This is a genomic window from Paenibacillus rhizoplanae (assembly GCF_042684125.1).
In the GTDB taxonomy this organism is placed as follows: Bacteria; Bacillota; Bacilli; order Paenibacillales; family Paenibacillaceae; genus Paenibacillus_AQ; species Paenibacillus_AQ rhizoplanae.
Genome location: NZ_JBHUKY010000028.1, coordinates 1 through 115,343, shown reverse-complemented (window position 1 = coordinate 115,343; position 115,343 = coordinate 1). Strand labels below are relative to the sequence as shown.

General features: G+C 53.5%; 103 protein-coding genes and 1 tRNA gene (1 of these 104 running past the window's edge). 35 read left to right on the top strand and 69 right to left on the bottom strand.

Going from position 1 to position 115,343, the window contains the following annotated elements; all coding sequences use genetic code 11:
- A protein-coding gene (locus ACFSX3_RS17070) for an FMN-binding protein (protein WP_209991522.1) crosses the window boundary here: on the bottom strand, nt 1-1,039 show its start. Its footprint begins 1,265 nt before the window's first position; only the first 1,039 of its 2,304 coding nucleotides appear in the window; the start codon lies at nt 1,037-1,039; its stop codon lies beyond the left edge, outside the window.
- 485 nt (nt 1,040-1,524) lie between these two features.
- Between ACFSX3_RS17070 and hemH the strand changes: the two genes are divergently transcribed.
- Nucleotides 1,525-2,547 carry a ferrochelatase gene (gene hemH, locus ACFSX3_RS17065; protein ID WP_209991523.1) on the top strand — a complete coding sequence of 341 codons (1,023 nt, stop codon included), beginning with the start codon at nt 1,525-1,527 and terminating at the stop codon, nt 2,545-2,547.
- Nucleotides 2,548-2,625: 78 nt separating this feature from the next.
- On the opposite strand, the gene ACFSX3_RS17060 is transcribed toward hemH, so the two are convergent.
- The 16 genes from ACFSX3_RS17060 to ACFSX3_RS16985 form a co-directional block, all read right to left on the bottom strand.
- On the bottom strand, nt 2,626-3,081 hold the full coding sequence (locus tag ACFSX3_RS17060; protein WP_209991524.1) for an IDEAL domain-containing protein: 456 nt from the start codon (nt 3,079-3,081) through the stop codon (nt 2,626-2,628).
- A gap of 726 nt (nt 3,082-3,807) precedes the next feature.
- Entirely contained in the window at nt 3,808-5,616 is a 1,809-nt protein-coding gene (locus ACFSX3_RS17055; RefSeq protein WP_209991718.1) for an adenine deaminase, read from the bottom strand.
- A gap of 95 nt (nt 5,617-5,711) precedes the next feature.
- On the bottom strand, nt 5,712-6,944 hold the full coding sequence (locus tag ACFSX3_RS17050; RefSeq protein WP_209991525.1) for a pyridoxal-phosphate-dependent aminotransferase family protein: 1,233 nt from the start codon (nt 6,942-6,944) through the stop codon (nt 5,712-5,714).
- Between the two features lie 38 nt (nt 6,945-6,982).
- Nucleotides 6,983-8,314 carry a Zn-dependent hydrolase gene (locus ACFSX3_RS17045; protein ID WP_379257482.1) on the bottom strand — a complete coding sequence of 444 codons (1,332 nt, stop codon included), beginning with the start codon at nt 8,312-8,314 and terminating at the stop codon, nt 6,983-6,985.
- Nucleotides 8,278-9,675: an allantoinase AllB gene (allB, locus tag ACFSX3_RS17040; protein ID WP_209991527.1), complete on the bottom strand. Its 1,398-nt coding sequence runs from the start codon at nt 9,673-9,675 to the stop codon at nt 8,278-8,280. The genes ACFSX3_RS17045 and allB overlap by 37 nt, the downstream gene beginning before the upstream one ends.
- 62 nt (nt 9,676-9,737) lie before the next feature.
- Complete coding sequence (gene uraH, locus ACFSX3_RS17035) at nt 9,738-10,127, bottom strand: hydroxyisourate hydrolase (protein ID WP_209991719.1); 390 nt, start codon at nt 10,125-10,127, stop codon at nt 9,738-9,740.
- 48 nt (nt 10,128-10,175) lie between these two features.
- Entirely contained in the window at nt 10,176-10,694 is a 519-nt protein-coding gene (uraD, locus tag ACFSX3_RS17030; RefSeq protein WP_209991528.1) for a 2-oxo-4-hydroxy-4-carboxy-5-ureidoimidazoline decarboxylase, read from the bottom strand.
- Nucleotides 10,695-10,746: 52 nt separating this feature from the next.
- Nucleotides 10,747-11,676: an ABC transporter permease gene (locus ACFSX3_RS17025; protein ID WP_209991529.1), complete on the bottom strand. Its 930-nt coding sequence runs from the start codon at nt 11,674-11,676 to the stop codon at nt 10,747-10,749.
- A 30-nt stretch (nt 11,677-11,706) separates the two neighbouring features.
- The gene (locus ACFSX3_RS17020) at nt 11,707-12,822 is read right to left on the bottom strand and encodes an ABC transporter permease (RefSeq protein ID WP_209991530.1); all 1,116 of its coding nucleotides are present in this window, start codon (nt 12,820-12,822) and stop codon (nt 11,707-11,709) included.
- Nucleotides 12,819-14,351, bottom strand: coding sequence for an ABC transporter ATP-binding protein (locus tag ACFSX3_RS17015; protein ID WP_209991531.1), 1,533 nt, complete (start codon nt 14,349-14,351; stop codon nt 12,819-12,821). The genes ACFSX3_RS17020 and ACFSX3_RS17015 overlap by 4 nt, the downstream gene beginning before the upstream one ends.
- Before the next feature lie 107 nt (nt 14,352-14,458).
- Entirely contained in the window at nt 14,459-15,634 is a 1,176-nt protein-coding gene (locus tag ACFSX3_RS17010; RefSeq protein WP_209991532.1) for a BMP family ABC transporter substrate-binding protein, read from the bottom strand.
- Between the two features lie 212 nt (nt 15,635-15,846).
- Nucleotides 15,847-16,476: an NTP transferase domain-containing protein gene (locus tag ACFSX3_RS17005; protein WP_209991533.1), complete on the bottom strand. Its 630-nt coding sequence runs from the start codon at nt 16,474-16,476 to the stop codon at nt 15,847-15,849.
- 44 nt (nt 16,477-16,520) lie between these two features.
- Entirely contained in the window at nt 16,521-18,095 is a 1,575-nt protein-coding gene (locus ACFSX3_RS17000) for a PucR family transcriptional regulator (protein WP_209991534.1), read from the bottom strand.
- Nucleotides 18,096-18,649: 554 nt separating this feature from the next.
- Complete coding sequence (locus tag ACFSX3_RS16995; RefSeq protein ID WP_209991535.1) at nt 18,650-19,963, bottom strand: amidase family protein; 1,314 nt, start codon at nt 19,961-19,963, stop codon at nt 18,650-18,652.
- A gap of 186 nt (nt 19,964-20,149) precedes the next feature.
- Nucleotides 20,150-21,727, bottom strand: coding sequence for a gamma-glutamyltransferase (ggt, locus tag ACFSX3_RS16990; RefSeq protein WP_209991536.1), 1,578 nt, complete (start codon nt 21,725-21,727; stop codon nt 20,150-20,152).
- A 223-nt stretch (nt 21,728-21,950) separates the two neighbouring features.
- A complete protein-coding gene (locus ACFSX3_RS16985) occupies nt 21,951-22,328 on the bottom strand; it encodes a PH domain-containing protein (RefSeq protein WP_036696174.1) in 378 nt (125 codons plus the stop codon).
- 167 nt (nt 22,329-22,495) lie between these two features.
- Between ACFSX3_RS16985 and ACFSX3_RS16980 the strand changes: the two genes are divergently transcribed.
- The 3 genes from ACFSX3_RS16980 (at nt 22,496) to ACFSX3_RS16970 (ending at nt 25,259) form a co-directional block, all read left to right on the top strand.
- Entirely contained in the window at nt 22,496-22,663 is a 168-nt protein-coding gene (locus ACFSX3_RS16980) for a hypothetical protein (RefSeq protein WP_209991537.1), read from the top strand.
- Nucleotides 22,664-22,784: 121 nt separating this feature from the next.
- Nucleotides 22,785-24,740 (top strand): ribosomal protection-like ABC-F family protein, encoded by a 1,956-nt coding sequence (gene abc-f / locus ACFSX3_RS16975; protein ID WP_209991538.1) that lies wholly within the window; start codon nt 22,785-22,787, stop codon nt 24,738-24,740.
- A 45-nt stretch (nt 24,741-24,785) separates the two neighbouring features.
- A complete protein-coding gene (locus ACFSX3_RS16970; protein WP_209991539.1) occupies nt 24,786-25,259 on the top strand; it encodes an ASCH domain-containing protein in 474 nt (157 codons plus the stop codon).
- Nucleotides 25,260-25,355: 96 nt separating this feature from the next.
- On the opposite strand, the gene ACFSX3_RS16965 is transcribed toward ACFSX3_RS16970, so the two are convergent.
- From ACFSX3_RS16965 to ACFSX3_RS16955, 3 genes are all read right to left on the bottom strand, one after another.
- Complete coding sequence (locus ACFSX3_RS16965) at nt 25,356-25,511, bottom strand: hypothetical protein (RefSeq protein WP_155991586.1); 156 nt, start codon at nt 25,509-25,511, stop codon at nt 25,356-25,358.
- Nucleotides 25,512-25,714: 203 nt separating this feature from the next.
- The gene (locus ACFSX3_RS16960) at nt 25,715-26,332 is read right to left on the bottom strand and encodes an NUDIX hydrolase (protein WP_209991540.1); all 618 of its coding nucleotides are present in this window, start codon (nt 26,330-26,332) and stop codon (nt 25,715-25,717) included.
- Nucleotides 26,333-26,382: 50 nt separating this feature from the next.
- A complete protein-coding gene (locus tag ACFSX3_RS16955) occupies nt 26,383-27,345 on the bottom strand; it encodes a TRM11 family SAM-dependent methyltransferase (protein WP_379257489.1) in 963 nt (320 codons plus the stop codon).
- A 305-nt stretch (nt 27,346-27,650) separates the two neighbouring features.
- Here ACFSX3_RS16955 and ACFSX3_RS16950 point away from each other — a divergent pair, with 305 nt between their 5' ends.
- Entirely contained in the window at nt 27,651-29,006 is a 1,356-nt protein-coding gene (locus tag ACFSX3_RS16950) for a dipeptidase (RefSeq protein WP_209991541.1), read from the top strand.
- A gap of 861 nt (nt 29,007-29,867) precedes the next feature.
- Here the strand turns inward: ACFSX3_RS16950 and ACFSX3_RS16945 are convergent.
- The 3 genes from ACFSX3_RS16945 to ACFSX3_RS16935 form a co-directional block, all read right to left on the bottom strand.
- A tRNA-Gly gene (locus ACFSX3_RS16945) sits at nt 29,868-29,941 on the bottom strand.
- Between the two features lie 77 nt (nt 29,942-30,018).
- The gene (locus ACFSX3_RS16940) at nt 30,019-32,142 is read right to left on the bottom strand and encodes a putative bifunctional diguanylate cyclase/phosphodiesterase (protein WP_209991542.1); all 2,124 of its coding nucleotides are present in this window, start codon (nt 32,140-32,142) and stop codon (nt 30,019-30,021) included.
- A 187-nt stretch (nt 32,143-32,329) separates the two neighbouring features.
- Nucleotides 32,330-33,289, bottom strand: coding sequence for an aldolase catalytic domain-containing protein (locus tag ACFSX3_RS16935; RefSeq protein WP_209991543.1), 960 nt, complete (start codon nt 33,287-33,289; stop codon nt 32,330-32,332).
- 218 nt (nt 33,290-33,507) lie between these two features.
- Between ACFSX3_RS16935 and ACFSX3_RS16930 the strand changes: the two genes are divergently transcribed.
- The 4 genes from ACFSX3_RS16930 (at nt 33,508) to ACFSX3_RS16915 (ending at nt 36,229) form a co-directional block, all read left to right on the top strand.
- A complete protein-coding gene (locus tag ACFSX3_RS16930) occupies nt 33,508-33,750 on the top strand; it encodes a FeoA family protein (RefSeq protein ID WP_339222940.1) in 243 nt (80 codons plus the stop codon).
- On the top strand, nt 33,747-35,759 hold the full coding sequence (gene feoB, locus ACFSX3_RS16925) for a ferrous iron transport protein B (RefSeq protein ID WP_209991544.1): 2,013 nt from the start codon (nt 33,747-33,749) through the stop codon (nt 35,757-35,759). Before ACFSX3_RS16930 ends, feoB begins: the two co-directional genes overlap by 4 nt.
- Before the next feature lie 36 nt (nt 35,760-35,795).
- Entirely contained in the window at nt 35,796-35,987 is a 192-nt protein-coding gene (locus tag ACFSX3_RS16920) for a FeoB-associated Cys-rich membrane protein (RefSeq protein WP_339222937.1), read from the top strand.
- A 110-nt stretch (nt 35,988-36,097) separates the two neighbouring features.
- Entirely contained in the window at nt 36,098-36,229 is a 132-nt protein-coding gene (locus tag ACFSX3_RS16915) for a hypothetical protein (protein WP_339222935.1), read from the top strand.
- Between the two features lie 109 nt (nt 36,230-36,338).
- Here ACFSX3_RS16915 and ACFSX3_RS16910 read toward each other — a convergent pair whose 3' ends face one another.
- The 5 genes from ACFSX3_RS16910 to leuB all read right to left on the bottom strand — a co-directional run bounded on the left by ACFSX3_RS16910 (nt 36,339) and on the right by leuB (nt 41,959).
- Nucleotides 36,339-37,871, bottom strand: a complete 1,533-nt coding sequence (locus ACFSX3_RS16910; RefSeq protein ID WP_379257493.1) for a leucyl aminopeptidase — start codon at nt 37,869-37,871, stop codon at nt 36,339-36,341.
- Between the two features lie 164 nt (nt 37,872-38,035).
- The gene (locus tag ACFSX3_RS16905; protein ID WP_209991545.1) at nt 38,036-39,139 is read right to left on the bottom strand and encodes an ATP-binding protein; all 1,104 of its coding nucleotides are present in this window, start codon (nt 39,137-39,139) and stop codon (nt 38,036-38,038) included.
- Between the two features lie 334 nt (nt 39,140-39,473).
- Entirely contained in the window at nt 39,474-39,881 is a 408-nt protein-coding gene (locus ACFSX3_RS16900) for a hypothetical protein (protein ID WP_209991546.1), read from the bottom strand.
- A gap of 218 nt (nt 39,882-40,099) precedes the next feature.
- Nucleotides 40,100-40,639 (bottom strand): peroxiredoxin, encoded by a 540-nt coding sequence (locus ACFSX3_RS16895; RefSeq protein WP_036727686.1) that lies wholly within the window; start codon nt 40,637-40,639, stop codon nt 40,100-40,102.
- A gap of 237 nt (nt 40,640-40,876) precedes the next feature.
- Nucleotides 40,877-41,959, bottom strand: a complete 1,083-nt coding sequence (gene leuB / locus ACFSX3_RS16890) for a 3-isopropylmalate dehydrogenase (protein ID WP_209991547.1) — start codon at nt 41,957-41,959, stop codon at nt 40,877-40,879.
- Nucleotides 41,960-42,186: 227 nt separating this feature from the next.
- Between leuB and ACFSX3_RS16885 the strand changes: the two genes are divergently transcribed.
- On the top strand, nt 42,187-43,167 hold the full coding sequence (locus tag ACFSX3_RS16885) for an aldo/keto reductase (protein ID WP_209991548.1): 981 nt from the start codon (nt 42,187-42,189) through the stop codon (nt 43,165-43,167).
- A gap of 115 nt (nt 43,168-43,282) precedes the next feature.
- On the opposite strand, the gene ACFSX3_RS16880 is transcribed toward ACFSX3_RS16885, so the two are convergent.
- The 4 genes from ACFSX3_RS16880 to ACFSX3_RS16865 are packed head-to-tail and all read right to left on the bottom strand — an operon-like array spanning nt 43,283 to nt 45,961.
- Complete coding sequence (locus ACFSX3_RS16880; RefSeq protein WP_209991549.1) at nt 43,283-44,374, bottom strand: LiaF transmembrane domain-containing protein; 1,092 nt, start codon at nt 44,372-44,374, stop codon at nt 43,283-43,285.
- Nucleotides 44,375-44,390: 16 nt separating this feature from the next.
- Complete coding sequence (locus tag ACFSX3_RS16875; protein ID WP_209991550.1) at nt 44,391-44,891, bottom strand: hypothetical protein; 501 nt, start codon at nt 44,889-44,891, stop codon at nt 44,391-44,393.
- Between the two features lie 60 nt (nt 44,892-44,951).
- Entirely contained in the window at nt 44,952-45,422 is a 471-nt protein-coding gene (locus ACFSX3_RS16870; protein ID WP_209991551.1) for a zf-HC2 domain-containing protein, read from the bottom strand.
- Nucleotides 45,419-45,961 (bottom strand): RNA polymerase sigma factor, encoded by a 543-nt coding sequence (locus ACFSX3_RS16865; protein ID WP_209991552.1) that lies wholly within the window; start codon nt 45,959-45,961, stop codon nt 45,419-45,421. Before ACFSX3_RS16865 ends, ACFSX3_RS16870 begins: the two co-directional genes overlap by 4 nt.
- A 210-nt stretch (nt 45,962-46,171) precedes the next feature.
- On the opposite strand from ACFSX3_RS16865, the gene ACFSX3_RS16860 reads away from it, so the two are divergent.
- Nucleotides 46,172-47,320, top strand: coding sequence for a response regulator (locus tag ACFSX3_RS16860; protein WP_209991553.1), 1,149 nt, complete (start codon nt 46,172-46,174; stop codon nt 47,318-47,320).
- Nucleotides 47,321-47,477: 157 nt separating this feature from the next.
- Here the strand turns inward: ACFSX3_RS16860 and ACFSX3_RS16855 are convergent, their stop codons facing one another.
- The 5 genes from ACFSX3_RS16855 to ilvB all read right to left on the bottom strand — a co-directional run bounded on the left by ACFSX3_RS16855 (nt 47,478) and on the right by ilvB (nt 57,829).
- Nucleotides 47,478-52,298: a SpaA isopeptide-forming pilin-related protein gene (locus tag ACFSX3_RS16855; protein WP_209991554.1), complete on the bottom strand. Its 4,821-nt coding sequence runs from the start codon at nt 52,296-52,298 to the stop codon at nt 47,478-47,480.
- Between the two features lie 465 nt (nt 52,299-52,763).
- Nucleotides 52,764-54,305, bottom strand: coding sequence for a 2-isopropylmalate synthase (locus tag ACFSX3_RS16850; RefSeq protein ID WP_209991555.1), 1,542 nt, complete (start codon nt 54,303-54,305; stop codon nt 52,764-52,766).
- Between the two features lie 106 nt (nt 54,306-54,411).
- Nucleotides 54,412-55,404, bottom strand: a complete 993-nt coding sequence (gene ilvC / locus ACFSX3_RS16845; protein WP_209991556.1) for a ketol-acid reductoisomerase — start codon at nt 55,402-55,404, stop codon at nt 54,412-54,414.
- 188 nt (nt 55,405-55,592) lie between these two features.
- Nucleotides 55,593-56,072 carry an acetolactate synthase small subunit gene (gene ilvN / locus ACFSX3_RS16840; protein ID WP_209991557.1) on the bottom strand — a complete coding sequence of 160 codons (480 nt, stop codon included), beginning with the start codon at nt 56,070-56,072 and terminating at the stop codon, nt 55,593-55,595.
- Nucleotides 56,073-56,077: 5 nt separating this feature from the next.
- Entirely contained in the window at nt 56,078-57,829 is a 1,752-nt protein-coding gene (ilvB, locus tag ACFSX3_RS16835) for a biosynthetic-type acetolactate synthase large subunit (RefSeq protein WP_209991558.1), read from the bottom strand.
- A 620-nt stretch (nt 57,830-58,449) separates the two neighbouring features.
- Between ilvB and ACFSX3_RS16830 the strand changes: the two genes are divergently transcribed.
- On the top strand, nt 58,450-58,896 hold the full coding sequence (locus ACFSX3_RS16830) for a GNAT family N-acetyltransferase (RefSeq protein WP_209991559.1): 447 nt from the start codon (nt 58,450-58,452) through the stop codon (nt 58,894-58,896).
- 21 nt (nt 58,897-58,917) lie between these two features.
- Here the strand turns inward: ACFSX3_RS16830 and ACFSX3_RS16825 are convergent, their stop codons facing one another.
- The 5 genes from ACFSX3_RS16825 to ACFSX3_RS16805 form a co-directional block, all read right to left on the bottom strand.
- Nucleotides 58,918-59,298, bottom strand: coding sequence for a hypothetical protein (locus tag ACFSX3_RS16825; protein ID WP_209991560.1), 381 nt, complete (start codon nt 59,296-59,298; stop codon nt 58,918-58,920).
- Between the two features lie 274 nt (nt 59,299-59,572).
- Nucleotides 59,573-60,523 (bottom strand): ABC transporter permease, encoded by a 951-nt coding sequence (locus tag ACFSX3_RS16820; protein WP_209991561.1) that lies wholly within the window; start codon nt 60,521-60,523, stop codon nt 59,573-59,575.
- Nucleotides 60,524-61,600: an ABC transporter permease gene (locus ACFSX3_RS16815; RefSeq protein WP_209991562.1), complete on the bottom strand. Its 1,077-nt coding sequence runs from the start codon at nt 61,598-61,600 to the stop codon at nt 60,524-60,526. It lies immediately after the preceding gene.
- Nucleotides 61,593-63,131, bottom strand: coding sequence for an ABC transporter ATP-binding protein (locus tag ACFSX3_RS16810; protein WP_209991563.1), 1,539 nt, complete (start codon nt 63,129-63,131; stop codon nt 61,593-61,595). The genes ACFSX3_RS16815 and ACFSX3_RS16810 overlap by 8 nt, the downstream gene beginning before the upstream one ends.
- A gap of 177 nt (nt 63,132-63,308) precedes the next feature.
- Complete coding sequence (locus ACFSX3_RS16805) at nt 63,309-64,394, bottom strand: BMP family lipoprotein (RefSeq protein WP_209991564.1); 1,086 nt, start codon at nt 64,392-64,394, stop codon at nt 63,309-63,311.
- Nucleotides 64,395-64,702: 308 nt separating this feature from the next.
- Between ACFSX3_RS16805 and ACFSX3_RS16800 the strand changes: the two genes are divergently transcribed.
- Nucleotides 64,703-65,245 (top strand): acyl-CoA thioesterase, encoded by a 543-nt coding sequence (locus tag ACFSX3_RS16800; RefSeq protein WP_209991565.1) that lies wholly within the window; start codon nt 64,703-64,705, stop codon nt 65,243-65,245.
- Between the two features lie 84 nt (nt 65,246-65,329).
- Here the strand turns inward: ACFSX3_RS16800 and rplT are convergent, their stop codons facing one another.
- The 4 genes from rplT to ACFSX3_RS16780 form a co-directional block, all read right to left on the bottom strand.
- Nucleotides 65,330-65,689, bottom strand: a complete 360-nt coding sequence (gene rplT / locus ACFSX3_RS16795; protein WP_036649386.1) for a 50S ribosomal protein L20 — start codon at nt 65,687-65,689, stop codon at nt 65,330-65,332.
- A 31-nt stretch (nt 65,690-65,720) separates the two neighbouring features.
- Nucleotides 65,721-65,921, bottom strand: coding sequence for a 50S ribosomal protein L35 (gene rpmI, locus ACFSX3_RS16790; protein ID WP_036696104.1), 201 nt, complete (start codon nt 65,919-65,921; stop codon nt 65,721-65,723).
- A 57-nt stretch (nt 65,922-65,978) separates the two neighbouring features.
- A complete protein-coding gene (infC, locus tag ACFSX3_RS16785; protein WP_036696103.1) occupies nt 65,979-66,476 on the bottom strand; it encodes a translation initiation factor IF-3 in 498 nt (165 codons plus the stop codon).
- 285 nt (nt 66,477-66,761) lie between these two features.
- Entirely contained in the window at nt 66,762-68,003 is a 1,242-nt protein-coding gene (locus ACFSX3_RS16780) for a glycosyltransferase family 2 protein (RefSeq protein ID WP_209991566.1), read from the bottom strand.
- A 415-nt stretch (nt 68,004-68,418) separates the two neighbouring features.
- Here ACFSX3_RS16780 and ACFSX3_RS16775 point away from each other — a divergent pair, with 415 nt between their 5' ends.
- Nucleotides 68,419-68,946: a phosphatase PAP2 family protein gene (locus tag ACFSX3_RS16775; RefSeq protein WP_209991567.1), complete on the top strand. Its 528-nt coding sequence runs from the start codon at nt 68,419-68,421 to the stop codon at nt 68,944-68,946.
- A gap of 203 nt (nt 68,947-69,149) precedes the next feature.
- On the opposite strand, the gene trmB is transcribed toward ACFSX3_RS16775, so the two are convergent.
- Complete coding sequence (trmB, locus tag ACFSX3_RS16770) at nt 69,150-69,866, bottom strand: tRNA (guanosine(46)-N7)-methyltransferase TrmB (protein ID WP_209991568.1); 717 nt, start codon at nt 69,864-69,866, stop codon at nt 69,150-69,152.
- Nucleotides 69,867-70,066: 200 nt separating this feature from the next.
- Nucleotides 70,067-70,240, bottom strand: coding sequence for a hypothetical protein (locus ACFSX3_RS16765; protein ID WP_209991569.1), 174 nt, complete (start codon nt 70,238-70,240; stop codon nt 70,067-70,069).
- 246 nt (nt 70,241-70,486) lie between these two features.
- Between ACFSX3_RS16765 and ACFSX3_RS16760 the strand changes: the two genes are divergently transcribed.
- From ACFSX3_RS16760 to ACFSX3_RS16745, 4 genes are all read left to right on the top strand, one after another.
- Nucleotides 70,487-71,443 carry a TIGR01212 family radical SAM protein gene (locus ACFSX3_RS16760; RefSeq protein WP_209991570.1) on the top strand — a complete coding sequence of 319 codons (957 nt, stop codon included), beginning with the start codon at nt 70,487-70,489 and terminating at the stop codon, nt 71,441-71,443.
- Nucleotides 71,443-72,042 (top strand): tRNA (mnm(5)s(2)U34)-methyltransferase, encoded by a 600-nt coding sequence (locus ACFSX3_RS16755; RefSeq protein ID WP_209991724.1) that lies wholly within the window; start codon nt 71,443-71,445, stop codon nt 72,040-72,042. The genes ACFSX3_RS16760 and ACFSX3_RS16755 overlap by 1 nt, the downstream gene beginning before the upstream one ends.
- Nucleotides 72,043-72,107: 65 nt before the next feature.
- Complete coding sequence (locus ACFSX3_RS16750; RefSeq protein ID WP_209991571.1) at nt 72,108-73,076, top strand: type I phosphomannose isomerase catalytic subunit; 969 nt, start codon at nt 72,108-72,110, stop codon at nt 73,074-73,076.
- A gap of 89 nt (nt 73,077-73,165) precedes the next feature.
- Nucleotides 73,166-74,128, top strand: coding sequence for an alpha/beta fold hydrolase (locus ACFSX3_RS16745; RefSeq protein WP_209991572.1), 963 nt, complete (start codon nt 73,166-73,168; stop codon nt 74,126-74,128).
- A 552-nt stretch (nt 74,129-74,680) separates the two neighbouring features.
- Here the strand turns inward: ACFSX3_RS16745 and ACFSX3_RS16740 are convergent.
- The 5 genes from ACFSX3_RS16740 to recQ all read right to left on the bottom strand — a co-directional run bounded on the left by ACFSX3_RS16740 (nt 74,681) and on the right by recQ (nt 80,783).
- Nucleotides 74,681-75,535, bottom strand: coding sequence for a hypothetical protein (locus ACFSX3_RS16740; RefSeq protein ID WP_209991573.1), 855 nt, complete (start codon nt 75,533-75,535; stop codon nt 74,681-74,683).
- Between the two features lie 55 nt (nt 75,536-75,590).
- Entirely contained in the window at nt 75,591-76,127 is a 537-nt protein-coding gene (locus ACFSX3_RS16735) for a histidine phosphatase family protein (protein WP_209991574.1), read from the bottom strand.
- Nucleotides 76,128-76,154: 27 nt separating this feature from the next.
- The gene (locus ACFSX3_RS16730; protein ID WP_209991575.1) at nt 76,155-76,727 is read right to left on the bottom strand and encodes a nucleotidyltransferase family protein; all 573 of its coding nucleotides are present in this window, start codon (nt 76,725-76,727) and stop codon (nt 76,155-76,157) included.
- A 297-nt stretch (nt 76,728-77,024) separates the two neighbouring features.
- Nucleotides 77,025-78,941 (bottom strand): B12-binding domain-containing radical SAM protein, encoded by a 1,917-nt coding sequence (locus ACFSX3_RS16725; protein WP_209991576.1) that lies wholly within the window; start codon nt 78,939-78,941, stop codon nt 77,025-77,027.
- Nucleotides 78,942-78,956: 15 nt separating this feature from the next.
- Nucleotides 78,957-80,783, bottom strand: a complete 1,827-nt coding sequence (recQ, locus tag ACFSX3_RS16720; protein WP_209991577.1) for a DNA helicase RecQ — start codon at nt 80,781-80,783, stop codon at nt 78,957-78,959.
- A gap of 188 nt (nt 80,784-80,971) precedes the next feature.
- Between recQ and ACFSX3_RS16715 the strand changes: the two genes are divergently transcribed.
- The 9 genes from ACFSX3_RS16715 (at nt 80,972) to ACFSX3_RS16675 (ending at nt 89,514) form a co-directional block, all read left to right on the top strand.
- Complete coding sequence (locus tag ACFSX3_RS16715) at nt 80,972-82,582, top strand: spore germination protein (protein ID WP_379257513.1); 1,611 nt, start codon at nt 80,972-80,974, stop codon at nt 82,580-82,582.
- Nucleotides 82,575-83,672: a GerAB/ArcD/ProY family transporter gene (locus ACFSX3_RS16710; protein WP_209991579.1), complete on the top strand. Its 1,098-nt coding sequence runs from the start codon at nt 82,575-82,577 to the stop codon at nt 83,670-83,672. The genes ACFSX3_RS16715 and ACFSX3_RS16710 overlap by 8 nt, the downstream gene beginning before the upstream one ends.
- Entirely contained in the window at nt 83,669-84,895 is a 1,227-nt protein-coding gene (locus tag ACFSX3_RS16705) for a Ger(x)C family spore germination protein (protein WP_209991580.1), read from the top strand. Before ACFSX3_RS16710 ends, ACFSX3_RS16705 begins: the two co-directional genes overlap by 4 nt.
- A gap of 42 nt (nt 84,896-84,937) precedes the next feature.
- On the top strand, nt 84,938-85,123 hold the full coding sequence (locus ACFSX3_RS16700) for a CLC_0170 family protein (RefSeq protein WP_209991581.1): 186 nt from the start codon (nt 84,938-84,940) through the stop codon (nt 85,121-85,123).
- Between the two features lie 81 nt (nt 85,124-85,204).
- The gene (locus ACFSX3_RS16695) at nt 85,205-86,176 is read left to right on the top strand and encodes an RluA family pseudouridine synthase (RefSeq protein ID WP_209991582.1); all 972 of its coding nucleotides are present in this window, start codon (nt 85,205-85,207) and stop codon (nt 86,174-86,176) included.
- Between the two features lie 64 nt (nt 86,177-86,240).
- Nucleotides 86,241-86,756 carry a hypothetical protein gene (locus ACFSX3_RS16690; RefSeq protein ID WP_209991583.1) on the top strand — a complete coding sequence of 172 codons (516 nt, stop codon included), beginning with the start codon at nt 86,241-86,243 and terminating at the stop codon, nt 86,754-86,756.
- 24 nt (nt 86,757-86,780) lie between these two features.
- On the top strand, nt 86,781-87,176 hold the full coding sequence (locus ACFSX3_RS16685; protein WP_209991584.1) for a hypothetical protein: 396 nt from the start codon (nt 86,781-86,783) through the stop codon (nt 87,174-87,176).
- Between the two features lie 25 nt (nt 87,177-87,201).
- Nucleotides 87,202-87,771 (top strand): TetR-like C-terminal domain-containing protein, encoded by a 570-nt coding sequence (locus tag ACFSX3_RS16680; RefSeq protein ID WP_209991585.1) that lies wholly within the window; start codon nt 87,202-87,204, stop codon nt 87,769-87,771.
- A 162-nt stretch (nt 87,772-87,933) separates the two neighbouring features.
- Entirely contained in the window at nt 87,934-89,514 is a 1,581-nt protein-coding gene (locus ACFSX3_RS16675) for an oleate hydratase (RefSeq protein ID WP_209991586.1), read from the top strand.
- A 535-nt stretch (nt 89,515-90,049) separates the two neighbouring features.
- On the opposite strand, the gene ACFSX3_RS16670 is transcribed toward ACFSX3_RS16675, so the two are convergent.
- A complete protein-coding gene (locus tag ACFSX3_RS16670) occupies nt 90,050-90,775 on the bottom strand; it encodes a DsbA family oxidoreductase (protein WP_209991587.1) in 726 nt (241 codons plus the stop codon).
- 252 nt (nt 90,776-91,027) lie between these two features.
- On the opposite strand from ACFSX3_RS16670, the gene ACFSX3_RS16665 reads away from it, so the two are divergent.
- Nucleotides 91,028-91,960, top strand: coding sequence for a glycosyltransferase family 2 protein (locus tag ACFSX3_RS16665; RefSeq protein WP_209991588.1), 933 nt, complete (start codon nt 91,028-91,030; stop codon nt 91,958-91,960).
- A 127-nt stretch (nt 91,961-92,087) separates the two neighbouring features.
- Here ACFSX3_RS16665 and ACFSX3_RS16660 read toward each other — a convergent pair whose 3' ends face one another.
- Nucleotides 92,088-93,842 (bottom strand): SGNH/GDSL hydrolase family protein, encoded by a 1,755-nt coding sequence (locus ACFSX3_RS16660; protein ID WP_209991589.1) that lies wholly within the window; start codon nt 93,840-93,842, stop codon nt 92,088-92,090.
- Between the two features lie 63 nt (nt 93,843-93,905).
- On the bottom strand, nt 93,906-94,478 hold the full coding sequence (locus ACFSX3_RS16655; RefSeq protein WP_209991590.1) for a TetR/AcrR family transcriptional regulator: 573 nt from the start codon (nt 94,476-94,478) through the stop codon (nt 93,906-93,908).
- 214 nt (nt 94,479-94,692) lie between these two features.
- Here ACFSX3_RS16655 and ACFSX3_RS16650 point away from each other — a divergent pair, with 214 nt between their 5' ends.
- The 4 genes from ACFSX3_RS16650 to ACFSX3_RS16635 all read left to right on the top strand — a co-directional run bounded on the left by ACFSX3_RS16650 (nt 94,693) and on the right by ACFSX3_RS16635 (nt 99,538).
- Nucleotides 94,693-95,832: an FAD:protein FMN transferase gene (locus ACFSX3_RS16650; protein WP_209991591.1), complete on the top strand. Its 1,140-nt coding sequence runs from the start codon at nt 94,693-94,695 to the stop codon at nt 95,830-95,832.
- Between the two features lie 103 nt (nt 95,833-95,935).
- The gene (locus tag ACFSX3_RS16645) at nt 95,936-97,357 is read left to right on the top strand and encodes a spore germination protein (RefSeq protein WP_209991592.1); all 1,422 of its coding nucleotides are present in this window, start codon (nt 95,936-95,938) and stop codon (nt 97,355-97,357) included.
- An 8-nt stretch (nt 97,358-97,365) separates the two neighbouring features.
- Complete coding sequence (locus ACFSX3_RS16640) at nt 97,366-98,448, top strand: GerAB/ArcD/ProY family transporter (protein ID WP_209991593.1); 1,083 nt, start codon at nt 97,366-97,368, stop codon at nt 98,446-98,448.
- On the top strand, nt 98,441-99,538 hold the full coding sequence (locus tag ACFSX3_RS16635; protein WP_209991594.1) for a Ger(x)C family spore germination protein: 1,098 nt from the start codon (nt 98,441-98,443) through the stop codon (nt 99,536-99,538). The genes ACFSX3_RS16640 and ACFSX3_RS16635 overlap by 8 nt, the downstream gene beginning before the upstream one ends.
- Nucleotides 99,539-99,547: 9 nt before the next feature.
- On the opposite strand, the gene ACFSX3_RS16630 is transcribed toward ACFSX3_RS16635, so the two are convergent.
- From ACFSX3_RS16630 to ACFSX3_RS16600, 7 genes are all read right to left on the bottom strand, one after another.
- Nucleotides 99,548-100,261 carry an HAD family hydrolase gene (locus ACFSX3_RS16630; RefSeq protein ID WP_379257529.1) on the bottom strand — a complete coding sequence of 238 codons (714 nt, stop codon included), beginning with the start codon at nt 100,259-100,261 and terminating at the stop codon, nt 99,548-99,550.
- 61 nt (nt 100,262-100,322) lie between these two features.
- Complete coding sequence (locus ACFSX3_RS16625) at nt 100,323-100,829, bottom strand: metallophosphoesterase family protein (protein WP_076242427.1); 507 nt, start codon at nt 100,827-100,829, stop codon at nt 100,323-100,325.
- 240 nt (nt 100,830-101,069) lie between these two features.
- Nucleotides 101,070-102,281 (bottom strand): anti-sigma factor, encoded by a 1,212-nt coding sequence (locus tag ACFSX3_RS16620; RefSeq protein WP_209991595.1) that lies wholly within the window; start codon nt 102,279-102,281, stop codon nt 101,070-101,072.
- Complete coding sequence (locus tag ACFSX3_RS16615) at nt 102,274-102,777, bottom strand: sigma-70 family RNA polymerase sigma factor (RefSeq protein WP_209991596.1); 504 nt, start codon at nt 102,775-102,777, stop codon at nt 102,274-102,276. Before ACFSX3_RS16615 ends, ACFSX3_RS16620 begins: the two co-directional genes overlap by 8 nt.
- Before the next feature lie 572 nt (nt 102,778-103,349).
- Nucleotides 103,350-104,636 carry an AAA family ATPase gene (locus ACFSX3_RS16610; RefSeq protein ID WP_209991597.1) on the bottom strand — a complete coding sequence of 429 codons (1,287 nt, stop codon included), beginning with the start codon at nt 104,634-104,636 and terminating at the stop codon, nt 103,350-103,352.
- Nucleotides 104,637-104,638: 2 nt separating this feature from the next.
- A complete protein-coding gene (locus tag ACFSX3_RS16605) occupies nt 104,639-106,087 on the bottom strand; it encodes an RtcB family protein (protein WP_209991598.1) in 1,449 nt (482 codons plus the stop codon).
- 353 nt (nt 106,088-106,440) lie between these two features.
- Nucleotides 106,441-106,701, bottom strand: a complete 261-nt coding sequence (locus ACFSX3_RS16600; RefSeq protein WP_209991599.1) for a YqkE family protein — start codon at nt 106,699-106,701, stop codon at nt 106,441-106,443.
- Between the two features lie 90 nt (nt 106,702-106,791).
- Here ACFSX3_RS16600 and ACFSX3_RS16595 point away from each other — a divergent pair, with 90 nt between their 5' ends.
- Nucleotides 106,792-107,142, top strand: a complete 351-nt coding sequence (locus ACFSX3_RS16595; RefSeq protein ID WP_209991600.1) for a winged helix-turn-helix transcriptional regulator — start codon at nt 106,792-106,794, stop codon at nt 107,140-107,142.
- A 22-nt stretch (nt 107,143-107,164) separates the two neighbouring features.
- On the opposite strand, the gene ACFSX3_RS16590 is transcribed toward ACFSX3_RS16595, so the two are convergent.
- Complete coding sequence (locus tag ACFSX3_RS16590; protein WP_209991601.1) at nt 107,165-107,668, bottom strand: GNAT family N-acetyltransferase; 504 nt, start codon at nt 107,666-107,668, stop codon at nt 107,165-107,167.
- 119 nt (nt 107,669-107,787) lie between these two features.
- A complete protein-coding gene (locus ACFSX3_RS16585) occupies nt 107,788-108,630 on the bottom strand; it encodes an SDR family oxidoreductase (protein WP_209991602.1) in 843 nt (280 codons plus the stop codon).
- A 203-nt stretch (nt 108,631-108,833) separates the two neighbouring features.
- Here ACFSX3_RS16585 and ACFSX3_RS16580 point away from each other — a divergent pair, with 203 nt between their 5' ends.
- On the top strand, nt 108,834-109,928 hold the full coding sequence (locus ACFSX3_RS16580; RefSeq protein WP_209991603.1) for a M24 family metallopeptidase: 1,095 nt from the start codon (nt 108,834-108,836) through the stop codon (nt 109,926-109,928).
- A gap of 116 nt (nt 109,929-110,044) precedes the next feature.
- On the opposite strand, the gene ACFSX3_RS16575 is transcribed toward ACFSX3_RS16580, so the two are convergent.
- Nucleotides 110,045-110,752 carry a queuosine precursor transporter gene (locus ACFSX3_RS16575; protein ID WP_209991604.1) on the bottom strand — a complete coding sequence of 236 codons (708 nt, stop codon included), beginning with the start codon at nt 110,750-110,752 and terminating at the stop codon, nt 110,045-110,047.
- Between the two features lie 299 nt (nt 110,753-111,051).
- Here ACFSX3_RS16575 and ACFSX3_RS16570 point away from each other — a divergent pair, with 299 nt between their 5' ends.
- Nucleotides 111,052-112,740 (top strand): methyl-accepting chemotaxis protein, encoded by a 1,689-nt coding sequence (locus ACFSX3_RS16570; protein ID WP_209991605.1) that lies wholly within the window; start codon nt 111,052-111,054, stop codon nt 112,738-112,740.
- A gap of 103 nt (nt 112,741-112,843) precedes the next feature.
- On the opposite strand, the gene ACFSX3_RS16565 is transcribed toward ACFSX3_RS16570, so the two are convergent.
- The 3 genes from ACFSX3_RS16565 to ACFSX3_RS16555 all read right to left on the bottom strand — a co-directional run bounded on the left by ACFSX3_RS16565 (nt 112,844) and on the right by ACFSX3_RS16555 (nt 115,323).
- Nucleotides 112,844-113,170 (bottom strand): YnfA family protein, encoded by a 327-nt coding sequence (locus ACFSX3_RS16565; RefSeq protein ID WP_209991606.1) that lies wholly within the window; start codon nt 113,168-113,170, stop codon nt 112,844-112,846.
- Nucleotides 113,171-113,172: 2 nt separating this feature from the next.
- A complete protein-coding gene (locus ACFSX3_RS16560) occupies nt 113,173-114,804 on the bottom strand; it encodes a cobyric acid synthase (protein ID WP_209991607.1) in 1,632 nt (543 codons plus the stop codon).
- A 369-nt stretch (nt 114,805-115,173) separates the two neighbouring features.
- Nucleotides 115,174-115,323 carry an adenosylcobinamide-GDP ribazoletransferase gene (locus ACFSX3_RS16555; protein ID WP_379313061.1) on the bottom strand — a complete coding sequence of 50 codons (150 nt, stop codon included), beginning with the start codon at nt 115,321-115,323 and terminating at the stop codon, nt 115,174-115,176.
- Between the last annotated feature and the right edge of the window lie 20 nt (nt 115,324-115,343).

Below are 115,343 nucleotides of genomic sequence, written 5' to 3'. Positions count from 1 at the left end.
TGCTGGCATTCTGTTCGGCATCCCAGAAGGCGTTCACTGCGGCTTTGGTCTCTGCCTCGAAGCCGGCTACCGGCTGCACACTAGCACCTTTGGCAAGCAGTGCAGGAGTGATTGCTGCAATCGCTGCGGTCTGTTCAGCAGTATAGGTCTTCTCATCCACGAAATCTCCGGTAGCGCTCAGCGGATACAATTTAACCGCAGTCAGCTTGTTTGCTTCATAGGTAGCAAAGACTGCGTATTTAGCCTCAGGGTCTACACCCATGTGGACTCCGCCAAAATATGTGGCATCAGCCGCTTGGTGCGCAAGCGATCTCTCAAAAGCTCTGTCTACAGACAGCTTCCAGCCGTTGCTGGTACGGGTTGCGCCGGATACAGCGTCAACCGCAGCCGCGCCGTCTCTGGTTTTGCCCATCAGTCTGTCTTTCATCAGGCCATAGGCTGCCCACACGCCGCTGTAATTCTCACGGGCATTGCGGTCGATGATCTTCGGGCTGGTTCTGAGCAGCTCGATATCGGAGATCTTGCCGTCTTTAATCGTTACCTTCGCACCCTCTGTACCCTTGGAATACGCATCTCCATAGGCCACATATACTCCGTCCTGATATACATCCTCGTGCACAGTAACTGGTGCTGCTGTTGCTACAGGCTTCGCAGTTGCCGCTGGCTTCGCAGAAGCCTTGGCGGATGCTGCCGGTGCAGTGGTTGCTTTAGCTGTTGCTGCCGGTGCAGCTGTTGCTTTCGGAGTGGCTGCCGGTTTGGCTGTCGCCTTCGGGGTTGCCGCCGGTTTGGCTGTTGCCTTCGGAGTGGCTGCCGGTTTGGCTGTTGCCTTCGGAGTGGCTGCCGGTTTGGCTGTTGCCTTCGGAGTGGCTACTGGTCTGGCCGTTGCCTTCGGAGCGGGTTTAGCAGTCGCTGCCGGCGCTTCTTCCGAGGCTGCTGAAACCGCATCCACCTTCAGATTCAAGGCCGGTGCGTTAATCGTGTAGGCTAGTGGCGCGAGCAGCAAGGCTGCGCTTACAGTCAAAGAAATTAGTTTTTTCAAATGCGTATGCTCCTTTATTATTCCCCAGTAGTATGTAGCGTTTTCAAACCGTTTTGGTCCATTCATTTCTTTCTGATTACGAAGAGCAGCCAACTCTTCCTGAACATCACCCACTCCTTCCTTCAATCCTGCTCGGCCCAGCCCGTGTAAGAAAAGATTCATCTATATATACAATCTTTCAAAAGGTGAAAAAAAATCACATACTGCAGTGAATTAATTCACATAGGTGGACTTCAAGCTGCTGGTGAATATTTCTGGCTTGATGGTAACAAAATTGAAACTCTTTTCTCTGTGTAGAAAATCACACACCCTATAAGAAACATCACTTTTTTGCAATAACATAAAATATATATTTCTTCCGCCTCTCATAATCTCCCATATCCTCCTTCATATGATATCCGTGCGATATATTATATTGTGTGGTTGTGCTTGAATATGATATTTTTAAACGATGTCATGTTCATGGAAAGGAGCAACAGCCGCTTATGAATCAGTCGTGTATAGGCGTTATTCTTGCTCAGATCGGAACTCCTGACGCCCCGAGCGCCAAGGCGGTCCGCCCCTATCTGAAGCGGTTTCTGTCTGACCGCAGAATCATTGATTATCATCCGCTGCTCTGGCAGCCGCTGCTGCGCGGCATTATTCTGCGCACCCGTCCGCGCCGGTCCGCGAAGCTGTATCAGGAGATCTGGATGGAAGAGGGCTCGCCTCTGCTCGTCCACTCCAGAACACAGCAGGCAGCGCTCCAGGCACTGCTGGGCAGCAGCTATCAAGTCGAGCTGGGGCTTGCTTACAGCACCCCCGGCATGGCTGAAGCCTTCCGCAAGCTGGAAGCTTCGGGAGTGACCCGCATCATTGTCCTTCCGTTATTCCCGCAGTACTCCTCGACGACAACAGCTTCCGTCTATGAAGCTGCAAGCTTCGCCGCTCTGGGACGGCATAGCCGTTACGGGCAGGTATCCAAGCGCTTCGTACCGGCGCTGCGGTTCGTAGAAGCCTACCATGATGCACCCGGCTATATTGCAGCGATGCAATCCTTATTGCAGCGGCAGATCCGCGCGATGAGTGAAGAGCCGGATTATTATGTCCTGTCCTTCCACGGCATTCCCCGCCGTTATGCCGAGACCGGAGATCCCTATCCGCAGCAGTGCCAGGAGACAGGCCGTCTGCTCGCAGAAGCGATAGGCTGGACCCCGGAACGCTGGCAGCTCTCCTTCCAGTCCCGCTTCGGGCCGGAGACCTGGGTGGGTCCGTCCACTGCGGATACGCTGAAGGAGCTTCACGGACGCGGAATCCGGCGGCCGCTGATTTTCTCACCCGGACTTGTCACTGACTGCCTCGAAACGCTGCATGAGCTGGGAGTAGAAGGCCGGGAGCTCTTCGCCATGGGCGGCGGAAACGCCGAGATGCTGGAGGTGGCCCCTTGTCTGAACGACACGGAAGAGTGGATCAGCTTCCTCGCGGAACTGGTAAGCGGCACAGCCCAGGGGTGGCACCCCGCTATATAAATTCTATATTTTAAACAATAAGCCGCCCGGTCTACAGGTACCTTGATCCTGTGAACGGGCGGCTTATTAGAGTTATGATTACTGAAGAGTGAGCTGTTTATATTTGGCAGTCAGTTCCTCGAACCACTGCTTATCCTGCAAAGTCAGCGCAAAATCAATCAATTCGGCAATTTCATCAGGCTGCAGATCCGGCGAATCCTTGAAGCTGATCTCGGCCGAAGCCGCCGCTTCCCCCTCCGAGCCCTCCGCAAAATCATAGGAGAACATCAGCTTGATGTCACTTTCCAGAAACTCATTGCGCAGGAAGTAGAGCACCTCGCACATCAGAACAGGTCTGACATGGTTCTCGAACACACATTCCATGACCTTAGCCCAATAATGCTGGTTGCTGAGATGCAGTTTATCATTGGTCAGCAGATACTGCTCACCCTGATAATCATTGACAAATTTCAGTTCAACCGGCTCCATTTTAAAAATACCGGTAATTTGCTTCCTGGTGATATTCAAGATGTCCTGTGTTTCTAATCTCATCATTCTCATGCACCCCGTTCCTCAGGTTTGGACTATCTGTATATGCTGAATTTTCATGATTCGACAATAATTTTAACTAATTTAAAAGTATTATCGTCTTTTCCGCCCCTATTGTTAATGCTTTTTCATTAAAAACTTAAAATTTTCTGTTTCACGCTGCGAAAAATCGGTTAATTAATATCTTTTTTATGCCCACAGACGAAGGACAAAGCGGTGCAGGATATGGAGTATGAATTACGGCGACGCTTAGGAGCGGCCTACGCGGCGCGTCCGGTCGTATTGTGTTCGGTTTTTCGATTACATTTGGCCTACGCGGCGCTCCCAGTCCCATTGTGTTCGGTTTTTCGATTACATTTGGCCTAAGTGGCGCTCCCAGTCCCATTGTGTTCGGTTTTTCGATTACATTTGGCCGATGCGGCGCGTCCGGTCCTATTGTGTTCGGTTTTTCGATTACATTTGGCCGATGCGGCGCGTCCAGTCCTATTGTATTCGGTCTATCAGGTACACCTCCCTCTCCTCCCGGCGATCCTTCAGCCACGTTCAGCAACAAAGTCACTCTACGAATCATTCTAAGAACGCTTATCCACAAATCTATGCGCAAGCTTCTCCACAATAGACGGGAACTATAATTTCCTAAACAACAAACAAAAAGCCACCCAGTCTGTGAAAGACTGAATGGCTCAAGATTAGAATACTAGTATATCTTCCCCGGCAGGAAGTCCCGCAGCCTTAGCTGACGAACAACGGTACCAGTTGAATTCCCTCTTCGGGGGAGATCCGCACCAAGCCTTTATCGGAGATCCGCAGTGTGGGGATAACCGCCAGGGCCAGCAGAGACAGGGTCATAAAAGCATAGTTCAGCGTACAGCCCGCATCATATAACGCTTTGCTGATGGCAGCAGATTGCGCAGCGGCAATCTCGAATGGCTCTGCGGACATCAGTCCGGCAATCGCCAGCGGGAACAAGGTGGTCCCGGCAGCGGTAATCACCGCAACACCGCCCTGCGCTTCCGTCACGGCAGCTGCTGCCTGCGCCATTAGGCCATCATCGTTGCCGATGACCAGCACATTATGGCTGTCATGAGCTACAGTCATCGCTATGGCCGCAGGCTCGCGGAAGCCGATGCCCTGCACGACCCCGACAGATTTGTTGCCGGTTCCCTTGTGCCGCTCCAAAACAGCGATTTTGCACAGGCCGCCCTGCACAACCAGCTCCGATCCAGCCACTGGCAGGCTCATGATCAGCTCGCCGGTTTCCACATGGTTCTCAATGACCTGGATGACCCGCGTAGCCAGAACACCTTCCTCAATGGGCGCGTGGATCACGAAGTCTGCGGGAACCGGAGGCTGCTGCAGATGCACAGAGGCCAGTACTTCATCCGGGTAGGTGTAAGGACTCAGCACAGCCGTCATGCTTCCGTTCTCAGCCACAACAACGCCAGCCGCAATTGTCATGACCACATGAACATCGGCCAGATTTCCGTCCAGCAGAATGATATCCGCGCAGGAGCCCGGCGTGATGGAGCCGATATCGCGGGCTACGCCGAAGCGCTCGGCTGTGTTGATCGTTGCCATCTGAAAAGCCGTGACCGGCTTCACCCCCTGGGAGATCGCATGGCGCACGACAAAATCCATATGCCCCTCATCGCGCAGCGATTCGGAGCTGCGGTCATCTGTCACCAGCATCATCCGGCGCGGGTCCAGCCCGTGCTCGGTATGCGCCGTGATGGTTTTGGCGACATCATGCCAGGCAGAGCCGCGGCGCATTTTGGCATACATCCCCAGACGTACACGTTCGATCACATCCTCCGCTGTCACACACTCATGATCCCCTGTCACCCCTGCTGCGGCATAGACCGGAAGTCTCCAGTCACTCGCCGGCCAGGTGAAATGCCCGTCAACATACCGTCCCGCACGCAGCGTGGCCTGGATCTCTCCGATCATCTTCTCATCGCCGTAGACTACACCCGGGAAGTTCATGACTTCGCCGAGCGCGATCACATCCTCGCCCCAGGTGTAGGCTTCCGCTACTTCCTCCGGTCCGATGGACGCGCCGGTTGTCTCAAATTCCGCGCCCGCAGAAGGGACACAGGAAGCCACCTGCATATAGGCAGCCAGCGGCGTTCCCCGCATCTCGTCCAGCATCAGCTTAATTCCCTTTAGCCCGAATACGTTGGCAATCTCATGGGCGTCGAAGAAGCCTCCGGTCGTCCCCAGCGGCAGCACTGCGCGGGCGAATTCAGTCACCGTCAATTGAGTGCTCTCGATATGGCAGTGTCCGTCAATCAAGCCGGGAGCAATGTATCTGCCCGCCGCATCAATAACCTGCGTTCTCTCCCCAATCGTATGGGAGACGTCCTTGCCGACGTAAGCAATGCGCCCGCCCTGTACAGCGACGGACATGCCGTCCAGAATCTCACCGGAGCATACATTGACCAGCTTGCCGCCTGTAATTACCAGTGTAGCCTTCTGATCTCCCCGGGCTGTAGCTACCAGCTCAGGCACGCAGTCGGCCAATGGTTGTCGTGTATAAGTCATCATGTGCACTCCCTTCCGGTTATCTATTTAGAAAAAACGGCCCTGACACCCCTCAAGGGGCGCAAGCCGTCACTTAAACAAATCGCATTGTATGATTATCTTACTTTTGAATCATATACGTCAAGTGCCGCCTGAACGCCCTGACTGGCAGGTACCGCGTACCCATGGCGGATAAGCACGGCCTCCAGCGCGCCAAGCAGACGCAGCACATTATTCTCCCGGCAGCTGAAGCCCATGGTACCGATCCGCCAGATCTGGCCTTGTAACGGTCCGAAGGAGCTGGCGATCTCAATCCCGAAGCGGCCCAGCAGCATGGAACGGACGGACTCTCCGTCGATTCCCGCAGGAATACGGACACAGGTGACTACAGTCAGCTTACTCTCCGCATCCCCGTATAACTCCAGACCCATAGCTGTCAGACCGGCGACCAGCGCCTGCTCGTGGAACCGGTGCCGGGCATACCGCGCTTCCAGCCCTTCCTCCAGGACCAGCCGCAGGCCTTCCCGCAGAGCATAGAGCATGGAGGTCATCTCCGTGTGGTGATTGAGCCGCCGGGGACTCCAGTAATCCTGCAGCATACTCAGGTCAAGGTAATTACTGCGCACCACAGGCAGCTCGCTGACAGCAGCAGCGTCAGTCCTAAGTCCACGTTCTACCTGCTTGCGCTTCAGCAGCTTGGCCTCAGCCCGGTCATTATACGTTACCGGGGCCATACCTGAAGGGATGGACAGGCACTTCTGCGTTCCGCCGACCACGGCATCCAGCATCCAGGCATCTGTCTCTACCGGCACCCCGCCGATCGTCGCCACGGCGTCCACAATCAGCAGCGCATCCTGCTCCCGGCAGGCCCGCCCGATCTCGGCCAGCGGCTGCACACGGCCTGTAGAGGTCTCGCCGTGAACTATCGCCACCACATCCGGCTTGAAGCGCCGTATAGCCTCAATTACCTCCTCCGGCGGAAAGACACGGCCCCAAGTCTGTTCAATCGTGAGTACTTCAGCGCCGCAGCGTTCAGCAATCTCATGGAGCAAATGACCGAAACGGCCAAAGACCGGAACCAGCACCCGGTCCCCCGGCGCAATCAGGCTGACCATCACCGCCTCAATGCCGGAACGCGAAGTCCCGTCTACCGGATACGCCCACTGATTCTTGGTGGCGAACAGCTCACGCAGCATCTCCATCGTCTCATTCATGATCTCTGTGAATTCTGGATCGAATTGTCCCAGCACCGGATAAGACATCGCCCGCAGCACACGCGGATCAACCTCCACGGGGCCGGGGGTCATAATGCACCGCAAGGACGGCGACAAATCTTCGTACCGCTTCATGATTCTCTCCCCTCCCTCAGACCCGGTCTCCCGGGATTTTACGTAACTTCAGCATAAGCTAATCTATATAATATGGCTGTCAGCACTTCCAGTCCAGCAGCGAGATCCTCCGGGGAGGTGTACTCCCCGGGGGAATGACTGATCCCGCCCCGGCTCGGCACGAAGATCATTGCGGCCGGGCAGCGCGGGGCAAACAGCTGGGCGTCATGTCCCGCACCGCTGACCATGCTCAGGTAAGGCTTCTCCTGCCGGAGACAGATCTCTTCAAGAGCCCCGCGCAGCTCCTGATCCATAGGAGCAGGGGCTGTCTCCAGCAGCGGCTGTACCTCAAGCGTCAGGCCGCGCCTGCGCCCAAGCTCAGCGAACTCCGCCAGGACCGCTGCGCAGAAGCGCTCCAGCACCCCGGCTTCGCTATGCCGGATATCCAGTGTGAACTGCACTTCGCCGGGAATCACATTGGATGTCCCCGGATAGACCTCTAGCCGCCCCGTTGTGGCTACCAGCGGATCACCCTCCGCCAGGGCGGACCGCTCCAATGCCAGCAGCATCTCCGCACTCCCGGCCAGTGCATCCTGTCTTAACCCCATCGGCGTAGTCCCTGCATGATTGGCCGTCCCGCCGACCTTGACAAGATACCGCCGCTGTCCGGCGATAGCCTGCACGACCCCGATTTTCCGGGACGTCCGCTCCAGAATAATCCCCTGTTCAATATGCAGCTCGACATAAGCGGCAATATCACTGCGCACAGGGCTACTATTGCGCCAGAAGCTTTGCTCCAGACCCGCCGCAGCTTCAGCAGCCAACCCTTCATCCCCTGCCAGGCTACAGGCCGCCATCGCTGCCCCCAGCGTGATCCCATCCGCATCTGTGCAGTCTATACATTCCTTCCCGCTATACAGCCCGGTCACATTCCCCGAGCCCCAGAACGTCAGCGGAAAGCGGCTGCCCTCTTCCTCGCAGAAGGATACCACCGCAAGCGTCCGCAGCGGCGGACCGAAGGTCTCCAGAAGATAGTGCAGCGCAGTTACAGCTGCCGCTACACCATAAGCACCGTCATACCGCCCGCCGTTCACCACCGTGTCAATATGCGAGCCGGTCAGGATAACCTTGTCGCTTACCTGAGAACCGGCCAGTGTGCCATAGACATTCCCTACCTGATCCATCCTGACCTCAAGCCCGAGCCCGGCCATTCTCTCCTGCAAAAAATGCTGAACCCCTTGCCACTCCGGCGTATACAGCAGCCGGGTAACTCCAGGACCCGGAGCGCTGTAGGCTGCGAGTTCATCCAGCAGCTTCAGCATCTCCCCGGCGGGGACATGCGGGACCGGCGGCTTCATAGCCCCGGCTGGCTGTGCCGGATACGCAGCCATTCTCCTCCGCCGCCAGCAATAACGCCTTCCGCGGCAGTATAGACAACATTGCCCCGGCAGATCGTTGCCGTTACCTTGCAGGATAAGGTCATTCCGACATAAGGGCTATGCCGGTGGCGGTACAGCAGATCCTCTGCACGCAGGGTATAGGCCGCATCTGGATCAAGCAGCACCAGATCGGCATCCAGCCCCGGTGTGATGGAGCCCTTGCGCCCCTCCAGCCCAAACCGCCGGGCAGGAAGGCCGGAGATCAGCGCTGAGATCTGCGTAACCGGCAGGCCGCGCACATGAACGCCTTCATGGAACATCAATTCCAGACTGCTCTGTGCTCCCGATATCCCGCCCCAGGCTTCCATGAACGACAGCCCGGGCGCCAGCTTCAATTCAGGCGGACAGGGGGAGTGATCGGAGGCGACCAGATCCACCCGGCCCGCAGCCAGCGCCGCCCACAGCCGGTCCCGTTCACTGCTGCTGCGCAGGGGCGGAGCGCATTTCGCCAGCGCCCCGAGAGTCTCCATGCTGTCTTCATCCAGGATGAGATAATGAGGACAGGTCTCTGCGGTCACATCCAGACCGCGCAGCTTGGCCTCATGAATCAGCTCCAGGGCTGCCGCTGTGCTGATATGGACGAAATGCAGCTTACAGCCGGTCCGCTCACTGTACAGCAGCGCCCTGGCTACAGCCTCCAGCTCCGCTTGCGGAGGACGCGAAGCCGCAAAATCCCTCGCGCCGCTGCGCCCGGCACGTAGTGCCGCCGCCCCCAGCGCCGAGGTTATCGCTTCGCTCTCCGCATGCAGGGCGAGTATCCCGCCGGTTGCAGCGATCCGAAGCATCCCCTGATACAGGGTATCATCGTCCACCTCACGGAACCGGCCCTCGCCTTCACCGCCGGGATTCGAGATGAACGCCTTGAACCCGGTAACGCCCGCTGCCGCCAGTCCCTCCAGCTCCTCCAGATTCCCGGGCACCAGTCCGCCCCACAGCACATAATCCACCGCCGAGTTCCCGGCTGCGGCCTCCGCCTTCAGCCGGAGCGCCTCCAGATTCACCGTCGGCGGATTCCCGTTCAGCGGCATATCCGCATAACAGGTGCAGCCGCCAGCCGCTAGAGCAGCTGACCCGCTCCGGAAGCCCTCCCAGTGACCGAACGCAGGCTCATTGAAGTGAACATGCATGTCGATCATGCCGGGCAGCACATATTGTCCTTCCGCATCCAGAATTCTGGTCCCGGTCGATGCCTGTAAGGCTTCGCCCAGTGCAGCGATTTTGCCATCCTTCACCCCGATCTCAAGCCTGCGGACTTCTCCGGGCAGGACCACCTGTCCGTTCCTGATGATAAGCTCATAACCTTCTTCCTTCATGATAGGCCCACCTCCGGTCTATTGGCTTAAGATTAGATGCAGCGGTACGCTGAATTGCCGCGTTAACTCCCGCGATAAGTGCTGTATCCTCCAGGTGCAACCAGCAGCGGTACATGGTAATGGGCGGAGGGGTCCGGCATATTGAAGCGGATCGGAATCTGGTCCAGGAACGTGATTACAGCGCCTGCTCCCTCCTCCTCAGCCTCCGGTTCTCCGGCACCAGCCTGAGCGCCCCGGAAATAATCACCTGCCATGAACAGCAGCTCATAGCTTCCGGCCTGCATTTCTTCTCCCGCCAGCAGCGGAGCGTCCAGCCTGCCATCCTCATTCGTCACCGCCTCATGCAGCAGCACAGGCCCTCCGGTACTCAGCCGCCAGAGCTGAAGCGACAGGCCCGCAGCAGGCTTGCCCTGTGATAGATCCAGCACATGGGTAGTCAGCCGTCCGTTCATTCCAGACAATTGCGTCACCTTCCTCCTATAATATGCAGTGCCCAGCCTCTATTCCGCCCCCAGCAGATCCTCCAGCCGAAAACGAGTGATCGCACCAATCTCCAGCAACGCCTGCTCTTGCTCCTCCTCCACCGAACGGTCTACCCGCTCACAGATAGCGCTAAGAATCTCTTCTTTAGTTTTGCCCCTTACGGCGAAGATGAACGGAAAGCGGAATTTCGCTGTATAGGCGGCGTTCAGCCCGGTAAGCTGCGCGAATTCCTCCGGTGTCAGCCGGTCCAGTCCGGCCCCCTGCTGCTCAGCCGCTGAGAGCGGACTGACTGCAAGTCTTGTCGCCAGATCCGGGTGAGCTCTCAGCAGCGCCAGCACCTGGTCCGGCTCCGCCTGCCGTGCTATCTCCATCATGGCAGCATGCAGGTCCTGCACCGAATCGAACGGACGCCCACTGTACACCCCCTCTGCTACCCAAGGGGAATGCTCGAAGATGCCGCCGAGCTGCTCCACGAAGTCTGTTTTTGCCATCAAATTAATCTGTTTCAGAGTTAACCGCTCCGCCGGTATAGTCATAGGCCAGCCTCCATCCCTCTAATTTGTATATTGCCGCCTGCGCCCTTCCGGCCTAGAACCGCTGTTCGCGGATATAAGGTGTTCCCAGCGATTCCGGCGTACCGGAGGGCTTGTTGCGGTTGCGGTATCCCAGATACATCAATACGAGAATGGTTACGACGTAAGGAATCATTTTCAGAAAATAGGACGGCACCGCACTCCCCAGCAGCTGAATACGGAAGCCCAGCGAATCGAGCGCGCCGAAGAAGTAGGCGCAGAAGAGAGCGCGCAGCGGATTCCATCTGGCGAAAATCACCAGACCCACGGCGATCCAGCCCCGTCCGGCGGTCAGCCCTTCATTCCAGGTCGGTGCATACGCCAGCACCATATCCGCACCCGCCAGACCAATCAGCGCCGCTCCGGCAGTAACATAGCAGTAACGGATCAGCTGCACACGAATACCCATGACGTCCGCAGTAGCCGGATTGTCGCCGACTGCCCGCAGATGCAGCCCCCACGAGGTATGGTGAATCAGCAGATGCAGCACAAGGACGAGCAGGAGACTGAACCAGGTCAGCATATCCAGCCTGCCAAAAAGCTCCCCGAGCACCGGCACCGGCTTCAGTATCTCCAGATCCAGCTTGGGCAAACTGCCGGGCAGCGGAATGCCGCTGATCGACTTGCCCACATAAGCGCTAAGTCCGCTGCCGAACAGCGTCATCGCCAGGCCCGACATCGTCTGATTGGCCCTCAGTGTGACACATAAGAACGAATGAACCATGCCCAGAAGGGCGGTAATGATTATCGCTGAGAGTAGCGCAAGGATCAGATTCCCGCTGCGGATGTAGACGATACAAGTCGTCACTGCCCCCATCAGCATCAGCCCCTCCGCACCGAGCTGGATAATCCCGGCCCGTTCGGTCAGAATGCCTCCCAGCGTCGCCAGCAGCAGCGGTGTTCCGGCGGAGATAGCGGCGATTAATAACTGTGTAGTGAAATCCATGAGTGAACTCCCTCCTGTACGAGAATGCTGTTATGCGCTCCGGCGGATGCGGAACCGGTGAATCATGTCGCCGGCAATCAGGAAGAACAGGATCGCGCCCTGCAGCATTTCCGATATGGACGAAGGCAGTCCGATCGTCTGAACACTGTAGCCGCCCACAATCAGGCCGCCGAACAGAACCGAAGTCACAATCAGGCCCAGCGGGTTCAGCTTGGCAAGCCAGGCTACGATGATCGCCGTATAGCCATAGCCCGGTGAGATCCCCTGCATTAGCTTATGCGTAACCCCCGACACTTCAGCCATGCCGGCAATCCCGGCCAGACCGCCGCTGATCAGCATGACGATGATAATATGCTTCTTGATATGGATACCCGCATACCGGGCAGCCGTGGGATTGGCGCCGATCAGACGCAGCTCATAGCCCCAGCGGGTGAACCGGATCATCAGATAATAGATCAGCACGGCTACGAGACCGAAGACCAGCCCGATATGCAGCCGGGTGCTGCCAAGCACCGGCAGCGACTGGGCAGCCGTGAACATCGGGGAACCCGGGAAGTTGAACCCCTTCGGGTCCTTCCAGGGACCGAACACTACATAATCCAGAGCCAGCAGGGCCACATAATTCAGCATCAGCGAGGTAATCAGCTCATTGACACCGAAATGGGTCCGCGGCACCGCCGTCATCAGGCCCCACAAGGCTCCGGCCGCTGTACCGGAAACCAGCATCAGCGTGATGGACCAGAAGGACGACAGGTCCGGAAAATAGATCGTTACCGCAGTAGCCGCCATAGCACCTACCGTCAACTGGCCCTCCGCCCCGATATTCCACACAGAGATCCGGTAAGCTACAGCAATGCCTAGTCCGCAGAGCAGCAGCGGAATAGCCTTGACCATGGTTTCAGTGAACCCGTAGGAGGTACCGAAGGCTCCCCGGAACATTTTCTCATAGACGACCAGCGGGCTCATTCCATTAGCGGCGATGAACACCGCACAGAGCAAGAGCGCCAGAACAACCGACAGGATAGGCGTCCACCACGGTGAACGGGTACGGCTTGAATCATATTCCAGCCTGAGGGAGTACCACCTCCCGCTGCGCCCCGCCAGCGGCGTAAGCGTTGCAGATTCAGTTCCAGGCTTCGGACTCATACGGCACTTCCCTCCCTGCTCCGGATGCCGGCCATCATCAGACCGATTTGTTCCCGGTCCGCCTGATCATGATCGCTCTCGCCTATAATTGAACCGCCGTAGATCACCAGAATACGGTCAGATAACTGCAGCAGCTCATCCAGATCCTCAGAGATCAGCAGCACCCCGCTGCCGGAGCTGCGCAGCTCCATCAGCAGCTCATGCACCCCTGCCGCCGCACCGACATCCAGCCCTTGCGTCGGATGCACGGCTACCATCAGCTTCGGTCGGTGGCTGACCTCGCGGGCGAACAGCAGCTTCTGCTGATTCCCGCCGGACAATTGCTGCACGGGAGTATCCAGCTCCGGCGTCTTCACATTGAAGCGGTGGACCAGCTCCTGTGACCAGGAGCGGTTCCTGGCCGCCTTCAGGAAGCCGAACCGGGAATGCTCCCCGCTGCGGTAAGACTTGAACAGCAGGTTGTCAACGGACCCCAGCCGTCCGGCCAGACCGCTCTTCATCCGGTTCTCCGGCACATGCGAGATGCCCGAATCGATCGCTCCTCTTACCGAAGCTGTTTTTACAGGACTGCCGTCAAACCGGATCTCGCCCGTCCTCCATGCTCTAAGCCCTGTCAATACCTCTGCCAGCTCCTTCTGCCCGTTGCCCGCAACACCGGCCACGCCCACAATTTCGCCTTCATGAACAGTAAGCGACAGGGCATCCAGCGCCTTGCGGCCATGATCCGCAGCCACCTCCAGATCGCGGACGATCAGCAGCGGCTCTCCGGCCGTCGCCTCGCGCTCCTGACGGCTGATTGTAACCTCCCGGCCTACCATAAGCCGGGCCAGCTCCAGCTCATCCGTCTCGCCCGTCATCAGCGAAGCAATCATTTTCCCCTTGCGCATCACGGAGATCCGGTCCGAGGAGGCCATGACCTCCTTCATTTTATGCGTAGTCAAGATCACCGTCTTACCCGCCTGCTTCATCACCTGAAGCGTCTCGAACAGCTGCTCCGCCTCCCCCGGCGTCAGCACCGAGGTCGGCTCATCCAGAATGATGATATCTGCCCCCCGGTACAGCGTCTTGACAATCTCAACGCGCTGCTGTTCGCCGACAGACAGCTGCCAGATCGGCCGGTCGACGGGAAATTTCAAGCCATACCGTTCTCCAAGCACCTCTATCTCTTCATGCTTACGTTTAATCCATCTGCTGCCGCGCCAGAAAGACGACTTTTCGCCAAGCACGATATTCTCCGCCGCTGTAAGGCTCTGCACCAGTCTGAAGTTCTGAAAGACCATGCCTACACCAAGCAGTGCCGCATCCTTCGGGGAACGGATTCTGGCCGGTTTGCCATGAATGAGAATCTCCCCGGCGTCCGCCCGGTACACTCCTGACAGCATACTCATGACTGTGCTTTTCCCTGCCCCGTTCTCCCCGAGCAGCGCGTGAATCTCCCCCGCATTTGCCGAAAAATCAACTTGATCGCTGGCCGTTACAGCACCGAATGTCTTCACTATCCCGCGCATTTCAACCGAAGGGTCCTGCATGGTACTACGCTCCTTTCAGGGTAGTTATAGTACAGGTGGGGAAGGCTCCGACACCCGGAACCCGCCCCACCCGTAAGGCTGTGCTGTATGAAGATGTGTAGCTGCTGTTATTGCGGAATCGTGCCCTCGACACCCTTGACCAGCCAGTTCATGCCAAGCACCTCTTCAAGGGTCAGCTTCTGGCCGTCCTTAACGGTTACATTGCCCTTGTTGTCCGAGATCGGTCCAGTGAATACATCCAGCCCGCCGCTGATGATCTTGGCCTTGGCGTCCTCCACCAGCTTCTTCACATCCTCGGGAACCTTATTGCCGAACGGTGCCAGCTCCACCATGCCGTCCGCCATATCGCCGGAATACTGCTCACTTTTCCAGGTTCCGTCCATCACGGACTGTACAGCTTTTACATAATAAGGGCCCCAGTTCCATACAGGGTTGGTTAAGTAGTTGTCCGGTGCATACTTGCTCATATCTGAGTCATTCCCCCCGGCAAAAGCTCCCCGTTCCGCCGCAGCCTGAAGGGTAGCCGGTGAATCCTGATACGCCAGCAGGACATCCGCCCCTTTGTCGAGCAGACTGATGGCTGCCTGACGTTCAGTCGCAGGGTCATACCAGGTATTCGTCCACACCACATCCACCTTAACCGCCGGGTTGACACTCTGCGCGCCCAGCGTGAAGGCGTTCAGATTATAGATCACCTCGCTGATCGGGAAGGCTCCCACATAGCCGAGATGATTTTTCTTTGTCATTTTGCCTGCCGCGATCCCGGACAGATAGCTTGCCTGATAGTTTTTGCCGAAGTAGGTTCCCATGTTCTCTGCTGTCTTGTAGCCGGAAGCGTGCAGGAATTTCACGTTAGGGAATTTACCAGCTACATTCAAGGTGAAATCCATATAACCGAAGCTTGTGGTGAACACGATGTCATGGTTTTGCGCAAGCTCTGTGATGATCCGCTCGGCATCGGCGCTTTCCGGTACATTTTCAACGAAATCAGCCTTGATCCCAAGCTCCTTCTCCATATACAGACGGCCCTGATCATGCTGATACGTATACCCGCCGTCACCCGGAGGCCCGATATAGACAAAAGCAACCGTCGGCTTCTTCGCTGCCGGCTCAGTTGTTACCGGCGCCTCGCTGCCTGCCGGTGTACTTGCCGCCGAAGGCTCTGTCGTTGCTGCCGCACCCGTATTAGACGCCGTATTATTCTTCGCGCAACCCGTCAGAACCACCGCCAGCAGGAACATCGTGATGACGCTGAATTTGAATGCCAGACCCCTTTGTTTCATAATTCTCCTCCTCCAGGATATCTCTCCTAATGGCTACAGCCATTAATTTATCTCTACTATACTGAGGCGCAGCACTTACGTAAATTTATATAACATAGCTTTGTGTGTTTGGATAAGAAGAGGGGCCGCTTTTGTGCTTCATGCACGAAGTCATCTCAAATTAAACTTAAATTAAGTGATATTACCTTACATGCCTTTGAAAAATAGCGAATTCACTGTCTATTGCCGCTCCGCACGCTCCATTCTCTGCGGAATTCCCCGAAGCTCTCTGGCAGCCCGGCCTCTGCGAACGTCTGAACAGGCTCTTGCGGCAGAATGAGCCCCTTATACTCCTTGGTCCGCATAATGGCAGCTATGCCCTCCTCCTCGTCCAGCTCCTGAAGTCCGCCGAACAGCGTGCTTGAGAACAGGGTAGGCGGCATCAGCAATCCTTCTTGCGCACTGGTGACATAATCAAGCTCCGGGTGCTGCTCATACGCTTGAATGAACCGGCGGATCTGACCCACTGCCACAAACGGCTGATCCGCCGCTGCAATGACCACCGCCTCCGGCTGAAGCGAAGCTACAGCATTCAAGCCGCAGCGCAGTGAGAAGGACAGGCCCAAATGGGCCGTCAGACAAGTCTCAATCCGCCGCATATTCTCCGCCTTCCCGGCCGGTGGCAGCCAGCCCAAAGGATCATCCGCACGAACCACCACAACCAGCGGCGCAAGCCCGCAGGTCTCCAGCTCGCTGAGCATCGCCGCACCGGCTGAACCCGTGCCCGCCCTGTTCAGAGAACCTTCAGAGGCCCCTGCTCCATTACTGCGGCTTGCCGCCAAAAAGATTCCGGCCACCTTCATTGTTCTTCACTCCTTTTTTTGGGCAATCTGCTCATGGACGGCTGTTATTCGCGCTCCAGCATTCTGCGGAACAGGAAGACCAGCTTCAACTTCATGAGATCATTGATTTTTTTGAAATCGACATCCAGCAGCTCGCTGAGCTTCTCAATCCGGTAAGTGGCCGTATTGCGGTGAATGAACAGCTTCTTAGCTGTCTCGTTCACATGGCCGTCATTCTCCAGGTAGACCTCCAGCGTGTGGAGCATCTCCTTAACATATTCAGGCTCCCGGCTAAGCAGCCCCCGCAGGCTGCCGCTGAAGTAACGCTCCATGGTCTCTGCCGGAATCTTGCTCAGCAGCAAATCAAGCTCCAGCTGGCGGTAATGCACCACATTTCCGTGCGCGCCCCATTGCCGGGACATGCCCATACATTCCTTAATCTCGGCAAAAGCTTCCTTCAGCCCCTCCGGCTTATGCTTCACGCTGCTGACAGCCGCCTGCGGATAATACCCTTTATCGAACTTCAGATTGTCAAAGCATTCCTGAATCAGTCCCCGGAACTCCTCCGGCTGATGCGGCCCGGCCGGGTACAGCGACACCAGTCCCTCCTCCACCAGGAAGTGGACCGCCTCCAGGCCATGCAACACCGGATGCTCCGAATACTCCTCCTTCAGCCTCAGTAGCTCTGCCTGCCGGGCTTCTCCCGCAGCAGCCACATCGGTAAGCAGCAGTTGGAACGGGGACTGGAGCAGCGTAATCTCCAGCCGGAGCGCTGCCTGCGCCAGCTCAGCGTATTTCAGCCCGTCATTCAGGAACCGCCGCAGCAGCCCGCTGAATTCCCGGTGTCCGGCCTGCTCGAAATAATCCTCCAGTCCGGTATGCATATGATAAGAAATCAGCTCTGTCCCCTGGACGAACAGACTTTCCTCCACGGGCAGCAGCAAGGGATCAATATCGCAATAATGAAGATAACCCAGACATTTCCCGGCCTGTAGCAGCGGTAGCCGGTAGCCGGTGCCTTCGCCGAGACGGAAGCGCTGATTGCGTGGCGGCCAGGGCCATCCTTCCAGCTGCTCACTCTCGGTGTACCCCGAGTTGTTGAATATAACCGTCCCCCGGTTGCTGATTACAGCCAGCGGATAACCGATGATCTCAGAGACGGTGTCCAGCAGCGGACGGCTGCGCCCGGAACGCAAGGCAAGCCGCATCAGCAGCCGCTGCTTCTCCATCATGCTCTGCAGCGTGCCCACGCTGCGCGACAGCTCCGCGCGGAACAAGCCGTTCATCTGGTCGGAGAAAGTGAACTGGAACGGCAGCTCGATCAGCGGGAAATTCAGCTGCTCCGCTTCCGCAATCAAGGGCGGCGGCACAGCCTCCCAGAACCGGCCCAGCTTAATGCCCAGCCCCGCTGAGCCGCGCCGGTTCAGCATCTGCAGCAATGCCGAGGCATCCTCCGGGCTGTCCTTGATCAGATAGGCTGTGGTCAGCAGCATTTCCCCTTCCTTGATCCAGTCCGAGATGTCGGGAGCATCCATGACATTGATCGATTTCACAATCCTGTGCTTCCCCTTGGCCCCGGCAATCAGCTTCGCTTCAGATAAAGGATAAATGGACAACGCTTCTTCCACCGTAAGATGCATAGCCACCCCTCCTTCTCTACCTTCATAATAGGTTCATTATAGGTTCATTCGATTCATATGTTACTTTATGTAACATTATAGATAAAATGACCGCTGTTGGAAAGAGAAAAGTTAAAAACAGATTCGTTTGTGTTATATAACATTACGTATAAGTGACAAATAGCAGCATCGATCCTCATTCGGTCCCTTGGAGCTGCATTCGGCCTGTTCATCCCCGCACCTGCCAAATGTATGCTGTTTTTCGCATACATTTGGCAGGCTCACCCGCCAGCTGCCCATTGTATACTGTTTTTCACATACATTCGCTGCGCTCATCCCCGCACCGGCCCATTGTATGCTGTTTTCCGCATACATTCGGCTCGCTCACCCGCCACCGGCCCATTGTATGCTGTTTTTCACATACATTCGGCCCGCTCCCCCCCCCCCGTACCAGCCCAATGTATTCGGTTTTCCACATACATATGGTCCGAGCACCCTCGCCCAACTGACGGATCTCCTAACGATCAGTAAAAAGCCCCGGTTCTCTTCGTTCAGAGAACCAGGGCTATGACTTCTTACTTCCATACCTCCTGTATCCATGACAGGAGCCTCAGATCTTGTCCGTGCCCGCCGATAACGGACAGTCCCAGCGGCAGTCCGCCGGGGCCGGGCACTGGCAGCGTAACCTGCGGCAGCCCGGCCAGTCCGGCCAGGCAGCTGAGCATCATGGCGCTGCTGCGGCTCCGCTCCAGCTGCCCAGGTCCAGCTCCTCGCAGCGGAGCCGGACCCGGCACGGTCGGAAGGACGAGACAGCCGTCCTTCCCGAGCAGCGCCCGCAGCCGCTGAGTGATCCGGCTGCGCAGCATAGCGGCCGGGCTGTGATCCGCCCCGGCCAGCCCTGCCGCCCAAGCGAACCGGGCGGCAATATCCGGCCCGAAGACCGGCTGCTCCCGCCCGATCCACTCCCCATGGGTTGCCCAGATCTCGGCACCCTGCAGTTCGCGGAAGGCGTCCATCCAGGTCTTCAAGCCTTCCGGGGCAACCACGGCTTCAGCAGCCTGTAGCGAAGCGCCCGCTTGAAGCTTGTCCAGCCCCCGCCTCAGGTAGTCTGCACAGTCCTGCTCCACAAGCGCCCAGCCTTCCGGGGGGAAGAACATCTGGGACAGCCTGAGGTCTGCGCCGGACTCTTCAACCGACTCGCCACTGCTCTGCTCCATACTATTCTCCATGCCCTGGGCGATATCGCCTCTGTCCATAGACCCGAGTAGATCGCCCGCCTTCTTCCGATTCTCCCCGCCCTGCGCATCTCCGCCGCTGTCCACAGGCCCGAGCAGAATACGCCCCGTCTTCAACAGCAGCTCCGTGCTTCCAGCGATCCAGCCCACCGTGTCAAAAGCCGGGGCCAGCGGAATAACCCCCTCCAGGGATACCGCCCCGTGCGATGGACGATAACCAAACACACCGCAATAAGCAGATGGAACTCGGACAGAGCCGCCCGTATCCGTACCGAGGGCAAAATCTACACTTCCGGAGGCCACCGCCACCGCTGACCCGCTGGACGAGCCGCCGGGAATCCGGTTCTCCCCGTGCGGATTCACTGGCGTACCGTAATGATAGTTCTCTCCACCAAGGCTGTACATCAGCTCATCCGTATGGGCAGCCCCCCGCAGCGCAGCTCCGGCATCCAGCAACCTGCGTACAGCAGCTGCATGGGAGTCCGCCGGTTCGTGGCTGCGCAGCCAGTCCGGGTTACCGGCGGAAGAGCCGTGCCCGGCCACTGCGAAGACATCTTTTACCGTGAAAGTCAGGCCGTGCAATACCCCGTGCCCGCTGCCGGGAATCTCCAGCTCCGGGACCCGGAATGCACCGTGCCGATTATCAAGAACCATGCTGCTTCACCTCTCCCTCCCGGACAAACCGGATCTATCTCCCTGCCTGCCTCCCTACCTTCCTACCTTCCTACTTCCCTACCTTCCTACTTCCCTACTTCCCTACTTCCTTATCCCCTTATCCCTCAGTCTCCCTATCGCCCTACTCCACATCTCCCTACTCCCCCTGTCACGAATTCAATCCCTCTACCACCCGATAGCCGCTCCATCAGAGCGAGGGTCCGCCCCCCCGCTACGGTAGCCGTTACTGTCAATCGAGATGGCATGGGCGTGCCCCATCACCCCGTCATAGCTCTGTGCCTCACCGACCAGATGCCCCGCCTCCGCCAGCTCCGCCCGCACCGCTTCCGCCACCCGGTTCTCGATCCGCAGCTCCTGAGTCGGCTCCCCCCAGGTTCTGCCCCAGACGAAGCGGGGTTCACTCACCGCAGTCTGCGGGTCCATCCCATAGTGAAGCATGCGCGTGAGCAGCAGGGTCTGCGTCTGCGGCTGTCCTTCACCGCCCTGTGTGCCATAAAGATAGGCTGGCTTTCCGTCCCGGCAGGCCATCGCCGGCATCAGCGTGTGGAAAGTGCGCTTATGCGGCTCCAGCGTATTGACATGGGCGGGATCAAGCGAGAAGAAGGAGCCACGGTTCTGAAGCAGAATTCCCGTATTCCCGGCCACCACCCCCGACCCGAATTCGAAATACAGACTCTGGATGAACGACACCGCGTTGCCCTCTTCATCCACCACCGCTGCGTAAGCTGTATCCCTTCCAACCGGTTCGCTGCTGAGAGCAAGCGCCTTACGGGGAGAAATCGCCGCCGCGAGTTGTGCCGCATAGGGTTTACTCAGCAGACGGTCCAGCGGAATACTGCGGAAGGACGGGTCGGTGAGCACCTGGTCGCGGTCACGGAAACTCAGCTTCAGTGCCTCCACCAGCAGATGATAATACTCATAGGAGCCGTGCCTGATCTCCGCGAAGTTATAATGCTCCAGGATATTAAGCGCCATGAGCGCCGTGAAGCCCTGCGAGTTCGGCGGAACCTGATAGACGGTATGCCCATGGTATTCAGTCTGAAGCGGCTCCTCCCAGCTCCCCTGATGGTCAGCGAAATCATCGCGGGTCAGATAACCCCCGGAAGCCTGCATATAATCACTGATTTCTTCCGCAATGCTCCCTTTATAAAAAGCATCCCGGCCTCCCGCCGCAAGCGCCCGCAGCGTCCCGGCCAGCTGCCGCTGCACAAACCGCTCTCCCGCCGCCGGAATTTGGCCGCCGGGAAGATACACCGCCGCCGCTTCAGGCGACAGCGCGGCTCCGGCCAGAACGCTGCCGCCATGCTGATCCGGCGACAGCGGAAAGCCCCCGGCGCTGTAGCCGATAGCCGGCTCCAGCACCTCGGCCAGGGTCAGCCGTCCATACTCCCGCTGGACGGCTGACCAGCTATCCGCCATTCCGGGCACCGTAATGGCGCTGCGCACACCCCGCCGGGGGATGGCCTCCTCCCCGGCATAACAGTCCCGGCGGACGGCGTAGCCCGAGCGTCCGCTGCCGTTGTAAGCCCGCACGCGCCCTTCGCTGGCGCTGTACCCCAGCCAGAAGGCGTCGCCGCCGAGCCCGGTCATATGCGGGTAGACTACAGCCAGCGTCGCGCTGACTGCAACGGCCGCATCATAGGCGTTGCCGCCTTTGGCCAAAACTTGCGCGCCCGCTGCCGAGGCCAGGTAATGCGGGCTGACCACCATCGTTTTCGTTCCGATTACAGGTCCTCTTCTCATGTCCCGCCCCCTTCCCTGCCGCTTAAGTTAGTGTCATTTAACATCAGGCCCGAAACCCCTGTCAACGACTTCCGCAGGACCGTACATTTGCTGCCGCTAATTTTGTGAGCCATGCACAAATTTCAGGATGGAAGCAGGCCCGGGCCTGCCATCCCTTCTATCCTTCTGTTATATGGAGCTGCAGCAGGCTACAGCCATAGTACGCCCTGTCTGTGCGCCCCCCTTATTTCAGGATATATTGCGACAGCACAGCCTGTACTTCATAGATATCGACCGATTTGTTGAAGGTTTTCTTCAGCGGAAGCCCCGCGCCCGAGATATACAGGCACAGCTCCGCATCCAGGTCGAAATGCCCCGCCGTCTCCACGGAATAATGAGTGATGCTTTTGTAAGGAACGGAGTGGTATTCGGTTTTCTTGCCGGTCATGCCCTGCTTGTCTACAAGAATCAGCCGCTTGTCTGTGAAAATAAACATGTCCCGGACCAGCTTATATGCGCGCTCAATCTTTTCATTCGGAGCCAGAATCCGTCCGTATTCCCGCTGCACCTCCCCCAGCTCCACCTGAGTTGCATTGCCCAGCAATCCGTTAAAAATCGCCATAGCTCTCCTCTTTTCCCGCAGCCGTTATAAGGGCACCGCCCCTTCGCCACACTCCATACTACTTACAGAAGCATTCATTTATGTCTGGGCGGGAACAATTCTCCTTGCTTATTCCGGGATTTTTGGTTACACTAGCTTTAAATTTATCAAAAAGGAGGTGTAGGAGAATGGATCACAATCGGACCAACAGTGTTAGCAGCCGGCTGATTAATATTATGGCGGGCATCGTTCATGTGAAATCGGACAACGGGAGAAGTCTGTCCATTTACACGAACTTAATAACACTACAACATTGTGAAATGCCTTTCTCGCCTACACTTCAACGGATGTCTTAACCCGAAGAATTCTCAGGCCGCAGGGAAATTTCCCTGCGGCCTTTTTATGTGCTTTTAACCGGATATTTCGGATGAATTGAAGCGGCAGAGCAAAGTGCATTCTAATAAAAGGAGCCTAACGATGATTATCTCATGTCAAAATATCCAAAAATACCACGGTGCCCAGCTCGTCCTGAGCGATGTCACCTTCGATATCCGCCAAGGCGAAAAAATCGGCCTGATCGGCCGCAACGGCTGCGGCAAAACCACCCTCTTCCACCTGCTGAGCGGGGAGGAACGCCCGGATCAAGGACAGCTCGCTATCCGCCGGGGCAGCGTCATCGGTCTGCTTGCCCAGATTCAGGAAGTGAACGACAACGAGACGGTCTACGCCGTCCTTCAGCGCAGCTTCGCGGAGCAGCTCGGCTGGCAGCGCCGCCTGCGGGAGCTGGAGCAGGAGATGTCAGCCTCCGGTGCGGGCGAAGACGAGCAGGCCTGGAACCGGCTGCTTAAGGAATACGGCACCCTACAGGAGAAGTTCGAGGCGGCAGGCGGCTATGAGCTGGAAGCCTCGATCCAGCGTGTAGCCTCAGGGCTGGGGATTGGAACGGAGCAGTACGACCGCCGCTTCTCCTCCCTCTCCGGCGGAGAGAAGACCAAGGTAGGGCTGGCCGAGCTGCTGTTGCGCCGTCCCGACATCCTGCTGCTCGATGAGCCGACCAACCATCTGGACATGGAGGCTATCGAGTGGCTGGAGAAGTTCCTCCAGAGCTATGATGGCACGGTTCTGGCAATCTCCCATGACCGTTATTTCCTGGATGCCGTGGTGAAGAAGGTCATTGAGATTGAAGACGGGGAGGCTTTCACCTTCCATACGAACTACAGCGGCTATCAGGTGGAGAAGGAAGCCCGGCTGCTTCAGCAATTCGCTGACTACCAGGAGCAGCAGAAGAAGATCAAGCAGATGCAGGAGAGTATCAAAAGACTGATTGAATGGGGCAACCGCTCCAATCCGCCGAACCCTTCCTTCCACCGCCGTGCGGCGTCCATGCAGAAGGCGCTGGACCGGATGGTCAAGGTTAAACGCCCGATTCTGGAGCGGAAGTCCATGGATCTGCAGCTCCAGCAGGACGACCGGACCGGCAATCAGGTCGTAATCCTTGACCGGATCAGCAAGTCTTATGGGGAGCGCAGGCTCTTCTCGGCCGCCAGCGATATTCTGCGATACGGCGAGACCACCGCACTAATCGGCGGCAACGGAGCAGGCAAAAGCACCCTGCTGAAGATCATCCTCGGCCAGGAAACACCGGACAGCGGGAGCTGTACGCTTGCTTCCAGAGCAGTGGTCGGTTATCTGGCCCAGGAAGCTGTGCCGGAGGAGGGCGGCCACTCCGTGCTGCGGTATTTCCGCGAGGAGGCCGGACTTGAAGAAGGCGAAGCCCGCGGCCAGCTGGCCCGCTTTCTCTTCTACGGCAGCGATGTCTTCAAGAGCATCACTAACCTCTCAGGAGGAGAATGGACCCGTCTGCGCTTCGCGATCCTGATGCACAAGAGGCCGAACCTGCTGATTCTGGATGAGCCGACCAACCATCTGGATATCGATTCCCGCGAAGCGCTGGAGGAAGCGTTGGAGGAGTTCCCCGGCACCGTGCTGGCGGTATCCCATGACCGTTACTTCATCAACCGCTGCTTCGGCAAGCTCTGGCATATTGACGGCGTACGCTTCTCCTCCTTCTCGGGCAACTACGAGTATTATAAGGAAAAGCTGGCTGAACATGCCGCAGCCGCCCAGCGTCAAGAGGTCACGCAGCCGGAATCCTCCGGGGGAGGCACCGGCAAGCTCCGCTCTATAAGCGGGCGGGCAGAAGCATCCACATCCGGCCCTGCCAGTCCGAACCGCAAGCCGCGTCCGGCGGCTTCGTGGGAGCAGGACATTGCCGTAGCGGAAGCACAGCTTGCTCTTATCGATGCTGAAATGCTGGACCCGCAGCTGTCGAGCCATGCAGAGAAGCTGGCCGAGCTGCAAGGAATGAGAGATGCTGCGCAGCAGAAGCTCGATGAGCTGTATAGCGGCTGGTTAAGCGAAGCGGATATGTGAGTTTTAGCCAGACTAAATACTATATCTAAGGTAGAGGTGACCGTAATGACATTAACCCCGGAAATTGCGAAATATTGGGAGAGTTATCTGGTGAAGCATCCGGAAGCAGCGGACAAATTTGACAGCGCTTGGGCGTTTGGCGACAATCCCCGGCTGGCAGATGAGCTGCTGGATCTGGTTCTGAGAGGAATCAAGACCGGGACCGCGCAGAATTATGAGCTGATTGAAGCACAGGGGCTGACCATGCCTTTTACAGGCGGGTTATCCATACTGCTGGACAGTGAGGGGCAGCCGCGTGCGATCATCGAAACGACGAAGGTGGAGATCGTTCCATTCGCTGAGGTAACGGCTGAATTCGCCTACTCCGAAGGGGAGGATGACCGCAGCCTTGAATCCTGGCGCTACGAGCATGAGGTGTTCTTCACCAGGGAGCTGGAGCGTGAGGGCAAGCCCTTCGACCCGGATATGCGGGTGGTCTGCGAGACCTTCCAGCTGGTGCATATCAACAACGACTTGTAATTTCAGCATAAAAAGGCTGCTTCTTCACTTCGAAGAGGCAGCCTTCATTGTATATGTGTAAGTTTAGTAGTGGAATATAGCTTCTGCGGACGGGTCTTAGAAATTCCAGATGCCCATCATCCAGCCGATCAACGAGATCCATAAGGGAATACTGATCAGGACACCCCATACCAGGCCCGTGGCGATATTGCCCTCTGTAGGCCGGGTCATCCCCTCCTGCGCAAGCGGAAGTCTTAACTCTTCTTGTTCCATGCGATCCCCTCCTAAAATTCTTATCGTCAAAGCAGAGGAAAAAATGTAGACCGCCGGGCCCAAAAAGAAGTGTTTTCGATAATTTTTTTAGATATAAAGACTCAGCGGAATATCATTGTAAAGGCTTACATAAATAGTATTAACCAAAAATTGTATTGACGAAAACTTATATACACTCTTAGTTATCTATTATATGCAGTTCTTTAGTCTAATATTACTGCCTTTTCGGGATTATGTAAATATTGGAATAGAGTGTGCAGCTGTTCTACCGTATTGCGCTCTTCCGACAATTCGGGCAATGCATCCTCGGCAAAAAAACCCGCACCACTCGTCTCCACACCACCCGCCGCTTCCCCGCCGTTAATTCTGCAGAGAATGAACATTTTGTAGACATGATACGGTTCCGGCGGATGCTGATGGAATTTCTTATCCAGCACAGCAAGCAGACGGACCGCTTCCGCCTGGTAGCCGGATTCCTCGGCAATCTCCTTCACCACCACCTCGCTCGGTGACAGGCCAATGTCCGCCCACCCTCCGGGCAGTGCCCATTTTCCGTCGAGCTTCTCGTGTACGAGCAGAATTTTATCATCCTGAAAAATAACTCCCCGGACATCCACCTTAGGCGTGCTATACCCGCCTTCGCCCGCGAAGGAGAGCCGGATACGCTCCTTGCTCTCATACGTATAATTCGCCAGAATATCCACGCTCAGCTCCCGCAACGCCTGATAACGCTCAATATCATATACATCCTTGGCATACGCCAGTCCGGTCTGGGCAATCCCTTGAATTTCTTTGGCCCAGGTTAACCATTTCGGTTCCACAAGCACACCGCCTTCACTCGGATTTGATTACGCCCTTAATTCAAGACGCTCTACTCGCACAGCATCAGATGACGGGAGAACGCACCTTTTCGCGCCACACAACGGTCTATAATTGTAAAACCGGCCGCAGCAATCATCTCATCCACCGCCTCAATCGCCACAATGACCACTCTGTCCGCAATCCGCCGCGTATGGCTCAGAATCGCAAACTGCTCTTCGGGGGTAATTCGTGAATACAGATTATAAGGCATATCCACGATGGCCGCATCGTAATGCTCCTGGATGTCTGCGATATCCCCTAGCGTAACAACGCTCTCAAAGCCGAAATGAGCGATGTTCGTCCGTGCACCAGCAGCAATTAGCGGGTTAATATCACGGCCGACAACATCGATACCCATCGACAGCGCTTCTACCATCACTGTGCCAATTCCGCAGCAGGGATCGATCAGCTTCACACCGGGTATGCGCGGAACCGCCATATTGACCGCCGCCCGGGCTACCCGTGTGCTGAGCGCTATGGAGTAGCTGCGGGGCTTTTTCATCTGCCGGAACCAGGTTGCATTGTTCTTATGATAGGGGCCGAAGTACCAGCGTCCGCCGAGCGTTACAATCCCGTACACCAGCTCCGGATGGTTCACATCTGCCTCTCCCTCAATCCGCAGGCCGATTTCCCGCTCAATCACTCTGCGCTCAGCGTATTCGATTTTATGTTCAGGAGCCAGATCATTAGTCTTCACAAAAATAACCTTGAAGCTCCGCCCCCCCAGCTCTACCTGCTCTGTCTGCTTGTAGATCTCAGGGAGCGTGTCCCCTTCGTACATCACATCAATCCGCTCTTTGATAAAAGGACTGCGGCTGACATCCACCTCTACCCCGCTTGCAAATATAGCCGGAGGGATCTCCCGGCCGAACAGGCAGCGCAGCTCCATCCCGCACAGCGAGGTCTCATCCGGCGAATAGGCATACGTATAAATATATATCGGTTCAACACTTGCAGGTATGTTCGTTGACACTACAATTTCGCTCCTGTCGCTTCCGCCGCGCTCGGCGGTTCCTTTGCTTAAACTAAGTAAGTCTATCACGGTTACTGCCAGTAATCAACAGCCTGCAAGGAACTGTTCCCCAAGCTACGCAGCTCGGGTCCCCCTCTGATTAACGGCTGGAACAATCCTTTTTTGATCCATGGGGATATCTCCAGTATAATGAATGCATTACACTGCCGAACCTGAGCCGCAGAGACCCTCCGTTATGCATGTTGCCGCATAATACAGGTAGCTGTGGTATTAAGCAGCGAATTCCAAGGAGGTACATACCCACAATGTCATACGAAACTTATTTTCAGGCTGAGCGTGAAGCCCAGCTTAATGAACTCAAGCAATGGCTGGCTATCCCCAGCATTTCAGCCCTGTCCACCCACAAGGAAGATATTAATACCGCAGCCGGCTGGCTGGTTGAGACCCTAAAGCGTGCGGGTCTTGAGAATATCGAGTTGCACCCTACAGCCGGTCATCCGGTGATCTATGCAGATTACCTTCACGCTCCCGGCAAACCGACCATTCTGGTCTACGGCCATTATGATGTACAGCCGGTTGATCCGCTGAACCTGTGGACTACGCCTCCGTTTGAACCGGAGATCCGTGACGGCAAGCTGTATGCGCGCGGCGCTACAGACGACAAAGGTCAGGTATTCATGCATATCAAGGCTATTGAGGCTATCCTCAAGCAAGAGGGCACTCTGCCGGTCAACATCAAGCTCTGCATCGAAGGGGAAGAGGAGATTGGCAGCGTCAACCTGCCGCCATTCCTGGAAGCTAACCAGGACAAGCTTGCGGCAGATGCCGTTCTCGTCTCGGATACCTCCCTTCTGGAACGCGGACGCCCCGCCATCTGCACCGGACTCCGTGGTCTCTGCTCAATGGAGGTCACAGTGAACACCGCCTTGACTGATTTGCACTCCGGCTCCTACGGCGGCGGCGTTCCTAATGCGCTGCATGCGCTGGTCTCGCTGCTCAGCACCCTTCACGATGACAAGGGCCATGTATCTGTAGAAGGCTTCTACGAAGGCGTACCTGCCCTGTCCCCGCTGCTGCGCGAAGAATTCGCCAAGCAAGGCGTGGATGAAGACAAAATCCGGACCGCCCTCGGCCTGGAGCAATTGTACGGCGAAGAAGGCTACACGTTCGTGGAACGGGTCGGCGCTCGTCCAACACTGGAGCTGAACGGCGTATACGGAGGCTTCCAAGGCGAAGGCAGCAAGACGGTAATCCCTAAAGAAGCCCATGCCAAAATTACCTGCCGCCTGGTCGGCGACCAGGACCCGCAGCACATCCTGGATGCCGTTGAAGCCCATCTGAAGGCTAATATTCAAAAGGGCGCCAAGGTTCAGGTGAAGCAGATGGAGAAGGCACGCGCCTTCAACATCGACCCGTCGCACCCGATCCTCCAGACCGCTGCCGATGCTTACGGCAAGGTCTACGGCACCCGCGCCCTCTTCACCAAAGACGGCGGCTCTATCCCGATCATGGAGAGCTTCGCCCGCATCCTGAAGGCGCCGGTCGTCCTGATGGGCTTCGGACTCGACGACGAGAACCTCCATGCGCCAGACGAGCATTTCAACCTGGAGAACTTCGACAAAGGCCTGCTGACCCTTGTCGAGTTCCTGAAGACCGTCTAACATCCAAGACAGGCGGCTTACCTGTCATTTCACCAAGCCAGGCCCCCGAAGGATCGGGGGCCTGGCTTTTTCAACAGATGAATTAGCTGTGGCTGGTGTAGCCGGTATGATTTGTGACACCTGTGCTACTTATTCAGCTTTTAAGGTAACATCGCTGTTCATTTTGACTTTTCTAACGTATTATCCGGTGAATTCGGGTGCACTTGTGCTCATTCTCTCTTACTGCCGACTTTCAGCGTTCAGGTGCACTAATGCTCCTCATTTCTGCTTACCGTCAACTTTCAGCGAATTCAGGTGCACTAATGCTCCTCATTTCTGCTTACCGTCAACTTTCAGCGAATTCAGGTGCACTAATGCTCCTCATTTCTGCTTACCGTCAACTTTCGGCTAAGTTTTATATGCTGGAGCGTATGCAGTCTTTGTGCTACTACTCACCTTTGCAATCCAGCCATCTAATTTCTCGTATGGCCACAGCTGGCGGAATCAGTGGGATTTATCCCCTTGATTTTCACCTGTAACTGACTTTCAGCTGCATCAGTGGGATTTATCCCTCTCATTTTCAACTATCGCCCAATTCAGGCCGAATTAGAGGGACTTTTACCTTTGAATGAAGCCGCACCCTACTTTCAGCAGATTTAGTTATTGTTCTGCCAGTATGTACTATCCCTTATGTTCTGTCCCTATGTACTCACGTATCTTCTATCACTAGTATCACTAGGTACACCCTCACGTCCTGCCACTACGTCTTCTTCGCCGTACCCTATCCTCACTCATCAGCATTATCCACACATTCTAGTTCCCTGCAACAACTCCGAAATAACAAAAAAAACCCTTGCGGACAAGGATTTCGGAAGTTAAGTATGGAGCGGGTGATGGGAATCGAACCCACGCTATCAGCTTGGAAGGCTGAAGTTCTACCATTGAACTACACCCGCGACTCAAATTGAGTACAAGAAACATTGTAGCATCACTACGAATAAATTGCAACCCTATTAAATTCAGATACCGGAGGTTACGACGGCATTTCCAGCAGAGGTCTGAGGAAGGACTGTTCGAATTCGGCCGCCTTCACCGGCTTGCTGAACAGATACCCCTGGGCCTCATGGCAATGCTGCTGGCGCAGAAAGTTCAGCTGCTCCTTGTTCTCCACGCCTTCGGCGGTAACCTTGAGCTTCAGATGGTGGGCCATCGAGGTAATCGTAGAGACAATCGCTGCATTGTTGCTGTCCTCCATGACATCCGATACGAAGGAACGGTCGATCTTCAAGCGGTCAATCGGCATATTTTTCAGATAATGCAGCGAGCTGTAGCCAGTGCCGAAATCATCGATGCTGATGCATACGCCAAGTCTTTTGAGACGGTTCAACTGGTCGAAGGCGGTCTCCTTGTCCAGGGTCATACTCTCAGTAATCTCCAAGTCCACGTAGCAGGGATCGAGACCGATATCCTTCAGGATGGCATCAATTTTGCCGGCCAGATTGGGCTGCAGGAACTGGCGCATCGAGAGGTTAATGGACACGCAAATCGGATGATAGCCGGCATCCTGCCACATTTTATTCTGCATACAGGCCGTCTTAAGCACCCATTCCCCAATGGGAACAATTAGCCCGCTCTCTTCAGCGATAGGGATGAAATCTACCGGAGAGACCAAGCCGCGTTTGGGATGGTTCCAGCGCAGCAGCGCCTCCATGCCGACAATCTCTTCTGTCTCAAGCAGCACCTGGGGCTGATAAACCAGATAGAACTCCCCCCGCTCCAGCGCCCGGCGCAGATCATTCTCCAGCTTGAGACGTTCCTTCGCCTTCATCTGCATAGCCGGAATATAGCGGCGGATCTCCACCCCCTGATCCTTGGCATTGTGTACCGCTGTGTCTGCATTCTGTATCAACTGCTCTGCCGTATCTCCGTCCCCGGGATAGATACTTACCCCCAGACTAAGCGAGATATGGTATTCACCCGACTCCAGACCTACCGGTGTCTCGAACAGACGCAGCAGCTCACCCGCCCGGACCAGACAGTTCTCCAGCCCCGTCCGCTCCGTCATTAGAAAAGCAAACTCGTCCGCCCCCATACTAAAGAGCTCTTCATTGACTCTAACCTCGTCCCCGATCCGCCGGGCGACCAGCTGCAGCAGCTGATCTCCTGCATAGTGACCAAGAGAGTCATTGATATTCTTGAAATGGTTGATGTTCATAATGACCAGCCCGGAGAAGCCGCGGCTTTTGTCCTGCTCGCTCTGGAACACCACCTCTTCCATGCGCTGCATCAGGCGGCGTCTGTTCGGAAGACCGGTCAGCTCATCGTGGTACGCCAGATAATTAATCCGCGCTTCCGCCTGCTGGCTCTCCTGGAACGGCTCCTCAATCGTCAATCTGTAGACTCCGGTCAGCAGAAGATAATACGCCGCTGCGCTGCTGAGCATCCCGAAGAGATAGTCTAGCTCCCCGACACTGAACAGATTCATGAAGAAGACCTGAGCCAGCGAGAAGAATACTAGGGAACGGATAATAATCAGCAGAGAGGCCGACTTCTCATTTTTGCCCGGATAAATGATAATCGCAGCGCCAAGCAAATAGACGAACAGTATCGCCATATTCATCAGATCTCTTGTCGTTTCTGCCCACGGTTCGTCTGCCAGCCCGGAGACAATCAGGTTGCCGAGACTAAACACTGCCAAAGACAGCAGAATGACCACAAGAGAATTTCTAAATACCTTCCCTTTACCCCCGGTTCCTACGGGTTGATCTGCCCTGCTAAAAATCAGCATGATCCCCAGTGCACTGGTCAAGCGGGAGAACGTCAGGAGCCATAAGGACTGCCCCTGGCTGATATAAGGGATGATTCCGGGAATACCTACAAACCCGAGTACATGCAGGAAGTCAAAGATGCTCACTCCCAGAAACAATGCAGAGGTGTACAGCCTGGCCTTGGATAAACTATTAGCGAACAGCAGCCAGCCCTGGGCAAAAATTGCAAAACCGAACGCCACAGTGCAGCAGCCCAAAATAAGGTAAAACGCCATCAGCAAATCCTTGTCCTCTATTTGGCCCAGCGGTGTACGAAAAATCTGGATCAGAAGGAACAGCGCAGCCCCTAGAATAGCCGCATGAATCGTCTTTCTCTCTTCTTGTCTCATAAGTCCCTCGCGTCTAAAAATGATATCTATAAAATCAGATGAATGTGCATGATGTCCTATGTATAAATATCGGCCAGATGGCTCCGTAAAGTTACATTGATCACCTACAATATTGCAAGGAGGCAGCTCCGGCAGAAAAAAAGCACCTGCCTACAAATAGAGGCCAGTGCTTTCTCCTTCCAGACGGTTATTTGTCCCCGAAATTGACCTCAGGTGTTGTCAGTGTGTCATAGAAGTCAACCGCCTTATCTTTATCGGCCGAAGATCGCAGCGCCATTGCCGAGCGGGGATGCTCATCCAGCGTCCCTGTAATCATATACGGAATGATATAACCCCACTCTTCCTTTTCCCGCAGGGGAATCATCAGGTTCTCAACGATATCCAGAACAGGACGGAGCGTATAATTCGTATTCTTCAGATGGGTCACCAGCAGCTCTGTAGGACAGTTGCCTGCAGCGCGGCCCATTCCATAACAGGAAGCATCCAGTAGCTCTACCCCCTTCTCGGCTGCAATCAGCGTATTAGAGAAGGCCAGCTGAAGATTGTTGTGAGTATGCACACCGAGCCGCTTGTCCGGCAGATGTGTCTTGAACTTCTCTACCAGGTAATGAAAATCATTATGATCCAGGCTGCCGTAAGAATCCACGATATAGACTACATCAACCACACTCTCGCGGATCTGCTCGAAGGCTTCCAGCAGCTCATTCTCCATCACATTGGACAGGGCCATAATATTAATCGTCGTCTCATAGCCCAGGTCATGGAACGTCTGCACCAGCTGGAGGGCCTTGTCCACATCCTTGCTGTAACAAGCCACACGGATCAGATCGAGCATGCTCTCGCTGCGGGGCAGAATATCATTCTCGTCCACACGGCCGATATCGACCAGCGCCGACAGCTTCGTATGCCCCTTTTGCGGAATTACCTTGCGCAGGAAGTCATCATTCAAAAAGCGCCAAGGGCCTGCACCCTCTGCCCCTTTGAGCAGCTTCGGCGAGTTCTTATATCCGATTTCCATATAATCAACACCGGCTTCATTCAGTCCGGCATATAATTTCTGAACAAATTCAATACTGAAATCCCAGTTATTCACCAATCCCCCATCACGGATGGTACAATCGACAATTTTACTCTGATTCGTCTTCACAATCTGTTCTCCCTTCGGGGTATCATTTTCATACTATGCTTACATTATCGTTCAATCATACTTTAATGAAGAATATATTGTAAAGAAAATTTCAGCAATCTCCATATCCATTTCCGCAGAATGAAACAATGATATTAATCACAGATAATATGTCAAAAAAATGCTACATTACAAGAAATCATTGAGATTGATTATCAGTCTCTTTCGGAGGGATAACAATGGCTCTAACATCCTGCTCCTTGCTGCGTTTGCAACCAGGCTCTACCGGCTCCATTCAAAGAATCGAAGGCATGAACCCTATCTTGCGCCGCCGTCTGGCCGATCTGGGAGTATCTGAGGGTGTAATGATCCGTCTCAAGGGCAAAGGGCCGTTCATGGGTCCCATTACGCTTGAATGCAACGGTCAGCTATTTGCTATCCGGCGGAAGGAAGCATCTATGATAGAGGTGAAGGTCTCATGAGCTCTATCGCACTTGTGGGGAACCCCAACACTGGGAAAACCTCGCTGTTCAATACCCTGACTTCTTCCTACGAATACGTAGGGAACTGGGCAGGCGTTACGGTTGAGAAAAAAATCGGCAGTCTGAAGAACGGAGCCGGGAAGCTCATCGATCTGCCCGGAATCTACTCCCTTCACCCCCTCTCCCGCGATGAGGGCGTTGCCGCACAATATCTAATTGAAGAAACACCTGAAGCACTTATCAATATTGTCGACGCCTCACAATTGGAACGGAACCTGCTGCTTACCCTGCAGCTGCTGGAATACGGCAAGCCGACGATCCTCGGACTGAATATGACCGATGTCGCCAAGGCGCGCGGAATTCTGGTGAACCCCGACATTCTTAAGGACCGGCTCGGCATTCCCGTGCTGCCGCTGATTGCCCGGACAGGCAAAGGTGCCAGTCAGGTGCTTAGTGTACTCGAGCATCCGTCCCATATCCCGCCTGTAACCTTCCAGTTGAATTATGGCGAAATCGCCGAAGAAGCCATAGCCTCCATCATTACGCAATTGCAGCAGACCTCAGGTCTGCCTAACCTGCGCTGGGTGGCTCTGCAGCTGATGGAACAGAACCCGGTAATTCTGGAACTGCTCAAGAAGCGGATGGATATTTCCAGTTTGCTGCTAATCGCAGATGCTGCTCAGACCCGGCTGCAGCAGGAGAAGCTTGCACTCACTCTTCCCCAATGGATTCGCTCCGTCCGCATGGACTACATCCGCAAGGTATGCGCTGACGCTATAGACTCTACCCTGCAAAAGCCGCATAATCTGACCGAACGTCTGGATTCCATCCTTACCCACCGTTTTCTTGGACTGCCCCTGTTCATCGTCTTTATGTATGCGATGTTCAAAACTACCTTCGACTGGATTGGCGGACCGTTATCGGATCTCTTGGATGGCTTCATCGGCGGTCAGTTCAGCGATTGGACGAATTCGCTGCTGCAAGCCATCGGGGCTTCGGAATTCACGCACGCTCTGATCGTTGATGGTCTCATCGGCGGCGTAGGCGGCGTGCTCGTATTTGTTCCGCAGATATTCATCCTGTTCCTGATGATCTCCTTCCTGGAGGATTCCGGGTATATGGCCCGTGTCTGCCTGCTGATGGACAGCACAATGGAACGGATGGGCCTGAACGGCAAGGCCTTCATTCCATTCATTATCGGCTTCGGCTGTAACGTACCGGCAATCATGGCTGCCCGGAGCATTGAACAGCCCAAGGACCGGCTGCTGACGACGCTGCTCATGCCGCTGATGTCCTGTTCCGCCCGGCTTCCGGTATACCTGCTGTTCGCAGCTGTCTTCTTCCCTGCTCAGCAAGCCACAGCTGTACTCTCTATGTATGTAATGGGTGTTGTATTTGCCCTGATTCTGTGTAAGTTCTTCTCCAAGTATCTGTTCAAGAATGAGACGTCCATCTTCATCATCGAGCTCCCTCCGTACCGGATGCCGCAGCTTAAGACACTGGGGCGCAGCACCTGGGAGAAGGGCAAAGGCTTCCTGCGCAAAGCTGGGACAATCATCCTCGCCGGCTCAGTCCTGATCTGGCTGATGTCCTATGCCGGTCCTGGCGGCCTCAATGTGGAGATGGATCACTCATTCCTGGCGAAATTCGGCGGCTTCATTGCCCCGCTGCTGCAGCCGCTCGGCTTCGGAACATGGCAGGCCGGTTCTACCCTGGTACCCGGCTTCCTCGCTAAAGAGGTTGTAGTCTCCACCATGAACATCATCTACCATGCACCGGATGCAGCAGGACTGGAAGGCCAGATTGCTTCAGTCTTTACACCGCTTAGCTCAATCAGCTTCATGGCCTTTATCCTGCTCTACATTCCTTGTCTGGCCACTGTCGGCGTTATCAAGAAGGAGACTGCCTCCTGGAAATGGACATTTTTCTCCATGGGTTACTCTCTGGTATTGGCCTATGCGGTGTCACTGGTGATCTATCAAGGAGGACGTCTGCTCGGATGGTCGTAGCCCCGCAGCAAGTCCAAGTTATATTGAGAGGAAGCGATGACAGCAATGATCGTTAATATTGTGATTGTGGCGCTAATATTCGGGTACTCCGGCTGGATGATCTACCGTCATGTGCAGAAGGGCAAGCAGGGGGCCTGTGCGGGCTGTGACAAGGGCAAGACCTGTCCCGCAGCAGCGATGGATTCACCTCTGTCCTGCGGCAGTACTACAATGGGCAGCAAGCGCTAGGACGCAGCTTTAGCTGATACAGATTGGTATTATTTCGTTTAGAAACCTTGGCATGCGGGTATGTTAGTTATAAGCTTTTACAACCAGACTATTGCCAAGGAGGAATGACGATGAACACCAAGAAGACTTTGTTTACAACGGTAGCCTTGGGAGCCGCCTACTTGCTGAAGAATAAGAATACGCGGGATAAGATTATGAACAGCGTCCAATCCCTGACTGCCCAGATGAAAGCCCGTAAATAGGCTGCCATCCCGTCGGCTGTAGCGAACAGGACTCTACATCAACAAACAGCCGCAGGTCTCAGGAAACTGAGGACCTGCGGCTGTTTGACTGTTAATATGAATATTCCCCTTAGGCTTCAGAGGAGCGATTATCCGGTTCCACAGCAGAGCGGAGCAGATATTCCAGCAAGGTGCGGACCATTACGCCCGTGGCTCCCTTAGGATTCACTCCCCGTTCTGCAGACAGGAAGGCAGTGCCGGCAATATCGAGATGCACCCACGGCAGTCCCTCGGCGAATTCTCCGATGAACAGTCCTGCCGCACTGGCAGCTCCATATCTCCCGGCAGCATTGCGGAGATCCGCAACCTCGCTTGTCAGCAGCTCCCGGAATTCAGGATAGACAGGCAACGGCCAGATTTGCTCGCCCGACAGCCTTGAGGCTGCCAGGATCTCTTCCAGGAACGCTGGATCATTCGATACTGCCCCTGTAGCCACATCGCCCAGAATAGACACCACAGCCCCCGTTAGCGTGGCTACGTCAATGATTCGCTGTACCCCCCACTCCCGGGCATACGTAAGCGCATCTCCCAGAATGATCCGGCCCTCCGCATCGGTATTGATGATTTCGATCGTTCTTCCACTGAGGGTAGTAATGATATCGCCAGGTTTAAAAGCATTCGCAGCCGGCATATTCTCAGCCGCCGGAATCAGCATGACCACATTGACCTTGGGGCGCAATTGCCCAAGCGCCTCCATAACCGCCAGGACGGCTGCGGCCCCGGCCATATCACTGAACATGCTCTCCATGCCCGGAGCCCGCTTCAGGGAGATGCCCCCGGTATCAAAGGTGACCCCTTTGCCGACAATCCCCACTGCGTTCTCCCATTCATTAGTCCCCTGATAACGGATGACAATCATACGGGGAGGATTCACACTTCCGCTGCCAACCGCAAGCAGGCCACCCATTCCCTTAAGCGCAAGCTCACGTTCATCCAGCACTTCAGCCGGAAGCCCGTGCCGTTCAGCGATTTCGATAGCGGCCATAGCCAGACCAGAAGGAACCAGCAGATTCCCCGGACGGTTGGTCAGATCACGGGCAAGATTAGTTGCCTCCCCGAAAGCCTGCCCCCGCTTGACTCCTTGTCTCCAGGCTTCCTCTTCTGCTGCTTCGCTCTTACGTCCTATATGCAGACGCACCGTTTCAAGACCCGGGTAGGCTGCCTGTTCCAGCTTATATTGTCTTCTGCGGTACGACCCCAGGACCAGCCCTTCCGCGATGGCCTGGCCGGCCTGTTCCGCCTTCAGTGCCCCGGTCAGCCCGCCCAGCGCAGCAGGTATCTGCACCACAAGCGCAGCTGCCTTCAGTCTGTAAGCCGCTCTGGCGGTCTGCGCCATCAACTGCCGCAGCTCGTGTACGCCAATCTGACCCTTCCCGCTTCCGGCCAGAATGACCATAGACTGCTCCGGCTGCTCCATAACGGGCAGGACATACACCTGCCCCTGCTTGCCGCTGAACAGCCCCGCTGCAGACAATAAGCGGATTCTCCCGGCCCAGTCTGCCGGAAGCCCTTCTCCCTGTGCCTGTGCCTCTGAGATGATTAGACATACAGCATCTCCTTGCGGCGAGGCTACACTGGCATCAGTGCTCCATTCAACAATCACGCTTCATCCCTCCGATCCTGGTTGCCCGACACTAATAACTATTACACTAATAACGCAGACAGGGCTGATCTCCCGCACTTAATCGTGCATTGCAGGAATCAGCCCTTACATATTGATTATAACCCGTATGCACTCCAGCGAGCACACGGGGCTTAGAATAAGCATTAATGAATAAGCGGAAGCGAAATGACGAACCGTGTTCCTTCATTCAGCCGGCTGCTGACCGAGATGCAGCCGCCATGATTCTTGATGATCCGGTCACTGACGGAGAGTCCAAGTCCCGTCCCATTCTCCTTCGTAGTAAAAAACGGATTGAACAGTCTGTCGAGCGTGCAGATATCCATTCCCTTACCGTTGTCGGAGATGAAAATACGCACCTCTGTGCCTTCTTTACGTGCGCCAACCTCAATTCGGCCCGTGGAATCATCCACCCGCTCCAAGATCGCTTCCATCGCATTCCTGATCATATTGAGTACAACCTGCTTCATCTGCTTAATATCCCCCGAGATGACCAGGTCCTCCTGAAGCACCTGCAGATTAATCTGGCAGCCTTTCATGAGAGCCTCGCTCTCTGTCAGCAGAACCACTTCCTTCAGCAGGGCGGAGACAGGAATCATGCTAATCTGCGGTACGGAAGGTTTGGAGGAAGTCAGAAATTCATGAATGATGTCATTGGCACGATCAATCTCCGCTAGTATAATCTTCGCATATTCCTCTTTGCCGAGCAGATGCAGGTGAGGATGCAGCAGTTGGATGAACCCCCGGATAGCCGTCAGCGGATTACGGATCTCATGAGCGATGGAGGCAGAGAGCCGGCCCAGCATGGCCAGGCTATCATTCTGGTAGGCCGTCTGTTCAATCAGCTTGTAGTCGGAGATCTCTTTGAGTGTGAACAGATAGCTGCCCTTCATTTCCTCTCCGCTGGACAGAGATGCGCGCCAGTACCGTCCATATTCATCCACAAATTCATAGCTTGGCTTACCTTTGAGCACCATTTCACGATAACTCCTGAGCACCTGCTTCTTCTTGAAGCGGCTGAGCTGAATATGGGATAACAGATGATGCAAAGTGCAGCCCAGAAGAGAATGACGGTTAAGCTCCAGAATGCCGTACATCTGCTTGTTAACGAAAGTCAGTACACCCTCATCGTCAAAAAGCAGAATCCCGCTGTCGATGTGCTCCAGCACATCCTCAAATGTGGAATCCGATGGACCAGATTGAAACGTTCTTGCCGATAAAAGCAAGCTTTCCTGATATTGGCTTATCACGATACGAAGTTCCCCCTTTTACTGCAATTGACGAAGACGCTTAAGCGACATCAAATTACTATGTATCTGAGTATATGACGAAGCCGCCAGAACATTCGAGAATCGTATTATATTATCCAACCGTTTCAACTATATTCCAATCATATCCAAGAGAAGAAGACAACGCAATCAGAGAATCTGTCGAATGGCAAAAATATTCCTAAAATGATTCTTAAGACACATTTAATAGGGTGGGGAATGATTGGTTTCCTGCAAATACATTGAAAAGAGCCCCCACCATTCGGCAGGAGCTCCCTAATTTATAACTTTATGGAGGCAGGATCTATGCTGGTATTCAGGCCTTTTGCTGCAGCCGGTGACGCCGCTGGCTCATGACAGCCAGACGCTTCTTCAGCTCACGTTCCCATTTGGAGTCGCCAATCTGTTTGGCAACCCCCAGCAGGTCCAGCGACATATCGATCTGGCTGCGTATGATCGCGAGCGGGTCCTCGCTCTCCATATTAATGACGTTCTCGAAGATCGCCTCTTCTTCCTCCATCACATAATCCTGGAAATCCACATCCGTGACGCCGTCACCATGGGCATATTCCGCCAGAATTTCATATTCATTTTCGACTTTGTAATGTACCTCTACCCGGTGGCATACCGGACAAAAAAGCAGGGGAACATTATGGACTTGCGTGCGATAATGCTTTAGGGTCCCCTTCGTTCCAACCATACTCGCTCCACAGCAAAAGCTCATTTTTGTTCACCCTCCTTGAGTGTTGTCGTTGATTTCCTATTATTATATTACAAAACACCTGGAGAGATTCCTCCCCTTACAAGCTATATATTAACCTTTACGCCCATTTTCAAACGTGTAGCCTAATGTTTACAAAAAACCTCCTTGGAGGGGAAAAATATTCCCGCAAGGAGGTCTTCTTATTATATCAAAGATCGCAGCTCATAAGGTCCGGAAGCTTACAGGTTCTTGTCGCCCGGTTTCCAGTTCATAGCGCACAGCCCGCCGGATTGGAGAGCCTGCAGAACACGCAATGTCTCTTCAACGCTGCGGCCCACATCATTATGGTTAACAACCTGATACTTCAGTTCTCCTTCAGGATCGATGATGAAGAGTCCGCGCAGAGCAATACCCTCTTCTTCGATCAGGACGCCGTAATCGCTGGCAACCTTCTTCGTGATGTCAGAAGCCAGCGGGAAGTTGATCTGGCCAAGACCGTTCATATCCTTAGGTGTAGACAACCAAGCCTTGTGGCTATGGATGGAATCGATGCTCACACCGAGAATTTCTGTATCCAGCTCTGCGAAATCAGCAGCTGCATCACTCAAAGCTGTAATTTCTGTTGGACATACGAATGTGAAATCAAGCGGATAGAAGAAGAATACAAGCCATTTGCCGCGATAGTCGGACAAGCTTACCTTACCGAAATCCTTACCGTCACCTGTTACTGTCTCCATGAAGAAGTCAGGAGCGGGTTTACCTACCAAACGTTCTGCCATTGCTTAAATCCTCCTTTGAATTATGTAAGAAAAACAACTACCGGACCGTTGCCGGATGCAATATGCTTTTCTTGATTTTATTGGATGGTTACATTCTTACGGGTACAGTCCAAATGTTATCATCGGACAAAATCAAAGTCAATATTACATTGATTACTTTTTTATAATAATTATAAATAAGCAACATTTTGTGAAGTTTTTCTTCATTCTGCGTCAAAAGGGATACATGTGGTAGAACTAGGCTTTGCGGATAGCGGCTACGATCAGGTCACCCATCTCTGTGGTGCTGATCGCCTTGCTCTTATCGACTGCGATATCGCTTGTCCGGTGACCGGCATCCAGTACCTCGGCAACTGCAGCTTCAATGGCAGCGGCTGCATTCTCGTAGCCGAAGGTCATGCGGAACATCAGCGCAAGCGACAGGATCGTGGCGATCGGGTTCGCCAGCCCTTGTCCGGCAATATCAGGCGCCGAGCCGTGAACCGGCTCATACAGGCCGTAGCTGCCTTCTCCGAGCGAAGCGGAGGCCAGCATACCAATCGAGCCTGTCAGCATCGCCGCTTCATCGCTAAGGATATCGCCGAACATATTCTCGGTCACGATGACATCGAAGCTCGAAGGACGGCGCAGCAGCTGCATGGCACAGTTATCCACCAGCACATGCTCAACCTCAACCTGCGGATATTCCGGTGCCACTCTGTTTACCACTTCACGCCACAGACGGGAGGTCTCCAGTACATTGGCTTTGTCTACGCTCGCCAGCTTACCCCGGCGCTTCCCGGCAATCTCGAATGCCTGGCGTACAATCCGCTCAACCTCCATGACATTGTAGACACAAGTATCTACCGCTTCCTCCCCATGCTCGCCTTGACGGCGCAGCTTGTCCCCGAAGTAGATCCCGCCTGTCAATTCACGTACGACCATCAGGTCCGTGCCTTCCAGTACCTCCGGCTTCAGTGTCGAAGCATCCTTCAGACAATCGAAGACTACCGCCGGACGCAGATTGGAGAATAGCCCGAGCGCCTTGCGGATACCCAGCAGTCCGGTCTCTGGACGCAGCTCCTTCGAATTATTGTCCCATTTCGGTCCGCCTACGGCTCCAAGCAGTACAGCATCGGCGCTGCGGCAGATTTCCAGCGTATCCTCAGGCAGCGGAGTTCCGCGTTCATCAATAGCGATCCCGCCGAACAGGGCATGCTCCGTTTCAAACGTATACCCAAACAGCTCTTCCGTTCTTTTCAATACCTTTTCCGCTTCCGCCACAACTTCAGGGCCGATACCGTCCCCGGCAATTACGGCGATTTTTTTGACCTCGCTCATTCCTGTCACTCCTTAGGTAGTCCTGCTGGTCGCAGACATAGTTCTTCTGTATATTGTTGTATCATACCGGAGGGCAAAGGACAAAGATATAGATTCTATCACGTTCATAGTTATAGCCTATAAGTGGAGCGGAGCGTGAATTTGCCCTTGTCCCGCCAATTGATTACAATTAATGGGTAGTAGATATTCTCGGATCTCTAATCACATGGAAGAGGAGTGATCTTAAGATGCAATACACGAAGCTTGGCAAGTCTGGTATGAAGGTAAGCCGCCTCTGTCTGGGAACGATGAACTTCGGCCCCGTCACCGACGAGAAGGAAGCCTTCCGGATTATGGATGCGGCGCTGGACGCAGGAGTCCAGTTTTTTGATACCGCCAATGTGTATGGTTGGGGTGAGAACTCGGGCCTGACCGAGACCATTATCGGGCGCTGGTTCAAGCAGGGCGGCGGACGCCGCGAAAAGGTAGTCCTGGCGACCAAGGTCTACGGAGCGATGAGTGATAAGCTGGACGGTCCCAATGATGAAGGCGGCCTCTCTTCCTACATTATACGCCGTCATCTGGAAGGCTCTCTGCAGCGTCTGCAGACCGATCACATTGAACTGTACCAGATGCACCATATCGACCGTAACGTGTCCTGGGACGAGCTGTGGGGCGCCTTCGAGCTTGCGGTCAGCCAAGGCAAGATCGGCTACACCGGCTCCAGCAACTTCGCCGGCTGGGATATTGCCGTTGCCCAGCAGGAAGCGAAGGCCCGAGGGTTCCTTGGACTGGTATCCGAGCAGCATAAATACAGTCTGACCTGCCGTCTGCCGGAGCTTGAGGTTCTGCCTGCCGCGCAGCATCTCGGCCTAGGCATTATTCCGTGGAGTCCGCTTGACGGAGGGCTGCTTGGCCGCAACGCGCTGAAGAAGATCGAGGGCAGCCGCAGCGGCGGTAACGCGGAGCGTGTGGAGCAGCACAAGAAGCAGCTGGAGGCTTTTGCAGAGCTGAGCCTGGAGCTGGGCGAGCCGCAGGATAACATCGCTCTGGCCTGGCTGCTGGCGAATCCTGCCGTCACCGCTCCGATCATCGGACCGCGTACGCTGGAGCAATTCGAGAGCGCTCTGCGCAGCCTGGAGGTCGTTCTGGACGAGACCGTGCTGAAACGTCTGGACGAGATTTTCCCCGGACCCGGTGGTGCGGCCCCGAAGGCCTATGCATGGTAATGAGAGCTAACTAACAAACCGCATAACAACCCGGATATCATTGCTTCTCCTTATACAAAAGAGCTGTTCACCGGTATAACGCCTCCGGTAAACAGCTCTTTATGCTTGGTGCCCTTTATTGTGCCGTATCCACTGTTATAGAACCATTGCTGGTGGACAAGGTAACCTCATGGGTGCCTTTGCCAAGTACAGCCGTTCCATGGTCCTCATCATCGCCGCCCCAGTCCACATTGCCTTTAAGCGATCCGTTACTGGTATCTGCAGTGATCTTGGCATCCGTTACCGCCGGAAGACCTAGGACAATCTTACCGTTGCTGGACTTCAGCTCCCAGGCACCCGTGATTCCCGAATTGACTGTAATCTTGCCGTTGCTGCTTCTTGCAGATACAGCGCCGTTAATATTCCCGAGCGTAATCGCACCGTTAGAGCTGACCAGGTCTACTCCGCCCTGTACATTCTTCACCGTCAGCGTGCCGTTGCTGCTATGAGCCTTCACGCCGCCGGTGACATCATGGATATCCATCGTTCCGTTACTCGTATCTACATTAATGCCTGCGGCCAGCCCCGCAGCTTCGATGGAACCGTCACTGGTCTCAACCTGAGCGGCCAGATTCTGCGGAATACTGACATTCAGATATGGCGTATTGTTATTGAATCCGATCTGGATATTGGAGAGCCAGCCTGAATCTCCCTCCAGCTCCATCACGAGCGTATCGCCTTCAGTGGTTACTTTCCATTTGCGCTCCAGAGCACTTGCCGCTTCATTGTCTGTATTGCCCGGCAGCTCCAGCTTCCCTTCATACGTAAGCGAGTTCCCCTCCACGCCCTGAAGCTTAACCTTACCCTGGGGCAAATCAATCCGCACATTCTTAATATCCTGCTGCACTTCTACATTACCATTCACCGGGACCAGCTTGGTATTGCCGAAGATACTGCTCAGCGACTCTCCGGCCAGCACCGTCTGTGCCCCGCTTGCCGCGACAAGCACGACGATCAGTACAATGGCCCAGCCGCTTACCCGGCTCTTGACATCGGATTTGATGAAGAGCCTAAGCAGCATCTCCAGGCCGAACAGGATAAGCAGAGCCGGCCAGATATAGCCGAGCACATCGTAAGTAATTACACCATATTGGGCCATTACTACAATAGCTCCCACTATTATGCACCCTATTGCGGCGGTGAAGCTGCCGATTTTCCATCTCCCCATCCTTCAATTCCCCATTTCACTGTACTTTTGAATTATTCTTCAGCATTCTGAACCCATACCCGATCAAGGCAAGAGACAGCAGAATCGCCCCGATGTTCATATCACTGAGCATTTCCCAGAGATCGGGAAATGCAGTGAGCAGCAGCAGCAGGATGCCTGCAATAACACACCCTATACCGACCCACACCGGATTCACATCATCATGCGGATACATTGGGGGCGCAGACATTCCCATCGACCAGGGCGCTCCAAAGCTATCCGGATGGAACATCATCCGCTCATGCTCGGCAGCCGACACCTTCATCCACGCCGCCTTTTGCAGCGCATCGAATAATTGATAGAACCAGAGCGCAGCCAGCGCGAATGGAAACACTGCGGGCATGGACGGAATGAATATAATACAGAGCGATGCTCCAATCATATACTCCAGACCCATTTTTTTAAAGCCTAAATACATGTGGCCCAGTCCTGGAACCATAGCCAGGAGAAACGTGAGCCAGCGTCTTTTCTTAATCATATATTAACCTCCCAAAGTTTGTTTGAAATAAAACAGATAGCCGGCGAAGCCGCTACGGATTTACTTATTGTTACCTTGCGGGCCGAACCAGGAGCTGACTGATGTGGACATATGACCGTTAATTTCAGTGATGCCATAAGCCAGATTCTCAAATACGCCAAGCTGCAGCAGGAGAAACGTCAGACCGACCGCCACGCCGTAATGCATCCAGGAGGTCCCCCGGGTCGTGCGCCGTCTGGACATGGTGGATTTCACTGTCCGTTCTCTGCGCCCGTTCTCCAGCTCGCCAATCTTAGCCATAACATCCCCGGTCAAATCTGGGAAGTCATGCGGTAACACGGGTTCCTGCCCGTTACGGTCCAACCCGGCTTCCATCCCGCTCCACATCGCCGCAAGCTCCCGCGCCTCCTCCAGCCATTCTGCGCAACCGGGACAGGTCTGGGCATGCAAATGGATGGCCTGCTGGGCCTCGGGTGACAACTGTCCATCTATATAATGCGGCATCCACTCTTTTACTGTTGAACAATTCATCGCCATTCCTCCCCGTTTTTGCGCATCATCTGTCTGGCCCGATAGAGCTGTGATTCAACCGTTTTAACTGAAATTCCTTTTTGTTCAGCAATCTCCTGATACGAGTGGCGCTGAAAATAGTACAGCTGCACAACCGACCGGTACGGTTCCGCCAGACTATTCAGGTTCTCACCCAGCTCCTCGGAGGCCTCTTTGCGAAGCACTGCCTGTTCAGGTGTCTGTGAAGTCACCCAGTCATTCTCTGTGTAATCTGCTGCACTCCGGTGCCGCCATTCCCGGTCATTGGCCCGTTTCCAGTCCAGACAGGTGCGGTAAGCAATCCGGTACAGCCAGGTGGAGAAAGAAGATTGTCCTCTGAAGGTGGGAAGGGCTTTATAGGCTTTGATGAAGACTTCCTGAGCCATATCCTTGGCAGACTCGGCTTCTCCTGTAATTTTGATGCATACGCTATATACCATACCTTGATAACGGGTCACCAGATTCCCGAAGGCCTGATGCTCCCCGCTTAGCACGGCACTGATCCACTCCGTCTCTTCCAAGTCTTTCTTCCCTCCTTCAGCTACATAACGTTAGACGTCTGGCTTTAAGGTTCCCCTGCATGGTTTTTAAATTATTTTAGAATAGCAGCATTTCTATTCAAAATCAGCCTCAAGTGCAAGCTCAGAGGGAGGATAACCCACTTTCTTGTCGAATTATCCTTAAACAGCCTATGACAAGACAACATTCCTTAATGAAGTGGTGGGATAGACATGATTCAGGCCTTGCTGGTAGATGATGAACGGCTTGCTCTTATGAAGCTGAAAATGATGCTGGAGGAACTGACAACCATAAATGTAATCGCTGCTTATACAGACCCTTCCGAGGCAGTCAGTGCAGCTTCACAGCTCCAACCTGATGTGATTTTTCTCGACATTGATATGCCTGAGATGAACGGCGTCCAGGCTGCGGAGGCCATGCAAAGACTATGCCCGCAGGCAAGCATCGTATTTGTGACTGCCCATAACAGCTACGCCATCGAGGCGTTTGAGCTGTATGCGCTCGACTATGTCCTGAAGCCTGTACAGCGGGGCCGCCTGCTGAAGACCATTGAGCGGCTGGAGGAGCGTGTCAGTCAGGCGCAGGAGGATTCCCGCAAGCCTGCACAGACGATCATGATCCGCAGCTTCCAGTCTTTAAGATTCGAACGGAACGGCCAAACGCTGCCCAATATTCGCTGGCGCACCTCCAAGGCACAGGAATTATTCGCTTATTTATTTCATAACCGCAACCGGTTCGTAAGCAAAGATACCTTGACCGATCTGCTGTGGCCCGATTTCAATCTCAAGAAGGCCTCCACTCATCTTTATACAACGATTTATCAGGTTCGGCAATGCCTGAAGCAGGCAGAGATCGATCTGCAGATTAGCAACGCCAGCGGAGGAGAAGGCTACACCCTGGAGACCGGCAGCCTGCTGATAGACAGTTACGAATGGGAGAAGGGCATTCTGACTCAAGATGCCATCAATAAGGACAACTATGAGGAGCATCAGCGGTTGTTCGATTTCTATTCGGGCGACTATCTGAACGATTACGATTACCTCTGGGCAGAAGGAGAACGGCAGCGTCTGCGGACCATCTGGCTGCATCACGCAATGAATATCGCCGAATTCTATGTCAGCAGCGGCCGGATACCAGAAGCGGTTACCGTGTACCAGAGAGTGGTGCAGCTCCAGCCTTATTTTGAACAGGGGCATCTCGGGCTGATGAAGGTCTACAGCAGCATTGGAGAGCGTTCAGCGGTAGAGGAGCAATATCATATTCTGACGGAATTATTGAAGCGGGAGCTCGGCGTGAAGCCGCCCGCCAGTATTAAGCGCTGGTATGAGGAGTGGAAGCATCTGAACCTCAGAAGCATGTAATTTCCGCAAGTAGAAACGGCAATGCTGTCCTTTGTAAGGACGGTATTATTTCAGCGACTCTTTTATTCCTATAAAAGCAAAGACACCCGCAACCTGCTGCGGGTGTCTTTGTGTATACTGCCATATTAGCTGTTAATGCTTAATGAGGTATTATCTCCTACATTTTCTTCCGGGCATTAAATCTTCTGGACAGTACAAGTCCCAGAATAATCAATCCGCCGCCAGTCAGATACAGCGGGAGAGGACTTTCTTCTCCGGTCTGCGGAAGCTTGCCGGGAAGTCCGCTGTTATTGCCTTTGTCAGTCGGTTGTGTAACCGTGCCCTTAGGCACTTCATCAACTCCAACTTCAATTGTAATCTCTTCCTCATTGCCGTCTTCATCTGTTACAACAATCGTGAATTTATCCTTGCCGGTATAACCTGGATCTGGAGTATACGTCCATTTGCCATCCGGTGTAATAGTTACCGTACCATGCGCCGGCTCTTCACCGATGCTAGGGATTCCTCCCAGCGGGATCTCGCCGTCGATAGGCACTTCCTCAATCGTAGTCACCTGTGTGGCTTGCGGCGTTGGAGTGCTAACCGTTCCTGGCTGGGCCGGTGTTGCTGCTGGCGTTGCCTGTGGCGTAGCTGTTACTCCTGGCGTACTGGAAGCAGCCGGAGTCCCCGTTGGTGCTGGCGTTACCGTTGGTGTCGGTGTACCGACAACTCCAGGAATGCTTGATGGTTCAGGTGTCGGTGTATAGTACACCGGCGGTGATGTTGGTACTGGTGTTGATGTTGGTTCTGTAACTGGCGTCGGTGTTGCTGTTGGTGTCACCGGCGTTGGTGTTGGTGTCGATTCTGTCGGCGGCGTGGTTACCTTTTGGTTAGAAATTGGCAACAGCACCTTTTGCACGCCGGAATCAATCGTTACAGGATGCTCTGTTGTGCTCAGAACATAACCTTCCGGAGCTGTAATTTCCTTCAGAATATAATTCCCCAGCTTCAGAGATGTGAATACCAGTTCACCATTTGCATCTGTTTTTCCGCTTATCACCAATTTCTTGGCGGAATCATACAGTCCGAACTCTGCTCCTGCAAGCTTTTTGTTTGTATCCTCCCCAGCAACCTTCGTTACTTTGAGCGAACCGAGGATTTCAACAGGAATCAGTTTGTTCGTGATTGGGGCCAATACCTTCTGTACGGCTGAGTCGATCGTTACGGTATGCTCTGTCTCATCTAGCACATAACCAGCCGGAGCAGCAAGCTCCTTCAGGGTGTACGTTCCCAGCTTCAGCGATTTGAATTCCAATACGCCGTTAGCGTCTGTTTTACCACTTGCCACTAATTTCTTAGCGGAATCATACAGTCCGAACTCTGCGCCTTCCAGCTTCTTGTTCGTATCCTCACCAGCAACCTTCGTTACTTTGAGCGAACCGAGGACTTCGACTGGAATCAGTTTGTTCGTGATTGGTGAAAGTACTTTTTGTACGCCTGAATCAATGGTTACGGTGTGCTCTGTTGCTTCCAGCACATAACCAGCCGGAGCAGCAAGCTCCTTCAGTGTGTATGTTCCGAGCTTCAGCGATTTGAATTCCAATACGCCGTCTGCGTCTGTTTTACCGCTTGCCACCAGCTTCTTGGCGGAATCATACAGTCCGAACTCTGCGTCTTTCAGCTTCTTGCTGGCATCCTGCTCAGCAACCTTAGTCAACTTGAGCGAGCCGAAGACTTCGGCAGGAATCAGTGCGTTAGTCACTGTAACAGTTTTTTGTTGTGATGGATCAATGGTCACATTAATCACTTTGGTATCCAGGACGTAACCGGCAGGAGCGGTTTTTTCTTTCAGGGTATACTCCCCGCCCTTAAGCTTAGTGAACTCCAGTTCACCTTTGTCATCGGTTGTTTTCGTTCCTACAAGTGTGCCCTTGGAGTCAAACAATTCGAATACTGCGCCTTCCAGCTTCATGGTCGAATCCTTCACATCGACCTTGGTCAGCTTGAGTGAACCGAAGAAATCATTCTTGACGGTTAGCTGCACAGCCGTGGACGAATTGATCGTCACCTTAAGCTCAGAGCTATCCAGCGAATAGCCTGCCGGAGCTTTGGTTTCTTTTAGTACATATTTACCAGCCTTGAGATTCTCAAAAGTCAGGGTTCCATCCTCTGCAGAAGTCTTTTTCTGAGTCTCCTTCAGTTCAGTTCCAATCACCCGTGAGAGTGCAAACTCGGCACCTTTAAGCTTTTCATCACCGGCCTGATTAGTTTTGGTAACAATTAGTGAGCCTTTTACACCACTACCTGTACCGGATGTGTCTACAATGTTTACATTCTTATTGGAAGTATACGGTACATCGATTTGCTTCACGCCGTCCCCGCTGAAGGAGATCGCATTGCTCACCGCCACATTTCCAGCCTCAGCCACAACAGACTGATACGTCAGAATGTATGGCTTGCTGATCGGGTTCAGGAAGACAAGCTCAAAGCTTTCTTTACCATCTGTTCCCGTTTTGAAGTTAAGAGTGTAGTCTACACCCTTCTTCAATTCATTCTCAGTGTTTGGATTCGCTGCGTTCCCGCTCTGATCCACTGTTGTCACGTAGAGGTGGAAGCTATCAGGTAACAGCACCTGATTCACACTTGGCGTATCCACAATTTTAACGTTTTTGACAACTGACTGGTTAGCGTTAATGATAACTTTCCAGTTCAGGAGAGTCTGGTCATTGTTATCCTGAGAAAAGTCTTTAATTACATATTGTCCGCCCTTAGGAATATTAACTGTTGCTTCCAGGGGCTTAGAAACCGCTTCGTTGTCCTTGTCATATAAAGTGGCTGTATTCTTAACCGTACCTTGATTGACATCACTGCCAATGAACTCTGTACTGAAGACCACATAGAAGGCATAGTCCACCTGGTCTTTAAACTTAACTGTAAGTTGCTTGTCTGTGACAGTCAGATCGTATTTCGAAGCGTCTATCACAGCACCTTTAACAGGGTTTCCATCCGCAGCATAATCAAATTTATACACTACTGCAGTAACGCTAGTCGCTTTCTGACCTGCAGGAATCGTATCCACCAGTGTAGCTCCTGCTGCCAGTACACGTTTATTATAGTTGGCTCTTACGGTCCAAGTAAGCTGTTTGGTATTTACATCGTATGAACCAGTTTTATTACCGTTGTTCTTGACTTCAGATCGCGGATCAAAGGTTGCATCATCCTTAATGCTGTGATCCTTGTCGTTAGCATCCTTCCAATCGAGCTGTGCGGTGTTCTTGAAGCTGGTTGCACCCTGCAATTTGTAGAAGTCGAAGCTGGTTGTATACGTCACTGTAAACGGCTTGTCGATCGGCTTAGAGAATGTGATGGTGAATCCGGCACCCTTGGCATAATCTGATCCGTTAGGTGTAATCGTATAGTCTGCGCTGTTTATAGCTGGTGTAGAACTAATAGTGATCGGACCGGTTAATTTCAACCCGCCATTATCAAAAGTGTCCGTCAGCACTAAATTCTTCATCAGTTTATAATCTTTGTTTACATTGATGGTCCATTTTACCGTCTTGTTCAAATAGTCTACATCCGCATAACTTTTATCCACGATGCGCTGGTTAATATCTCGTGTAGCCCCTTTGGTCTCACCGTTGTAGGACACATCATTGCGGATCGTTTCTGTATATCCGTATACTCGATCTTTAACTTTTGTTTTATAGACAATTTTGTAAGCTGAGTTGATATCATTACTGAATTGCAGCTTGAACCCGGTCTTACCTGTTTGACTCGGAGGCGTAGTAATTGTATATTCCGTTCCTTTAGTCAGGGTACCGTCCTCGCTTGCTTTTCCATCCTGGTCCAGTTTGATCTTATAGACCGTTACTGAATCTTCAACCAACACCTGGGAGTCGTTAAAATAATCCACTAATACAGCATTGGCAGCTGTAATAGTCTGTTCATTATAGTTGAATCGGATTTCCCAAGGAATGGTTTCATCACTCTCATTGAACTCTCCGGCAACCTTCTCCAGCGGTGCTCCCCGCACAATATCAACCGTCTTTGAAGAACTCTTATCGATTCCTTCACCAGTAAGTGTAGCGGTATTAGTGAAATTTTTAACCGATGTATCTGTAATCTTAGTCGAGAATTTCACCCGGTACGCATCTTTAATAGTATTATTAAACTTCACGTTCAAGCTGCTTGCCGTGCTTCCTGAAGCATCATATTGGTCGGACCCGATCTGCGCTCCCTGCGATGTATTCCCTTGGACATCCACTGCAAGCTTATAGACCTCAATCGAACTTGGGTCAAGCTCCAGGCCTGCCGGAAGGGAGTCCGTAACGACCGCTTTGTATACTTCGTCCTGCACCGTGTTTACATCAACGGTCCAGAGAATACTGGACGGGTTGTATTTTTGCGGCTGCGGAATTCCGTCCTTGGTAATGCTGGTGCCGCCCTTAGGATGGACTTTAATCACAATCGTATTATTCAGGTTCCCGGCGATCGGGAATAACAGCTCCTGAGTCGTGGTTCCTGTGACTTTAGTAGAGCTAAGTTTGGACGTTACATTGAAAGTACCGCCTACATCAAACAAGCCTTCGATTTCACTATTGAACGTAAGCACCACTTTATTATCTGTACCTACTGTGTAGTCCCCGATACTCCCCGATTCCACCCCATCGTAGAACAATTTACCGGTGTAATTTTTATCTATGGCTAACTGGTAAGGCAACTGATACACGAACGTATCTCCACCCTTGTAACCATGTGCCCCAGTACTCGGGTCAGTTACGGGAAGCTTGAAGGTCAGCTCTACTTTAACCTCCGAATCAAGCTTATACACGTTATCTGTGACCTGTGTGCCATTCTCATACACGGCCATCGTAACACTGGTGATGATATTATCCGTCCCATCCGCCTTAACCTTCGTCATGAACCCGAAACCGTTGGCAAACTGTGTAATCAGCATTACAACAACCAACCAGGCGCCTATCGTCTTTTTCTTCATATAATTATAACCTCTCTCTCTTTCTGCAAAATGATTGTTCCAGCATCGCAATTACCGTTCCCGCCTGCCTCTTCCCGATCGTCCCCCTATCGCTAGTATGTATGTGGGCCTTCAATTTCGCTTTTACTGTACTTTCGTAACTTTACTTGCCGCCTCTGAACAATTTCTGAACAGATTATGAGATAAATCATAGATAACTTAAAAATAAAATATTTTTATCGACAAAAAAGCTGTTTCAAACGCAGAATATGAGGAATCCATAGTGGATTGTGAACTAATTTTCATTTTTCCGACTCATCTTGTTCATTCTTTTTATGCAAAAGCTTGTTTCAAATCCTCCCCAGCTGGATTCTACCCCGGAATGCTCAGCGCAAAAAAATTTCAACAGATTTTTGAACAAAAAAAGAAGCCTCCCCGGACCAAATGAACTGGTCCGGTGAAGCTTCTTTTCATTAGATGAACAAGTTAGAGATTGGCATGCTCCCGCTTGGTGTAGGTCTTGCGCTTCTCAATAAGTTTGTTCAGTGCATCCAGGTAAGCTCTGGCACTCGCTTCGAGAATATCGGTGCTAAGTCCGCGGCCCTGTGCAGCAACCTCGCCTTGAGAGAGCACGACATGTACCTCACCCTGAGCATCCTTCCCTCTACTGACGGCTTTAATCGAGTAATCACCAAGTGTAACCTCTTCCCCTGTTGCCTGGTCAATGGCATTGTAGATCGCGTCTACCGATCCGTTGCCTTCGGCAACCGCCACAATCGGCTGCGGGTCCTGGCCGTGAATAATCACCTTGGCAGTTGGAGTAGCCTCATTGCCATACGTAACATAGATCGTCTGCAGGCTGAAGGTCTCCGGCGTATCGATCAGTTTCTCTTCCAGAAGCGCAAGGATATCCTCGTCCGAGACTTCCTTTTTCTTATCCGCCAGATCCTTGAACTTGGCAAAAGCGGCATTGACCTCTTCCTCAGAGATGTCATAGCCCAGATCACTCAGCTTGTCGCGGAAAGCGTGACGGCCCGAATGCTTGCCCAGCACCAGCTTACTTTCTTTGAGGCCGATGGTTTCCGGTGTCATAATCTCGTAGGTCGTTTTCTCCTTCAGCATGCCATCCTGATGAATCCCGGATTCATGGGCGAAGGCATTGGCGCCGACAATCGCCTTGTTCCCCGGTACAACCATCCCTGTCAGCTTGCTGACGAGACGGCTGGTACGGGATATTTCGGACAGGACCAGAGAGGTCTTGGCATCGAAATACTCACTGCGGGTCTCAAGCGCCATGGCCACCTCTTCAATGGCTGTATTGCCAGCACGTTCCCCGATCCCGTTGATCGTACCCTCAATCTGGTCTGCACCATTCTGAATGGCAGCGAGGGTATTCGCCGTAGCCATCCCCAGGTCATTATGACAATGGGCGCTAAGCTGTACCCGCTCGATATCCGGCACCGTGTCCTTCAAGAATTTGAAGATGGCACCGTATTCCGCCGGATTCAGGTAACCGACCGTATCTGGGATATTCACCACATTCGCACCCTCGCGGATCGCCATGGATACCATTTCAGCCATGAAATCACGCTCGGTACGGCCGGCGTCCTCCAGGGAGAATTCCAGCTTGGGAAAATACTTTTTGGCATAGCGGATCGCCGATTGTGCCGTTTCCAGCACCTGTGACTTCTCCATGCGCAGCTTATGCTGACGGTGTATCGGCGATGTAGCCAGGAAAATATGAATGCATGGGTCCTGTGCCCCCTGCAGCGCTTCCTTGACCGCATCAATATCGCTCTCTCTGGAACGGGACAGACCGATTACGGTGACATTCTTGACCGCTCTGGCCACTGCGTTCACCGCAGCCAGATCTCCTGGCGAAGCGGCTGGAAAGCCAGCCTCCATCCGGTCAATTCCCAGCTTCTCCAGCTGGTAAGCGATTTCTACCTTCTCACGCGTATTGAGGTTCACACCCGGCGACTGTTCCCCGTCACGCAGCGTCGTGTCGAACACATGAATTTTCCGCATGCTGAGCACCTCCTGAAGATTGTCCATAAACCCTCAAATGCGGCTCGCAAAATTACGGCCGCATCTGAGGATTACCTATGGTTCGTTGTAGTTGTAAGTATATGACCTATTTCTTAATCCAGTGCATCATTTCACGCAGCTGGCTGCCGACTACTTCTACCGGATGAGCGGCTTCATTGCGGCGGGTAGCTGTCAGGAAGGCACGGCCGGATTGGTTCTCCAGGATAAAGTCGCGGGCGAATTTACCTTGTTGAATATCGGACAGCACTTCTTTCATGGCTTTCTTAGTTTCAGCTGTAATGATGCGTGGTCCGGTTACATAGTCACCATATTCTGCAGTGTTACTGATGGAATCGCGCATGCTGGACAATCCGCCTTCATATACCATATCAACGATCAGCTTCAGCTCATGCAAGCACTCGAAGTAAGCCATCTCAGGCGCATATCCGGCTTCAGTCAATGTTTCGAAACCAGCCTTGATCAGTTCGGACACACCGCCGCAGAGAACAGCCTGTTCACCGAACAGATCCGTTTCTGTCTCTTCACGGAAGGAAGTTTCGATAACTCCGGCACGGGTACAGCCGATGCCTTTGGCATACGCCAGACCAATTGCCTTGGCATTGCCAGTCGCATCCTGTTCAATAGCGATCAGGCCGGGAACGCCGAAGCCTTCAACATAAGTACGGCGGACCATGTGTCCAGGGGATTTAGGAGCTACCAACAGTACATCCGCATCCTTAGGAGCTACGATTTGTCCAAAATGCACGTTGAAACCGTGGGAGAACATCAGAGCCGCGCCATTCTTAAGGTTCGGTTCGATATCGTTCTTATATACAGATGCCTGTGTTTCGTCCGGCATAAGGATTTGCACCACATCTGCACGGGATACCGCTTCTGCCACAGACAATACTTCAAAGCCGTCATTCTTGGCAGTATCAAATGATTTGCCTTCACGCAGACCGATAACCACCTGAAGACCACTGTCACGCAGGTTCTGTGCCTGGGCATGTCCTTGGCTACCGTACCCGATCACTGCAATTGTCTTACCCTTCAATACGCTAAGCTCTGAATCCTGTTCATAGTAAGTTGTAACTGCCATTGTAAAAATCCTCCTTTAATTTGGGACCCATCGTAAAGAGCGGGTGCTTCAAGAACACGTTGCTTAATTAGTCTTACTATATAATGACGCGCTCCTCAAGCCCCCGCTCTTTCGCGGGCAACTCTACTTTAATCTTACTAAATTAATGCACGCAAGCAGCAATTCGTTAAAGCTGTAAAATGTGACGATCAGGCATTCCCGCGAATCATTGCTGTTACGCCGGTTCGAGACAGCTCCTTGATGCCATATGGCTTCAGCAGCTCAATCATTGCATCAATCTTCGTGGTATCACCAACCACCTGTACAAGCAGGCTGGCCGTACCGATATCTACTACGGAAGCACGAAAGGTTTCAACTACCCCCATAATCTCCGGCCGTTCTGACGGCTCTGCCTTCACCTTAATCAGTGCCAGCTCCCGGGCAACCATTGGTTTTGCGCCCAGATCAACCACCTTGATCACATCAATAAGCTTGTACAGCTGCTTCTCAATCTGCTCCAGGGTATGCTGGTCACCCAGTGTTACAATTACCATCCGGGACAATCCGACCTCTTCGGATTGTCCTACCGTAATACTCTCAATGTTGAAGCCGCGGCGGCCGAATAATCCGGATACCCGTTGCAGTACGCCAGGCTGGTCATTTACAAGCACAGCAATCGTATGTCTCATCACTGTTATTCATCCCCCATCAGCATTTGATCAATGGTAGAGCCTTGGGTTACCATCGGGTAGACATTCTCATCCTTTGGAACAACGAATTCTACCAGGACGGGTCCAGGTGTTTCCATGGCTTCTTTCCAGGCGGCGCTGGCTTCTTCCTTGTTCGTTGCCCGCAGGCCCTTCACACCATAAGCCTCAGCCAGCTTCACAAAGTCCGGGCTGCCGGCCAGATCGGTATAGCTGTAACGCTTCTCATAGATCAGGTTCTGCCACTGACGGACCATTCCGAGCACCTGATTGTTGATTACAACAATTTTGACCGGAATCTTATTGATCGCACAGATGGCAAGCTCCTGGGAACACATCTGCATGCCGCCGTCACCATTAATGGAGACTACTAGCCGCTGCGGATGGGCCATTTGCGCCCCGATCGCCGACGGGAATCCGAAGCCCATTGTTCCAAGCCCCCCCGAAGTAATCCATGAACGCGGATGGTTGAACTTGTAATATTGAGCAGCCCACATCTGATGCTGGCCTACGTCTGTAGTCACAATCGCTTCACCATTGGTGGTGTCATTAATCATCTGGATCACCCATTGCGGCTTCAGCTCTGTCTCCGAATCCTTGTACCGGTACGGCTGGTCCAGCTTCCACTGGGCAATCTGTGTTCTCCAGGCATCGGCCTTCGAGGCGCGCTTCACATCCGGGATCAGCATTTCCAGAACAGTCTTAACATCGCCCACAATGGGAATATCAGCCGCTACATTCTTGCCGATCTCGGCCGGATCAATATCGATATGCACGATCTTCGCTTTGGGAGCGAAGCCGTCCAGCTTGCCGGTTACGCGGTCATCGAACCGGGCACCGATATTAATCAGCAGATCGCATTGCTGAATGGCATTATTGGCCGTGTATGTGCCGTGCATTCCCGGCATTCCCATCCATAAGTCTTCGCCGCTCGGGTAACACCCCAGTCCCAGCAATGTAGTAGTGATTGGAATCTCAGTGCGCTTCACGAATTCATACATGGACTCATGCGCTCCAGAATAGATGACTCCGCCGCCTGCAATAATAATCGGACGCTCCGCCGCCTCAATAGCCTTCACCAGCTTATCGAGCTGCAGCTTATTGGGAACCGTGCGCGGATTGTAGCCGCGAAGGTTAACCCCCTGATGTTCTGCCGGAGTGAACAATGTCATCGCCGCCGATACATCCTTCGGAATATCAATCAGTACCGGACCCTTACGGCCCGTATTGGCGATATGGAAGGCTTCATGAATAACACGCGGCAGATCTTCAACATCCCGTACCAGATAGCTGTGCTTCGTAATCGGCATCGTGATCCCGGTAATATCCGCTTCCTGAAAAGCATCTGTGCCAATCAGGCTGGAGAATACGTTACCGGTAATGACCACCAGCGGAACCGAATCCATAAAAGCTGTAGCGATTCCGGTTACCAGATTGGTTGCCCCCGGGCCTGAAGTGGCAATACATACGCCCACTTTACCGCTCGCTCTTGCGTACCCGTCAGCTGCATGGATCGCTCCCTGCTCATGGCGTGTCAGAATATGATTGAAATCGTCGAATCCATAAAGAGCATCATAGATATAGAGTACAGCCCCGCCGGGATATCCGAATACAGTATCTACACCTTCCAGTACAAGACTGCGCAGGAGGACTTCGGAACCCGAAACCACCTCTGGATTTTTCCATTTCTCACGTAACTGCTCTATCGACCGCACTTCTTCCGGTAATTGCGCGCTCATCAGTATTCCTCCCTTCGATCGTTCACATTCATTATTCAAATGACAGGACGTCAGTATCCAACCTTTAATATTAGCGAACAGGCTTGAATCCTTCCTGTTTCAACAAAAAAACCTTTCGCCTCCCACGCGCAGAAGAAGCGCGTGAGGGACGAAAGGTTTAGCTTCCGTGGTACCACCCATGTTTGCATTACATCTCACGATGCAATGCCTTATCAGGATACAAAAATCCATCGATGTAGGCAGGGCCCAAATCTTCGTAACCTGAAGTCCCTAACGCGGACCAAACGATTCCCCCTAATAATTCCACCGCTCTTACTGATGGACCTTTCAGGGAAACAGCTCCGAGGTGAGCTCGTATATAAGGGATTCTGGTGGAGGTTGCAGCAATTCCTCTCACTCTCTGAACAAAAGAGCCCTTAAAACTTCGTCCTCATCATTGCCGATACATGTATGCTCGTTAAATGTTTAGACACATTATATGATTCCTCACACGGTTAGTCAATACCCCTTCGCAGGTTATACATTAAATTCTTCATAAAATCCTGTTCTATTCTTGCCGGAACGCCCACACCGCCCGGGGCATATGATGTACGACAATGCGTGGAAAGGGGGCAATATTTATGATTCGTTACCGCAGACCCAGGCAGGATGACACGATTATTTATGACTTGATTGAAAAGCAGCTTGTCCCGTTATCCCATCTTCCGCAGACGATCATTAATCAGGTCAGGAAGGATCTGCCCCGCCGCCTGGGACAGGGAGTCACACTTGTTGCTTGTCCCGACTACGAAAGTGATCCGCTCGGGTTCGTGCATTTCATGCTGCATGGCGATTTGTTATACATCGATATGCTCGCCATTGCTCCAAGTGCAAGGCGTAAGCGATACGGAAATATGCTTATGGACAGGGCGGAGCGGTTTGCACTATCCCGTGCATGTCATAGAGCGAAGGTCTCCGTAGATACCGGGAATACCGCCGGTCTAGCCTTTTATGAAAAACTGGGCTACAGCGTAGCCCGTTATCAACCGCAAAATTACTGCTATGAGCTTGAGAAACAATTCCGCTGATGAAGCAGGCAAGCCTATGGCTTAAAAGAATCCGATGGGCGGAATACCATACCCAGGACCGGGGCCATAGCCGCCGTAAGGACCGGGAACAGGACCATGGCCATAACCGTAACCGCCTCCGTACGGGGCACCTCCGTAGCCTCCACCGTAGCCTCCACCGTAGCCTCCTCCATAACCCCCGCCGTAACCGTAAGGGGCCGTACCGATGGCCAGCAGATCAAATAACACGAGCGGAATCAGCGCCTTAGTTTGTACTTTTTTACCACTGATACGTTGCAGGATCAGCCGGTTGCCTGAGATGCGGACCAGTTTACCTGTCACTTTGGACCCATCTTTTTTAACCGCCACGATATGTTTGCCCATCAATTTGATCACCTGTTGTTTCGTAACCGGGTGTGCCATAATATCCCTCCTATATTTGTTTCTTAACAGTCTATTCGCCTCACCTGATATTTGCCTGTACATCTGCCCGCCTCTGGGCTGGAAGTATCCGCTGCTGCTGCCTGCAATGATTACAAAATAACCCCACAAAGTGGGGCTTTAGCTTCGATGATGACTCAGGTACTTTGCGGGGACCCCAAAACATATAAATTCTTATCTATCAAACAGAGCGCATTCCCGGAAAACCGGAAATGCGCTCTGTTCTGTGAAGCTCTAGAGATGGTATGCGATAACCCTAGCGTTTGCTCGGATCGTAAGGTTCACCAAGTGCCTTGGGAGCCGAGGAACGGCCCACCGCACTCACCAGTACGATAATGGTTAACACATAAGGAATCATGAAGATGAATTCCTGCGGAATGCTCTTGGACCATTCAAACAGCTGGACATAGTTGCGGATCGCCTGGGACAAGCCGAAGAATACCGCAGCACCGAAGGCGCCGAGCGGGTTCCACTTCCCGAAGATCATCGCTGCAATGGCAATGAAGCCTTGCCCCGAGATGGTATTATGTGCAAAGGTACCTGTAGTAGTCAAGGTAATGGTGGCTCCGCCAATACCCGCCAGCAATCCGCTCAGCATGACGCCGATATATCTCATCTTATTAACATTGACACCCAGTGTATCAGCCGCACTCGGATGTTCTCCGACTGCACGCAGACGAAGTCCAAACGGAGTTTTGAACAGGATGAAATAAATGACAATGACTAAGATAATCGCCAGATAAGTGGTTGGATAGGAGTTGAAAATCCCCTCTCCGATGACCGGAATCTTGGAGAGTCCGGGAATCGCCACTTTGCTGAATCCGTCGATCAGCGGAGTTTCGCCTGAGCCATCGAAGATCAGCTTAACCATGTACAGAGTGCTGCCTGCGGCCAAGAAGTTAATAACCGTACCGCTTATCGTCTGGTCAGCCTTGAAGGTGATTGAAGCCACCGCATGAATCAGTGAACCAATCACCCCTACAGCCATCGCGCTAAGCACTCCGACCCAAGGGGCCCATTCGCCCATACCTGCTTCCTGGGCATAATATCCGCCTACTGCTGCTGCGAACGCACCAAACATCATCAAGCCTTCAAGTCCGATATTCACGACACCGGATCGTTCAGAGAAGATGCCGCCAAGGGCGGCAAATATTAACGCCGTGGAAAACACCAGCGTTGTATTGAGCAATTGGCCTAAGATTTCCATCTATAACACCTTCTCTTTCTTGCGCTTGAAGTAAAACGGTTTGAGCACCCAGCGCACAATGCCTTGCGCAGCAATGAAGAATATGATCGAACCGATTACAATACGGATCAGCTCCGGAGGCACATCCGCACCGAAGCTCATGCCTGCCGAACCATACGTCAGCGTGCCGTATAGAATGGCAGCGAGAATGACGCCCAGCGGATGAGTCAATCCGAGCAGGGCAACAGCGATACCGTCAAAGCCATAGCCAGGTGAAGCTGCAAATACCGATTGATAATGGAATACGCCCAGTACTTCGCCAGCGCCTGCGAGTCCTGCGAACACGCCACTGATGAACATGGCCTTCACCACATTACGTCCGACATTCATTCCTGCATATTCAGCAGCATGCGGATTCAGACCCACTGCACGCATCTCATAACCCTGCTTAGTCTTCCACAGATAGATATAGAAGAAGGTCGCTGCCGCAAGAGCAATTACAGTCCCCCAGTGCAGGCGGGCGTTATCGAAGGTGGAGAAGAGGAACGTCATGGAGAGAGAGGCCGGATTATCCTCCGACCGGTTCTGCCCTTCCAGAAGCAGGAACGTCCGGACAATATAATTCGACAGGAAGAGCGCAATCCAGTTCAACATAATGGTTGTAATAACTTCATTAATTCCGCGCTTGGCCTTCAGATATCCGGCAATACCGGCCCATAGCCCGCCGCATAGTGCGGCTGCAATGACCGCAAGGGGAACTAAGAGGAAGGTCGGCAATACGCCGCCAAGCTTAATGCCAACTACTGAGGCAGCCGTCATTCCGATCATTACCTGCCCGTCCGCACCGATGTTAAACATCCCTGAGCGGAAGGCAAACGCTACGGCCAGACCCGTCAGCATCAGCGGAGTCATCTCGCGTATAGCCTCACCGAAATCGTAAGAGCTGCCGAACACACGCTGGAACAGCGCAGAATAGGCTGCGATAGGATCATAACCGCCAATCAGCATGACGATAGCACCGACAAGGAAGCCCAGCAGAATTGCTACAAGCGGAATGATATAAGTGTCTGTTGCGAATATTTTCCGGAGTTTAGACATCCGCATGACCTCCCCGCTTCAAACTGCCCGCCATCATCAGACCCAGCTCCTGGTCATTCGTATCCTGCGGGTATACTTCTCCGACAATCTGGCCTTCATAAATCACGGCAATCCGGTCGGACACATTCATAATTTCATCCAGCTCAAAAGAAATCAGCAGAACAGCCTTCCCTTGATCACGCTGGGCAATCAGCTGCTTCTGCACGAATTCAATTGCCCCAACATCCAGACCGCGTGTTGGCTGTGCGGCAATCAGGAGAGTCGGATTCTTGTCTATTTCCCGCGCAATAATCGCTTTTTGTTGATTACCGCCGGATAGTGACCGGGCTTTGTTCTCTATGGAAGGCGTACGCACATCGAACTGCTTCACCAGATCTTCTGCATGCTGGTTAATCACATCTTTGTTCAAGAATCCGTTTTGATTATAAGGACTCTTATAATACGTCTCCAGAACCATGTTCTCACTCACAGTGAAATCCAGCACCAGACCATGCTTATGACGGTCCTCCGGGATATGGGAGACATTCATCTCAGATACCTTGCGTGGGGACAGATTGGCAATCTCCTTGCCGGAGACCTTAATCGAGCCGGAATCAATCTTACGCAGCCCGGTAATGGCCTGAATCAGCTCACTCTGCCCGTTGCCATCCACTCCGGCGATTCCGAGAATTTCTCCTGCCTTCACTTCGAAGCTCAGGCCATTCAGCACAGGCACGCCATCCTTACTCTTACTGTTAACACCTGACAGCTTCAGGATGCTGTCGCCAATATGCGGCGGCTGCTTGTCCACTTTGAACGTAACCCCGCGTCCGACCATCTTCTCAGCAAGCTCATTGGGATTAGTCTCGGAGGTCTTCACTGTATCAATAACCTTGCCGCGCCGGATAATCGTGACACGGTCGGAGATCTGCATAATTTCCTTCAGTTTATGGGTGATCAGAATAATGGACTTGCCTTCTGCAACGAGCCGCTTCATAATCGCCATCAGTTCCGTAATTTCCTGCGGCGTCAGTACAGCGGTAGGCTCGTCGAATATAAGTATATCCGCTCCGCGGTACAGGGTTTTCATAATTTCTACCCGTTGCTGCATGCCTACCGAAATGTCATGAATTTTGGCATTTGGATTGACTTGAAGACCGTACTGCTCCGATAGCTTACGAACCTGCTCCGCAGCGGATTTATAGTCAATTTTAAGACCTTTTTTCGGTTCCATACCCAGAACAATATTCTCAGTGACCGTAAAAGGATCAACAAGCTTGAAATGCTGGTGAACCATACCAATGCCAAGCTCAATGGCTCTATTGGGGTTATCAATAACAACCGGTTTCCCGTCGATTTCGATGCTGCCTTCATCGGGCTGGTACAGTCCGAATACGATATTCATCAAGGTTGATTTGCCTGCCCCGTTCTCACCAAGCAGCGCGTGTATCTCCCCTTTTTCCAGCGTCAGACTAATAGAGTCGTTCGCAACGATACCGGGAAAGCGTTTTGTGATTTGCTTCAACTCTACGACAGGAGCCGCAGCACTCATGGAATCACCCTCATCACAGAATATATATAATATTGCCTTTTAGACACGGCTGTACCGCCCCAAACAGGACGGTACAGTTGTGATTGTCTATAACAGATGCTGACAGAGAACAAGGCCAGTACTTGAACCGGCCCTGCTTCGTCGTTATGTTAAATCGGTTAAAGTTGATGCAATGAATTACTTGGAAGGAACAACGATTGTTCCATCAATGATTTGTTTGCTGTATTCGTCAACCTTAGCCAGAATATCAGCGGAAACGTTAGCTTTGGATGTTTCAGGAAGGCCTACACCGTTGTCTTTCAGACTAAGAACGGTTGTAGTTCCGCCTTTGAAGGTACCATCAACAACCTGTTGGGAAACTTTCTTAACCGCTTCGTCAACACGTTTGATCATGGAAGTCAGAGTTACATCATCGCCAAATTCCAGGGACTGGTCTTTGTCAACGCCGATAACCCATACTTTGCTGCCGCCGGCTTTGTTGCGGGATTTCGCTTCGTTGAATACGCCGTTGCCTGTTGCGCCTGCAGCAGGGAAGATAATGTCGTTGCCGGCATCATACAGCGTTGCAGCCAGGGATTTACCAGTATCAGGCTTGTCATAAGCACCTGCATAAGTGATAGTTACTTTTGCAGTAGGGTTAACTGCTTCTACGCCGGCTTTGAAGCCCACTTCGAAACGTTTGATAACCGGGCTTTCCATACCGCCGATGAAACCGACTTTGTTGGTTTTGGTTGTCATGCCAGCAACAACACCCACCAGGAAGGAGCCTTCATTCTCGGCAAAGGTTACAGATTCAACGTTAGGAGCGTCCACTACACTGTCGATGATCGCAAGGTTAGCATTCGGGTTCTCTTTGGCAACCTTCAGTACGGCATCGCCAAGGTCGAAGCCGATACCCCAAGTGAGGTCATAACCGCCTTTAACGAACTGGTTAAGGTTAGGCTCGTAGTCTGCGTTGGATTTACTCTGCAGGTATTTGATCTCAGCGCCGAAATCCTTCTCCATAGCTTCCAGTGCTTCCCAGGAAGACTGGTTAAAGGACTTGTCATTAACGCCGCCTACGTCAGTTACGAGACCAAGCTTGACAGCCTTAGGAGCATCAGTTGCTGCGGGTGCTTCAGTTGCTGCAGCTGCGTCTGTTGGTGCAGTAGTTGCTGTTCCAGCATTGGAGCCGGAATTAGCGCTGTTATTGTTACCGCAACCTGCCAGAATGACAGTGAAGGCCATAACCATAACCAAAGATAGTTGGTAAAACTTCTTCATTGAAAGTGATCCCCCTTAGTAAATTGGATGTCTTCTGTGTTCTGCTTTGGACATACCATTAGTACAAATTATACCTGCAAAAAAAGCTAAAATCCAGTCTATTAATGACCTCAGGTCAATAATAATTTGCATTTTTCAACAAGAAATCGCTTACCTTGACACCAGCTGTTACTTTTGTGTCCGTTATATGTTAGAAAACCTCAAAATGTTACCTATGGCTCCAAGTGCATTAACATTATTATTGCACAAGGAGAGCTTTTCTATTATCATGTATGATTACATATTGTACGCAAAGGGAGTTACTGAAAATGGAACAAGAACACACACCACAAGCTGCACCCGACTTCAAATACTGTCACGAATCCCGCGTATTCAAAACCGGCCGTGTCTTCCCGAATGATGTAAACAATCATAAGACACTATTCGGAGGCAAACTAATGAGCACCATTGATGAGGTTGCCTCTATCTCAGCCATGCGCCACTGCCGGGTCAACGTGGTCACTGCATCCGCCGACTCTGTAGACTTCCTCCTGCCGATCCGGCCTACGGATTCCGTTTGTTTCGAATCTTTTGTCTCCTGGACCGGACGCACCAGCATCGAGGTGTTCGTCAAGATCATCTCGGAGAATCTGTATACAGGTGAACGCGCCGTTGCCGCCACTTCCTTCCTGACCTTCGTAGCCATGAATGAGGATGGCACTACAGCCCCTGTTCCGGCCATCGTGGCGCAGACCGAGGAAGAGAAGCTGATCTGCCAGTCGGCGGACGAGCGTTCCGCCCTGCGCAAGCTGAGACGCACCAGCAGCAAGAAGCTCGCTTCCCTGCTTAGCACAACGAAATACTGGGAATAACCGCGAACCTGTTCGTTCCCACCGCACAAAAAAGCACCGTCAGACGGGAGATCCCGCAGGCGGTGCTTTTCGGTTTATATCGTCTTACGCGTTGATCTTCTCTTTGGCAACAACAGCCAGGGAGTTGAAGGCGTTCAGATCATTCACTGCCAGGTCAGCCAGCATCTTACGGTTCACTTCTACACCAGCCAATTTCAGGCCGTATACAAGCTTGCTGTAAGACAGTCCGTTCAAACGGGCTGCAGCATTGATACGAACGATCCACAGTCTGCGGAAGTTACGTTTAGTCTGACGACGGTCACGATAAGCGTAAACCATCGATTTCATTACTTGCTCTTTAGCTGTTTTGAAAATGCGGTGCTTGGAACCGAAGTAACCCTTTGCCAGCTTCAATACTTTTTTATGTCTACGACGAACTACAAATCCGCCCTTAACTCTTGCCATATTAATAAACCTCCCAAAAATGTGTGATTAACTATTTCAAGTTAGCGAGTCCTTGTTTCAAGCGTCTTACATCCCCAGGGGCCATTACCGGATTGCCGTTCAATACGCGTTTTGCACGTTTCGATTTGTGGGACAGCAAGTGGTTCTTGTGAGCTTTATAACGCAATACTTTACCAGTTCCAGTGATCTTGAAGCGGCCTTTCAGGCTGCTATGTGTTTTCATTTTAGGCATGGTGTTTCCTCCTTGAATATTATACGGCGCCAGATTGCTATGCAAGTGACTCCAGGATTATTGGGGCTTCGGAGCCAGAATCATAATCATGCTGCGGCCTTCCAGCTTAGGCTGGCGCTCTACAACAGCAATTTCTTCTACTTCGCTCTTCACGCGCTCCAGGATCTTCTGGCCGATACTAGCGTGGGTAATCTCACGGCCGCGGAAACGGACGGAGCACTTCACTTTATCGCCTTCGCCCAGGAACTTGATTACATTGCGGAACTTGGTCTGATAATCATGTTCTTCAATGTTTGCACGGAACCAGACTTCCTTGAGATCCACGATCTTCTGGTTCTTGCGGGCTTCCTTCTCTTTCTTCTGCGTTTCATAACGGAACTTGCCGTAATCCATGATGCGGCATACCGGCGGCTTCGCCTGTGGTGCTACGTTGACTAAATCCAGATTAAGATCGATCGCCATTTGTAACGCCTCGCGGATCGGCTTGATCCCGATTTGTTCACCCTCTGCTCCGACCAGCCGAACCTCTTTGGCACGAATTTCATCATTGATCATATGTTCCTTACTGATAGTCCTCCACCTCCGAATATTTTTCAGATAATATATTACGGTTCTCCATAAAAAAGGGATGCCGGTAATTCCCCGACACCCCGTTTGATCAACGTTCATGAATTGTAACCATTCATAAAGCATTGAGATCAAAACCAGCAGGCTAATTAGCCAGTCAGGTGAGAAGCCGGTGCTTCTGCTTGCAATCCCTATGTTTTGCACACTTGAATACTATACAACATCAGACCGAAGATGTCAACATCTTCTGGAATTATTAATTTGCATTGCGGATTATGAAACCTGCTTGCTCTGTACTTCTTCCAGCCGGACTACGCGCGTATGCTTGGTATGACTCCACTGCTTGTTGTTCTGCGTGAAGAACGCATAGAACGTAATGGGATACCACGAGAGCAGGTAGACCGGGAACAGCAGCAGGTACAGGTAGACCTTCTTGAACTTCACCCGCTCCAGCGCCATGGCCAGCAGGAAGGTCAGAATATTGGCACCTACGGCAAAGTACCCGAGCCACAGCGGCAGATGTCCGTAAATATTCGCAATATGCGGACCGCCAAACACAGCATTATCCACAAACATTACGGCAGTCATCAGGAACGTAAGCAACACAATGTATACATTCGCTCCGTACAGTGCCAGGTCGAGCTTCGTCAGGCTGCGTTCCTTGATCCCCTGCCACAGCAGCGGGAAGAAATAACGGCGGGCCACGGTGAAATGACCCTGCATCCAGCGCAGACGCTGTCTGGAGGAAGCCTTGAAGGTAAGCGGCTTCTCATCGAATACTTTGGCATCATAATTAAATCTTGGATATACGCCCTTGGAGGCGCTGCGCATGGTGAATTCCAAATCCTCAACCAGACTGGTTGCGCCCCAGCCCATATCTTTGAGCAGGTTCGTCTCGAAGCACATGCCCGTTCCGCCGAGGAAATTGGCCATATTCAGATTATGGCGCGACAGCTGCCACAGCCGGTTGATATACCAGTAGGATACGCCATAAGCAGCAGTAATCCAGGAATCCTCCGGATTCTTCGTATCAATATAGCCTTGAATGACCCGTCCGCCTGAACACAGATCGTTGTTCATCTCTGTCAGGAACTCTGTATGTGCGAGGTTGTCGGCATCGAACATGACAACCGCGTCGTACTGGCGGGGCAGCGCCCACAGCTCCTTCAGCATCCACTCGATGGCATAGCCTTTACCGCGCAGGTTGCTGTTGGTACGTACACAGGCATTCATGCCGTGCTCCCGCACGATCGCAGCGGTATTATCCGTACAGTTGTCACAGATGACAAATACATCGTACAGTTCCTGGGGATAATTAAGCTGCTTCAGGTTCTCCATCAGAGCGCCGACCACTTCTTCCTCGTTGTGTGCGGCGACCAGTACGGCAAATGACTTTTGCGGCGCATGCCTAACCTTGTTCTTCTTCTTGCGCAGTCCAAACAGCGAAAATGCAAACTGATAAACTGCGATTGCCGCCAAGATCACTTGGAGCGTAACAAACAATGCGTCTGTCATGATCTTTAGATGCCCCCTTTTTCCAAATCTTGATGTTTTTTCTCTTTCTCTCTCTAACTTGCTAACGTTCTATCTGACCCTTTTGTTGCATCCCTTACTGTAGACAAGAATTTCCCCTTAGTTCCGGGCAGGATTCCGAATTGTGTTATGTCCCGTTTCACAAGATATGAATATGGATTCCAGTGTACTGGCTGGCTCCTTATTTCTCTGTTACCTTATAAACGCGAACTTCCCGCTTGAATCATTGTAGTCGCTTTGGGGCTCACAAGTCAAAAGAGACATTTTTCGAGCGGACCCGAGCTTTTTCTTGAACGGGTTACCTTAAAAAAGTATGATAAAGACAGCTTCAGGTCGTGAAATCTGCTGCTTGAGCTGCGCCAGAACTCTTTTAGCCGGACTATCGGAGGGACATGATATGAGACCTTTATTCAAGAAACTGCATCTCCTGGAGCAGCGGGTGTTTCAAAGGATTAACGGACGGATGCACAATCCGTTTCTGAACTTCTGGCTTTTCTACCTCACACATCTCGGAGGTGCAACAAGCGCGATCGGCATCAATCTCCTGGTCTGGGCAGTGTGCCCGCAGCCATGGAGAACTACAGGACTTCAGGCACTGGCCGCGCTGGCGATAAGCCATGTACCCGTCGCTATCGCCAAAAAGCTCTACCCGCGCCTGCGGCCCTATCTGGCCCTGCCGGATACCAATACGTTCCGTAATCCGCTTAAGGATCACTCTTTTCCTTCAGGCCATACGACCGCTATCTTCGCCTCAACGGTTCCTTATATGATAGCCTATCCTGTCCTGACTGCGGTCCTGCTTCCTCTGGCCTGCACAGTCGGCTTCTCCCGGATCTACCTTGGACTGCATTATCCGTCTGATGTCCTCGCAGGGGCGGTCATTGGGTCTGGAGTCGCAGCCGGTACGCTTGCCCTGTGGATATGATGCCTCAGGGGCGTCCGGCCAGCGAATACCTCTAGGGAACAGGCGAACTATACATTGCGCAAAAAAGAATATTATTGCGTCACCAGAAATCATTCAATCGTCTTACCACACTTGGGAGAGTAAGGAATTAGGCAAGGAACGCAAAAGGCAGTCCGGGATGAATGAACCGGACTGCCTTTTGCTGTAATTACCGGTATTGCAGCCTAGAGGCGGTACTTGTCCAGACGTGTGGCCTGATATTGCTTCAGCGCCTCGTCTCCGACAATCGCCTCGCAGCGGTGAATGTTCACGCCGCGGCCATAGAACTTGGTCTCGTATTCGGTCATGACATGCTCTTCATTGATCACGCCGTCCTCATGCAGATCAAGCGAAATATTCTTCATCTGCAGACCGTAGTCGGCAAATGCATTAAGCGAGAATTCAAACAGGCTGCGGGAATCCGTCTTCAAATGGATCTCGCCAAGCGGACTGAGCAGTCCGCGGTATTTATCAAGAAAACGCGGATGCGTCAGGCGGCGGCGGGCATGCTTGCTTTTCGGCCAGGGATCACTGAAGTTCAGATAAATCCGTTCCAGCTCCCCCGGAGCGAACACTTCCTCTGCGTAATCGATATTGGCCAGGGCCACTCTCACGTTCGGTGGTGTCGCTTCGCCTGCCGGCTCCCATACATTCCGGGCCTTCTCGGCCGCACGCCGCACCAGCTCGTCATACATATCCACGCCGATGAAATTAATCTCCGGGTATTTAAAGCTCATTTGACTGATAAACTGCCCCTTGCCCATTCCGAATTCCACATGAATCGGATGGTCATTGCCGAACAATTCGGACCAGCGCCCCTTCAGGCTGCGTGGTTCCAGGATGACCAGGTCGGTCTGCTCCTCAAGACTTTCACGTATTCCTTTTCTTCCGCGTAAACGCATAGGTACTCCTCCGCTTATCTCTTATTGCCTTATCTGTGAATAGGATAAATGCCACTTGCAATATTGTGCCGAACTTACCGGCAAAAGTAAAGGGATTTCAGCAAAAGAAAAGGAACCTCCATCCTGCCCCTGTTGGACTGGTCGAAAGTTCCGTGCGTCTTGTATCTGCATTACCGGCCCGCCGTTCAGCGGACTGCTATTTATTTATCGAACTCGAACGTCTTCTCAAACGCACTGCGGATCTTCCGCTGCGCTTCTGTCTTGATCTTGTGGTTGCCGTTAAATTCTACGCCTGTCAGGGCGAGAGCTTCATCGGGAGTCAGCTGCACATCAATCGAACCTTTGTTATCAGCAAATACCGTTGGAGAATTCATCGTTATCACCTCTAAGGTTTAGTATGGACCGGACGACACGAAATTATGAATTCAAAGCATGTGATTGTGGTTGCTGCAGCGGCTTTTTTAACACTTTAAATATAACATAATGTGTAAGCATTTTCAAGCCAATTCGCAGTAATTTACGGCCTATTTCCAGCTTTTTTTCGGCGGAATTCCGGGAGGGATTGTTACGTTCGTCACGGATTTTTGATACAATGGGAAGGTTAATGAAAGGAGCTGCACATGTCTAATCTTTTACAGGCCTCCTCTCCGCTTCTGTGGGGGGATAAACGGTTCCATACCTGGAACTACGAAATGCGCGGGCAGATGGATACCAAGGTGTTCAAGGTCATGCTCGATGCAGGCTTCACCTGTCCGAACCGAGACGGTTCCATCGCCAAAGGAGGCTGTACGTTCTGCAGTGCCAGAGGCTCAGGCGATTTCGCCGGAAGCCGCCGGGATGACCTGGTCACCCAGTTCAACCATATCCGCGACCGCCAGCATCAGAAATGGCCGAATGCCAAATATATCGGCTACTTCCAGGCCTATACTAATACGTATGCTCCTGTCGAGGAGCTAAGGGAATATTATGAAGTCATTTTGCAGCAGCCCGGGGTTGTCGGCCTCGCCATTGCCACCCGCCCCGACTGCCTCCCGGATGATGTAGTGGAGTATCTCGCGGAGCTGAACCAGCGCACCTATCTATGGGTGGAAATGGGGCTTCAGACCATTCATCAGTCCACCTCGGATCTGATTAACCGCGCGCATGATACCGCCTGCTATACTGAAGCTGTTGCCAAGCTCCGCCGTCACGGCATCCGGGTGTGTACCCATATCATTCACGGACTTCCGCAAGAAACGCATGAGATGATGCTGGAGACCGTAGCTGCTGTAGCGAATATGGGGGTTCAGGGGATCAAAATCCACCTGCTTCACCTCATGCGCAAAACGCCGATGGTGAAGCAGTATGAAGCCGGGCTGCTGCAGTTCCTGGAGCGGGATGAGTATGTAAAGCTCATTGCCGATTCACTGGAAATTCTGCCGCCGGACATGATCGTCCACCGGCTGACCGGTGACGCCCCGCGCGATGCTCTGATCGGCCCGATGTGGAGCCTCAAGAAATGGGAAGTGTTGAATGCCATTGACCAGGAACTGGTTGCCAGGGACACCTGGCAGGGTAAGTATTGGAGAGAGGGCTGATGGGCTTCCTGTCTGTCCTTAGCTTCGCCCATAAGCTGACCGCTGAGCGGCTCTCGTCGGGCGGACGGGCTATAGACGCCACCGTGGGCACCGGAGCCGACACCCTGTTCCTCGCCAAGGCGGCCGGGCCGCGCGGCGGGGTGTACGGGTTCGACATTCAGCCACAGGCGCTGGCTCTTGCCGGCGAGCGCCTGCGGCTGGCCCGGGAGGAAGCGCCTGCTGCGCTGGCTCCCGTGACGCTGCTGCAGCAGAGCCATGCAGCCATGGCTGAAGCCGTTCCGCCCGCTTGGCGCGGAACGGTCGCGGCGGTGATGTTCAACCTCGGCTATCTGCCCGCAGGCGATGCCGATAAGACCATCATCACCGAGCCGCAGAGCACGCTGGCCGCGCTGGAGGCCGCGCTGCTGCTGCTTCGCCCGGGCGGAATCATCACGGCCGTGCTGTATCCCGGCCACGAAGGCGGCGGCCGCGAAGCCGCCGCTGTCGAAGCCTGGGCCGCCGGACTGGCCCAGCAGGACGCGCAGACTATCGTGTACCGACAGCTTCAGCGCGAGTCTGCGCCGTATGTTGTAGCTGTAGAGAAGAGACAAAGGGGCTAGCACCTGAAGGCAGCAAGCCCCCTGTAACTGAAGATCATTCTATTATCAGGAAGGAAGATGTTGTAATGACGAAACCATATCCTCTGAAATTTCAGCCGGAATTCAAAGAACGTGTCTGGGGAGGCCGGGCGCTGGAGAAATTCGGCCTGGATCTGCCGGAAGGCCATATCGGCGAAGGCTGGATGATTGCCGATCATCCGAACGGTACCTCCTCTGTTGTCAACGGCGAGCTGGCCGGACAAGGCCTGGATGCCATCCGAGAGCAGTTCGGGCACGAGTGGTTCGGCAGCAAGGGGATCACGGAAGAAGGCGGAAGATTCCCGCTGCTGATCAAGCTGCTGGATTGCAACGATAACCTCTCCGTGCAGGTACACCCTACGGATGATTATGCCGGCCTGCCTAAGGGCGAGCTGGGCAAAACCGAAATGTGGTACGTGCTGGACGCCAAGCCAGGCGCCAAAATCATCTACGGCCTGAAGGAAGGCGTCACCCGCGAGATGCTGAAGGACGCGCTGGAGAACGGAACGGTTATGGACAGCCTGCAGGAAGTAACTGTAGCTGCCGGAGACTCCTTCTATATCCCTGCCGGGACTGTACATGCCTTGTGCGCAGGTGTCGTTGTAGCGGAGATCCAGCAGAACTCTGACACTACATACCGGATTTACGATTATGACCGTCCGGGTCTCGACGGGAAGCCGCGCGAGCTGCATATCGAGGATTCCCTGAATGTGACCGCTTATGAGGGAGCAGGCGCGACTTCGATGAAGACGGATAGTGCCGTGGCCGGGGAATGGCTGCAAATTGCCTCCTCTCCATATTTCATTGTTGAAAAAGGTGTGGTCGCCGGCGAATGGCAGCTCGCCACTACAGATGACAGCTTCACCATTCTGGTGATCTGCGAGGGCAGCGGCCACCTGATCTGGGAGGGCGGCTCCCAGCCTTATGCGGCTGGCGAATGTTATCTGCTCCCTTCCAGCCTCGGTACTTACAGCATTGAAGGACAATCTACCGTGCTGCGCTCTTATCTGCCTTAAGCAGCCGGACTACGTTTCACTTGGATCAGGGAAGCACCAGGTACTCTTTACGCTAGGAATGCTGAATTTCACTTTCAGGAGGACAGGCGATGACCGAGAACACTTTTATCATGACTGATCCCTTAGATGTCCAAATCCATGTCTATGAATGGCTGCCGGACGCGGGAACGGAGATCCGGGGAATTGTGCAGATTGCGCACGGCATGTGTGAGACGGCTGCGCGATATGCCCGGTTCGCTTCGGCGCTCACCGCAGCCGGTTATGCCGTGTATGCCAATGACCACCGGGGACATGGCCTTACCGCCGGCAGAGTCAATCTGCTCGGTGACAGCGGAGAGAACGGCTTCTACTGGATGCGGCGCAATCTCCTGCAGCTTGGGGACATTGCCCGCTCCCGGCATGAGCAAGCTCCTATCTACCTGTTCGCCCACAGCATGGGTTCCTTTCTGGCTCAAAAGCTGATGTGTGAAGAAGGCCATGAGATCTACAGCGGCTTCATCCTCAGCGGTACCAATGGGCCCCGGAGTATGCTGCGGATGGCGGAATCCCTCTCGGCGATGCAGTTAAGACTCCAGGGAGACCATCACCGCAGCGTGTTGTTGAACGGAATTGTGTTCGGTGCATACAACCGCTCCTTCTCTCCGGTGCGGACGGCTTTTGACTGGCTCAGCAGCGACCCGGAGGAAGTGGACCACTTCATTGCCGACCCGTACTGCGGGGCGATCTGTACCACCCGCTTCTTCCGGGATTTCTTCCATATGCTGCGCGAGCTTCATACCAAGTCTACTCTGCGGACCCTGTGCAGTGACAAGCCGGTCTACCTGTTCGCGGGCGAGAAGGACCCTGTGGGGATGAACGGTCAAGGGGTGATGCGTCTGGCTGAGTTATACCGGAAGCAGGGGCTTCAGGATGTTGAGTGCAAGCTGTATCCGGGAGGCCGGCATGAGATGCTGAACGAGGTCAACCGGGACGAGGTCACGGCCGATGTGCTAGACTGGCTCGCCCGCCACCTGCCTGCCGAATCCATGCGGCTTCAGCCTGCGGCGGATTAGCCTATTGATACAGACGCACGTACTGGTCTGGTGTTAGTCTGATGCTGGCGTTCGTCTGCACAGTGAAGACCAATGTTACTACTGAACTTTGATCTACAGAAAAAGAGAGGCACTCCGCCCGGACGGAGTGCCTCTCTTTCGATTGTTTTGCCGTAGCAGCTGTATAGCGTCCTCTGCGGTGATATTTAACCGTAGCAGTTAGTTAAGCTCTGTGGTAGGTAATTCTCACCTTAGCTGTAACGTAAGGTCTGCCGCTGATCATGCAGTAGCAATTGTTGTACTTTTTGCAGGATCTCCACCCTATCAGCACCGTCACAGTAGAAAATGTTGCACTTTTTGCATTATTTTTAACAAATTAACGCTCTTAGAAGCACCAGTTGTTGCATTCTGTGCAGGATTTCGCCATGTTGACGCTCCAGAAGCAGCGAATGTTGTAATTCATACACGATTTCCAGGCTTCTTCTTAAGCCTCACTTACCACTTAAGCCCCACTTACCGCGCCAAAACCCAAATTATCACCTCAGGTATTAACAGTAACTCTACGAGGACCCTTTATTCACGTTCTAAATATCCTGCCAGTCTCCCCGCTAAATCTTGCTTATACGCCGGAAGATCATACGAAGAATTATTGACTTTGATCTTATCCATGTTTAAGCGGTTATATATAATTCCCTCCAGTTTCTGTCTGGCCTCAAGCACCCTCAGAGTTCCTTCTATGCCCTGGTGTCCCTGTCTCAGGCCATATCCCTGTGAGGTGTAATAATGGATGAACCCTTCCGACCACTCCAGGGGTCTTTGGCGGACCGCTTTGCGGAAAGAATGCTCCAGATCGTCCTGTTCAATATACATCAGCAGCGGATTCAATCCGGCTGTAATGGCCTCCAGTTCCTGAATGTAGCTTATCATGTAGTCCTTGGCTGCATCGTGCTTGATCATCCCCATAGTCACAGGATTCTGAATAAAACAGCAATCAAACACATACGTATCCGGCTCCGTTAAGGCCCTCTCCGCAAACTGCCTCCACCTTGCTGTAATCAGTTCTTTGTGCTGAGCCAGCGGCAGTTCATATACATCCTTCCGTGCCAATGTGCCCATCCATTCCTTCGGAAGGAGAGGACCGTGATCATTTATTATTTTCCGGTACCCGACCAGGTAATAGTTGTCTTGGCAGGTAGTGTGCGCGCTTAATACTTCCCGCGGATTCCCGCCGCAGGTTCTCGACAGCTCATCGTATTCTGCTTGTGTAAGGCAGGCTACTCCCTCATAATCAGCGGGATGATCCAGGTTCCCTTCCAGGACAAGCTGAGCGCCCATATTCATCTCCGTAAGAATTTCATAAACCAGCTGTGCCGCTGTGGACTTCCCGTAGCCGGGTAGACCCTCGATTAAGATCAATTTTGGATGCATGTATCGTTCCCCCATTCACGATTTAGGAGGACAGGCAGGTAAAGAGCCAACACAATTAGGTGTTCACTTTAGTGTACTCGCTGATTGAGGCATGTGGAATTTCTGCTTCTTCTCCTACCAAGGTACGAAAAGCCATACCGTGTCCGGTAATAATCACCTTTTGGAAGCCCAAATATTGGTCAATCACCTTCTCCACTCGGTTCCTCAGCAGCTCCTTGGATTCCCAAAGCTTAGTTTCCCCTGGAGGATAGACTCCTTGATTAGCATCGTAATCATTCCCCAGCTCTGCCAGCCGCTCCAAAGAATCGTATTGAAAGGTTAAGTCCGGCTGCCACTCCCTTAGATCGAATTCAATTCTTATGTCCAAACCCAGCTCCTTGGATAAAATTGCAGCGGTCTGAAGAGCACGCGTATACGGAGAAGAGACGATCAGGTCAGCATCCCGCAGACGCTCATCCCGTGCTGCCAGAAACACTTGGTTGACTCCTGAAGCGGTAAGAGGAACCAGATCCCGGCCATGCCCCTTCAACTTGTACTGCTCATTAATAACCCACTGCGGTTCACCATGGCGGATAAGATAGAATTGCGTCACTTATATTCCTCCAACTTCACATATATTCTACCAGGGAACCACCGTAAGCTCCGGCCATTTCGACTTCCATTTCTGCGTTTTCGCTTCATAGATCTTCTCGCTGATCAGTGCTTTGTTGGGCCGTAGAATCAATTGAAATAAATCCTCCAGACCAAATGGAGCATAAATCTTCCATTCCCCGTTCAGCTCAAGCCTTACTCCCAGTGAGGTCACTGTAGTCGGCCAGCTGTCGATTGCCGCTTCAAGCGAGAGGTAGGCGTTGATCTCCACACCGAACTTCTGGGGGTACCACAGATGAACTCTGGCCTGATTCTTGAGATCGACCGGAAGGGCAATACCGTCAAAAAGCTCCCTGCCCTTCGCAATCACCTCATCCTCAGCAGCATAGCTCAGATCCGACGCATCGTAGTAAATAATATCGATGTCACTAATTCCGTACCCCGGCTCCCGCCCGGTCCGCTCGTTCCACACCGTTTGCACCAGGCATCCTGCACCTATGTAGTACGGGAACGGGGCCAGGCCTTGGGCACGCTTGAAAATATCCATTAGCAGCGTATCGCGGATGAACAGTTCTGTAAGACGTTGCTGCTGCTCATTCATGACTGAACCCTCCACTCTAAGCTACCTCTGTGTGATAACCTCAACTATTCACCCAGATGCCTAACTGTAATTCGTACAACTAAAACAAAGAAATATTGGGGTGTGAACGGTTTAATTGTATTTGGTACAGCTATAATCCTGAGTTTGTGGAAAAGAGAGCATATCCGCCATATTTAGTTGTACAGAATGCAGTTAACCCGGCAAATCTGCCTGTTCGCTGACTTTTAATTGCACGAAATACACCTATCTGCTTGACTGGACAGTTAGACAGCCTTCACGCGGGCGATCCCCCACTCCCTACAAAGGCAGCATATAATACTGCGCCCGCTGGCTCTCGTCCTGCTGATACAGCACGACCAGCAGCGTGCGGCCATCACTTGCACCAGGGTGCGGATCGTTATGGACCGCCCCAGTCTCGGCCACTGCTACCGCAAGCTCCGCCGATTCTCCTTCGGCCGCCGCTCCACGAAGCTCCCGGCCGTCCCCGTCCCTGGCACCAGCTTCAGGCTGTGCACCTGCCTCAGCGCCAAGCTCCCCGTCATAGCGCAGCCCGCTGATCGATTCCAGCACCGGCGCAAGACGGAACGGCAGCTCGTCGAGCACGATGAACTTTTGCAGCTCCCGCTCGCTAAGTCCGGCCTCTGCCAGCTTTGCCGAAACCCGCTCGGGCTGCTCGGCGATCTGCTTCATGTATTTGGTCCACTCGCTCTTGTCCAGGACATCGTCCCACCATATCTTGCGGGGCTTGTACTTATGGGCGAGGAAGTAGTCCAGCTTCATCAGGCCGGTGACAATGTCCATGGAGGCCGTGCCCCGGTCCGTCAGGAAATCATGCAGCCGGGTGAACAGATCCTCCAGCTGATGCCCGATCTTCTGCCAGCCCCGCGCTTCCCAGTAGTCACCGAACTCCTGGAAGAAGTCGAACGGGGACGGGAAGACATGGCGGATCAGGTACTTGATGGAATGAGCCAGCCGCTGGCTGTTCCAGTACTTCTCCAGCACATCCTCCAGCCGCTTGAGCCGGATAATATCGGCGAACGGCATGACATGGCTGCTGAGAATTTCGTATGGCGCATGCTCCATATACGTGTAGTCGTATTTGGCAGCCTGGGCGCGCAGCCCGGTTCCGCGCAGCATTTTGAGGAAGCCTAACTGCAGCTCCTCCGGCTCCATGGCGAATACATCATTGAAGGTCTTGCGGAAGGTGGCATAATCCTCCATCGGCAATCCGGCGATCAGATCGAGATGCTGGTCGATATTGCCGCTGGCCTTGATCTTCATCACGGTGCGCGACAGCTTGGTGAAGTTCTGGCGGCGCTTGACCAGTTCATTGGTCTCATCATTCGTGGACTGGACGCCGATCTCGAAGCGGAAGACGCCCGGAGGGGCGTTCTGTGCCAGGAAATCTAGCACCTCGGGACGCATAATATCTGCGGTTATCTCGAACTGAAACACGCAACCCTGATGATTGTCGATCAGGAACTGGAACATTTCCATCGCATAATTGCGGTTGATATTGAAGGTACGGTCCAGGAACTTGATGACCTTGGCCCCGCCTTCGATCAGATACAGCAGATCGGACTTCACCCGTTCGATATCATAATAACGCACGCCCACCTCAATGCTGGACAGGCAGAACTGGCAGTTGAAGGGACAGCCCCGGCTCGTCTCAAAATACACAATCCGTTTGCTCAGCTCCGGCAGATCCTCCGCGAAGCGGTGCGGGGTCGGTAAGGTGTTGAGATCGCTTTTGGGACGGGGAGGATTGACGATCAGCTCTTCGCCCTTGCGGTAAGCCGCACCGTATACGAAATGGTACTTGTGTTCATCCCGGATCTCCTGCAGCAGATGGTGGAAGGTCTCTTCCCCGTCACCGTTCACGACGAAGTCCACTCCAGCCTCCCGCTTCATCCAGTAGAGCGGCTCATAGGATACCTCCGGCCCGCCCAGCACAATCTTGACCTCCGGCATGACCTGCTTAAGAATTCCGACCAGCTTGATGGTCTCCTCGATGTTCCAGATGTAACAGGAGAAGCCAATCACATCCGGCTGCTTCTGAAAAAGGTCAGACACGATGTTCATCGCGGGATCTTTGATAGTATATTCCGCCAAAAGGATATCCTTGAACTCATGCTCGCTATACGCCTTCAGCAGCCGGATCGCAAGTGATGTATGAATATATTTGGCATTTAATGTGGCCAGGACGATTCTCATGCCTTATAACCTTCTTTACATGTCATTTTGAAAAAACTCCAGGAAGGCCTTGCCGTACTTCCGGTATTTCACTTCACCGACACCCTTCACCCTCAGCATCTCCGCTTCCGTCTGCGGACAAACCACGCTCATCTCGCGCAGCGTTGCATCATTGAAAATGATGTACGAAGGCACATGCTCGCGCCCCGCCAGCTCGCGGCGGATCAGGCGCAGCTGCTCGAACACCGTCTCGTTGACCGCAGACGGCGAAATATCGCGCGAGCGGCTGCGGTCCCGCGTGCCGGAGGTGACAAGCGTGCGGGCGACGCGCTGATGCACCTGGCGCTGGCCGCGCAGCACCTCGGCTGCCAGCGGCTGCAGCCGGACCACCGGATACTGGCCTTCGGACAAGGCCAGATATCCTTCCGAGATCAGCATATTGATGATCTCGGTAATCTCCTTCTCGCTGCGGCTGGACATAGCGCCGTGAGTCGGCAGCTTCTCGAAGCCGTATTGCAGCACCTTCTGGTTACGCGAACCCTTCAGCACGGATGAGACCAGCGCCACGCCGTAACGCTCCCGCATCCGGTGGATGCAGGAGAAGATCTTCTGCGCTTCTACGGTGATATCCACCAGCTCACGCTCGTCGGTACAGGAGCTGCAGATCCCACAGTGATCGTCGTCATGGCTCTCGCCGAAATAGTCGAGCTGTGCACTGCGCAGGCAGCGCGTGGTATAGCAGTATTCAATCATCTGCTGGAGCTTGCGGTATTCGTTGGCTTTGCGTTCCGGGTCCTGCGGGTTCTGCTCAATCAGGAATTTCTGGGTCATGATATCCTGCGCACTGAACAGCAGGATACAATCACTCGGCTCCCCGTCACGCCCGGCACGGCCCGCCTCTTGAACATAAGCTTCCATGTTCTTCGGCATATTGTAATGGATGACATAACGCACGTTAGACTTGTCGATCCCCATCCCGAAGGCATTCGTGGCAACCATGACGCGGATATCGTCATAGAGGAAGCCTTCCTGGCTGTCTGCCCGCTCCTGGTCATTCATTCCGGCATGATAACGCCCGGCGGTGATGCCTGCGGCCTGGAGGCGCTGATAGAGATCATCCACCTCCTTGCGGGTGGCGGCATACACGATGCCCGGCTGATTGGCATGCTGAGCCGCGTAATCCAGCACGAACTCGCGCTTGTTCTCTCCGCGCAGCACGGACATCGCCAGGTTGTCGCGGCCAAGTCCGGTCATGAAGACGCCCGGCTCGCGCAGGCGCAGCAGCCGGACCATATCCTCCATGACCTCCGGGGTAGCCGTAGCGGTGAAGGCCGCCAGAATCGGACGCTGCGGCAGCTGCTCCACGAACGGCGAGACCGCCAGATAACTGGTGCGGAAGTCATGGCCCCACTGCGAGACGCAGTGGGCCTCATCGACAGCCACGCAGGAGATGTTCAGTCCCGCCATTTCCAGGCGGAACCAGTCCAGCTCCAGACGCTCGGGAGCCACATAGAGCAGCTTCAAGTCGCCGCGGCGGGCCGCGCGGATGCGCTCATTCACTTCCTTGCCGCTCAGGGTGCTGTTGATATAAGCAGCGGGAATCCCTGCGGTCGTAAGAGCATCCACCTGATCCTTCATCAGGGAAATCAGTGGCGAGACGACCAGGGTAAGCCCCGGCTGCAGCAGCGCCGGAACCTGATAGCAGATGGACTTCCCGCCTCCGGTGGGCAGGATGCCCAGCGTATCGCGGCCTTCCAGCAGATTGTTCACAATCTTCTTCTGGCCTTCCCGAAAATCGGGGTAGCCATAATATTTTTGCAGCTCGGCCTGGGCCTGCTCCATTAATGATCCTTGCATCTCCATATCTCTTCAAACTCCTTAAGGCTTTTCTACCTTTTAGTTTACCGGGCAACCGGCTGCCAAGCAACCGCCTGAGGCAGATATCCTGGCACTTCTTCCAGGCTTGCCGCATAGAAATTACATAAAAACCGTACGATCAAGCAACACTTTATATAGTTTCATCCATCTGCCCTATGAAGGAGGTCGCCCGTTTGCAAGACTGGAAAGATAAATATGCCTCCTATATACATAAGCAACAGGCCTCGCCGCCGGAGCCGGAGCCAGCCAGCGGCGGCAGACTGACAGGAGAGCTGAAGACCGATCTGCCGGAGCTTCAGGCCAGGCTCGGGGAGAACGGGGATCTGGTCGTACGCAACTTCCTGCTCTTCGGGACTTATCCTGCCGCAATGCTCTTCTTCTCGTCACTCGTGAATATGGAGCAGGTGCGCGAGCATGTACTGAAGCCGCTAATGGCACGCCCGTCTGAACATCCGGGAATGCCGGATCAAGCGGCCGGAATGACCCATTATATCTGGAGCACAGTAGTTCAGGTCACACAAGGGACAACCACGGCAGACCTGTCCACGCTTCCTCCAGCCGCCGTCAAGGGGGACCTCATTCTGTTGATTGACGGGGTTCCCGAAGCGCTACACCTGGACATGCGCCAGATCGAGATGCGCGGTGTAGAGCAGCCGCAGACGGAGCAGGTGATCCGGGGTCCCCGGGAAGGCTATGTGGAAAAGCTGGAGAATAACCTCTCCCTGCTGCGCTACCGGCTGCAGAGTACGGACTTCCGGATTGAGATCAGTCCGCTCGGAACGCGTACCCAGTCTAGAGTGGCTCTGTGTTACATAGACAGCCTCGCTGACAGCGCTCTGGTTGCGGAAGCCATGCGCAGAATCTCGATGATTCATACTGACGGCATCCTGGATGCCGGGTACATTGAGCAATTCATCGAAGACCAGCCCCTGTCCCCTTTCCCGCAGGTGCAGAGCACCGAGCGGCCGGACAAGACCGTTGCCGCACTCCTGGAAGGGCGGGTGGCCATTCTCGTCGATGGCTCGCCGTTTGCCTTGATTGTTCCCGCCCTGTTCAATCAGTTCTTTCAGACGATGGATGATTACACGGAGCGCTTCATTATGGGCAGCCTGATCCGCATCATCCGGCTGATTGCTTTGGCCTGCTCGCTTTTTTTCCCGGCGTTATATGTTTCTGTCATCTCGTTCAACCCCGAGCTGCTGCCTACGGATTTCGCGGTGGCCATCTCGGGCGGAAGAGCGGGCGTACCGTTCCCGGCAGTTGTGGAGGTGCTGATCATGGAGGTGTCCATGGAGGTCCTGCGTGAGGCGACGATCCGTCTGCCGCAGATGATCGGCGGTGCATTATCTATTGTAGGCGTCCTTGTCATCGGACAGGCAGCGGTAGGCGCCGGGCTGGCCAGCCCGATCACTGTTGTTATTGTGGCCCTGACGACGATCGGTTCGTTCGCCACCCCCGCCTATAATGCGGCAATTGCCCTGCGGATGCTGCGCTTTCCGCTAATCATCCTGTCCGGTATGTTCGGCCTCTATGGCGGCATGATTGGTACAATTCTGATTCTGAACCATCTGTTGTTCCTGGAATCCTTCGGGGTTCCGTATATGTCCCCGTTCATTCCGGGCAAATGGCGCGATCTCAAGGATACTCTGGTAAGGGCGCCGCTATGGTGGATGCGCCGCCGTCCCAGCTTCCTGCATACCCAGGATAGTGACAGGCTGCCCAGCAGTGTTCCGTCCCGGGCAATAGACCAGATTCTCAGGCAGGGAGATGAGAAGAATGAATAAGCCACGCCAGATCACAACCCTACGCGCGGTAGCCGTGATCAGCAGCACGATTATCGGAGTGGGAATCCTGAGCTTCCCGCGCTATATGACAGAAGCGGGCAACACCAGCGCTCCATTCGTTGCGTTAAGCGGTGTGCTGATCTCCTTCATCATCTATTGGCTGCTGGTCTCCCTATGCCAGCGTTTCCCCCAGGAGACCCTGTTTGTGTTCAGCCGCCGGCTGATCGGACGTCCGCTTGCCGCTGTATTCACCCTGGCCATCATGCTGCTGTTCATTGTGCTGACCGGCCTCACCGTACGCCAATTCGGGGATGTGGCCACAACTGTGCTGTATAAAAAAACGCCGATAGAAGCAACCATATTCCTGATGCTGCTCATCAGTCTCTTGTCCTCCAGGCGCAATATTCTGAAGTTCTCTTATATCCATTCTTTCTATCTGCCGTTGATTGTAGGCTCTATTCTGGTTACCATCCTCATCTCGCTCAAAAATGTGGACATGCTCAATCTGCAGCCTGTGCTGATGGCACCTGGAGTTAAGTTCTGGAACGGTGCACGGCAGGCCACCTATCTGTTCCAGAGTGCCTTCGTCGTTGTGCTGCTGATCCCTTTGATGGAGAAGCCGAATCATGCCGTCCGGGCGGGAGCATGGGCCATCTTCATGTCCGGGGCGATCTACGTGCTGATTGTGATTGCCTCTGTAGGAATGTTCGGTGCCGAAGAGACCAAGCTGCTAATCTACCCCACACTGGAGATGGCCCGTTCGGCGGCCTTCGGCGAGGGGTTCCTGGAGCGGCTGGATGCTATCTTCATTATTATCTGGGTGATCTCTGTCTTCACGACGATCTATACGACCTACTACATATCAGCTTATCTGCTGCAGAAGCTGCTGCGTCTCCGCGACCAGCGCATGGCTTCAAGTGTATTGCTGCCGGTGATGTTCATCCTGTCCATGCTGCCCCCCAATGTGTTCGAGACCTACAGGTGGTCTCTTCATCTGGGCAATGCCGGTATGATAATGATGCTGGGCTATTCGCTGCTCTTATGGACGGGCTATCTCATCAGACGACACGGGAAGAAGGTGTCCCCATGAACAAACAGCTTCCGCGTACACTCGCCCTGCTGCTCATGCTGGTTATCGCTGCCCCGCTGCTCAGCGGATGCTGGGATCAGGTGGAGATTGAGGACCGCGCCCTTGTTCTCGGGTTGTCCATTGACAAGATCTCTGCGGAGGAGGCGCAAATGGAAGACAGAGTCACACACATCCACGACGGCGGTCTACCGGCTGAGATGATCAGTGTCACCGCACAGATTGCCGTCCCGGGCAGAGTCCCCCTTGGACCCGGCACCGGCGGAGGGAGTGCCGGCGACAGCAAGACCAGTCCCGTCTGGGTGGTGACGGTCCAAGGCATTTCCCTCGACGATGCCATGAATAACCTGCAGCAGCAGATTGCCGACCCGCGTTATCTGGTCCACCTGCGGATCGTCATCATCAGCGAGGATATTGCCCGCGGCAGCCTTGCAGAGCTGAATGATTATCTCCGCCGCAACCCGGAAATCCGCCGCAGAACCTGGCTGCTCGTCTCCGAGGGGCGGGCTTCGGCATTTATGGATGTGAATCCCCCGCTGCAGCGCGTACCTACGCTCTATATCTTGTCGATGATGGAGAAATCGGTCTCCTCCGGCAAGTTCCCCCGCGATTATATCGGCACCTTCTGGTCAGCGGATTCCAAGTGGGGACAAAGCGCCTATCTGCCTTATGTCGCACTGCGTAACAGGGACAATATTCTGATTAAAGGGCTGGCTTATTTCAGCGGCGGCAAGATGGTCAGCAAGACTGCCCCTATAGAGATCGGCGGGTTCATGGCCATGATGGGGATGGACCCCGGCGGGTATTCCACTATGCTCCATACCGGGAACCTGGGAATCGTTATGACCCAGATTAATGAACGCTTCACCCGGACCCGGAGCGAGATCAGGGACGGCAAGCCGCATTTGAGCTATCATATTTTCCTGGAGGGGGATTTGGACGAGCATTACAGCAGCGATATTCCCATCGACTCTCCCCTGAAGCTGCGTGAGATTGAGCGGGATTTCGAACAGCAGATTCAGACGGTACTGACCCGGCTGGTCAAACAGACGCAGAAGGATCATTCCGATATCTTTGGCATGGGCGAAATGATCAGAAGCCATCATCCGGCCTACTGGAAGGAGCATGTTCACGACAAGAACGACTGGGAGAGCATGTACAGCAGCGTTGGTGTGGATATCAAGCTGACCCTGCATATCCGGAGAGTCGGACTCAAGCACAAATAAGTTCGGCCCCAGTCCAATATCCGTGCGAGGAGGAAGGAACATATGGTTCGATTACTGGGAAGCATCGCCGGGATGCTGTTATTCTCCGCTATACTCCTGCTGGCTGTAGATGTCAGGATTTACAGCAGCAGAGGCTGGCTCCGGGAGCACAAATACGCCACCATCCTGGCCTGGAGCTACGGCTTCCTCTCCCTGCTCCTTATAATCGGCCTGCTCCTCTATATCTAGCGCCCCCTTCCCTTCGTAGTATTTCTTCACCGCCCATGGTATATTGAGGAGTAACCTACTTAAAGGACGGAGAATGCGGTCATGAATACAAGAAGAACCAGAAATCAGGGGAACAGAACCTCTAACCATAAACAGGGAGCAAGATCCGGAGCCCCGGCCAAGCCGGCAGCTGCACCCAAATCCTATACGGTAGCAGAGCCTGCGGAGCTGCTTGCTTTTCTGCTGAAGACGATTACGAACAAAGGGCGCAACTCGATCAAATCCATGCTCTCCCGCGGGCAGGTTGCTGTGAACGGCAAGGCGGTGACTAAACATAACCATCAGCTCCATCCCGGCCAGACCGTAACGATTGACCAGGAGAAACCTACCGAAACCAAGGAGATGCTTGGGCTGACCATTGTCCATGAGGATGACGATATTATCGTGATTCAGAAGGATGCGGGGCTCCTGTCCATCGCAACCGGAGAAGACAATGAACTGACGGCTTACCGCCAGCTGATGGAGCATGTCCGCCTGAGCAACCCGAAGAACCGCGTCTATGTGGTGCACCGGCTGGACCGTGATACCTCGGGCGTCATGATGTTTGCCAAAAGCGAGGCGATTCAGCAGTCCCTCCAGAACAGCTGGAAAGAAACCGTCAAGGAACGCTCCTACGTGGCTCTGGTAGAAGGCGCCGTTAAGAAATCCGAAGGCACGATCAGCTCGTGGCTGAAGGAGACCTCCACGCTGAAGATGTACTCCAGTCCGCATGAGGGAGACGGGCTGCATGCCGTAACCCGCTACAAGCTGATCCAGGCGAACCGCCACTTCTCCCTGCTGGAGGTGCATCTGGAGACCGGACGGAAGAATCAGATCCGTGTCCACATGTCCGACATCGGCCATCCGATTGCCGGGGACAAGAAGTATGGCGCAGAGACCAAGGCGGTCGGCCGCCTCGGTCTGCATGCCCGCGTGCTCTCGTTCGTCCATCCGACTACCGGTGAAATCCTGACGTTTGAGAGCGCGATTCCGAAGACTTTTCTGAAATACACGGCACCGGCACCTACGAACTAATTCCTAAGCTGTGAGTGCAGACAGCAGATCATAATACACTATAGAGAAATAGAAGGTGCCGCTCTTGTTCCACCCTACTGTTTTTGACAATATCAAAATCGCCCTGGAGAATCAGATCTATGACTACGATAATCTGGATGGGGTTCTAGTTGTAACAGACCGGTCCGATCTGCTCAATCTCGCGCTGATGTCGCGCGAATTCAGCCTCGCGTTCAAGCTGACCGAAGGCCTGAATGTGACGTCCGAGATTCTGCTCCAGTCCACAGTGAAAGAGCTGGGCGATGAAATTCTTGAGACACCGGGCAGCGATCCCGGCTGTAGTCTTTTAATACGCTTTTATATGGAGATTGAGGATGTGAACGTGCAGTGTCCGGCTATTGAAGAGATCCTGACTACGATATGGGGACCCGATTTCCAGCCTGTGCAATCGCTCAGCTTCCGCTACGGGCAGGAGAACGATACGTACAATAACTGTGTAGAGCTGCAATTCAAGCGGCAAATCACTGAGGACCAAATGGAAGATATTCCGAACCTCCTGAAGTTCCTGCTGCAGAGTGCCGAGGAACTGGAAGAGGTATAAATCTGTACACGGGGTGAGCTGCTTATGAAGATCCTGCCTCCTGCCCGGACGGGCCGCTGGCTGGCATGGTGTGCCGGTTACGCGCTGCTGCTGTGGCTATTGCTGATTCTGCACCGGTACATGTGGTTAGGTGAGCCTTTCAACCTTATTCTTGCCGTACGCTGGGCCATCCTTGCCCTCGTCATCTCCGGTATAGTCAACGGGTTCGGCTGGTTGGGAGCGCAGCTTGTGTGGATTTTCTCAACCGCTGGAACTGTGGCCGGGCTCTTCCTGATGTACCTGTACACCTACCGTGAGATGTCGGGCTTCGAGGATCTTGCGGGCTTTCTTTCCTTCGGCCTGTTTACAGCAGGCGGCTTCGCTCTGGGTCTGATCGCCGAGGGCGGCCGGCTGCTGATACACTATTGGCGCTCACGCTGATTCCTGTTAGGAGCTGATGACCCTTATGTCCAATTCCCTGCTGACCAAAAATGCGCTCGCCCGCTCGCTCAAAGATCTGATGGCCCATCTTCCGCTGAGCAAAATCTCCGTCCGGCATCTGGTCGAGGATTGCGGCGTGAACCGGCAGACCTTTTATTATCATTTTCAGGATATCTATGATCTGCTGGGCTGGATTTACAAGACTGAGGCTGTCGAGAGCATTGCTGAGTATCGCAGCTACAGCACGTGGACAGACGGATTCTACCGGATATTCTGCTATATCGAGAACAATAAGGCGTTCTGCTGCAATACCTTGGACTCCCTCGGACGGAGGCATCTGGACGCGTATCTGTATGAGGTGACGAATGATCTTGTCATGGGCGTCATCAACGAGCTGGCCGCCGGGCTGGATGTCGGGACGCCGGATAAGCAGTTCATCGCCAACTTTTACACCCTGGCCTTCACCGGACTGGTCATTCAGTGGATGCAGGACGGGATGAAGGAGCAGCCGGGGCCGATGATCGAGAAGCTGAGCGTCCTGATTGAAGGGAACTTTCTGAAGGCGCTGCATAAATATGAGAACATTGTGTCGTAACCTTAGAGGCTACGGCATTTTTTCTGCTCAAAAACGATACACTTTGTTCCATATGTCCAAATTTTATACAGATCCATTGCTTTGATGATACCCTCCAGGGCGGGACTGGATTACACTCGGTTCAGGTCCAGTAATCAAGCAAACCTATGGAGGCGGTAATCAGTGAAAAAAGAGTACGGTAACGAGCAGGTATATTTCGTAGGCGGTGGCATTGCATCCCTTGCGGGTGCGGCCTATCTGGTTAGAGACTGCAATTTTCCCGGACAGAACATTCACATTATTGAAGAGATGAAGATCCTTGGCGGCAGTAATGACGGAGCCGGCGATGCAGAGCATGGGTATGTCATTCGCGGCGGCCGGATGCTGAACGATGAGACCTATGAGAATCTGTGGGAGCTATTACGTACCATTCCGTCCATTGACCAGCCGGGGCTGACGCTGCGGGAAGAAATTGTTCAATTCGACGAGTCCAATCCAACCCGTGGCCAGGCACGGCTGATCAACAGCAAGGGTGAGGTTCAGGATGTCACCTCAATGGGCTTCGATATGGCAGACCGTCTGGCCTTGGGCAAGCTGGTCATTACGCCGGAGCCGGCCATGGGCACCTTGCGGATTAACGACTGGTTCGGACCGCATTTCTTCACGACGAACTTCTGGTACATGTGGGCAACCACCTTCGCCTTCCAGCCTTGGCATAGTGCGGTTGAGTTCAAGCGTTATATGCTCCGCTTCATGCACGAGTTCCCGAGAATTCAAACGCTTGAAGGCGTAACCCGCACCCCGTACAACCAATATGATTCGATTATTCTGCCGCTGCATCAATATCTGGAGCCGCTGGGCGTAGATTTCACCTTGAAATGTACGGTAACTGATCTGGAATTTAAAGAAGGCGACGGCATTACAGTAACCGCGATGAAGGTCGTCCGCGATGGCGTGGAGGACACGATCCAGGTTCATGAAGGCGACCGCGTCATTGTGACTAACGGCTCGATGACCGAAGGCTCCAGCCTCGGATCGATGACCTCCGCTCCCGGGATGAACGGTAAGGGCAGCTCATGGAAGCTGTGGGAGACAATCGCCGCGAAGAAGCCGGGTCTCGGCAACCCCTCTTCCTTCGACGATCATGTGGATGAGTCCAAATGGGAATCCTTCACAGTGACCTTCCAGGACTCGAAGTTCTTCGACCTTATGGAAAAGTTCACCCGCAACCGGGCCGGAACCGGCGCACTCGTCACCTTTAAGGATTCCAGCTGGCTGATGTCTGTCGTGCTGGCCTTCCAGCCGCATTTCCGCAACCAGCCGGAGCATGTCAAGGTCTTCTGGGGATATGGCCTGTACCCGGACAAGGTCGGCGATTATGTACACAAAAAAATGTGCGACTGTACCGGCGTGGAAATTATGGAGGAGCTGATCGGGCATCTGCACTTCGCAGAGCATAAGGAAGAGATCATGGCTACCGCCAACTGTATTCCTTGCATGATGCCGTATATCACCTCCCAGTTCATGCCGCGCCTGAACAACGACCGGCCGCAGGTGGTGCCTGAAGGCTCAACCAACCTGGCTTTTATCGGCCAATACTGCGAAATCCCGGACGATATCGTTTTCACAGAAGAGTATTCAGTCCGTGCCGCCCGCATCGCCGTCTACACCCTGTTCGGCCTGAACCGTCCGGTGGAGCCGATCAATGCGTACCAGCATGATGTCCGCACACTGCTCTCCAGTCTGGTGACCTCGTTCCGGTAACGGAATGGAGATGCGGCGGCGTAATGTGTTCGGTTTTTCTCACACATTGGGACCACTCACCTTCGTGCTAGCACATTGCGATTGTGTTCGATTTCCCTCTCAAGACTAGTAGTTACTGTACGCAATAAAAAACCCCCGCTGCATGAATTTCATGCGGCGGGGGTTTGGTGCGTCCATTGTAGCAGATTTACTCTGAAGGGCCAGTGGCGGCAGGAATGCCACACTTTCCAGCCTGTTCCGATCAGCCGAAGCCTCCTGGCTGTATGGAGCACGCTACATGGACTCAAGCAGCGGACTCCAGTGCGCTTATTTGTACCAAATCTTCTTTTGCGGCAGCGTTGCGGACCCCAGTGCGCTTAAGTGCCGAATATCCTACATTTTCGCTTCAAATATACCTGCATAGCGTCCTCTGAGTCCGGCAAGCCGCTCAAAATGGCCTTTTGGCGCAATTAGCGGAACTGTAGTCCGTAACCAGACTCATTCGTCCCGGCGCAGCACACAGCTACACTTAACTCAAGCCGACACCTGACCGCAATCAGATGCTGCAAGAACCGTCATCGCAGCCGTCAGCAGACGGTGCAGCCCCGGACTTCGGCTGGCCGACCACCTGAAGCTCCGGACCCTTCTGTTCCTCCGCCCATACCGTGTCAAGCACTTCAGTAAAGACCGGACCCGGCTGCGCACCGGAGACGGCGTACTTATTATTGAAGACGAAGAACGGAACGCCGGTGATGTTCAGCTGCCCGGCAGCTTCAATGTCAGCCTGGGCCCGGTCACCATAAGCCTCACTGTTGAGCACCTTTGCTACTTCAGCCTGATCAAGTCCGGCCTCGGCGGCCAGTTCAGCCAGCACTTTGCGGTCACCCACATTAAGCGAATCGGTGAAATAAGCGCGCAGCAGCCGTTCGGTCAGCTGCGGAGCCTTGCCCTGAGTAGCGGCATAATGGCTCAAGCGGTGAGCGTCAAAGGTATTTGTAGACTGAATCGTATCGAAATTGAACTCCAGCCCCACACCCTGCGCCTGCTCGGCCAGCTGTGCGTTCATCTCCTTGGCTTTGTCACGGGTCATGCCGTATTTGCCGGCCAGCAGCTCATGGATATCTCTCGTCTCATCAGTGCGTGCATTCGGGTCCAGCTGGAAGCTGCGGAACACGACCTCCACCTGGTCACGGCCGGGAAATTGGCTCAGCGCGTGCTCCAGCCGTCTTTTGCCGATATAGCAGAACGGGCAAGCATAATCGGACCATATATCTATTCTCATGGGAATTCCTCCTGAATGGTAGTGGTATTGGTATTGCAATTCACTTACTATTATATAGTTAAAAACCGAAAATTACAAACAAACTTTCTGAACGGCCCTCGCTCGCTGGATACCCTGTACACTCCCCTCTCTGCTGGCTTCCGGGAGAAAAGTAAACGAAAGAGGTATATACGTCCGCCCGGCCGGGCAGGTAAAATTAGAGCAACTAATTCAAAGCGGACGGTCTATGGCGTCCCGAAAGGAGTCAGCGGCATGCATGACCTGTCTATAGTCATTCCCACGCGTAACCGGATCAGCGATCTGACCCTCTGTATTGAATCCATCGGCGTGCAGACCGGCCTGGAGAATGTCTCCATCGAACTGCTGATCGTGGACGACGGTGAGATCGAAGAGCAGGTGCTGGAATATTTCCGCGAGGTGCTCGGACGTCTTCCGGATGCCAGCCTGCGTTATTACCGCAAAACCAAGCCTGGCGTCTGGCTCTCCCGCTACGAGGCCCTCGGACTCATCGACGGGGAGATTCTGCTCAGCTTCGATGACGATGCAGAGCTGGACGATCCGCTCTATATCCGCCGGATGCTTGAGACCTACGCCTCAGACCCGTCCATTGTCGGGGTCGGCGGAATCGCCAAGGGTCTCTCCAGCAGTAAATCGGGCAAGCTGCTCGGCAGGCTGACCTGTCAAATGTCGGCTTCGCCAGGCAGACTATCGGCAAGTACACTGGCCGGATCTCTTCTTTTGTGGGGGGAGACCGAGAATGTTTTTGAGACGGATTTCTTCCATGGCTGCAATATGTCCTTCCGCAGCTCGGCGCTGCAGGACATGAAGCCGTACCCCTGGATGACCAGCTACGCGGTGGCGGACGACATCTATATGTGCCATCTGGCGAGCAGATACGGCAAGCTGGTGATTAACCCGGAGCTGAAAATCATGCATCATGAATCGCCCAGCTCGCGCGACAAGGCAGGCCGGGTCGCCCGGGCAACCGCAGTCAATCATTATTATCTGCTGAATCTGCGCAAAGCACCCGTGAAAAATTATGCGGCTCTGCTCTGGACACTGACCTATCTGACGGCAAAAGCTACCCTGAAACGAAATTTCAATGCCGTCTCGGGCTACACCAGCGGCATTCTGTTCGTCCTTAATCCCAGCAAGAATAAATACAGGGAATTCATGCTGGATTAGACGGATTCCGCGCTACCCCAGAAGTCCTCAGCCACAAGCTGAAACGCCGTCCTGTTCATGAACGGTACAAAAAGGGTGCCACAGGCAGCCGCTTCAATGCGGCCTCTGTGGCACCCTTATATTATTCTTAAGCCGAATAGCCAAAGCCCAGGATGGTGAAGCACTTCTCCTGATCCTCCGGCGCCATCCGGATTTCCACCAAATGCTGCTGGCTCTGCTCATTTTTGTACAGAATCACGGCGTTGCAGTGCGTCCAGCTATTCACATGCGGATCTGCCGTCAGAACCAGCTTGCCGTCCACGTAGACCTCCGCCTTGCCTACATCCGGGCTGCCCGAATCCTTGAAGACCAGGATCAGATTCTTGCTGGTGATTGCCAGCCTGAAGCTATCCTCACCGGACTCAGCCGTGTGCATCCAGTTATGCGGGAATTGCGGAGTGCCGAACGGGTTGGCATCCTTCTCCACCTGCTGCAGCTCCTCATCCGTACCGTGGAAGCCGCCAGCTTCAATAGCAATCGCAGCACCTGCACTGCCCAGATCACTTATACGGTCCAGCAGCCGGACATGGGCAAAATCATTGCCGAGCACAGGCGGTCCCGCCAGCATATCCTCCTCTTCTTTATCCATCGCCGCCCTAGCAGTTTCGGAGAACAGGTAGCCTAAGGAGTCCGCCATTACGCGGTGCCCGTCATTCGTGGGGTGATAGATATCGTAGAAGAATTGCCGTTTGGAGATGATATTTCCTTCGGCCTTACTAAGCCGGAACTGCTCTGTTACTGCATCTTTGACACTGACCATCGGGAGATTATAGCGTCTGCCTACCGGGGAGAGGCGGTCCTGCAGGTTCCAGTCATTCACGAAGACACTGAACAGCAGGATGACGGCTGGCTGGCTTTCGGCAGACAGGATTTTGAGACAGAGGCTCTCGAAGCAGTTGCCCTTCGTCTCGTCCCCTTCATCATTCACGGCAAATTCCACCACTACGATGTCAGGAGCAGCTGCACCATCCTTCAGCACATCCCGCTCATAGCGTATCATCCCCAGCTCGGAGGGCGTCCCGCCAACCCCGGCCTTAATGAAATGAATATTCTCTCCACCGTCCTTGCCGAATAGCTCCTTAAATCTCAAGTACGACTGATAAGCATAGCATTCGGTATGGATCGGCTTGGCTCCGGCCCCCTGTGTGATAGACCCGCCAATATAAGCAATCGTCACATCCCCGCCGCTTGCAGCCTTGTCCATCGCCCGCTTCATCCGCCGGTTATTGCCCGCATGCAGCAGGGACTTCGCAATCATACTGTGGTAAGCAGACGAATCGAAGTCTACCGGGGGTTCCGCTGTCAGCTCAGGCGCCGTGTACCCGTCATTCAGGTAGAGCACGATGCTCGCTGTCGCCAGTTCCCCCTCCTTGCTGAATTCAAAGGCATATTTGCCGGGAGCCACATCCTCCTCAGACCACTCGTTCTCCTCCAGCTTGACTATGATTTCCGTTCCATCGCCCGGACAAGGGACCCTCAGCTGAGTGCCGGTCTCATACTTGCTGGTTCTGCCCCAATTCTGCATGAGAAAAGTGACCGCTGCCCCTTCCTCCGCCGTCTTCACGGACACTCCAATGCTGTGCACCAGCTTGCGGAAGCCGGTCCAGTCTCTAAGCATCCCCAGCATCTGCTCATCCGTAACCCCGCCTATGTATTTGGCCTTATCGATCAGATAGTTCCCTTCCAGATAGACCTCTTGCGAGGCCTTGCCCTCTGCCCGGGCGGTTGCCTCAATCGCCGTCTCGAACATGACGAAGAAGCCGTCACGGCGCTCCACTGGATCTTGAGGTGCCGCCGGACCCTCCTGCCCGCCAAGAACGGTACCGTTGTTATACTCTTCCATATCCATCATCCTCACTTTGTCTAAAGCTCTGTTTAGTTATTACAACAATTCGCTAGTTTGCCTCTATTGCAGCATTCCGGTGGAGATGAACAGAATCATATGCTCTTTGATCTTGTCCTGATCCAGCGGCTCATGGGATTTGTTCCATTCCGTGGTCAGCGCCAGATACATGCGTAGAATCATAAACGCCGCCACACTGGCATCGCAAGGCTTCACTTCTCCGCTCCCGATGGCCTCCTCGATCTGCTGCTGCAGGAAGTCCAGCGCGTAGCCCTCCATCCGCTTCACACCTTCGAGCGCCTGGGCCGTACCGATATCCCGTACCTCCTGGGCCAGCTTCACGAACAGCTCGTGGTCCAGGCGGAATTCCAGAATGGAGTCCAGCAGATTAAGCAGCTTATGCACGAAGGTCGTTTGCTGCGCAGCCACACGGCTCATCACCGATGTTAATTCGGAGGTGGCCTTGTCCAGAATTTCCTCGAACAGTTCTTCCTTGGTTTTGAAAAAGGTATAGATCGTGCCCTTGCCCACATTGGCGATTCTGGATACCTGATCCATCGTCGTAGCCTTATAGCCAAATTGTACAAAAGACAGGGTTGCTGCCTGCAGGATTAACGCTTTACGGTCAATAGACATGGGTCATGCTCCTTTACTGTAAACAAGTGGAGAAATAGAAGGATAAGTTATAACGTGAAACATATAAACTTATATTTTGAAAATATCACATGCCTCCCCCTTCGGCAAGCCGCTCTTCTGCACAAAATGTCATCAAATGAGTATCCATTGCCGTTCTTTCTGGGGTATGATAGTAAAGATGCAACCACGAAACTAATTGTATGGATGGTGAAATATGTCTGAAATCAAAAAAACATCTAAGAACAAAAAAACCGTTGTAATTCTGGCCGCGCTCGTTGTTGTTATCGCTGCGGCTGTGGTTATCTGGCTTACAGTAGGCAACAACAAGAGTGAAAACAGCCCGGCTGCTACAGAAACCCCTGGCGGCGCCTCTGCCTCCAAAGACGGCGATACGAAGTCCCTGGAGCAGACGTTTTATATTTATGATACCGTCGTGACTATCAAGGTGTTCGGTAACACGGTGGAGCAGAAGAATATGGATGACATTCAGGCCATGCTGGAACGGATGGACATCGAGTTCAGCCGCACCAAGACAAACGGAGAATTGTACGCAGTGAATCAGGCCGCGGGCAAAGAAGCCGTTGCTGTGTCTGATGAAACGCTGGATATCGTGAAGCTCTCCCTCAAATATGCCGAGGAAATGGACGGGCTGTATGATCCGACGGTTGGCCCGCTTGTGGATCTCTGGGCGATTGGCGAAGGCGGGGACCATGTGCCTGACCAGGCTGCGATCGACAAGGCCCGCAGCTTGACCAACTATAAGGATGTTATCGTAGATGAAGCCGCGAAGACGGTCAAGTTAGCCAAAGAAGGCATGGTGCTGGACATGGGCGGAATCGGCAAAGGCTATGCGGCTGACCGGATCGCCGACTATCTTAAGGCTCAGGGCCTGAACAGCGCGATGATCAATCTCGGCGGCAGCAGCATTATCGCCCTTGGCAACAAGCCGAACGGCTCCCAGTGGAATATCGGCCTGCAGGACCCGGATCAGAGCCGGGGCTCCCAACTGGGCACGATTAAGATTACCGATGAGGTCATTGATGCTTCCGGGGTGTATGAGCGCTTCTTCATGCAGGACGGGGTGCGTTACCACCATATCCTCGATCCGCGTACAGGCTTCCCTTCCCAGAACGGGCTGAAGAGTATTACCATCATGAGCCCGAGCGCGACAGACGCGGACGCTCTTTCCACCGGTGTGTTCCTCATGGGCCTGGAAGAAGGCCTGAAATATCTTGAAGCGATGCCAGAGAAGGTTGAGGCCTTCTTCATTACGGATGACAACAAGATCTATGCCACCTCTGAGCTGAAGAAACGGCTGAATCTGACCGATCCGACTTATAGCTTCGCTAATTAGCACTCTAAAAACAAACAGAAAGCAGCGATTCTCCAATAACGGGGATCGCTGCTTTTTATTTGGGGATACTACCTTTGATAATTACGATTGGGGGCTGCTTAATATGGGAAGAGTCCAGGATACGACACCGTCTTTACAGCACATCCTTCAGGAATTCGACCAATGTGCTGATTTATCCCGGCGGAACTTTCCGGAGATACGGGTCGATATCGTCTATTTCCCTCATTTGGTAAGCAGCAAGCTTCTTACTGATGAAATTCTGGAACCTTTTGCAAGGCCACAAGGCGATAAGATAGAACAACTGCTGGAACAATCACAATTTGTTTTTCAGGCGGATGTAAAAAAGGTAGTCGTTGGCATACTGGGGGGCAGTGTGGCCATTTTCCATTTGGATCAGGTCTACATGTTTGACGCTTACGGGCCTGAAACCCGGAGCTTAGTGCAATCCGAAACGGAGACCATTATTACCGGACCCCATGATTCTTTTGTGGAATCCGCCAGCACTAATCTGTCTCTAATCCGGCGGAGGATCAAAAGCTCGCATTTAAAAGTGATCCGCTGCTCTGTAGGCGAGATCTCCAAAACCGATGTGTACATCCTCTATATTAAAGGAATTGCTAATCTGGAGTACGTGGAGGAACTGCAGAAGCGTATTCAAAGAATAGAGATTGATGCGATCAATGAAGGTTCGATGTTAAGCCAATTCATTGAAGATAACCCCAATTCGGTATTCCCGCAATTTCTGACAACAGAACGGCCGGATGCTGCTGAATCCAAATTGGAGGGCGGAAAAATCATTACGATTATTGATAACAGCCCTACCGCTATCAGCGCTCCAGCTTCTTTTTTTGAATTCTTCTCTTCCCCCGATGATTATTATCAGCGCTGGGCTTTGGGAACGGCAGTGAGACTATTAAGATATTCGGCTCTGCTTATAACGATCATATTCACAGCGATGTACGTGTCCATAACCACTTATCATTATGAGATGATTCCGGAAGCCTTGCTCCGGACCCTGGCTGAATCCAGAACCAGAGTTCCGTTCCCCCCTGTATACGAAGCGTTGCTTATGGAAACCATGATTGAGCTGTTAAGAGAGGCTGGAGCGCGTCTTCCGACCAAAATCGGACAAACCATCGGTATTGTAGGCGGGATCGTGATCGGGCAAGCAGCGGTCCAAGCCGGATTAACCAGCAATATCCTGATTATTGCCGTAGCTTCTTCAGCGATTGCGTCATTTGTGATTCCCAGCTATATGATGAGCGCTTCCATCCGTCTGGTTCGTTTCGGACTCATTATCCTGGCTGGAATATGGGGGAATATGGGGTTGTCGATGGGAGTGGCGCTGCTGATCATCCATCTCTCGGGCCTTACCAGTCTCGGTTCTTCTTACTTATCCCCTGTCGCACCTATGAAGGGAGGGGATTGGAAGGATGTATTCATCCGCGCTCCGTTTGCACTGCTTAAGACCCGCCCGTTCCAGACCCGGACACCTAACCCTGTCAGGCAGAAAATGAGAAAGTAGGAATTGTGATGGCTGAAAAACTGTCTCCCTTTCATATCACCATCCTGGTGTACATGACCCAATCGGGGATCATTATATTCACTTTGCCCCGCCAGCTGGCTGAACATTTCGGGACAAACGGATGGCTGTTTCTGGTTCCTTGCTTTGTGATCTCTTCTCTAAATATTTACCTGATTTCTTTGGTGTACCATATGGGTAAGGGACGGTCTATATTCTTAATCCTGGAACAGTCCATCTCCAAAGTGTTGCTGTATCCGCTCTATATAGGCTTGGCATCTGTGTGGTTAATCTTCGGATGTATGATTGGCAAAAAATACGTGCTGCTCTTTCAAATGATCTCTTTTCCGACGACCAATTCAATGGTCTTCAAGCTGGCCATAGACCTGCTGGCTTTATTGCTGCTTACGAAAGGGATTTATACCATTTCCAAAGCTACAACAATGTTTTTCTGGGTCACCCTGTGGATGTATCTATTATTGCTGGCGTTTATACCCAACTTTCATTGGGTCCGGCTGACCCCCTTTATTTTCAAGGAAGGTCACGATATGGTGCGGGGGGGACTGGATATCTATACAGCGTTCCTCGGGTATGAATTGTCTCTGTTGTACCTCCCTTATATGGATCATAAGAAAAAATCTATGCGCGGTGTCTATGCGGGGAATACGATTTTAAGTGTGGCATATATCAGCTTCACTCTTATTTGCTTCGGATTCTTCAGCCTGGGCCAGTTAAAAAAACTGCTCTACCCCCTGCTGGATTTACTGGCCTTCATTCAGTTTCCCTTTGTTGAACGGCTGGAGAATCTGCTATATGGATTCTTTCTGTTCCTTATTCTCATTACTGTCGTCATGTATTGGTGGGCGGCGGCAGAATCAGTTAAGAGAGTTCTTCCCCGCGTAAATATTTCTATCCTGTGCAGCATTCTGGTTGGAATATCTTTTGTCGTTTCCTACATACCCAACACTCTGGATCAGGTGAATACCTGGATTATGTATCTGAGTTATGCTGTGACCGGAATCGCCTTCGGCCTGCCTCTGCTGCTGGTAGTTCTGCTGCTTGTTCAAAGAAAACGGAGGAATTCATATGCGTAAGCTGTGGGCAGTGATTGTTCTCATGTTCCTGTTAAGCGGCTGTAAAAGTGATGAAAGAATTCTGGAGCGTCTGGGCATGGTACAGACCTCAAGCTATGATCTGAGTCAGGATAATCTGCTTAAAGTGACCTCCAGCATTCCAGTAGTCAATCCGGAGTCCGAAAGCCGAAGAGAGTTATTAGTGGTAGAGGCCGATAGCATCAAAGAAGCAAGGCTGCAATTTTCCCGGAAAACCGAATTATTTGTGGTCAGCGGACAACTCAGGAATGTTCTATTTGGCTTGAATCTAACCAAAGCGGGACTCGGAGACTATGTGGATACCCTTATGAGAGACCCATCGGTAGCCCTCGGGGTTAGAGTATCCGTTGTGGACGGGGATGCCGGTACACTGCTATCCAGGAATTACAAACAGCATGCGGACACCGGGCAGTATGTTGACCATCTTCTGGAAAAAGAAGGCAGCAGCAATAGTATTCCTCAAATTACTTTGTATGAGTTCTCCAGAGATTACAATGACGATGGGATTGATGCCATTGCCCCGATCATTAAGGAGACGGAAGATCATGTGATTGTTGAAGGAATTGCCTGCTTCGAGCAAGACCGCTACCGTATGAAAATTCCAGCTGCAGACGGTATACTCTTTGCTCTTCTGCGGGGCAGCCTCAAACAAGGGGAGGTGGCACTCAATTTGGGTGAAGACGGGGGCCGTAAGCGTATAGTCATGTTCAGCTCTCTGGTCAGCCAGCGTAAACTTAAGGTCATCCGGTCCGAGAACCCCCCATTCAAAGTGAAGATCAATGTCTCCATAGAAGGTTCTGTCCTGGAGTATACCGGAAGCCTCAGACTTCAGAATAAGGCAGATCGCCAAGAGCTGGAGCATGAAATCTCTGCCAAATTGTCTTCGGAGGGAAATCAGATGATCCGGAATTTGCAGCAGCACCATGTAGACAGTCTGGGCATCGGACAATATGTGAGGAACAGTCTTTCACACAGAGCATGGAAGGGTACCGACTGGAGCAAAGTTTATCCTTCGGTTGAGGTTGAATTCCATCCCAAGGTAATCATTAAAGACTATGGAAAGTATAATTAATACCAAGTCTCACACCAGCGGCAGCTCACTGAACTCCTTATAATTGGCGAAAATATAGCTCGGTGTATGATCCGTACCCGGCTTCCGCCCGCGCGGATTATACCAGCAGACCTTCCAGCCGGCAGCAAGCGCACCCACTACATCATTCGCCCAGGTGTCGCCTACATAGAGGCTGTTCTCCGGCGTGGTTCCCGTCATCTGATTAACATGGGCGAAGATCGCCGGGTCCGGCTTGGCCAGGCCGACAGCGTCCGAGATGAAGATCATCTCCGGCGAAATGAGCTTGTCGATGCCCAACCCGCGCAGCTTGCCCGTCTGGTGCTCCAGCGGGCCGTTGGTGATAATGCCTACCGGGTGCCCCAAGCTAATGAACCGCTGAAGCTGCTCCGCCACACCCTCGATCATCTCAATCGTATACTGGCGGGCAATATAGGAAGCCTGTATCCGCACAGCCTGCTCCCGGGTCAATGGCAAGCCATACTCGGCAAAAGCCAGCTCCAGCCGCATCACCCGCGTCTCCTCCAGCTCAAGCTCCCCGCTCAGATACTTCGGCCACAGCAGGTCACTGTGATGCCGTACGGTATAGAACAGCTCCGCGTAATCCAGCTTGTCCTCATCAGGTGCCAGCACCTCACGAACGGCTTCCCTGAACGGGACCAGATGGTCATACAGCGTATCATCCAGATCAAAAAACACAGCCAGCTTGTTGCTTGTCTCTACCACGTTAACTCTCCTAACCAGCCGCACATAACCCTGGGCTTCGTATAGATGCTGTACAACGTTCCTAGTCTCTCGAATCGTAAAAGACATGACGGGCTGTGATCTTCCCGTCTTCAATGTCCATCAGGCCGAAGGAATACTGCTTCTCCCGGCGTTTGTCCGTAGGAGAGCCGGGGTTGAACAGCAGAATACCGTTCTCCCGGCGCATCAGGGGCTGATGGGAATGGCCGAAGAGAATACAGTCCACCTCCTGGCCTTCAAAGGCCAGCAGCGCATTTCCATCCGTCCCCTTACGGGAATATGGCGCATGTCCGTGAATCATCCCGATACGCATACCCTCCAGCGTAACGATCTTGCTCTCTCCGAAGCGCTGAATGATCTCATAGCCGTCGTTATTGCCGGCAATCCCCTCTACCGGAGCAAGCCCGGCCAGCAGATCGTAGATCTCCAGCGATACCCAATCGCCCAGATGCAGAATCATATCCACCTTGCTGAATTCTTCCATAAGCACGGAGGGCAGCCCCTTGGCCCTGCTTGAGAGATGTGTGTCCGATACCACGCCTACCTTCATCTGCATCCACTCCCCATTCCTATTGTCATCCTACCCGGCATTTCAAAAAACACAATGGCCGAGAAACGCTGTAAACTGCGACTCTCAGCCATTTCATGTTCAGATCCCAAGTTTACGTCCTATAATTGTACGATGTGCAGGGGGGAGAAGCAAGCGGAGTCCAGGCTCTCCCTTTACGCAGTCTCCGGACGGCTCCTCCCTACACCTACTCCCTACTCCATATTCCCAGCTCCCTCTTCCTCATTCCTGCCAGTTCCACAGCCGCACTTCCCCTACCTGCAAATGGCTGACCCAGGAGGCTTCGCGCAGCTTCAGCAGCTCCTTGACCGGTCCGGTGACTACGGCCCCATAGAGCTTCACTCCGTTCTGCTCCAGATAGGCCACGGAGGTATCTAACTGATTGATATGCACCGCTCTGCCAGCGAGTGTCTGATGCTGCTGCAGCAGCTTAAGCGTCTTGATAAAGTTGGCATCCCGCAACGCGCCGCTCCCGTATTCTTCAACGGAAGGCGATACGCTGCTATAGGAGGATACCGAGCTGAACCAGCCTGTCTTGGTAGTGGTGACTTCGGATTTCTTCATATCGTCCTTGTGCCACATAGGCTGATAAGGGAAGCCAAGCGGATATACGACCACATCATTCTCCCTCGTTGAAGGTCCGGCATCTGCTCCAAACCAGACCGGCTGAAGATTCAGCGGCTCCAGCTGCTTCAGGAGTTCATCTGTGGTATATAAATGGCCGAGTGACAGATACGCCTCAGCAACCGTACCTTCAGGAAGCTTCGCAAGCCTCTTCCACTGATCGCTGTTATCCCCTCTCCCGGCCGTGCCCTTCGCAGACGGATAATAGAACACTTTTCCAGACCCGTTCCGCTCATCCATCCAATTATATATACCATTATTGGCCAGTCCCAGAAGGAAATTCTGTGAATAATTACCGACCTGAATACTCTCGCTGCCCACCTGCTTCAGCAGATTCCCGGTTAACTCCAGGCGAAAAAAATAATGCGCGTTCGATGAAAGCCTCACCGTCGTATTGGGACGGGTAACGGCAATCGCCGATGTCACCACATCCTTGTAAGTCTCCCCACGGTCTCCGGTGTTGTAGAAGACTACTGTGATAATGCTGCTAATGACCGTAAAGATCAGGAACGCCGAAAATACAGTAAGTGTATTGTTAATCCGCGCCTTCCATTTGCCCCGGCGAATAATGGACTTCTCTCTTCGCTTCTTCTTCGCCTTCTTGAACCCTGGAGTTGCGCTTCCTTGCGGGTCCGCCTTGGTCCAATTCCCGGTGGCCTGCCCTTCCTGCTCCTCCCGTTCCATCTGCTCCTCCAGATACAGCTGATATGCCTCAAGCTTCACAAGCTCGCTCTCCAGCTCCTCACGCTCCTCCTCTGGGAGGGTACCTTCACTGTATTTGCGCAGCTTCTCTTTGAATTCCTCACTCATGCTCATTCCTCCTCCGATCCGCCTCACGCAGCTTCTGCCTGGCGCGGAATACGAGTATCTTGTATTGGGACAAGCCCACCTCCATAATGTCAGCGGCTTCCTTATAGCTCAGCCCGTGCACATCGTGCAGCAGCAGTGCATGGCGCTGCCCCTCCGGCAACAGGCTAAGTGCCCGCGCCGCTTCCTCCCAGCGTTCCTGCTTCAGCAGAGTGCCCTCCGTTGTCTCCGGGTGGGGCAGGCTGCTGAAATAAGCGCCTTCCTTCGCCACACTCCGCTTCTCCTTGCGTGTATAATCCACGAATGCATTATACGCGACCCTGAACAGCCACGGCTTAACCCGTTCCTCCCGGCAATCCTCCAGATACAGATACGCCCGGTAAAAGGTATCCTGCATCAAATCTTCAGCCGCATGGTGGTCCTGGCAGAGGGAGCGCAGATAGCGGTAGATGTCGTCAACATAAAGTTCATATAGTTCATCCAGCGAATTCGGCTCCATCTCCTCCCCCCTTACTCCATCCACGTATGAGCATGCGAAAAGTTACACCTCTGTACGAAATTTCCTGAAAACATCCATTTTGTTCCAAGCAAAGTCCTTCTTCCCCGGAGGGGCGGTGGTGCGGGATCCGCTAGGGTGCAATGGGCCGAGATGCGATGGTGCAGGGGCGATGTGCGGGGTGCGATGTGCGGGGGAGAGAACCCCGCCACTCCCGTTGCGGACTGGAGATCCCTTATTTGGCCGGAAACAGCATTTCGCATGCCTGGCGGACTCAGATGCCGTTAAGTCCCCTCTCAGGCCTCCGTTTACGCTCCACAATACAATATAGGGGCTCCTGAGTCCGATACGAGCAGAAAAGGCGTCTTTTTCGCCAAATAACGTCCTCTGTGTCCGCATAACTCCCCAAATGACCCCGAAACCTCTAATTTGTAAACACCGAAGGCTAGCAGCCAGCAACGGCGGAGGAGCTCAAATTCAGCACAAAGGGAGCCTTCCGGCCCCCTGTATGCTAACTCTGGCGATTCATTCCCCAGCCTCATTCGCGCTGGCAGCCTGCTCTCCACGTATTTTATTCAATAAAAGCCGATACTGGACGAAGCATCCTTCATCCATTCCCGTTTGCGGCCTTTGTCCAGCTCGCCGCGCATCCCCCGCACCAGCAACTCCACCTCAGCCGTGCCGTTCTCATGCCATTCCAGCGCGGCACTGACATACAGCTCCCCCAGCTGGGTCAGGGAGAAATCTCCGGTCAGGCGCGCAGCCGTGGCCGTGCCTTCTTCTCCAACGAAGGCGGAGAAGCCTCTAAGCTGCAGGTATTCAAGGCGCAGCGCCTCGCTCGGCATCTTAATCTCATAAGCCCGGTCGAAGCGCCCGGCGCGGTTCATGAGGCCGGGGTCGATTTTATCCGGGTAATTGGTGGTGCCGATCAGGAAGATCCCCTCCTTGGAGGTGGCCCCGTCCAGCGTGTTCAGGAAAAAGGAGCGGACCTCCTGCGGCATGGAATCAATATCCTCAATCACCAGCACCATCGGTGCCAGACGGGCCGCAGCCTCGAACACCTCATTCACCGATTCACTGCTCGTATACTCCGTAATCTGCCAGTAGAGCACAGGTCCCGGAACGCTTCCGGCAATGGATTTGACCAGCGTAGTCTTGCCGTTGCCCGGATGCCCGTAGAGCAGGATCCCCCGTTTATACGGGATGTCATAGGTAACATAGAAGCTGCGGTCGCTGTCGAAGAACTGGTCGAGCGAGCGGTATATCTCTTTTTTGATCCCGGCATCCAAAATTACCTCTTCACGCCTAACCGCACGCGTAATCGGCTCATCCTCCCGGGAAATCCCGTTGCGCCGGTCGGTGAACACCGTCACCTTGTTGATATTCTGCTCCCGCTGCCGGTTGCGCACATTGCCAAGGAAGAACTGCAGCTGCGCATCGGATGCGGCGAATACATAATCCTGAAAGTTAATGCCATTCTCCTGGAACACCGGCACCCGAGCCAGAGCTACGCCCATGGCCGGATAAGCCAGCACATTATTGCGGACCGACAGATGGATATGGTACTCCGGCTGCTCCTTCTCATCATCGAACACGAACGTCCGGTCCTCCAGGCGGTCAAAAATCCGCGCGACATGCTCCACTCCGGCATTCCCGCTCTGCACATCGTTCTCCAGCAGCTTCCAGTACTCACTGTTGGGGTCATCGCTGGCATACAGCTCATAGCGGACGCCGTAACGGGTGTAAAGGGCTTCAAGTATACCGTCCACCAGGCGCGCGTACACCTCATAACCTTTGATGATTCCGGCACTGTCCTCATGATATTCATAGATCACAGCTGGCTTCTTATTCTCCTGCTCCATCTTTATTTCGTCCCCTTTATCGCTGCGAGCGGCTTGCATTTGGCCACAACGGCAGCCAGGCCGGCGCCCGTAACGCTTTCTATGATCTCATCTACATTCTTATAGGCCTGGGGAGATTCGTCAATGATAGATTCCAGGGAATGCTGATTCACTACAATCTCATCTGCCGTCCCCACCTTCATCGACCGGGAAAATTCATGGACAGACACTAGACGCTTCGTTGCCGAGCGGGAACGGATACGTCCGGCTCCATGGCAGATTGAATAATAATTCTCTTCTCCTCCGGGCTGGCCGACCATGATGTAGGAAGCGGTGCCCATCGAGCCTGGAATCAGCGCCGGATGCCCGGTCGCCGCATAAGCCCGCGGATTATCCGCATGGTCTGCGGGCAGGGCGCGGGTCGCCCCTTTGCGGTGCACGAACTTGGTGCCCGAGGAAGTCTCCTCTTCCCAGGCATAATTGTGCATCAGATCGTAGAGGGTACGCAGCTCGCACTTCGTGCCGAAGACGTCACGGAAGCCTTCACGTACACCATAAGCGATCAGATGGCGGTTCACCACCGCATAGTTCAGCGCCGAGTACATCAGATTAACATAGCGCCGGGCCTGCGGATGTGCCAGAGGCGCATAGATCAGGCGCGGGTCGGCGCTGCCCAGTCCAAGCTGGCCCATGACCTTGGCGAAGGCCGGGGTACAGAACTGATTGACCATGCCTCCCCAGGCCCGGGAGCCGGAGTGGATCATCACGGCAATCTGCCCGTCCTTCAGTCCCCACGCTTCAGCGACCTCACGCTGCTCCTCCGCGATCTCAATCGCCTGAATCTCGACGAAATGGTTGCCGCCGCCAAGCGTGCCGAGCTGGCGGTGGCCGCGGTGCCAGGCCATATCCGGCAGCTCATTCAGGATCTCGTCATCGAAGGCCAGCTTGCTGATCTCCACATGGGACAGCGCGCTTGATTTCTTCGGGGTGTAGCTGTCCGGCACATATTTGTTCGGCAGGCCATGCAGTCCCTTGCGGACAATATTCTCCAGCCGGATATCGCTGTAATGGCCGCGCTGCTGGGCCTCCATCGGCAGATACTTCTCAATCGCACGGACCAGCTTCCGGCGCAGCTTCACTTCACGCAGATCATCCATATGGAGATTGGTCAGATGCACACGCATCCCGCAGCCGATATCGCTGCCCACGATGGACGGCGACACATAGCCGGACGCGGCGTCCCAGACGGCAGTAGTTCCGATGCAGGTTCCGACGCCTACATGCACATCGGGCGTATAGCTCATATATTCAATACCCGGAATCTGCAGATTATTGTTAGCCATCTCCAGGACCTTGTAATCCAGCGTGCCGAACAATTGCTCACTGGCGTAGATTTTGAGATCGCCGCCCGGAAGGGCCACCTCATGTTTATAGCGGGACATCTCTTCCGCTTGGTGCTTCATGCTATTCATATCTATTTTCATTTCCTCTCAGGTTGGGTTTCAGGTACACAAAAAAGAGCCGCAGATCAGATTCTGATCATACGGCTCCCGGCGTGCAGGGTGCAGCTTCCCGTTGAAGCTTGCATCCGTTCAAAGCACACCTGTATTCAGTTCAGACATCAGCAGTAATACCCTGCGTTTTATGTCTTCCGGACGAAGGCGATGAGATCAGATCGTACATATGCGGTTGTCAGGTGATCCTGCTGTCTGTTCCGTTTATTTGTTCCAATCATGACCCATCAGCCTCCCTTCTCTAAATGATAAACCCAATAATATATGGCCTTGCAGCAGATTGTCAACCCTTTTTCTGGTAAAGTTTAATTTTATTTAAACTTGGACCAGTCCTGATTGCTGTTCTCCAGCAGATGACCGAAATCATTCTCCAGCCGCTTCTGCTCCGCCTTGCGCTTGTCCTCCGCCGCCTTCAGGACTGCGTCCTTCTTACCTTGCTCTTCGGCCTTCAGCGCATCGGACTGCGCCTTCAGCTTATCCAGCACCTCGCGGCTGAGCAAGTCTTTAAGGGTTGCGGGAGCATCCGTTGCCGCAGGACGCGGAACCGGGGTGTTTTTCTTCTTTTTAGCCAAGAGAAATCATCCTTTCAAGCCGTGCTTTCATTCAAATTTGTTTTAGGCACAGGGCTTTTCGTTTATAATGTACAGTAAGAGGTGAGCCTAATGAAATCCACAGAGTTATGTCCAAGATTACAAAAAAGCATGGATATTATCGGCAGACGCTGGACGGGCTTAATCATCTATCAGCTGCTCTTGGGACCCCAGCGCTTCGGGGAAATTGAGTCCTCGCTGCCTGTCAGCGGCCGGCTGCTGTCTGAACGGCTAAAGGAGCTGGAGCAGGAAGGCATCGTGCTGCGCGAGGTATTCCCTGAGACCCCCGTCCGCATCCAGTATTCGCTTACAGGCAAAGGCCGGGCGCTGGAATCCGTCATCCGCGATCTCCAGGTCTGGTCGGAATCATGGATTACGGAAGAGGAATGCCGTTCCGCCTTCAGCGCTCCTCCGCAACCTTAATAAGGCCTGTCTATTTATACATTTACAGCTTGCGGCCAATGATGACCAGATCGCGCGGGATGCCGTCAAGCACCGCGACTCCCGGCAGAAGCCCCCACTCCTTGAATTCGAACTTCCGCAGCAGGGCGAGGCTGGGCTCATTATGGCCGAATACAAACCCGACCAGATTCTGCAGCCCAAGGCGCGGACATTCCTCCACCGCCTTGGCGAGCAGAATACTTCCGGCACCGCTGCCGCGGAATTTCTCATTTACATAGACACTAATCTCTGCTGTTCCATTGTAAGCCGGACGTCCGTAGAACGACTGGAAGCTGAACCAGGCCGCGATCTCGCCGCCCTGTCTCAGCACCCACAGCGGCCTGTGATGGCTGCTATGCTCATGGAACCATCCCACCCGTTCCTCCACGCTTACCGGTTCAAGATCCGCAGTGACCACTCTTCCGGCAACCGTCGAATTATAGATCTCCACAATTGCTTCCAAATCCTCTATTACTGCATCTTCTATGCTGTAAGCCTGCCAATCCATGTTGTATGTCCCCCTAATTGTGGTATGAGCATCTGTACAATAATTATACTCCAAGCCGGTCTTATTACGCAGCAGCTCTACAGTTGCAGCAATGCTGAAGCAACACTACTGAAACCACATTACTCTAGCCCCGTCTGCTCCAGACTCCATTTCCATAATCGTGCGGCCGCTTCTGTATCCTCCGCCCGTGGCGTCAGTTCCTTGATCTTGCGGCGGTAATAATATTGCCCGCTTACCCCGTCCAGCTCCGGCGCAGTCGCCAGCAGGATGGCCGTATCTGCCCCCTGCTCAGGCGTCAGGAAGAAGCGGGACAGCAGCTTCAGCACTCCGCGCCCGAAGCCGGTCTCCCGGTTCACCCCGATACTCGTTCCCACCGCGCCCGGATGCAGACAATTCACAGTAACCCGGGTATCCTTCAGGCGAGCAGCCAGCTCATGGGTGAACAGAATATTCGCCAGCTTGGAGCGGGCGTACGCCTTAGCCGGATTGAAGCCACGGGATAACGTATGATCCTCCAGATACAGCTTGCCGAGCTTATAGGCTCCCGAAGCCACAACCACAATCCGGCCTTGTTCAGCAGATTTGAGGTTATCCAGCAGCAGGAGGGTCAGCAGGAAGTGCCCCAGATGATTCACGCCCAGATCCAGCTCGTAGCCATCTGCTGTCAGCTCACGCTTCAGCGCGACCACCCCTGCGTTATTGATCAGAACATCCAGTACAGGATATTCGGCAGTGAACTCCCCGGCAAAAGCGCGAATGCTATCGAAGGAAGCAAGATCGCACAGCATCAGCCGGATCTTGCTGGAGCCGCTCTGCCGCACCGCTTCAGCAAGCGCCTCTTCTCCCCGCTTAAGGCTGCGGCAGGCCATAATGACAGTTGCTCCCCTGCGGGCCATTTCTACGGTTGTAGCCAGCCCCATCCCGGAGTTCGCACCGGTGATCAGCACGGTTTTGCCTTGCATGGACATCCTCCCCTTCCTCGCCGGCCAGCACAGCTCAAGCACCGGCCTAACCTTACTCCATATCCGAGTATATGCGATAAGCTCATGTTACATCATTTCGGAGGGTTAATATAGTCTTCGTCCGGGATGTGCAGGCTTCAGGATTATGAATTATAATGGGAACATTGCTGTTCAAGCGTGTAGACGAAAGGGGAACTATTGAAATGAATGCAGCTCTGCAACAACTGGAGCAGGACATAGCAGCCGCAAGCCTGGATGCCCTGCTCGTAACCGATCCCAAGCATGTGTACTATTTGACGGGCTTTGCCAGCAACCCGCATGAACGTTTTCTCGGCCTGCTGCTGATCCGGGGCGAAGAACCGGTGCTGATCGTTCCGGCGCTGGACGCCGAAGCCGCACATGCCGCTTCCTCAGTGAAGACGATTCTGACACACAGCGACACGGACAACCCGTACGCACTGCTGAAGTCACGCTTCGGCAGTGTTAGTCCAGGCAGCATCGGCATCGAGAAGGAACACTTTTCCGTCAGCCGGTATGAACTCCTCGCAGAAGCGGTCGCCGCCGGTTCCTACCAGGATATCGGCCATCTGCTCCGGGCGATGCGCGCGGTCAAGACCCCGGAGGAAGTGCGCATCATGAAGCATGCCGCCGAGCTGGTGGAGGAGGTTCTCCGCCAGGGCCTGGCGCATGTCAAAGCCGGAGTCAGTGAGATTGAACTGGTAGCGGAGCTGGAGTATCTGATGAAAAAAGTCGGTGCCTCCGGCCCCTCCTTCGACACGATGGTGCTGTCCGGCCCGAACACGGCCCTGCCGCACGGCGTACCGGGCGAACGCCTTATTCAGCCGGGCGATCTGCTGATGTTCGACCTCGGTGTGTATGCCGGTGGCTACGCTTCCGATATCACCCGCACCTTCGCTGTAGGTGAAATGGACAGCAGACTGCGTGATATATATAGTGCAGTGCTTGCCGCGAATGAAGCGGGCATTGCCGCCTCCGTGGCCGGAGCGTCCTTCGGTTCTGTTGACAAGGCGGCACGTGATGTGATTGAAGCCGCAGGTTACGGGGAGTACTTCATGCACCGTGTCGGACACGGGCTGGGCATGGACACCCATGAATATCCTTCGTTGCACGGGCTCAATACGGATATTATCCAGAACGGCAACGTCTTCACTGTTGAGCCGGGGATTTATGTGCCGGGTCTCGGCGGTGTGCGCATTGAGGATGATGTGCTGGTCACTGCCGAAGGTCCGCAGACGCTGACCCGCTTCCCCAAAGAATGGACAGTGCTTAACCTGTAATTTTGCCTGAGCGTTCAGGAAGCTTCAAGTTAGTGCGCGAGTCTGCTATATATCAAGGCACACAAAAGCCCCAGTCTCCCGGATCTTCGGGGGCTGGGGCTTTATAATGGGGAGGCTTACTCCCGGATAACAGGCTTATGCTCTTCTTCGGCAAATTTGAAGGAACGGCTCAGATACAGCACCGGCGTGCCGGCGGCCGTGAGGATGAACTTGGACAGGTAAGTGGTCAGCAGAATCTCGGTCCACACCTTCATGTCATAGGTTCCGGCAAAAGCAATCGTGCAGAAGATCAGCGTATCGACAAAGGAGCTGATCATCGTGCTGCCGTTCGAGCGAATCCATAGCTGCTTAGAGCTGCCGTAGTACTTTCGTATCCAGGCGTAGAGCCGTACATCCAGGAACTGGCTGATAAAATAAGCGGTCAGACTGCCCAGCGCCAGTCTCGGCATCAGGCCGAATATCGTCTGCAGCGCGGATTGGGCAATGTCCGTCTCCTGCGGCTTGAACACCAGCACCATCTGCATAATGACGGTAGTCATCAGCAGCGTGAAGAAGCCGAACCACACGGCACTCCGGGCTTCAGCCCGGCCGTACCGCTCATTAAGCAGGTCACTGGTCATATAGAGCGTGACATACATCGTATTGCCCAGCGTCATTACTATATCGAACGGCATCGCAATCGTCTTGGCTACCTGGATATTAGCGACTACAGTAGCCATGCCGACCCAGGCGTAGAGCCCTTTTTTACCGAATAAGCGGTAGCACAGCAGAAAAAACACAAAATTAACGACAACAAAACAAACGCCCCACAACAAGTTAAACATAATGCCTGGTATTCCTCCTAGTTTTGGTTACGCGGGATGGTTACGAACCGCGGATCACAGTAGTCAAAAACAAAACATACTTACTCTATCACATACTAAGCTAACATGCTATGGAATTTTAAATTTTCAGAAAAACGGCATTTTGTTGCTTCTTTTTGGCGAATTGGTGATAGAGTCATTAAATATTCAGCTTTTTCTGAAAATAATGCAGCATATAGCAAATTTTCACTATTCAACCGGAGGTTAATTCTATAGAATATGGAGATTAAGATGCAATTCACGGAAAAGGAGCGAATGCCATGTTTGGCTTTAAAAAATCAATTAGTCGCAAGTTTACGCTGTTGCTGTTTGTCGTCTTGTTACTCACTTCTCTTACGTTGAGTATCAGCTTCTACATTATATCTATCGGTACCATTAAGAGCTATGTCATTCCGCAGATCGACAAGTCTCTGACTGCTGCCGCCCAGGATGCCTATAAGAACCTGAATGCAACCAGTGCGCAGCAGACCCTGAACAAGAATGAGCAGGCCAGGACCAATGTCGAATTCTATCTGGAGGATAAGCGTAAAAAACTGGATGTGGATACTATCTTCCTCATCAATCTGAAGGATGGCCAGGCCACTGTCCTGACCGCAGATCATGGCGCCAAGCTCAAACCGGATGAAGCGATAGAAGTATCGCCTGCCATGGAGCAAGCCTCCAAAGGTAAGACCGGACTTAGTGAAATTTATAGTGATAGCCACGGTATACATAAAAGTGCTTATGTAGGTGTTCCCGGAACGACCATGATTGTGGCCGCAAGCGCCGATATGGACTTCGTCCAAGACAAGATGAGCAGCATCCTGTGGACAAGCGCAGGAATTACTCTGCTGGCGCTGGTGATAGGGGTCACTGCCGCAGGCTTCATGAGCCGCAGAATTACCCGCCCGATCACTAAGCTTGCAGCCTACAGCAACAAGCTGGCGGGCGGCGACTTCACCGAAGCGCTTACCCTGGGGGGTACCGATGAAGTCGGACAGCTCTCCGAGAGCTTCCGCATCATGAGTGAGCGGCTGAAGGAGATGATCGGACATGTGCTGGATACCTCCGGGACAGTAGTGGCCGATTCCAATGATCTGAAGACGCGTGTCCAGATCCTGAATGAGATGGCTGAACATTCGGCGGCCTCAGTGGAGGAGATCGGCAAGGGCAGCACCATGATTGCCAGCAGCGCCTTGGATAACTCCCGCGCTATGGATGAGATCAATATGGGCATCCAGCATATTGCCTCCGCCGCCGGTGAGGTCACCGAGCAGATCAGCGAGGCTTCCACCGAAGCCCAGAGCGGCAATGACATTGCCCAGAGTGCAGTGGAGCAGATGCGCCAGGTAGAGCAGGCCTCCGAACAGTCGCTGGAGCAGTTCCGCTTGATGAACGAACGCTCGCTAATGATCGGTGAGGTCGTGCAGGGGATTACCGAGATTACCAAGCAGATTCAGATGCTGTCGCTTAATGCTTCCATTGAGGCCGCCCGTGCCGGGGAGCATGGCCGCGGATTTGCAGTCGTTGCCGGGGAAGTGCGTAAGCTGTCCGAGCAGTCCAAGGAATCCAATGAGCAGATCCGTGAATTCCTGCTGAGTCTGCAGGCGGATATGAACCAGTCCGTGTCCGAAATGAACCATGTCAACGCTGAAGTGGCTTCCGGGGTGAATAAGGTGGTCGAAGCCGGTAATGCCTTCAACCATCTGCTGATCCTCATTCAGAGCATCAATCAGAGCATCCAGTCCGTCTCTGCCGCCACTCAGCAGATCTCGGCAGGCACCGAGGAAGTCAGTGCCTCTGTAGAAGAAACGGCTCAGATTACTGCCAAGTCGCAGCAGAACGCAGACACACTTGCCGACAACTCGGCACGCCAGCACGAGGAGCTGGAAGGCCATGCCCTGACCGTCGAGCACCTCTACCAGCAGGCCGTGAAGCTGCAAAAGGCTGCTCAGCAGTTTAAGATTTGAGGGTGCTGAGAACTACTCAACTCAACTAACAAATAGAAAAAGCAGTTCCCGAGGCTACACGGCCTTTGGAACTGCTTTTTTTTGGAAAAGTGAAGAATGTTGCTCAGTGTCTTGGCGCCCATAAAATGACGGATATCCCGATGACGCAGATGCCGGCTCCGATCCAGTCGTAGAGATCCGGCGTCTTGCGGTCCACCAGCCAGCCCCACAGTACAGCCAGGACGATGAATACTCCGCCATAAGCAGCGTATACCCGGCCGAATGAAGGAAACTTCTGCAAGGTCGGGATTATACCATAGGCAATCAGGATAACAGAGCCTGCTAATCCATACCATAACGGGCGCGATTCCCGCAGCCAGAGCCAGACGAGGTATCCGCCGCCGATCTCAGCGAGACCAGCTACGACAAACAGCAGCAGGGTAAGCAGCATCGCTATTCTACCCCTCCCGGCAGGCCCATGATTGCATATACCGCCTCCATATTCAAATGGGACTCTACAGCATCTGCCAGCCGGTCGAATTCCTGCTCACGGAGTGCAGCAGCCGAGAAAGTGGCGGTTAGCGGTGCCAGTCCCTTGGAAATGCGCAGTCCGTTCAGCCAGCTCCGGCGCAGCCCGTCGTTATGGAACAGTCCGTGCAGATAGCTGCCCCAGACTCTGCCGTCCCGTGTCCCCCAGCCCTCCGGCACAGCCTGTCCTTCCGGTCCGGCCAGTGTAAACAGGATGATTACAGAAGACGGATCGTGGTTCGTGGTTGTTCCCATATGTATCTCATACCCGGCAACAGGCAATGCTTCAGGTGTTACGCCGGTGGCTGCGGCGCTTAAGCGCAGGGGGTGATCCGCAGCCAGTCCGCCGCTCACCCGCACCGTAGTCTTGTGCTGGAGAAAAGCCGTTGAGAGCGGCAGATATCCCAGCCCCTCGCTCTCCCCCGGCTCCGCACTCTCTACGGCATAGGGATCAAGCAGCTTCAAGCCCAGCATCTGATACCCGCCGCAAATTCCGGCAAGCTGTTGCGTTCCCCGCTCCAACGCACGCTCGATTGCAGCCGGGAACCCCTGCTCGCGCAGATATTGCAGGTCCGCAGCGGTATTTTTCGTGCCAGGAAGGATAATGACATCCGGTGTTCCAAGCTCATCGGCCGACTGCACATAACGCACGGCAGCATCCGGCTCCTCCTCCAGCGGATCGAAATCGGTGAAGTTGGAGATCCGCGGATAACGGATGACCGCGATATCAAGCTCCTTCGCGGACTCCTCCCGCTGGCGGCCGGACGTTCCTTCCAGTACTACGGAATCCTCCGCCTCAATCCGCAGCTGCGGCAGGAACGGCAGCACCCCCAGCACCGGTATGCCTGTACGCTCTTCCAGCCAGTCCAGACCGGGCTGCAACAGGGAGACATCCCCACGGAATTTATTGATGATGAAGCCCTTGACCCGAGCGCGTTCATGCGGCTCCAGCAGCTCCAGGGTGCCGACGATGAAGGCGAAGACCCCGCCCCGGTCAATGTCGGCGACCAGCAGCACGGGTGCATCCGCCCATCCGGCCAGATTCATATTGACGATATCCCGGCTTTTGAGATTGATCTCAGCCGGACTGCCTGCGCCTTCCATCAGCACAATATCATAAGCCTCCCGCAGCCGTCCGAGCGCATCCATTACGGTACCTTTGGCTTCAGGAAGGAACTTCTCGCGGTATTCCCTCGCGCTGAGCGCGGCATGCGGCACCCCGTGCACAACAATCTGCGCACTCATCTCCCCGGAGGGCTTCAGCAGAATCGGATTCATATCGCTGGTAGCCGTAATGCCGAACGCTTCCGCCTGCATCCCCTGGGCACGGCCGATTTCCCTGCCGTCCGCTGTGACATAGGAATTCAGCGCCATATTCTGCGACTTGAACGGGGCGGTCCGGTAACCGTCCCGGGTCATAATCCGCCCGATGGCGGCGGTGACAAGGCTTTTGCCGACATCGGAGGCGGTCCCCTGGATCATCAGCACAGCGCCGGGCCGCCGCCGACCGGCTTCCGCTGCCCTGGCTGGGCTAGTGTATGCGGCTGTATCTTCCATGTTCATCTTCCTCCTCTATTCAGTCTACATTTTTGTGGGGAAAGACTCCAACTAACTCCGACTAATTCTGATGGTTTTCTCTCTCATCGGCCGCTTGTATGGAGAGCATTGTTGCACATTTTGCAGGATTTATCTATAAATGTTACTGGCTGTGGAGATTGGTCCCATCCCTCAGCGCAGCAGCACCCATTGTATTCAGTTTTCCGCATATATTCGGTCCATGTGCCTTCGTGACAGCCATTGTGTTCGGTTTTCCGCATACATTTGTCCCAGTAATTTCACTTTTAGTCCTTCAGGCTAGCGGCTCATAAATGCTGCTTAGGCATGGCGCATAATTCAGACGGGCGCGGGCAGTTGCCGCGCGGCCGGCTAAGGCAGGTTGTGCTGAACCAGTACCAGCACAAGCAGGACCACCGTCTCCAGCAGCTCGCCCAGCGCGCCGTAGACGTCGCCGGTGAGCCCGCCGAGCCGGCTGTTGATCCGCCGCGCAGCGAGCCTGCCGCAGGCCGCCGCAGCCAGCGGCGCCAGGACGGCCGCAG

Bases quoted from the DNA above. Each gene is read 5' to 3' on its own strand.
- ACFSX3_RS17015 (WP_209991531.1), bottom strand. From the start codon at position 14,351: ATGCAGGACCCTTCGGTTGAAATGCGCGGGATAGTGAAGACATTCGGT.
- ACFSX3_RS16670 (WP_209991587.1), bottom strand. From the start codon at position 90,775: ATGAGAATAGATATATGGTCCGATTATGCTTGCCCGTTCTGCTATATC.
- ACFSX3_RS16705 (WP_209991580.1), top strand. From the start codon at position 83,669: ATGAACAAACAGCTTCCGCGTACACTCGCCCTGCTGCTCATGCTGGTT.
- ACFSX3_RS16590 (WP_209991601.1), bottom strand. From the start codon at position 107,668: ATGGATTGGCAGGCTTACAGCATAGAAGATGCAGTAATAGAGGATTTG.
- ACFSX3_RS16645 (WP_209991592.1), top strand. From the start codon at position 95,936: ATGGGAAGAGTCCAGGATACGACACCGTCTTTACAGCACATCCTTCAG.
- ilvB (WP_209991558.1), bottom strand. From the start codon at position 57,829: ATGAGCGCGCAATTACCGGAAGAAGTGCGGTCGATAGAGCAGTTACGT.
- feoB (WP_209991544.1), top strand. From the start codon at position 33,747: ATGAGCTCTATCGCACTTGTGGGGAACCCCAACACTGGGAAAACCTCG.
- ACFSX3_RS16700 (WP_209991581.1), top strand. From the start codon at position 84,938: ATGGTTCGATTACTGGGAAGCATCGCCGGGATGCTGTTATTCTCCGCT.
- ACFSX3_RS16765 (WP_209991569.1), bottom strand. From the start codon at position 70,240: ATGAATTCTCCAACGGTATTTGCTGATAACAAAGGTTCGATTGATGTG.
- recQ (WP_209991577.1), bottom strand. From the start codon at position 80,783: ATGGAGATGCAAGGATCATTAATGGAGCAGGCCCAGGCCGAGCTGCAA.
- ACFSX3_RS16570 (WP_209991605.1), top strand. From the start codon at position 111,052: ATGTTTGGCTTTAAAAAATCAATTAGTCGCAAGTTTACGCTGTTGCTG.
- ACFSX3_RS17005 (WP_209991533.1), bottom strand. From the start codon at position 16,476: ATGAAGGTGGCCGGAATCTTTTTGGCGGCAAGCCGCAGTAATGGAGCA.
- ACFSX3_RS16730 (WP_209991575.1), bottom strand. From the start codon at position 76,727: ATGAATGAGCAGCAGCAACGTCTTACAGAACTGTTCATCCGCGATACG.
- ACFSX3_RS16585 (WP_209991602.1), bottom strand. From the start codon at position 108,630: ATGCAAGGCAAAACCGTGCTGATCACCGGTGCGAACTCCGGGATGGGG.
- ACFSX3_RS16985 (WP_036696174.1), bottom strand. From the start codon at position 22,328: ATGGCGATTTTTAACGGATTGCTGGGCAATGCAACTCAGGTGGAGCTG.
- ACFSX3_RS16755 (WP_209991724.1), top strand. From the start codon at position 71,443: ATGGGCTTCCTGTCTGTCCTTAGCTTCGCCCATAAGCTGACCGCTGAG.
- abc-f (WP_209991538.1), top strand. From the start codon at position 22,785: ATGATTATCTCATGTCAAAATATCCAAAAATACCACGGTGCCCAGCTC.
- uraD (WP_209991528.1), bottom strand. From the start codon at position 10,694: ATGACTATACCGGCGGAGCGGTTAACTCTGAAACAGATTAATTTGATG.
- ACFSX3_RS16650 (WP_209991591.1), top strand. From the start codon at position 94,693: ATGTCTGAAATCAAAAAAACATCTAAGAACAAAAAAACCGTTGTAATT.
- ACFSX3_RS16625 (WP_076242427.1), bottom strand. From the start codon at position 100,829: ATGAAGGTAGGCGTGGTATCGGACACACATCTCTCAAGCAGGGCCAAG.
- ACFSX3_RS17020 (WP_209991530.1), bottom strand. From the start codon at position 12,822: ATGAGTCCGAAGCCTGGAACTGAATCTGCAACGCTTACGCCGCTGGCG.
- uraH (WP_209991719.1), bottom strand. From the start codon at position 10,127: ATGAACGGACGGCTGACTACCCATGTGCTGGATCTATCACAGGGCAAG.
- ACFSX3_RS16695 (WP_209991582.1), top strand. From the start codon at position 85,205: ATGAATACAAGAAGAACCAGAAATCAGGGGAACAGAACCTCTAACCAT.
- ACFSX3_RS16820 (WP_209991561.1), bottom strand. From the start codon at position 60,523: ATGGAAATCTTAGGCCAATTGCTCAATACAACGCTGGTGTTTTCCACG.
- ACFSX3_RS16970 (WP_209991539.1), top strand. From the start codon at position 24,786: ATGACATTAACCCCGGAAATTGCGAAATATTGGGAGAGTTATCTGGTG.
- ACFSX3_RS16605 (WP_209991598.1), bottom strand. From the start codon at position 106,087: ATGAATAGCATGAAGCACCAAGCGGAAGAGATGTCCCGCTATAAACAT.
- ACFSX3_RS17010 (WP_209991532.1), bottom strand. From the start codon at position 15,634: ATGAAACAAAGGGGTCTGGCATTCAAATTCAGCGTCATCACGATGTTC.
- ACFSX3_RS16810 (WP_209991563.1), bottom strand. From the start codon at position 63,131: ATGAGTGCTGCGGCTCCTGTCGTAGAGTTGAAGCAAATCACAAAACGC.
- ACFSX3_RS16615 (WP_209991596.1), bottom strand. From the start codon at position 102,777: ATGGAGCCGAATTCGCTGGATGAACTATATGAACTTTATGTTGACGAC.
- ACFSX3_RS17050 (WP_209991525.1), bottom strand. From the start codon at position 6,944: ATGAAGCGGTACGAAGATTTGTCGCCGTCCTTGCGGTGCATTATGACC.
- ACFSX3_RS16620 (WP_209991595.1), bottom strand. From the start codon at position 102,281: ATGAGTGAGGAATTCAAAGAGAAGCTGCGCAAATACAGTGAAGGTACC.
- leuB (WP_209991547.1), bottom strand. From the start codon at position 41,959: ATGAGCGAGGTCAAAAAAATCGCCGTAATTGCCGGGGACGGTATCGGC.
- infC (WP_036696103.1), bottom strand. From the start codon at position 66,476: ATGATCAATGATGAAATTCGTGCCAAAGAGGTTCGGCTGGTCGGAGCA.
- ACFSX3_RS16635 (WP_209991594.1), top strand. From the start codon at position 98,441: ATGCGTAAGCTGTGGGCAGTGATTGTTCTCATGTTCCTGTTAAGCGGC.
- ACFSX3_RS16880 (WP_209991549.1), bottom strand. From the start codon at position 44,374: ATGGGGAGATGGAAAATCGGCAGCTTCACCGCCGCAATAGGGTGCATA.
- ACFSX3_RS16965 (WP_155991586.1), bottom strand. From the start codon at position 25,511: ATGGAACAAGAAGAGTTAAGACTTCCGCTTGCGCAGGAGGGGATGACC.
- ACFSX3_RS16895 (WP_036727686.1), bottom strand. From the start codon at position 40,639: ATGGCAGAACGTTTGGTAGGTAAACCCGCTCCTGACTTCTTCATGGAG.
- ACFSX3_RS16900 (WP_209991546.1), bottom strand. From the start codon at position 39,881: ATGAGCTTTTGCTGTGGAGCGAGTATGGTTGGAACGAAGGGGACCCTA.
- ACFSX3_RS16995 (WP_209991535.1), bottom strand. From the start codon at position 19,963: ATGGTTCTTGATAATCGGCACGGTGCATTCCGGGTCCCGGAGCTGGAG.
- allB (WP_209991527.1), bottom strand. From the start codon at position 9,675: ATGAAGGAAGAAGGTTATGAGCTTATCATCAGGAACGGACAGGTGGTC.
- ACFSX3_RS16655 (WP_209991590.1), bottom strand. From the start codon at position 94,478: ATGTCTATTGACCGTAAAGCGTTAATCCTGCAGGCAGCAACCCTGTCT.
- ACFSX3_RS16760 (WP_209991570.1), top strand. From the start codon at position 70,487: ATGTCTAATCTTTTACAGGCCTCCTCTCCGCTTCTGTGGGGGGATAAA.
- ACFSX3_RS16740 (WP_209991573.1), bottom strand. From the start codon at position 75,535: ATGCATCCAAAATTGATCTTAATCGAGGGTCTACCCGGCTACGGGAAG.
- rpmI (WP_036696104.1), bottom strand. From the start codon at position 65,921: ATGCCTAAAATGAAAACACATAGCAGCCTGAAAGGCCGCTTCAAGATC.
- ACFSX3_RS16750 (WP_209991571.1), top strand. From the start codon at position 72,108: ATGACGAAACCATATCCTCTGAAATTTCAGCCGGAATTCAAAGAACGT.
- ggt (WP_209991536.1), bottom strand. From the start codon at position 21,727: ATGAGAAGAGGACCTGTAATCGGAACGAAAACGATGGTGGTCAGCCCG.
- ACFSX3_RS16920 (WP_339222937.1), top strand. From the start codon at position 35,796: ATGACAGCAATGATCGTTAATATTGTGATTGTGGCGCTAATATTCGGG.
- rplT (WP_036649386.1), bottom strand. From the start codon at position 65,689: ATGGCAAGAGTTAAGGGCGGATTTGTAGTTCGTCGTAGACATAAAAAA.
- ACFSX3_RS16950 (WP_209991541.1), top strand. From the start codon at position 27,651: ATGTCATACGAAACTTATTTTCAGGCTGAGCGTGAAGCCCAGCTTAAT.
- ACFSX3_RS16940 (WP_209991542.1), bottom strand. From the start codon at position 32,142: ATGAGACAAGAAGAGAGAAAGACGATTCATGCGGCTATTCTAGGGGCT.
- ACFSX3_RS16725 (WP_209991576.1), bottom strand. From the start codon at position 78,941: ATGAGAATCGTCCTGGCCACATTAAATGCCAAATATATTCATACATCA.
- ACFSX3_RS16775 (WP_209991567.1), top strand. From the start codon at position 68,419: ATGAGACCTTTATTCAAGAAACTGCATCTCCTGGAGCAGCGGGTGTTT.
- ACFSX3_RS16855 (WP_209991554.1), bottom strand. From the start codon at position 52,298: ATGAAGAAAAAGACGATAGGCGCCTGGTTGGTTGTTGTAATGCTGATT.
- ACFSX3_RS16560 (WP_209991607.1), bottom strand. From the start codon at position 114,804: ATGGAAGATACAGCCGCATACACTAGCCCAGCCAGGGCAGCGGAAGCC.
- hemH (WP_209991523.1), top strand. From the start codon at position 1,525: ATGAATCAGTCGTGTATAGGCGTTATTCTTGCTCAGATCGGAACTCCT.
- ACFSX3_RS16710 (WP_209991579.1), top strand. From the start codon at position 82,575: ATGAATAAGCCACGCCAGATCACAACCCTACGCGCGGTAGCCGTGATC.
- ACFSX3_RS16860 (WP_209991553.1), top strand. From the start codon at position 46,172: ATGATTCAGGCCTTGCTGGTAGATGATGAACGGCTTGCTCTTATGAAG.
- ACFSX3_RS17045 (WP_379257482.1), bottom strand. From the start codon at position 8,314: ATGGCTGCGTATCCGGCACAGCCAGCCGGGGCTATGAAGCCGCCGGTC.
- ACFSX3_RS16850 (WP_209991555.1), bottom strand. From the start codon at position 54,305: ATGCGGAAAATTCATGTGTTCGACACGACGCTGCGTGACGGGGAACAG.
- ACFSX3_RS16885 (WP_209991548.1), top strand. From the start codon at position 42,187: ATGCAATACACGAAGCTTGGCAAGTCTGGTATGAAGGTAAGCCGCCTC.
- ACFSX3_RS16930 (WP_339222940.1), top strand. From the start codon at position 33,508: ATGGCTCTAACATCCTGCTCCTTGCTGCGTTTGCAACCAGGCTCTACC.
- ilvN (WP_209991557.1), bottom strand. From the start codon at position 56,072: ATGAGACATACGATTGCTGTGCTTGTAAATGACCAGCCTGGCGTACTG.
- ACFSX3_RS16815 (WP_209991562.1), bottom strand. From the start codon at position 61,600: ATGTCTAAACTCCGGAAAATATTCGCAACAGACACTTATATCATTCCG.
- ACFSX3_RS16665 (WP_209991588.1), top strand. From the start codon at position 91,028: ATGCATGACCTGTCTATAGTCATTCCCACGCGTAACCGGATCAGCGAT.
- ilvC (WP_209991556.1), bottom strand. From the start codon at position 55,404: ATGGCAGTTACAACTTACTATGAACAGGATTCAGAGCTTAGCGTATTG.
- ACFSX3_RS16875 (WP_209991550.1), bottom strand. From the start codon at position 44,891: ATGATTAAGAAAAGACGCTGGCTCACGTTTCTCCTGGCTATGGTTCCA.
- ACFSX3_RS16610 (WP_209991597.1), bottom strand. From the start codon at position 104,636: ATGGAGCAGGAGAATAAGAAGCCAGCTGTGATCTATGAATATCATGAG.
- trmB (WP_209991568.1), bottom strand. From the start codon at position 69,866: ATGCGTTTACGCGGAAGAAAAGGAATACGTGAAAGTCTTGAGGAGCAG.
- ACFSX3_RS16825 (WP_209991560.1), bottom strand. From the start codon at position 59,298: ATGGCACACCCGGTTACGAAACAACAGGTGATCAAATTGATGGGCAAA.
- ACFSX3_RS17055 (WP_209991718.1), bottom strand. From the start codon at position 5,616: ATGACTTATACACGACAACCATTGGCCGACTGCGTGCCTGAGCTGGTA.
- ACFSX3_RS16805 (WP_209991564.1), bottom strand. From the start codon at position 64,394: ATGAAGAAGTTTTACCAACTATCTTTGGTTATGGTTATGGCCTTCACT.
- ACFSX3_RS17025 (WP_209991529.1), bottom strand. From the start codon at position 11,676: ATGGATTTCACTACACAGTTATTAATCGCCGCTATCTCCGCCGGAACA.
- ACFSX3_RS16575 (WP_209991604.1), bottom strand. From the start codon at position 110,752: ATGTTTAACTTGTTGTGGGGCGTTTGTTTTGTTGTCGTTAATTTTGTG.
- ACFSX3_RS16660 (WP_209991589.1), bottom strand. From the start codon at position 93,842: ATGGAAGAGTATAACAACGGTACCGTTCTTGGCGGGCAGGAGGGTCCG.
- ACFSX3_RS16685 (WP_209991584.1), top strand. From the start codon at position 86,781: ATGAAGATCCTGCCTCCTGCCCGGACGGGCCGCTGGCTGGCATGGTGT.
- ACFSX3_RS16980 (WP_209991537.1), top strand. From the start codon at position 22,496: ATGGATCACAATCGGACCAACAGTGTTAGCAGCCGGCTGATTAATATT.
- ACFSX3_RS16800 (WP_209991565.1), top strand. From the start codon at position 64,703: ATGGAACAAGAACACACACCACAAGCTGCACCCGACTTCAAATACTGT.
- ACFSX3_RS16640 (WP_209991593.1), top strand. From the start codon at position 97,366: ATGGCTGAAAAACTGTCTCCCTTTCATATCACCATCCTGGTGTACATG.
- ACFSX3_RS16830 (WP_209991559.1), top strand. From the start codon at position 58,450: ATGATTCGTTACCGCAGACCCAGGCAGGATGACACGATTATTTATGAC.
- ACFSX3_RS16580 (WP_209991603.1), top strand. From the start codon at position 108,834: ATGAATGCAGCTCTGCAACAACTGGAGCAGGACATAGCAGCCGCAAGC.
- ACFSX3_RS16745 (WP_209991572.1), top strand. From the start codon at position 73,166: ATGACCGAGAACACTTTTATCATGACTGATCCCTTAGATGTCCAAATC.
- ACFSX3_RS17060 (WP_209991524.1), bottom strand. From the start codon at position 3,081: ATGATGAGATTAGAAACACAGGACATCTTGAATATCACCAGGAAGCAA.
- ACFSX3_RS16780 (WP_209991566.1), bottom strand. From the start codon at position 68,003: ATGACAGACGCATTGTTTGTTACGCTCCAAGTGATCTTGGCGGCAATC.
- ACFSX3_RS16915 (WP_339222935.1), top strand. From the start codon at position 36,098: ATGAACACCAAGAAGACTTTGTTTACAACGGTAGCCTTGGGAGCCGCC.
- ACFSX3_RS16680 (WP_209991585.1), top strand. From the start codon at position 87,202: ATGTCCAATTCCCTGCTGACCAAAAATGCGCTCGCCCGCTCGCTCAAA.
- ACFSX3_RS16565 (WP_209991606.1), bottom strand. From the start codon at position 113,170: ATGCTGCTTACCCTGCTGCTGTTTGTCGTAGCTGGTCTCGCTGAGATC.
- ACFSX3_RS17000 (WP_209991534.1), bottom strand. From the start codon at position 18,095: ATGCATCTTACGGTGGAAGAAGCGTTGTCCATTTATCCTTTATCTGAA.
- ACFSX3_RS16870 (WP_209991551.1), bottom strand. From the start codon at position 45,422: ATGAATTGTTCAACAGTAAAAGAGTGGATGCCGCATTATATAGATGGA.
- ACFSX3_RS16595 (WP_209991600.1), top strand. From the start codon at position 106,792: ATGAAATCCACAGAGTTATGTCCAAGATTACAAAAAAGCATGGATATT.